Genomic DNA, 115343 nt, shown 5'->3' on the forward strand with positions numbered 1-115343 from the left:
TCAAACAATTGCTCGGGATAGGCGATGTGCGTCTTGAACAAGTCTCGATCATTTTGTCCGGAGCGGGTCGCGCCACTTTATTGCTGCTCGCCTTCATTTCATTGTTAGTGGGTGGCGTAGGAACGACACTCGGGCAACTGGTCTCCCAGGTTCTCGCCATCCTCGGCGGCGAAGGCTTGCGCAAACTCAATATCATCCCCGGCCACTTATTGAGTGCAATGCTGGCCCTGTTAATTGGTATCTACCTGATTCGCTCATTACGCCGGTGGCTGGATAACGAATTACTGCCCAAGACCGATATGGACCCCGGCATGTGCGCCTCCCTCAGCACACTGTTCTCCAATATTGGCTATGTCCTGGTTGTTCTGCTGGCGCTGTCATCACTGGGCGTGAGGTGGACTAACCTGGCCTGGATCGTCAGCGCCCTGTCCGTGGGTATTGGTTTCGGTTTGCAGGAAATCGTCAAAAATTTCGTTTCCGGCCTGATTCTCCTGACTGAACGCCCGGTCAAAGTCGGCGACTTGATCAGTATCAGCGGGGTCGAAGGTGACATCCGGCGAATCAATGTCAGGGCCACCGAGATTCAACTCAGCGACCGTTCGATTGTTATCGTTCCGAACTCACAATTGATCTCGCAAAACTTGCGCAACGTGACGCTGGGCGGCAGTGCGCAAGGTGTCGCGACGCTCGAACTGGTGTTCCCGTTGGACATTGACCCCGAACAAGTACAAAACCTGCTGTACGACACGTATCGCGAGAACGAAACCATCCTCGATAGACCGGCTACTTTTGTTCGGTTCAGCAAACTCACGCCCGAAGGCATCACGTTGACGGTTACCGGATACGTCAGCAGCCCGAGAATTGTGGGCACTACGAAAAGTGATTTGTTGTTTGAGATTCTTAAGCGGTTGGGGGCGGCGGGTATTGAGTTGGCTAAGCCGGTTACGCCTGCGTAATGCCTTGTGGCGAGGGTTTCAGTGTGCTTGGGGGCTTGGTACATATCCGTTTTTTGGTAGCGGCGGCTGGCGGTTTCGCTTTTACAGCGACTCCCTTTTCCAAACGCCGAAAAGGAAGCAAAAGGCTTTGCCCCTCCATTCGGTGCCTCGCTAAGGCTCGGCATGCCCTCACTCCGGCATTGCTCCAGGGGCCCGCCGCCATCGGCCATCCATGGCCGGGGGCGGCTACCGCGGCATCCTTGCCGCGGTGCCCCCTGCGCAACGCCTGCGTTCGGCCTCTGGGAAAGGGGCGGCAGATCTGAAGCCGAAGCAACGGCAAGATCAAAAGATCGCAGCCTTCGGCAGCTCCTACAGAGCGTACGCACTCCCCCTGTAGGAGCGAGCTTGCTCGCGATGAATTCGAAGGCAACGCATTTTTCCAGACAGTACGCATTATCGTTCACATCCATCGCGAGCAAGCTCGCTCCCACACACAGCAGATCGGCGTGGAGCTTTTGATTTTCACCACTCAACAGGCCGAGCGTTAGCTCGCCTGCAGCTTTTGATCTTGAGGCACCGCCCCCTCGAGAGGCCGAGAGGAGGTTCTGCGCAGTGGGCAACCCGGCATGGATGCCGGGTTAGCCGCCCCCGGCCATGGATGGCCGATGGCGGCGGGCCCACGGAGCAGGACCGGAGCGAGGGCATGCCGAGCCTAGGCGAGGCACCGAACGAAAGGGGCAGAAGCGTTTGGTTACTTTGCGCTTTTCAAAGTGACCCGCCGTAAGGGCGGAACCAATAGCCGCCGCTACCAAAAAAACGGATATACCCCCCATCAAAAAGCCCACCCAACCACCTGCTACCGCTTCAGCGTTTCACTGGGAAGTTCATTAAACAACGCCCGATAACTGCTGGAAAACCGCCCCAAATGCCAAAACGACCAGCGCATCGCGACCTCGGCCACCGTCGTATCCATCGGCGTACGGCTAAGCAACTCGCGACGCGCACTGTTGAGGCGGCGCAAACGCAGCCAATGCGTCGGAGTCATCCCGGTGTAGGCCTTGAACGCGTGCTGCAACTGACGCAGCGACACCCCGGCGATCTGGGAAAGCTCCAGCAGATTCAAGGTGTCTTCCGGAGCATCGGCCGCCCACTCACCGATGCGCTTCATCACCGCGCGTTCTTCGGTCCGGCGCTGTAAACCGCCGCTATCAAGACAGACGCAAGCGTTGTCGAGGATGTACAGGCAGTCCTCCAGCAACTGCTGAGTCAGCGCCTCCTTGCTCGGCGGGTCCAGCGTTTGCGCCAGTCGGGTCAAGGTCCCGCTCAGCCAGCGGCTGAACAGTGCGTTTTGCCCCGAATTCAGCGGTGCCATGAACAACCCTTCGAGCCTGGCGACATTCAATCCGTGACGCTGAACGAACTCCGGACCGAACACCACGGCGATTTCCTGGTAGTTCTCCGGGGTGATCCAGATGTTGCGGCTTTCGCCATTCAGCAAGTACAGCGCGTTGTCACTGCGATCGAAACAGAACGACAGCGAGCCCTCGGGCGCGCTGAAATTTTGCTCGACCCGGGTGTTCATGTGCTCCTCGTAGACTTCCACGCCTTGCAGGTCCAGATAGCGCACCGTCCCGGCGAAATGCCCCGGTGACATCTGCTGGTAATGCTGCACCCAGCCCGGTGTGGCGCGGATTTGCTCGGCGACATCGGCGGTGTTGAAGGCTTGGACGTGTAAGGCGTTGCACGTTGTCATTGGGAGACCTTACGCACTCGTTTGGTGCGTTTTGGTGCTGCTGAAAGTGGATAGATGGATCTGCAAGGCTCGCCCAAGATAGTCGTCAACGCGCCACAGGGGAAGTGTCCGGCGGATGAAACCGTCTTCCCTGGCGTTAAATAAAACCAATAACGAGGTCTTTATGAATGTCCCTTTCGATCAGCTGCTCACGTGGCTGAAAGATCACAAGATTACCGAAGTCGAGTGCGTCGTCAGCGACCTGACCGGCATTGCACGCGGCAAAATCGCACCCACCAACAAATTCCTGCATGAGCGAGGCATGCGCCTGCCGGAAAGTGTGCTGTTGCAAACGGTAACCGGGGACTTTGTCGACGACGACATCTACTACGACCTGCTCGACCCGGCTGACATCGACATGGTCTGCAAGCCCGTCTCTGATGCGGTTTACGTGATTCCATGGGCCATCGAGCCGACAGCGATTGTGATCCACGACACGTTCGACAAGTTCGGCAATCCCATCGAGCTGTCGCCACGCAACGTGCTCAAGAAAGTCTTGCAGCTGTACACCGACAAAGGCTGGCGGCCGATTGTCGCGCCAGAAATGGAGTTTTACCTGACCCAGCGCTGTGAAGACCCGGACTTGCCGCTCAAGGCACCGCTGGGACGTTCGGGCCGCGCGGAAAGTGGTCGTCAGTCGTTTTCCATCGATGCGGCCAACGAATTCGACCCGCTGTTCGAAGACGTCTACGACTGGTGTGAACTCCAGGGCCTGGACCTCGACACGCTGATCCACGAAGACGGACCGGCGCAGATGGAAATCAACTTCCGTCACGGCGACGCGCTGGACCTGGCGGACCAGATCACCGTGTTCAAGCGCACCCTGCGTGAAGCCGCGCTCAAACATAACGTGACCGCCACCTTCATGGCCAAGCCGATTGGTGATGAGCCTGGCAGCGCGATGCATATCCACCAGAGCGTGGTCGACATCGCTACCGGTCAGCCGATCTTCGCCGATGCCGACGGGCGCATGAGCGAGTTGTTCCTGCATCACATTGGCGGCCTGCAAAAATACATCCCCAAAGTGCTGCCGATGTTTGCGCCCAACGTCAACTCGTTCCGCCGTTTCTTGCCGGACACCTCGGCTCCGGTGAACGTCGAATGGGGCGAAGAAAACCGCACCGTCGGCCTGCGCGTACCGACCTCCAGTCCGGACGCGATGCGCGTCGAAAACCGCTTGCCGGGTGCCGATGCCAATCCGTACCTGGCCATCGCCGCGAGCCTGTTGTGCGGCTACCTCGGCATGGTCGAGCGCATCGAGCCGAGCGCTGCGGTGCAGGGCCGGGCTTATGAACGGCGCAACCTGCGATTGCCAATCACCATCGAGGACGCGCTGACGCAGATGGAAGAATGCGAAACCATCGGGCGTTATCTGGGCAGCAAATTCGTCCGCGGTTACGTCGCGGTCAAACGTGCCGAACACGAGAATTTCAAGCGCGTCATCAGTTCCTGGGAGCGTGAGTTCCTGCTGCTAAGCGTCTAGTAACCATGCACCCATACCCTTGTGGGAGCGGGCTTGCCCGCGAAGAGGCCAGTACATTCAACATCACCGTTGACTGACAAACCGCTTTCGCGGGCAAGCCCGCTCCCACAGGGATAGAGAACACCAAAGAAACTCTGGAAGAATCCAATAACTACAAGAGGTGTCGAAATGCGTCTATTGAAATCCATGGTTCCGGTCGCGCTGGCCGTGCTGTTCAGCGCCGTTGCGCAGGCTCAGCCCACGGTCAGTGTCTACAACTGGACCGATTACATCGGCGAGACCACTCTCGTCGATTTCCAGGCAAAAACCGGGATCAAGGTGATCTACGACGTCTTCGACTCCAACGAAACCCTGGAAGGCAAACTGCTCGCTGGCCGCACGGGGTATGACGTGGTGGTGCCGTCCAATCACTTCCTCGCTCGCCAGGTGAAGGCCGGCGCGTTTCTCAAACTGGATCGTTCGCAGCTGCCCAACTTCAAAAACCTCGACCCCAAGCTGCTGGCGTTGTTGGAAAAAAACGACACGGGTAACGAACATTCCGTTCCGTACCTGTGGGGCACCAACGGCATCGGCTACAACGTCGACAAGGTCAAGCAAGTGTTGGGCATCGACCACATCGATTCCTGGGCCGTGCTGTTCGAACCGGAAAACATCAAGAAGCTCAGCCAGTGCGGCGTATCGATGATGGATTCGGCCGATGAAGTGTACCCGGCGATTCTCAATTACATGGGCATGGACCCGCGCAGCGAAAACCCCGAGGACTACAAAAAAGCCGAGACCAAGCTGCTGAGCATCCGGCCTTACATCACCTACTTCCACTCCTCGAAGTACGTGTCCGACCTGGCGAACGGCGACATCTGCGTGGCCTTCGGTTACTCCGGTGACGTGTTCCAGGCCGCCAACCGGGCCAAGGAAGCGAAGAACGGCGTGAACATTGCCTACGCGATTCCCAAGGAAGGCAGTAACTTGTGGTTTGACCTGCTGGCCATTCCCGCTGACGCCGCCAACCCGAAAGAAGCCCACGCCTTCGTCAACTACCTGCTGGACCCGCAGGTGATTGCCAAGGTCAGCGCCTCGGTCGGTTACGCCAACCCGAACCCGGCGGCCAAGCAATACATGGACCCTGAGTTGGTGAGCAATCCCGAGGTTTATCCGTCGCAGGCAGTCCTCGACAAGCTCTACATTTCGACCACCCCGCCCCAGGCGATCATGCGTTTGATGACCCGTTCCTGGAGCAAAGTGAAGTCCAACAAATGAATAACGAACATGCACATTCCTATTACGCGGCAACGGCCAAAAGCCTGGCGCCTTACCCCACGCTGGCCGAGGATCTGTTCGCTGACGTCTGCGTGATCGGCGCAGGGTTTACCGGCGTCAACACGGCGATCGAACTGGCGCAACGCGGGCTTTCGGTGATTCTGCTGGAAGCGCGGCGGATTGGCTGGGGCGCCAGCGGGCGCAACGGCGGGCAGTTGATCCGTGGCATTGGCCATGACGTCTCCGGTTTCGCCCGCCATGTGGGTCAGGACGGCGTGCGATATCTGGAGCGCGCCGGCATCGAATCGGTGCAAGTGGTGGCCAATCGCGTCCGCGAACACGCGATCGATTGCGACCTGCGATGGGGCTTCTGTGAACTGGCCAATACGGCTGCGCAGTTCACGGCGCTCAAGGCTGAGCACGAAAACCTCGGTGAGTCGGGTTATGCCCATGAAACCCGACTCGTCGGGCCCGAGCAAATCCGTCAGCAGGTGGTGGATTCCGGCGTCTATGCCGGCGGCCTGATCGACATGGGCTCCGGTCATTTGCACCCGCTCAACCTGGTCCTTGCTGAAGCGCGGTTGGCGCAATCCCTCGGCGTGCAGATCTTCGAGCAGAGCCCGGTACTGGAACTGCTGCATGGCAGTACCGTGCAGATTCGCTGTGCCGGCGGCACGGTGCGCGCCGGCAGTCTGGTGCTGGCCTGCAACGCGCACCTGGACAAGCTCGAACCAAAATTGAGCGGCAAAGTGCTCCCGGCGGGCAGCTACATCATTGCCACCGAGCCTTTGACGGCGGACGTGGCCAGCCAACTGATCCCGCAAAACCTGGCACTCTGCGACCAGAAAGTCGGCCTGGATTACTACCGTCTCTCGGCAGACCGGCGCTTGCTGTTCGGCGGCGCCTGCCACTATTCAGGGCGCGATCCGGCAGACATCACAGCCTACATGCGCCCGCACATGCTCAAAGTCTTTCCACAATTGGCGGACGTGCGCATCGACTATCAATGGGGCGGCAAGATTGGCATCTCCGCCAATCGTTTCCCACAGGTTGGGCGCTTGAGCCAACATCCTAATGTCTTCTACGCCCAGGGCTACTCCGGGCATGGGCTGAACGTGACCCATTGGTGCGCAAAACTGTTGGGCGAGGCGATTCATACCGGGCACAGCCAAGGTTTCGATGTCTTCAGCGCGGTACCGCACATGACCTTTCCCGGTGGACCGATGTTGCGTTCTCCCCTGCTGGCCCTCGGCATGTTCTGGTATCGCCTGCGCGAACTGCTCGGCTGACGGCCAAACGCCATTCCCCTGCGGCAACTCCTTCTATGTTGCCCCGCAGAATGTAGGAGCGAGCTTGCTCGCGAAGGACTTGAGAGCAACGCGGTTATCCAGGAAGAACGCGTTATCGTTAACGTCCTTCGCGAGCAAGCTCGCTCCTACAAGGGAGATCATTCGCCCTTCCAGTCCTGTTGATCAGCTTTTTAATTTGCTCAATTGCGAGTCACTTCTATATTGAGGGGGTGCTCTGACTTTTATGCCTCTTATTGAGCGCGGCCAATGGCGAAGACTGAACCACTGATCATCTGCGAGCACTGTGACTGTGTATACGAAAAAGTCACGCTCGCCAAACATCAGAAAACCCTGTGTACGCGCTGCGGCGGCGTGCTTCAACGCTATAACGGCCTGACCGTGGAGCAGCGACTGGCGTTGACCTTTACTGCGTTAGTGGTGTGGATTTTCGCCAATTTCTATCCAGTCATGAGCATCAGCCTCAAAGGCCTGAAGAACAGCGCGACCCTTTGGGATTCGGTGCTGGCCCTGAGTCTGGGGCCGATCACTTTTATCGCGATGGTGGCGGCGATCGCGATGATCATCGCGCCGATTTTCCAGCTGTTGCTGCTGATCTGGGTCCTGAGTTTCGCCCTAGTCTCCCGGCGCTCGCCCGGTTTCAAATTCTGCATGCGCTGGCTGGAAACCCTCAGGCCCTGGAGCATGCTGGAAGTCTGTTTGCTGGGGGCGATGGTCGCGGTGATCAAACTCGCGGGGTTGCTGGATGTGCTGCCCGGCATCGGCCTGTTTGCCCTGGCCGTTCTCAGCCTGATGATGATCCGTATCGCCGGGCGCGATATTCGTGAACTGTGGGACATTTTATGACAACGCCTCCGGTCGCCAACGAACTCAACCTGTGCTTGTGCCACAGCTGCGGCCTGGCCTGTGACATGACCTTGGATCCCCACGAATGCGAGCGCTGCGGCGCGCCGCTGCATCGGCGCAAAACCAATTCGTTGACCCGGACCTGGGCCTACCTGTTCACTTCCCTGGTGTTTTACATTCCGGCCAATCTGTTGCCGGTGATGAACACCAAGATGGCCGGCAACGGCGCCGACAGCACGATCATGAGCGGCGTACTGGATTTCTGGAAGCACGGTGCCTGGGACATTGCCCTGATCATCTTCATCGCCAGCATCGCGGTGCCAGGCATCAAGTTCGTCGCCCTGACGCTGCTGCTGGTCACCGTGCACCGCGACAGCCTGTGGGCACGCAAGGAACGGTCGAAGTTGTACCGTTTCGTCGAGGTCATCGGCTATTGGTCAATGCTCGACGTGATTGTGGTGGCCCTGGTGGCCTCACTGGTGAAGTTTCAGGCCCTGGCGGACATCGAGCCACGCCCGGGCATTCTGTTTTTTGGCCTGGTGGTCGTGTTCACCATGCTGTCGGCGATGAGTTTCGATCCCCGCCTGATCTGGGATAAAGGGCGGGATAAAAGGCGGGATGACGGGCCGGATAAAGTGCCGCAAAGACCACTAAACGAGGAGTCCATGGATGAAGTCACAAGCCACTGACGGGGCACAGCCCCCGGGTCAGGCCCCAATCAAGACCCGTCGTTTCAGCATTTCGCTGGTATGGATCGTGCCCATCGTTGCCGTTTTGGTGGGCGTTTCCCTGGTGGTTCACAGCATCCTGCAGGAAGGGCCGACGATCACTATCAATTTCAAAACCGGTGACGGCCTGATCGCCAATAAAACCGAAGTGAAGTATCGCAACGTGGTGATCGGTCATGTCTCGGACGTGGCGTTGAGCGCTGACCAGAAGAGCGTCAATGCCACGATCGAATTGGCCAAGCAGGCGGAAAGTTTTACCCGGGAAGACTCACAGTTCTGGGTCGTGCGTCCACGCATCGGTGCTGGCGGCGTATCGGGCATCGATACCCTGCTCTCCGGTGACTACATTGGCGCCGATATCGGCCAGGCCAACGCCCGTGCGAAAAACTTCAAAGGCTTGGAAAACCCGCCCCCGATCACCTACGGTGAGCCGGGCAAGCGCTTCACCCTGTTCACCCAGGACCTTGGTTCGCTGGACATCGGTTCCCCGGTTTACTACCGCAAGATTCCGGTCGGTCAAGTGGTCGCCTATGCCCTGGACCCGGATGGCAAAGGGGTGAACATCGAAGTGTTTGTCCACGCCCCCAATGACGCCTACGTCACCGAGAACACCCGCTTCTGGAATGCCAGTGGCATCGATGTGAGCGTCGGTGCCAATGGCTTTGCGCTGAAGACTGAATCGTTGTCCTCGATGCTGGTCGGCGGCGTCGCGTTTCGCGCACCGGAATACAGCCCCGACGATAAGCCGGCCGCGGCGGAATATGCCTATGAACTGTTCGACGATCAGCAAAGCGCCCTCGCCCCGCCCAATGGCAAGGGGCAATACATGTCACTGCGTTTCGACCAGGCTCTGCGCGGGCTCAAGGTCGGTGCTCCGGTGGAATTCCTCGGCGTGGAGTTTGGCAAAGTCGTATCGGTCAATCTGGATTTCGACGCGAAAAAACACATTTTTCCGGTCAATGTCGGCATTGTCATTTACCCGCAACGACTCGGCCAAGCCCACACCGAAATGATCAAGGCATTGGGTCATAATCCCGATGACGAAGCCGCCGGCGTGCGGTTGATAGGCGCTTTCGTTGAAAACGGTCTGCGGGCCCAGGCTCGTAGCGGCAATCTGTTGACCGGCCAACTCTATATTGCCCTCGATTTTTTCCCTAAAGCTGAAAAAGTCGTGTTCGATACGAGCGCACGCCCGATCCGTATTCCGACCGTACCTGGCAGCCTGGAACAATTGCAGGAAAAACTCGAAGCGATGGTCAACAAGATCAACCAACTGCCCATCGAGCGGATTGCCGGCAATCTTGATAGCAACCTCGTTGAACTGCGCAAAGGCTTGGCGCAATTCAACGCCAAGACCCTGCCAGGCGTGCAAACCACCCTGGCGGAGGTCAGCAAGACCCTGCAATCGGCTAACTCGACGCTGGCCGAAGACTCGCCGCAACGCGAGCAGTTGTCTCAGACCCTGGACGAGCTCGGACGCACGTCGCGCTCCTTGCGTGACCTCTCGGATTACCTGGGACGGCATCCGGAATCGCTGATTCGCGGCCGTCCGGAAAATGCAGCGCCAATGGATATGAAAGGACCACCGAGCAAATGACCACAGGAGCATCACCCATGGCTTTTCCGCTGAAGATTATGTTGGTCGCTGCGCTGTCGTTGCTCGCCGCTTGCCGTAGCGATCCGATTCAGTTCCATACGTTGACCCCGGCTCTAACGAGCGGCAGCTCAAGGGCCGCGGCGGATATCCAGATTGAAAGCCTCACGGTTCCGCCTCAGGTCGATCGTACGCAGATTGTGGTTCGCCACGGCAATACGGGCATCGCAATCCTTGAAACCCAGTGGTGGAGCGCCAGTCTGGTGGATGAATTGCGCAGCGCACTGTCCGACCAGATGGTCAACAGCCATCCGCAACGCAAAGTGTCGGTGCGGCTGGAGGTGCAGCGCTTTGATTCGATTCCCGGTCAATACGGGTTGATCGACGTCAAATGGCGTCTGCGCAACGCCGGTGAAGGCGACAGTGCGCTGGTGACGTGCCGCAGCACGTTGCAGACACCTTCAGGCCCCTCCATCGATGAGTTGGTGGCGGCTCAACAGAACAATGTCAAACGTCTGGCCGCGTTGATCAGCCAGGCAACGCGCGGAACACAAAGCGGTTGTCCGTCGTCCTGATCAATCCATCCTCTGTTCAACGGTGGATCGCGTCACCGTTGAACTCACCCTTGCCGGTTGTATTGATCTGTTAAAGCCCAGTATAAGAACAGCGTAAAAGATAAAAGTTATCAAAAACCAACTAAATACTCGTCCTGTACTTGCCCAGCAAATTTTTCACATTCGTTTCACCCCTCCGCTACCCCTCGGAACTTAGTTTGCCTGCACGTTCACTATTTCAGATCACATCATGAACTTTCGATTAAAAAAAACGGCGTTTGTCATCGCCTCTCTGGTGATCGTTATTTTGGTGTCAGGTTTTGTCTGGTGGCAAAGATCGCCAGCCAACCTGGGACATTCATCCCCCAGGGATACCGCACAATTGATGCAGCGCTGGCAGGCCGGCGAAATCGTAGTGCTTGTTCGGCATGCCGAGCGCTGCGACCGTTCCAGCAACCCATGCCTGGGGCCCGCTGATGGCATTACCCGCGCCGGAAGCGATGCGGCGGCAGCCTTGGGTCGCAGCTTTGAGCAACTGGGCATGGAACAGACTGACGTTTTGAGCAGCCCGATCACACGCACGGCACAAACCTCTCGCTACATGTTCGGCCACGACGCGATCGCCCAAGAGTGGCTCGCCACGTGTGGCGACAGTCTGCGCAACGAGGTAGTGGCGCACAAACGAGCCCATCACAATTTGCTGCTCGTCACCCACAGTGGCTGCATCAGTGACTTCGAAGCCCAGACCGGCTTTCAACACGTGGCGAAGAGTCAATATGTAAGTTCGTTATTCATCAGTATTGATGCCACTGGAGAACTTCAAGTATTGGGCATTGTTAATGCCGACGCTTGGCCTTCCCTGCTGAACTTTAAATAATCAAGAATAATTTCTCCTGTGCCAAGGCCCAACCATGACGTCACATAAACCCTTGCGATACCCCGCTGCTGATCTATCCCCCCCTGCTGTTCAAACACCGTCACTCATCGACCGCTGGCTCGTGCCGAGTCTGCTGTTGGCCTTTGTCGCTTTCTATCTGCTGCCGCTCATGTTCCATGGCCTGTGGATTCCTGACGAAACCCGCTATGGCCAGATCAGCCAGGAAATGCGCCTGAGCGGCGACTGGATCGCACCGCATTTCATGGGTATTCGCTACTTCGAGAAGCCTATCGCCGGGTATTGGATGATTGCTATCGGTCAGGCCGTGTTTGGCGACAATCTGTTCGGTGTGCGGATTGCATCGGCGGTGAGCACCGGGCTGAGTGTCTGGCTGGCGTACCTGTTGGCCGGTCGTCTCTGGAACGATCCGCGCAAAAGTGCGGCCAGTGCTTTGTTCTACATGAGTTTCGGGTTGATTGCGGGTCAGGCGGGCTATGCCAACCTGGATCCGCAATTCACGCTTTGGGCCAACCTGAGCCTGGTCGCGTTGTGGTTTGCCATTGAGGGTCATTCATCTCGCAGCAAAACAGCCGCATGGGTGCTGTTGGGCTTTTCCTGTGGCATGGGGTTCATGACCAAAGGCTTTCTCGCCGGGTTATTGCCGGTATTGGTTGCCCTGCCCTACATGCTCTGGCAACGCCGCTTTCTCGAGTTGTTGCGTTACGGGATGTTGACGGTGCTGGTTGCGACGCTCGTCTGCTTGCCGTGGGCACTTGCCATTCACCATCAAGAACCGGACTTCTGGAACTTTTTTTTCTGGAACGAACACATTCGCCGTTTCGCCGCCGAAAATGCGCAACATGCGCGGCCGTGGTGGTTTTACCTGCCGCTGCTGGTCGCGTCGAGCTTGCCGTGGGCGGCGTTGTTGCCGGTAACCTTCATCAAGGCCTGGAAGCAAAAACGCCAGCCCGAGATTGCATTTCTGCTGATGGGGGTGCTGCTGCCGTTGGCGTTCTTCAGCATGAGTAGCGGCAAACTGCCGACGTACATCATGCCGTGCCTGTTACCGCTGGCCTTGCTGATGGGGCACGCCGTAATGAATCTGCTGAATCAGCAGCGAGGGCGAGCGATTCGCATCAATGGTGTGGTCAACGCGACCCTGGCCACCACTGCCCTGATCGCCCTGATCTTTTTACAAACCACCAAAGAGATCTACGAGAACACCGACACGTTCGCCTTGTCGCTGGTGTATATCGTTTTAGTCAGCTGGATTATCACCAACGCCCTGCAAGTCTTGCGTCCACTACGGTTCTGGGCCGCGCCGGCTATCGGCATCGGGATGCTGGTAGCGTTGTTGCCGGCAGCCATGCCTGCACAGATCGTCGAGAGCAAGATGCCGGATCAGTTTATTGCCGAGCATTTGGAGGCGTTAAGCAAGACCACCACATTGCTCAGCAACGATCTCGGTGCGGCGTCTGCGCTGTCCTGGCGGCTGAAACGGCCGGAGATTTTCCTTTTCAATACTGTCGGGGAGCTGAAATATGGCCTGGAAGATCCGGCCATGGCTTCGCGGATCGTCACCAAGGAAAACGTCGAGCAATGGATGACCGAGGCCCGTAAAAAAGGCGCGGTGGGTGTGGTCATGCGGGTCAACAGTGTCCAGGAAGTTCAGGAGGTCGAAATGTTGCCGGTGGATGGTGAGCGCTTCGAACGCGGGAAGTTGGAGATTTTGATTTTCCCCCAAAGCCAGCCCTGATCCCTGATAGTGATGTTTTTTTGGATGGGATGGGGGGCATATCCGGTTTTTTGGTAGCGGCTGCTGGCGGTTTCGCTTTTACAGCGAGTCACTTTTGACAAACGCCCGGAATGCCGGCCCAGTCAAAAGTAACCAAAAAGTCTTGCCCCTCCATTCGGTGCCTCGCCTAGGCTCGGCATGCCCTCACTCCGGCATTGCTCCGGGGGCCCGCCGCCATCGGCCATCCATGGCCGGGGGCGGCTACCGCGGCATCCTTGCCGCGGTGCCCCCTGCGCAACGCCTGCGTTCGGCCTCTGGGAAAGGGGCAGGCAGATCAAAATCTAAAGCGACATCAAGATCAAAAGATCGCAGCCTTCGGCAGCTCCTACAGAACGTGCGCATTCCCCCTGTAGGAGCGAGCTTGCTCCGGGCGGCGTTCCGACGATGAATTCGAAGGCAATGCATTTTCCAGACAGTACGCATTATCGTTCACGTCCATCGCGAGCAGGCTCGCTCCTACAGAAAGCAGATCGGTGTATAGCTTTGGCCTTTCACCACTCAACAGGCCGAGCGTTAGCTCGCCTGCAGCTTTTGATCTTGAGGCACCGCCCCCTCGAGAGGCCGAGTGGAGGTTCTGCGCAGTGGGCAACCCGGCATGGATGCCGGGTTAGCCGCCCCCGGCCATGGATGGCCGATGGCGGCGGGCCCACGGAGCAGGACCGGAGCGAGGGCATGCCGAGCCACAGCGAGGCACCGAACGAAAGGGGCAAAAGCGTTGGGTTACTTTGCGCTTTTCAAAGTGACTCGCTGTAAAAGCGAAACCAATAGCGGCCGCTACCAAAAAAACCGGATATACACCCAAAACAAAAGCGCAAAACCGAAAGCGGCGGAAGGCAGCCGGAGTCGAACCTGCCCGGGAACGGATGCCGTCCCCAACCGGGTTTGAAGCCCGGCCGCGCCACCGGGCGCGATTGCCTTCCTTGAAATCAGTGCCCGTTTGCCTGGGCCAAGGCATTGTCGAAACGGATATGACGCTGATCGCCAAAGCGTCGAGTCAGACCGATCCGGTCGAAGTACTCGAGAATCTGAATACTACGCTTGCGCCCCAACCCCACCGCATCACGAAACGCCGACACCTGAATCACCGGGTTTTCGGCAGCCAGTTGCAACAGCATAGCCGCCAATCGCCGAATCACCGTTTCGGTATAGAACAGGTCCCGCACGACTTGATGCACCTGCCCTAACCTCGCCATTTTGCGCAGCAACAAGCGCACCGTCGCCTCATCATGACCCAGGTCGCGCACCCACGGCGGGTCGAAACCGGCCGTTTCGAACAGCGGCTGCAATTGTTGCCACAGCGCTTCGTCCTCAGCACTCAAGCGCACCTGATGACCGGGCAAATGCAGCCAGGGTCCGCTGGCCGCGATGTCGCCACCGGCCAACAATTCGTCGAGCAAGGTGATGAAGGTCGGGCGGGCCAGTGCGGTGCCGGTGAATCGACGCAGGCGATCCCGGTCCGGGCCCATTTGATCCGGTTCGAGCTGATGAAAGCGTGCGAGATGTTCCAGCAACGGTGCCTTCAGGGCTTCCCAACGGGATGCGCTGAACAGTCGCGGACCTTGGCGGGTGTCGATCAGGCGCACGTCAGGCGGTAGCACCCACGTCGTGCGCGGACGGTTGAAGTGGCGCTCCAGCTGTTGCGGATCGAGCCCCGTGTCGCTGCTGGCCAACAGCGCGGGCAATGCGGCTTCCAGCGTATCCGTTGATATCAAAGCCTGGAGCTGAGCCAAACGCTCGAGACTTCGGCGTTGTCGGGTCGGGGCGAACGGGTCAAGCACCCGTCCACCGCCAAGGGTGCGTTGGGCGCTCTGATCGCGCAGGATCAATCGATCGCCCTTCACAGCCTGCACCGGCGCATTGAGCAGCAGTTGCGCGAACATCCGCTCGCCCGGCGCGAGACGGGTACCCTCCAGCAGCGCCACCCGCCCCGTGACATCCTGAGTCCCCAGGTGAACATGCACGGGTTGAAAGTGCTCGAAAGCGCGGGGTTCACTGGCCAGCAATTGCATCTCGATATCCAGACGCTGGGTAGGTGCGAACAGCCAGTCGGCCAGCAACCAGTGCCCCCGGTGAATCTGTTCAAGCGCCAGGCGCTCGGCACTCAGGTTCAACGCAACGCGCTGGCCGGCTACCGCACCTTCTGCGGGTTGGTTTTGCGCATGCAGACCGCGCACGCGCACGGGTTTGCCTTGCGGACCGAGCAGCAGCGTATCGCCCACGCCCACTTGTCCTGACAACGCAGTGCCGGTCACCACGACACCAGCGCCAGCTACGCTGAAGGCGCGGTCAATCGCCAGACGAAAGCCTCCACTCGAGCTGCGTTGAAGGACCTCTTTTTGTGCATCCAGCAAAGCCTTCCGCAATATTTCGATACCCTCGCCAGTCACACTCGACAGCGCAATTTGCGGTGCGCCGGCAAACGGTCCCGGCGCCAGCAAGGCCTCTATTTGCTGGCGCACGGCGTGCACTCGGGCGAGATCAACCCGGTCGCATTTGGTGATCGCGACCAGCGCCCCTGGAATGCCCAGCAGTTCGACAATGGCCAGGTGCTCGCGGGTTTGCGGCATGACGCCGTCATCCGCCGCCACCACCAGCAACACAAGATCAATGCCCTGAGCCCCCGCCAGCATGTTGTGGGTGAAACGTTCATGACCGGGCACGTCGATAAAACCGGTCAGGGCCGCACCCGGCTCCAGCGCCGTATAGAGGTAACCAAGGTCGATGGTCATGCCGCGTTCACGCTCTTCCCGGCGCCGATCCCCCGCCTGCCCGGTCAATGCCTGGAGCAACGCGGTTTTGCCGTGGTCGATGTGCCCCGCCGTGCCGACGATCACGCTTCGCGGTCCTGCGTCTGCAATTGATCGAGTTGCGCCAGCCATGTGGCTTCGTCATCCAGTTGCCGAAGGTCCAGCCACAAGGCGTCGTCATCGATGCGCCCGAGCACCGGAATCGGCAAGGCCCGAAATCCTGCTTCCAACCCCTGTAATCGTCGCCCGCGCAGACGTTTGGAGGTGTGCGGTCGTAGGCACAGCGCGGCACTGGGCAAGCGTGCCACCGGTTGGCTGCCGCTGCCGATCATGCCCAGAGCCGGGACGGCGGCGACGTCCCAGCCTTCGCCCAACACCTTCGCCAATGACGGTTGCAGGCGTTTGGCTTGAGCGAGAATGTCGGCTTGCGCGCGCGTGAGCAGTCGCAGGCTCGGCAGCCTTTCGGCCAGTCGATCCGGATTGCGATACAAGCCCAACACCGCTTCAAGCGCGGCCAGGGTCAGCTTGTCGACCCGCAGCGCGCGCTTGAGCGGGTTCTTCTTGATCCGGGCGATCAAGTCCTTGCGGCCTACAATCAACCCGGCCTGCGGACCACCGAGCAACTTGTCGCCGCTGAAGGTGACGATGTCCGCGCCATCGAGCAACGCCTGACGTACCGTCGGCTCGGCAGGCAAGCCCCAGCGCGTGAGGTCCAGCAGGCTGCCGCTGCCGAGGTCTTCGAGCAACGGCAAACCGTGCTGATGCGCCAGCGCTGCCAATTCAGCGGTGGGCACACGGGTGGTGAACCCCTGAATCTCGTAGTTACTCGCGTGTACACGCATGACCAGGCCACTGCGCGGGCCGATGGCCGCTTCGTAGTCCTTGGCGTGTGTGCGGTTAGTGGTGCCGACTTCGTGAAGTTTCACCCCGGCGCGGGCCATGATGTCGGGAATGCGGAAGGCGCCGCCGATCTCGATCAGTTCCCCTCGGGAAATAATGCCTTCCTTGCGCGCGCCCAGGCTGTTGAGCGTCAGCAACACGGCGGCGGCGTTGTTGTTGACCACGGTCACGGCTTCGGCGCCAGTAAGTTCGCGGATCAGGCCTTCGATCAAATCATCACGGTCGCCACGCTTGCCGCTGTGCAGGTCGAATTCCAGATTGAGTGGATAACGGGCCGCCATTTGCACCGCATCGATGGCTTCCTCGGGCAATAACGCGCGCCCCAGATTAGTGTGCAGCACGGTACCGGTCAGGTTGAACACACGGCGCACATGACTGCGATGCTGGACAGCCAGACGCTCGCCCGCCCTGCCGGCCAATACTTGCGGGATGATTTCTACAGCGCTGAGTTGGCCGCTCAGCACCGGCTCGCGCAGGTCGTCGAGCAATTGCCGCAAGCTGGCCAACAGCGCGTCACGCCCATAGCGCTCGGCCAGCGGCTGGCACGCCGGATGACGCAACAAACTGTCGATGGAAGGCAGGCGCAAGGCATGGCTGGCGGGTCTGGAGGACATCAGGGGCTCCCGAAAACGGCTGACCGCCTGAGTGTAGCCGCTGTGCTCAGTCTGCCCCGGGGGCGAACAACAGATTCGGCGCCAATCGCTGGTAGCCTTCCTGCTCAAGGCGCATGTCCAGCATGAGACTGGTCAGGTCCGTCGACAGCGCTTCGGCGTCGGCGTCGTTTTCCAGGTAAAGCAGTTTCAGGTAGCTGTTGCAGCCAGGGCACACCTCAGCCCGCAACGGAGCCTGATTGGCCGCGTGGCGGTCGTCATCGAGGCTGACGTATTCGAGGCCTTTGCTCTGTTCGCAATACACGCACTTGACCCGCACCACATGCCATTCGCAGGCGCACAGCGAACACACCAGATAGCGCAAACCGTTGTATTTGCCACGATGGCGAATCACCCCCGCCATGGCCGGCGAACCGCAGGCCGGGCATTGACTGAGGCTGTCACCGGGTTTCAGCACAAGGTCTGGCGTGCACAACAACCAATGACTCCAGGCGGCCTGCAATGCCGCGCCGAGAAACGGCACCACAGCGGCTGGCAGCAGTGAATATTGACCGCTGAGCAAGGCAATCGCCCAGGCTTTGCGTTGACCGTTATTGGCGTGGCGTAACGTGGCGAGAGCTTTTTCAATCGCTGAATCCGGGCGTGGCAGGAAACGCTGCAACAATCCATTGAGGTACGGCAGCCAATGGTCCTCACGCACCAACGAGTCGGCGGCAAACGGTGGCAAGCCGTGTTGCTGACAAAGGCGCAAACGTTCGGGATCGAGGGGTGCGGCAATCGATGGATCATCCATCAGGCTCTGCTGGACCTGACAGAGTTCCGCCACCAGCCGCAGGTAATCGGCCAATGGATGCCCGTCAGCCAATTTCTCCAGGCGTAACGCACGCAAGGTGAACAGGTTATTGGGCGGCAAGTGCAGAAACGGCGGTGAACTCGCCGCCGCTTCGATCTCTCCAGGCTCAAGAATCGTCGCCAAGTGCTTATCCTTTTTTGCTGATCGGCCGGTCGGGGGTTTCGTCGCGGGTCACTTCGCGGTACCACAGCTCGTGGTGCTTTTTCGCCCAGGCACGGCTGACCCAGCCATGCAACATAGCGTTGACCGACCCCTTGATCCAGATGCCGGCATAGATATGGACGATGATGCTCAGCACCAACACAAAACCCGCCAGCGCATGCAACAACATCGCCCAGCGAATCGTGGTGATGCCGAAGTACAGACTGAAATACGCGCGCCAGATCACCAATCCGCTGAACAGCAGCACCAGCATGCAGGCCAGTAACGTCCAGAACAGCAGCTTCTGCCCAGGGTTGTACTTGCCAACGGGCGGTACGCCCTCCTCTTCATTTTTAATCACCCGCCCTATTCGCCTGAGCCACAGCCCATCGTTGCGGATAAAGAAATTCGCGCGCCAGAAACGGATCACCAGTCCAAGAAACAGCACAAACATCACCACACCCATGAACGGATGCAGGATGCGCGTCCACGGACCGCCACCGAACAGGTTGCTCAGCCAGAACAGTGCTGGATGGAACAACGCCAGCCCGGACAGCGCCGCCATGAAAAACAGGATCGCCACCAGCCAGTGATTGGTGCGCTGGTTTGAGGTGTAACGAAGGATCTGTTTGCGAATCATGGTCTGTCCTCCCCGCGCGGATCATAGGTGTGCACCGACGGATCGACTTCATGCACCGCTGGATCGTTAACCGTTGGATGCTCGTCTTCCTCAACCCGCTGCGGCCCGATTCGCACGTAGTGGAAGAACCCCGCCAGCACCGCCGCGCCCATGGCCAGCAAGGCCAAGGGTTTGCTCACACCTTTCCACAAACCTACCAACGGACTGATCGCCGGATCTTTCGGCAGCCCGGCGTACACCTGTGGTGTGTCGGCATGGTGCAACACGTACATCACATGAGTACCGCCCACCCCGGCCGGGTCGTACAAACCGGCGTTTTCAAAGCCCCGGCTTTTCAGGTCGACGATGCGCTCGGCGGCGTGTTCTTTCATGTCCTCCTTGGTGCCGAACACAATGGCGCCGGTCGGGCAGGTTTTCACGCAAGCCGGCTCCAGCCCCACCGCCACACGGTCCGAACACAATGTGCATTTGTAAGCTTTGTGGTCCTTTTGCGAAATTCGCGGAATGTTGAACGGGCAGCCCGTGATGCAATACCCGCAGCCGATGCAATGGTCCTGATCGAAATCGACGATGCCGTTGGCATGCTTGATGATCGCCCCCGGGCTCGGGCAGGCCGCGAGACAACCCGGTTCGTCGCAATGCATGCAGCCGTCCTTGCGGATCAACCATTCCAGATTCCCGGCGTCGGTTACATGCTCGGTGAAGCGCATCAAGGTCCAGGTTTCTGCGCTCAGGTCCTGTGGATTCTCGTAGGTGCCAAGGTTGTGGCCGACCTCGTCGCGCAACTCGTTCCATTCCGAACAGGCGACCTGGCAGGCCTTGCAGCCGATGCATTTGGTGGTGTCGATCAGCTTGGCCACTTCCTCCTGATTGCGCACTGAAGGCGGGACTGTCGTGGTGGCAGAGCGGGCGATGATGTCTTGGCTGGCCATCTAGATTTTCTCCACGTTGACCAGGAACGACTTGGATTCCGGGGTCTGGGAATTACCATCGCCGAGGAACGGCACCAGGGTGTTGGTCAGATAGCCGTGACGCGTGACCCCGGTAAAACCCCAGTGCAACGGGATACCGATGTGGTGCACCACCTGGCCGTTGACTTGCAGCGGACGAATCCGCTTGGTCACCACCGCCACCGCTTCGATGAACCCGCGCTTGCTGCTGACCCGTACTTTGTCACCCGCGGCAATGCCCTTTTCCTTGGCCAACACTTCGCCGATCTCGACGAATTGTTCCGGCTGGGCAATCGCGTTGAGCTTGCAATGCTTGCTCCAGAAGTGGAAATGCTCGGTCAACCGGTAACTGGTCGCGGCATAGGGGTAATCCTTGGCCACACCGAGGGTATTCCACACCGAGTCGAAGATCCGCGCCGCCGGGTTGCTGGTGGCTTTCTTGTTGGTCGGGTGCAGCGGGTTGATGCCGATGGGCGTTTCAAACGGCTCGTAGTGTTCAGGGAATGGTCCTTCGTTCATCTTGTCGACGGCGAAGAACCGCGCCACGCCTTCGGGGTTCATGATGAACGGGTTCATCCCGGCTTCCGGCGGCGAGTCCACCTTAAAGTCCGGCACATCGGTGCCGGCCCAGGCCTTGCCGTTCCACCACACCAACCGTTTATTGTCCGCCCACGGTTTGCCTTGCGGGTCGCTTGAGGCACGGTTGTAGAGAATCCGCCGGTTCGCTGGCCAGGCCCAGGCCCAGCCCAAGTGTTGCTTCATGCCGTACGGATCACTGTTGTCGCGCCGGGCCATCTGGTTGCCCATTTCGGTCCAGCTGCCGCAGAAAATCCAGCAGCCAGACGCGGTGCTGCCGTCATCCTTGAGCTGGGCGAAACCGGCCAGTTGCGTATTGCCCTTGACCGCTGCCCCTGTGGCGTCGGTGAAATCAGTGGTCGCGTAGCCGTTGATTTCCTTGGCCAGTTCTTCGGGCGATGGATCGTCGGGCATTTTGTACGGCCACGACAATTTCAGGATCGGGTCTGCAAACGCACCGCCATCGGCCTGATAGCGTTTGCGCAGACGCAGGAACAACTCGCTCATGATCTTGATGTCGGTCTGGGCTTCTCCCGGGCCGTCGGCACCTTTCCAGTGCCATTGCAGCCAACGGCTGCTGTTGACCAGGGAGCCGTCTTCTTCGGCGAAACAGGTCGTGGGCAGGCGAATGACTTCGGTCTGGATGTTGGCGCTGGTCACGTCGTTGTACGGCCCGACGTTTTTCCAGAACTCCGAGGTTTCGGTGGACAACGGGTCCATGACCACCAGCCATTTAAGCTTGGCCAGCGCCGCCATCACCCGGTTTTTGTCCGGCAACGCGGCAATCGGGTTGAAGCCTTGGCACATGTAGCCGTTGACCTTGCCCTGCCCCATCAGGTCGAACATTTTAAGAATGTCGTAGCTGGGGATGTCGAGTTTTGGCAGGTAGTCATAGGCCCAGTGGTTCTCGGCGCTGGCATTGTTGCCATACCAGGACTTCATCAGGCTGACGTGGAACTTGCCGTAGTTCTGCCAATACGACAGCTGCCCCGGCCGCAACGGTTTGAGCGTTCGTTTGGTGATGTAGGCGTCGTAGTCCTGCTCGCCATCGGTGGCCAGGGTCAGGTAGCCGGGCAGCGAGTTGGAGAGCAAGCCCAGGTCGGTCAGGCCCTGGATGTTGGAGTGCCCGCGCAAGGCATTGACGCCCCCGCCCGGCATGCCGACGTTGCCCAGCAGCAGTTGCACCATGGCCGCGCTGCGAATGATCTGCGAGCCAATGGAATGTTGGGTCCAGCCCAGCGCGTAGAGAATCGTCATGGTCTTGCCCGGTTGCGAGCAGGTGGCGATTTCTTCCCAGATCTTCTTGATCGCGTCCACGGGCATGCCGCAAATCTGGCTGGCCAGGTCGATGTTGTAGCGGCTGTAGTGGGTTTTCATCAGCTGATAAACGCAGCGCGGGTCCTGCAAGGTCGGGTCGACTTTGGCAAAGCCGTCCTCGCCGACTTCATAACCCCAGCCGGATTTGTCGGTATACAGGCGTTTGGCGACGTCGTAGCCGCTGAAGATCCCGTCCTCGAAACTGAACCCGGCTTTGACGATGAACGACACATCCGTATAAGCCCGCACGTACTCGTGCTGGATCTTGTCTTCGGTCAGCAGGTAATTGATCAGCCCGCCCATGAAGGCGATGTCGGTGCCGGTGCGAATCGGCGCGTAATAGTCGGCCACCGAGGCGGTCCGGGTAAAACGCGGGTCGACCACGATCAGCCGCGCCTTGTTATGCGCCTTGGCTTCGGTCACCCATTTGAAACCGCACGGGTGCGCTTCTGCTGCGTTGCCGCCCATCACCAGGATCAGATTCGCGTTGCCGATATCGGTCCAGGTATTGGTCATGGCACCACGGCCATACGTCGGGGCAAGACTTGCCACCGTCGGACCGTGTCAGACACGCGCCTGGTTATCGAACCCCAGCATGCCGAGACTGCGAATGACCTTGTGGGTGATGTAGCCCGCTTCGTTGGACGCCGCCGACGCCGCGAGGAAGCCGGTGGTCAGCCAACGGTTCACCGTTTGGCCCTGCGCGTTCTTCTCAATGAAATTGGCATCGCGGTCGGCCTTCATCAGGTCGGCGACGCGATCCAGCGCTTCATCCCAGGAAATGCGCGTCCACTCGGTGCTGCCGGGCTTGCGCACCTGCGGGTACTGAAGACGGCTGGGACTGTGAATGAAGTCCAGCAGGCCCGCACCTTTCGGGCAGAGCGTGCCGCGATTCACCGGGTGATCGGCGTCGCCTTCGATGTGGATGATGCTTTGGGTGACGTTTTTCGCCTGGTCGCCCTGGCTGTACATGATCACGCCACAACCGACCGAGCAGTACGGGCAGGTGTTGCGGGTTTCATGGGTGTGGGCGAGCTTGAAATGACGCACTTGCTCGGCGAAGGCTGGCGCGGGGAGCAAGCCCAGCGCGCCGAGGCTCGAGCCCGCAAGGCCGATACCGGCGACCTTGAAGAACTGACGACGGTTGAGGTCCATCGTGCACTCCTGATCAGGTGGATACCCGGTATTTTTGCCGGGTTTCTCTGGGCAAACACGGTCACGGCAGCGTGACTGCCGACACTTCAAACTTTAGTCAATGGGAGAACTGACTGCCTGAAAACCGACCGTCGGGCACTATCAGATCAACTGTAGGAGCGAGCTTGCTCGCGATGGACTCAAGGGCGGCGCGTTTATTCAGAAAACACGCGGTATCGTTAACGTCCATCGCGAGCAAGCTCGCTCCTACAGGGGATTGGCGATTATCATGGCCGCCATAACCAACCTGCTGTTACGAGACTGAGCATGACTTTCGATTTTGATCAGGTGGTCGACCGCCACAACACCGGCAGTACCAAATGGAGCCGCTACCCGGCGGACGTGTTGCCGATGTGGGTGGCAGACATGGACTTCGCGGCGCCGCCGGTGATCCTCCAGGCCCTGCAAAAACGCCTCGAACACCCGATGCTCGGCTACAGCGTGCCCCAGGATAATTTGCGCGACGCCATCGTTGCCGACCTCTGGAACAAATACGCCTGGCGCGTGTTGCCTGAGGAACTGACCTTCCTGCCGGGCGTAGAGTCAGGTTTCAACATGGCCCTGAACGCGCTGGTCCGGCCACAGCAGAACGTTGTGGTTCAGGTGCCGAATTACCCACCGCTACGCCACGCGCCGGGGCATTGGGGGCTGAACAAGGTCGAGCTGAATTTCGATGCGCTGGCCGATGGCACGTATGCCACGCCGCTCGAGACCTTGAGCGAGTCCCTGACCGGCGGCGGCGCGTTGCTATTGAGCAACCCGCACAACCCGCTGGGTAAAGTCTTCCCGCGCGAAGAACTCCAGGCGATCGCCGATATTTGCCTGGAACAGGACGCATGGATCATCTCTGACGAGATCCACGCCGAACTCTGTTTCGACGGGCGGGTGCACATTCCCACCGCCACCCTGAGCCCGGAAATCGCCCGGCGCACCATTACGCTGATGTCGGCGAGCAAGGCTTTCAACATCGCCGGCCTGAAGACCTCGTTTATGATTATTCAAGACACGGCAGTGCGTGCGCGGGTCAACCACGCCCGCTGCGGCATGGTCGACAGTGTCAACCCGCTGGGCATGGAAGCGACTCGCGTGGCCTACACCGAAGGCGGCCCTTGGCTGGCCGGTTTGAAGGCGTACCTGCAAGGCAACCGGGATTATCTGGTGCAGGCAGTGCGCACGCGTCTGCCGGGTGTAACGATCAATGTGCCACAAGGGACGTATCTGGCGTGGCTCGATTGCTCGGCGCTGGGGCTGGATAACCCGCAGCAGTTCTTTCTAGACAAGGCCAAAGTCGGTTTGAGCGCGGGGCTGGATTTCGGCGACGACAGCCACCAGTTCGTGCGCCTGAACTTCGGCTGCCCGCGCGCCTTGCTTGAAGAAGGTATTGCGCGAATGGAGCGCAGTTTGCTCAACCGAAAAATCTGAACCCAGATCAAAAGATCGCAGCCTGCGGCAGCTCCTACAATGTTTTGTGTACACCTGTAGGAGCTGCCGCAGGCTGCGATCTTTTGATTTTCCACCCTATGAAATCCAACCGAACTCAAGGCAAAAGACCGGGGTCCACCCTCTGACGCTTTCGCCTTGAGAACGGAGATTTCGCGATGACTGACTATCCAAAACCACCCTTCAAGAAACAAAGCCAGCCGGTCCCGGGCTCGCAAAAAAAAATGGAGCCTTACCCGGACTGCGGTGAGCAAAGCTATAAAGGCTCGGGCCGACTGGACGGCAAGATCGCACTGATCACTGGAGCTGACAGCGGCATCGGCCGCGCGGTGGCCATCGCCTTCGCCCGTGAAGGCGCGGATGTCGCCATCGCCTACCTCAATGAGCATGAAGACGCCCAGGAAACTGCACGCTGGGTCGAACAAGCTGGCCGCCAATGCATTCTGCTGCCCGGCGATCTGGCGCAGAAAGCCCACTGCCAGGCCTTGGTCGTCAAGACGGTCAAGCGCTTCGGCCGCATCGATGTCCTGGTCAACAACGCCGCGTTCCAAATGACCCACGAACACTTCGAGGACATCCCGGACGATGAATGGGTGATGACCTTCGACGTCAACATCACCGCCATCTTCAGAATCTGTCAGGCCGCGCTCAAGCACATGAAACCGGGCAGTTCGATCATCAACACCAGCTCCGTCAACTCAGACATGCCCAAGCCCACCCTCCTTCCTTACGCCACGACCAAAGGCGCGATTGCCAACTTCACCGCTGGCTTGGGGCAGATGCTGGGGCCGAAAAACATCCGCGTGAATTGCGTGGCACCGGGACCGATCTGGACGCCGCTTATCGTTTCGACAATGCCGGATGATGAAGTGCAAAACTTCGGCGCCCAAACACCACTGGGACGGCCCGGGCAACCGGTAGAAGTGGCGCCGATTTACGTCCTGTTGGCGTCGGATGAGGCCAGTTACATCACGGGACAGCGGTATGGCGTCACCGGTGGCAAGCCCATCTTGTGATCACAACCTGTAGGAGCTGCCGCAGGCTGCGATCTTTTGATTTGTTCTCAGCAATCTGGAGAAAATCAAGATCAAAAGATCGCAGCCTGCGGCAGCTCCTACAAAGCCGAACGCAGGCTTCGCCAGCTGCTACAGCTAACGCGTGTCGGTAAATCCGGCATAAAAAATGAACCCCGCACGAAGCTTCCCCCTCAATACTTTGAGCACCCATTCATGGGCTGCTGAAGAGTGCGTCATGTCCACTATGCTGGTGGGAATGATTTTGATCTGGTTCAACGTGCCGACACCTGAATACCTGCGCGCGACCGTCGGTTGAGTGTCGGCCCCCTTCTATCTCGGCATTCACCCGGCGAGTACGCAGCATGAGTTTTATTGTATGGGTCGCCGTGTTGGGTGCCGTGCTGCTGACGCTGGCGCTGACATCCTCGTATGTGCGCTGGATGCCGGTCACCACGTCAGCGGTTTGCCTGGTGCTGGGGGCGGCCATCGGGCCAGCGGGACTCGGCCTGTTGAAACTGGACATGGATGAAGCGTCCAACTGGATGGAACACCTGACGGAAGTCGCGGTGCTGTTTTCGCTGTTCGTCTGCGGGTTGAAGTTGCGTTTGCCGCTCAAGGACAAAAACTGGCGGATCGCATTCGGGCTGGCGGGACCGGTCATGGTGCTAACCATCGCTGCCGTTTGCCTGCTATTGCATTACGGGTTTCAAATCTCTTGGGGCGCATCGGTGCTGATCGGTTCGATTCTGGCGCCCACCGACCCGGTACTGGCCGCCCTGGTGCAGGTCAACGACGCCCGGGATGAAGACAGCGTGCGCTTTGGGCTCTCGGGCGAAGCCGGACTCAATGACGGGATTGCCTTTCCTTTCGTGATCCTCGGCCTTTTGTTGCTGCAACACGACGGCAATCCGGGCTGGTTGAGCGACTGGCTGCTGAAAAGTCTGCTGTGGGCAGTTCCCGCCGGCGTGTTGATGGGCTACTGGATGGGACGCGGTATTGGCCGCCTGACGCTTTCGCTGCGCATCAGGAATGACGACAGCACGCTTTCGCCCAACGATTATCTGGCCCTTGCGCTCATCGCCCTGGCGTATGTCGGCGCTGAATCTATCCATGCCTACGGTTTTTTGTCGGTGTTCGCCGCCGGCCTCGGCCTGCGTCAGGAAGAGGTTAACTCCGCGGGGATTGCCCAGGAACCCGCCGAGCACCTTGTACAGCCCGTGGTTGGCCACCAGAACGTCGAACCGCAATACGCTGTTCACGGGGATACCGAAAACCTTGAAGACAGCCAGGTCGCGGCGGGCATCATGATGGGCGACATGCTCGCCTTTGGCAGCCTGGTGGAACGGGCCATGGAAGTGTTTTTGGTCACACTGCTCGGCGTCGTTCTGATCGCGCACTGGGACTGGCGCGCCTTGCCGATCGGTGCCGTATTGTTTTGCCTGATTCGGCCGCTCAGTGTTTTCGCCATGCCGTGGGGTGTTCTGCTGGATGGACGACAACGGTTGTTGATTGGCTGGTTCGGGATTCGTGGCATCGGCAGTTTGTACTATTTGTTCTATGCCTTGAACCACGGGCTTGGCCAGTCGGTGGCGACATTGTGTACCGACCTGACGCTGTCCATCGTCGCGCTGAGCATCCTGGTTCACGGGATCAGTACGCAACCGGCGCTTGCCCGCTATGAGCGACGCAAGACACGCAACCGCTAATTTATTACGTTCCCTGCGAAGTGCCAACTGTAGGAGCGAGCTTGCTCGCGATGGTCGTTAACGATAACGCATGTTTTCTGGCTAAACGCAGCGCTCTTGAGTCCATCGCGAGCAAGCTCGCTCCTACTTCATGGCCGACGCAATGACTTCCACCAGATTGAGTTGGGTAAAGGGTTTGGACAGGCGCGGCAGTTCCGCCGCGAAGCCTTCCAGGCGCTCGGCGTAACCGGTCGCGAGAATGATCGGGAGGCTCGGCTTCATGATCCGGATCGTCTGTGCCAGTTGCGCGCCATTCATTTTGGGCATGGCCATGTCCGTAATGACCAGGTCGATGTCTTGCCTGGCGTCGAACAGTGCAAGCGCTTGTGCGCCGGACGCTGCACTGATGACGCGGTGACCGAGGTCTTCTAGCAACAGGCCGGTACTGGTGAGCACCAGGCTGTCATCGTCCACGACCAACACGCACAGCCCGGACACGGGTGTCGCTTCGGCCGCGTGGGTAACGGGTTTGACGACCGATGCGGTGGTAGCGACGGGAATCCAGAGTTCAGCCGTTGTGCCTTTGTTCTTTTCGCTCTTGAGAACGAACTGCCCGCCCAGTTGTTCGATGAAACCGTGAACCATCGACAATCCCAGGCCCGTGCCCTTCCCGACCCCTTTGGTGGTAAAGAACGGATCCATTGCGCAACCCAGCGTGGCGGCATCCATCCCGTCACCCGTGTCGGTGACGCTCAGGCAGATATACTGGCCAGCGATCACCGATAACGTTGTTTGATCATGGACGTCTTCCGCACTGGCACTGATGACGATTTTACCGCCGTCGGGCATGGCGTCGCGTGCATTGGTCACAAGGTTCAGCACCGTCAGTTCGAGCTGATTGACGTCGGCCATGACCGGGACGAGTTCAGGCGAAAAGTGTATTTCGAGTACCACTGAAGGCCCAAGAGAACTGCGCAACAGGCCGCTGATCCCTTGCACCAGCGTCGGTATTTCCACCGATTCGAACTTGAGCTCCTGACGCCGTGCGAACGCCAGCATGCGCTGGGTCAGGGATACGCCGCGCAAGGCCCCCTGGGTGGCGTTGTCGACCAGCCGGGTGATTTTCGGATCATCCCCCACGCGTTTGCGGACGATTTCCAGATTACCGAGGATGACCGTCAGCAAATTATTGAAGTCGTGGGCAATACCTCCGCTGAGTTGACCAATGGCCTGCATCTTTTGCGCCTGGAACAACGCCTCACGGGTCTTTTCAAGGGCTTGCTGTGTTTGTGTCGCCTCGGTGATGTCGCGGGTGATTTTGGCAAAACCGAGCAATGTGCCGGTTTCCCCCCAAATCGGGTCGACCACCACATGCGCCATAAACCGCGTACCGTCCTTGCGCACGCGCCAGGCCTTGTTTTCGAATCGACCCTCGCGCGTAGCCGTTTCCAGGGCCCGCTGCGGCTCGCCGGCTGCACGGTCTTCGGCGGTGTAGAACATCGAAAAATGTTTGCCGATGACTTCCTCGGCCCGGTAACCCTTGATTCGCTGAGCGCCAGGGTTCCAGTTGGTCAGTCGGCCATCCGGTGCGAGCATGTAAATGGCGTAGTCAGTGACGCTTTGAACCAACAAACGAAACTGCTGCTCGCTTTGCTTGAGAGTTTCTTCAGCCATCTTTCGGTCAGTGAGATCGCGGGTGATCTTGGCAAAACCCAACAATTTGCCCGACGGATCAATAATCGGATCAATCACGACGTGGGACCAGAAATGCGAGCCGTCCTTGCGCACCCGCCAGCCTTCGCCCTCGAAACGTCCCTCGCGAATCGCCGTATCCAGCGCACGTTGGGGCAATCCGGCACGGCGATCCTCGTCGGTGTAAAAACGCGAGAAGTGCTGACCGAGAATCTCCGCCTCCTCATACCCCTTGAATCGCTTGGCCCCGGAGTTCCAGCTCGTGATGATGCCATCGGGGTCAATCATATAGATCGCGTAATCAATCACGGCATCGATCAACAGCCGAAAGCGCCCATCTTCGATAGAACTGGGTTTGGACCGTACATCAGTCATCGATTACCCCTGTCATTGTTATCTGCGTGAAGTATGCGTCAAACCGCTGGTTTGGAAAGCCACAATACTGTTGAGCAGTAGAGCTTGGGTTCCGTTCCACCTATGCTCGACGCCAACAGCCATTGCTGCTCGAAAAAAGGCGTTCCGATGATCCTGATTCTGTTGCCGACCTCTGACTACGATCCAACCGAAAGCAGCGTGCCCTGGCAGGCCATGCGTCATGCCGGCCTCGACGTGCGCTTCGCAACGCCAGCGGGGTTACCGGCCTATGCCGACGCTCGGCTGGTGGACATCGGCTTTGGCCCACTGAACCCGTTGCTGATGACGCGCGACGCCGACCTCGCGAGTTACGCCCGGATGACCGAAGACGATTCGTTTCGCCGGCCACTGGCCTATGCCGATGTCGACCCTGAGCAATTCGCCGGGCTGCTGATTCCGGGTGGGCATGCCAAGGGTATGCGCAGCCTGCTTGAATCCGAGCAGGCCCAGGCGATTGCCCTGCACTTTTTCAAAGCAGACAAACCGGCGTGCTGCTGTTGGCTCGCACGCGAGATCCCGACAGCGGGCGTTCGGTGCTGCATGGGCGCAAGGTCACCGCGTTGCTGGCGGCGACCATGGAATTACCTGCCTGGATCATGACGGCCCCCTGGCTGGGTCGCTATTACCGCACGTATCCGCAAACCGTTGAGGAGGAAGTCACGGCCGCGCTGTCCAGCCCAACGGATTTTCAGCGAGGACCTTTACTGGCAGTACGTGATTCGGCGGACCGGCCGCAACCGGGTTTCACAGTCCGTGATGGCCAGTTGCTGACCGCTCGCTGGCCGGGGGACTGTCATCGCTTCGCCGCCGATTGGGTTCACCTGCTTATCGGTACACGTGCTTGACGATATAGGCGTACAGGTCGTTGTAGACGAAGTCCGGAACGTATCGGGCGTGAGTCCGGGATTTGTGCAGCGCGATGTGGCACTCCTTGACCATTTCGTTGCGGTCACTCATGGCGTAGACGTGATTGTTGATGATTTCGCCATAAGCGCTGTAGGAAAAGGGCTTCGTCGATGCCGTGGTAGTCAGCGAGCCGTCGGTGGCTTTGGTGTAGGTGCTCTGGGCGCGCAGGGTCCGCTCTTTCAAATCGCCGAAGCCTCGCTCGTACAAAGTGGTTTGTGAGCCGCTCACCGCTTTGGCTGCGGTCTCGAACGCCAGCATGATTGCTTGCGCGTTGTTCATGCTGGCGTCCATCGCCGCGAAGGAGACAAACCGTTCCAGTTCCTGGTTTTCGAGGCTCTTGAGCGCTCTCTTGATGCTCGATACATGGGCGAACGCTTGAGTGCAGCCAACGATGTGCGTTTCGAACTGATAACCCGCAGTTGTCGCTGACGGTGGGAAGGACGCGAAGTCGATGCTATCGAAAGCGCACTCCATGATGATGTTGTATTTGCAACCGAATGCATGTGCATGGATCTTCCCGCTGACCTCACGGACGAACGCCTCTGTATGCTCATACGCATGCAAGACACCCAGTTTGATCATCTCTGCGTATTGGGGGTGTTTTTTCCGGTAATCGGGCAAGTACAGACGAACATAATTGCCATAGCGGTTAGAAGGCAGCAGGGACTTTTCCAGCAAATACGTTTTTCCCGAGCCCTGTAACCCGGCAACGATCAGTATTTTGGGGATGGTCTCGGCAGTAATGCCGCTGAACAGTGTGGTTTTTATTTCGTCGAATGCCGCTGTCACTTGCTCAGGGGTGTACGTATATATCGGTGCTGTTGACATAACTTGATTTCCTTATCAAAGAAGCGCTTGAAAGTGATAACCGGCTCCTTTAATAAAGATCCCTTTCACGGAATGATCAAATCGGTGTGTCTTTCAAGATATATCACTGTTTTTTAAAGTAAAAAATCCTACTGAGCGGTGTAACAAATCGCCGGGCTGACCGTCCACCAACGCGGCAATAGCTGCTTCACCTTACTGTCACCAAACCGGTCATCAATCAACATCACGACGCCCTGATCCTGCTGGGTGCGGATCACCCTTCCCGCCGCCTGGACGACTTTCTGTACACCGGGAAACAGATAGGTGTAGTCATAACCGGCACCGAAAATCGCCGCCATGCGATGTTTCAGCTGCTCGTTGATCGGGTTGAGTTGGGCCAGCCCGAGGGTGGCGATAAACGCACCGATCAGTCGCGCACCGGGCAAGTCGATGCCTTCGCCAAACGCCCCACCCAGCACCGCAAAACCGACGCCCTGGCTGTCGGCGGTGAATTGGTCGAGAAACGCCTGACGCTGCGCTTCCCCCATACCTCTGGATTGCGACCACACCGTGATCTGCGGATGTGTCTGCGCCAGTAGCTGCGCCACTTGCTGCAAATAGTCGAAGCTGCTGAAAAACGCCAGGTAGTTGCCGGGGCGTTGCGTGAATTGCCGGGCAATCAGATCGACAATGGGCGCAAGGGATGACTGACGATGGACGAACCGCGTGGAGATCTGGCTGACGATATGGACTTGCAACTGGTCGGCGTGGAACGGTGATTCGACATCGATCCACACTGTATTGGCCGGTGTCCCCAGCAGGTCGGCGTAATAGTGACGCGGGCTCAGCGTTGCGGAAAACAGCACGGTACTTCGTGCAGCCGTCAGGCGCGGGCGGATGAACCCGGCGGGTACCACGTTGCGCAAGCACAGCTGCGAGAGATTGCGCTTGCGGTCGAGGTCGCGTTTGCTGATATCGAACAGAAACTGCTCATCGAAGAGCTCCGCCACCCGGCTAAATTGCAGCATGTCGAAATAGAAGTTCTGTAATTCGTGGTCCAGCCCCTGAGGATGATCGTTGAGGTAGTCGCCGATGCTGGCCGTGCAAGACGACAGCGCCTGCAACAGCTTTTCCGGCGCCTTGTCATAAGCCTGATAGGCGCCCAATTGCGGGTTATGCAGGGCGTTCCACTCTCGGTTGACTCGCTGTAACGACTTCTTTAACGCTTCCGGGGCCGATTTGCGTACACCATTGAGTGTCGCTTGGTCGAGGCTGGCGCTATACATCTGCCGGCCGCGTTCGACCAGGTTGTGCGCCTCATCCACCAACACCGCAACGTTCCAGTTGTTGGCCTGGGCCAAGCCGAACAGCAACGCGCTGAAATCGAAATAGTAGTTGTAATCGGCGACCACCACATCTGCCCAGCGGGCCATTTCCTGGCTCAGGTAATAGGGGCAGACGTCGTGTTTCAGGGCCACCTCGCGCAGTGCGCTCTGATTCAACAGCGTCAGCTCACTGGCGGCTTGGCGAGCAGCTGGCAAGCGATCATAGAAACCCTGGGCCAGCGGACAGGAGTCACCGTGGCAGGCGTTGTCTGGATGCTCGCAGGCTTTGTCCCGGGCAATCATTTCAAGTACCCGCAACGGCGGCGCGTCGGCGCTTTCAATAATGACCTGCGCGGCATCCAGTGCCAGTTTGCGCCCCGGAGTTTTCGCGGTGAGGAAGAACACCTTGTCCAGTTGCTGCGGTGCCAGGGCCTTGAGCATCGGAAACAGCGTACCCACGGTTTTGCCGATCCCCGTGGGCGCCTGGGCCATCAGGCAGCGACCGGTGCTGGCCGCCTTGTACACCGATTCAGCCAGATGTCGCTGCCCCGGTCGAAAGTCCGCATGTGGAAACGTCAACTGCTGCGCCGCGCTGTTACGTGAATCGCGATGGGCCATTTCCCGCTCGGCCCAGTGCAGGAACAGCGCGCAATGCTGCACGAAGAACTGTCCCAGCGCTTCGGCGCTGAAAGCCTCGACCAAACAGGTTTCCTTTTCGCTGACGATGTCGAAGTACACCATCGCGAGATTGATCTGCGCCAGATCCAGTTTCTGGCACATCAACCAGCCGTAGATCTTCGCCTGCGCCCAGTGCAGCTGGCGGTGGTTGGCCGGTTGCTTGCTCAGGTCGCCGCGATAGGTTTTGACTTCTTCCAGGCAGTTTTGCGCCGGATCGTAGCCATCCGCCCTGCCCTTGACCTTCAACGTTTGGTACGTGCCCTCAAGCGCCACTTCACTCTGGTAGCCCTCGCTGCGGCGTGATGCCACCGTGCGGTGCCCGACGATACCTTCCAGGGCGGTGGGTGACGGGGTAAAGCGCAGGTCGAGATCACCGACCTTGGCGGTGAACTCGCACAACGCCCTCACGGCAATGCTGTAACTCACTCGTCCTGCTCCGACCATTGCACGTAGCAAACGGCAATCGGCATCTGGTGTTCATGGCAGAACTCCAGCCAGCGCAATTGGTTGTCCTGCAGACGATCGCCGGGGCCTTTGACCTCGATCATGCGATAGGTCTTGTCCTGCGGCCAGAACTGGATCAGGTCCGGCATGCCGGCGCGATTGCCCTTGATGTCGAGAAGCAGGCGATTGAACCAATGCTTGAGATGGTCGGCCGGCAGGCAGTCGAGCGCCAGATCGAGCAGTTCTTCGCTCAACACGCCCCAGAACACGAACGGCGACTGCACGCCCCACTTCGCGGCAAAACGTTCGCGGATCGTCTGGACGTAACGACCGTCATCGAGCTCGGCGAGGCAGGCTTGAAACAGGTCCGCCCGGCGAGCATGGAAGTCCTCATTCAGAAGGTCTACCGGCCCGCGCTGGAACGGGTGGAAAAACGCTCCCGGCAAAGGCGCGAAGATGGCCGGCCAGCACAGCAGGCCGAACAATGAATTGATCAGGCTGTTCTCGACGTAGTGCACCGGTGCCGAGTCTTCAGCCAGGTGCGCCTGAACGTAATGTTCCACCGACAGCGTGGGGTCGACTCTGGGCAGTTGCAGGTCCAGGCGCACCATTTCCCGAGGGGACGACCGCTTGATCGCCGGACCGCCGAGCTTGCGTCGCAGTCGGGGCAGTACCCGCAGCAACTGCTGCTGTTCGGCGGCGCTTTCCGGCGTTTGCTCGGCCAGCAGGGCCAGCTCCAGCGCCAGTTGATACTCGGCGCAGCGCTCCAACACGCGAATCAGCCGCAGTCGCGCGCCAGGATAGGTGCAATCACGGTAGATCGACAGGGCCGAGGAAAACGCGGCAATGCGCTCGCAGTGCTGACCGATCTGAAACAACAGCTTGCCGCGACGCCTTTGCAGCCAGGGGTTGGACAGCGCGAGCTCGTTGATTCGCTCGACAACCTCGGCCACCGCCTCACCGGCCTCGAAATCCTGCTGACAGCCATGAAGGAACAGGCAGGCGTCCACGTCCTCACGGCTGCGCAACCCCCGGGAGTCGGCACAGAACTCGACTTTCTCATAGGTAAAGATGCCCAGGTCGGCCAGCACGAACTCGGACCAGTCCTGGTAAAGATTGCCAAAGAACATCAAGCGCAGACGATCGCACAGGCCCATGATCGTCAGGCTGAACAAACGGTCTTCCAGTGCCGGGCACCACTGAGTGAAGGCCTGAGCTTCGGGGAACTGTTCGCTCAACGTCGGCAGCCAATCCGGCTTTTTGCCCTTGGGTTGATCGATGACGTCGCCAAAACACTGAAGTATTTCAGCCTTGAGCAGCACATCGAACAACGCCTCGATCGGCAGCGGCCATTGCTCATCGATCCAGCCCAGCGCCAGCAAGGGGCCAGCGGCGAGCGCGATGTCACCAATCTCGACGTAATACAGCTTGCTCGCACGAAAGTGAATCCCCTTGCGCATCACCATCCGCACCAATAGCGCTTTGGACTCACGGGGCAGCCGATGGAACTCGCGGATAAAGGATTGCTCCTCGACACTCAATACATCGGCATAACGATGCTCAAGCCAATCAATCACTTGCATGAAGTTGTTCAAGTAGTAGAACGGATCGTCGAGGGGATTTTCAGTCACGGGGAAAATGGGCCATGGCAAGCGAATACTGGTTATGCGTACAGATACCAGTACGCCCTGCCACGTGCAAACGGAAAAGGATAAGTGGCGGCGCTATTCGGTTATTTTTCGCAGAAAGTCGAACTTTCTGACGATCCATCGCACCAAACGCGTTAGAGCTACAGTGATGATGAAGCTGGTTCGAAGCCGTCGCACTGTGTTTTTTTTGAAATATGAGAGGTGGGTATGAACATCAAGACTCTGGGTTTGCCCCTGGCAGTAGTGGCCTTTCTGGCCCTGGCCGGGTGCTCGACGCCAACAGTGGTCACTCTTCAAAACGGCACCCAGTATTTGACCAAGGACATGCCCAAAACCAAGACCAAGGACGGCTTCTTCGAGTTCGAGGATATTTCCGGGGCCAAGGTCAAGGTCAACGCCAATGACGTAGCCACAATCCGCAAGGAAGATTAACTAACCACGACCGCTACGCGCCCGAACGCCGGCTGCGTCCGGCTGCACAGCGGTCGAATCCCCGGGCATCACGAGCAAAACCCCGGAACCGGGTTGAATGGTTTCGCGAGCGCTACGCGCCCGAACGCAGGCTGCGCCAGCTGCTACAAATGTTCGGCGCACGCGCTCCCTGTAGCAGCTGCCGAAGGCTGCGTCCGGCTGCACAGCAGTCGTAAGCCGTTATAACCAACACGCATCCCACAGCGGGTAATCATGAACGCGTGTCACTAGTCCTGCGCGAACGGGGTTGGCGACCACGTATCGCGCAAGACCTTTCACATCCTCCTCCCGCCGAACGGCGCGATCATGGTAGCCCTTCTGCCACAGGCGACCTCGCCGCCCTAACGCACGATTGACCTCAAGGCTACTTCGGGATTTTATTCGGCACATCAGCTCGGCCAAGGTTTTGTCGCGCAGTTGCACAAGGCAGTGCATATGATCCGGCATCACCACCCACGTTAAAAAATCGGCCCAACCCTCTTCTTGTGCCTGTCGCAGCTGCAAAGCAACCAATCTTCCCATCCGCCAATTAGCAAAAAACGGCTGCCGTTGGTGAACGACAGCCGTTAGCAAATAGATTCGTCCAGACTCAGAAAAACGACCAATCCGCAAATTACCCGCGTCCAGGCAGACAGGCATTCCATCGCCTCCTCATCAATAGATAGCAGGTCTGGAATCTACAGCGTTGCCTGCTCACCCGACTGACAGGAATGGCTACAGAATATGAATCATCAACTCCCCGTCCGAATCTTGTTCCACACCCGCGTACGAATCCGGTCGATGTTCAGCGGCATCGCTTCCAGCGCAAACAATTTGCCCATCATTTCCGCACTTGGATAAACCTTGGTGTCGTTTTTGATGGAGGGATCGATCAGGCTGTCGGCCTGTTCGTTGCCGTTGGCGTTTATGTGGAATAGAAAATCAACTCTATCTGAGGCCTTTGCGTTTGGCCACGCGCTCGGGTGCAGCGGGGGCTGCTTGACGACCAAGATTCATGCTGTGCGATGCCAATGGTGTACCCCTGCGCTTTCTGTTATCCGGTGGACAAGCAGCTATGTCGCCTATGCCCAGTGGTGGACGACGCTCACATCCCAAGTCTGCGTAGCCGTCCAGGTCTCCTGGCGGTGATGGTGGCGGATTCTACTGGAATCAATGTTTCAAGGGACTTCATACAGAGCCTAGAACTTGAAAAACACGAACTACCATCTATTATTTCCATCCACTTTATACAAATGGGAACATCCATGGAAGAAGTCAACTTCGGCAAAAAGCGAACACCCTCATATTTTCTGCAAAAGAGCGAGGATCTGATCGCTGTACGCAGCCAGGCAGGAAAAGATCTCGCATCAACACTATCCTGCGAACTGGCCAATGAAGCTTTAATCGACAGTCAGTTAGTGATGCATGTGGCCGACGCGGACGTACAGGTTTTCAAAATCCCACCAACTTCGAATCTGCGAAAACGTAAGACACTATTACGCTCATTACCCGGAGTGCGTTTCGCAGGAAGCGTACTGGTGGACCCTTTAACACAGGAAGCAGTCCTCTATACAGAGAACCTCTTTCTGAAATTTATCGATCAACTTACGTCAACACAATGTAAGGCAATCCTCAAAGAACTCGGCCTGACAATTAAACAACAGGCTCCCTATGCAACCAATGCATTCTTCGTTAACCACAAAGACTATCGAGGCACTGATGTGTGCTCACTTTCGCTTAGGCTGCTGGAGCGCGAGGACGTAGACTATTGCCACCCGGAAATGCTGCGGCAGGGACAACGCAGAACCATCCATGCGAACCAATGGCATCTAAAGAAAACTACCGTCACCTATCAGGTGCACATCGACGCCAGCGCTAATGTTGAAGCGGCTCATGAACTGAGTCAGGGCGAAGGAGTGGTTGTTGCGGTCATTGACGATGCATTCGATATCGATCATCCCGAGTTCACCGGTCCGGGAAAAATCGTGGGCGCGCGGAATTTTGATCGCCGCAATGCCGCACTGGGTCCGAGACCTAAAAACGCCTTTGAACGCCATGGAACAGCCGCCGCCGGAGTTGCCTGCGCCAATGGTCAAGTGGGGGCCAGTGGGGTGGCCCCGCGCGCCAGCCTTATGCCTCTCAAACTTACCAAACCCTTGGGTGCGCGTGCTGAAGCCGACGCATTTTTCTGGGCCGCCGACAATGGCGCCGATATCATTTCCTGCAGTTGGGGGCCAGCAGAAGGACACTGGGCCGACCCTACGGATCCCCGACATACACAAAAATTTCCACTCGCGGCCAGTACCCGACTGGCTATTGAGTACGCAGCAACCAAAGGCCGTAATGGAAAAGGTTGCGTCATTTTTTTCGGAGCTGGCAATGGCAATGAGAGTGTGGACAACGATGGCTATTCCAGTCATCCGATGGTGGTTGCAGTCGGTGCCTGCAACGACCAAAACCGCCGCAGCGCCTACAGCGATTTTGGCAAAGCGCTCTGGTGCTGTTTCCCTAGTGGTGACCAGCCGCACCCCGACCCAAAGTTTAAGCCTGCCACGTCAATACCGCAGACCCGGGGCATTCGCACTACAGACTTGAGCGGTAAGTTTGCCAATGTGAACAGTGGCGCTTATACCGAGTTTTTCAGCGGTACCTCAAGCGCCTGCCCGGGTGCCGCCGGCGTGGCAGCTCTTGTGCTTGGCGTCAACTCTGCTCTGGACCGCCAGGCCGTACGGCAAATCCTTGCCGATTGTTGCGACAAGATCGGGAGTGCCGACGATGGCCCGCTCGGCCAGTACGATCTCAACGGCCATAGCTACTACTACGGCCATGGGAGACTCAACGCCCTACGCGCCGTACGACTGGCACTCGAACGCTTGGAAACTCACGGATAATCAACGTCAATTGGAATGGAGGCGGATTTACATCCGCCGTCCTGTCACACACATCAACGTCGTAGTTTGCCGATCGTTCATTGGTGGCGATACAAAGCGGGTTGAATTTTCAGCGGCCACATAGCCGGACCTTATACAAGGTTCTTCCGGTGAGGATTGATTTTACATGACCCGATTAGAGTCTAAGACTTAAATTGATAGGTCGATCAAAACACCACTCATCATTTGCAAATAATCTGAGCCCAAAAACGGGATTAGTGCGAGCCCGCGTACTTTAAGGCTCGAGCCACTACAACTAGGATTCCTGTGTGTTTTTTTGTTGGCAGGCAATCAGAAGATCAAAAATCAAAAATCAAAAAATCAAAAAATCAAAAAATCAAAACGTAGGTCTTGCGCACGGTTTCCTGGATATCCCAGATGCCGAGGCTATTGGCTGGCAACATCAGTGCGTCGCCAGCTTCTATGTGCAAGGTTTCACCGTCGTCCGGGGTGAAGGTGCAGCGACCCTGGATGAAGTGACAAAATTCCTGGGCAACGATCTGCCGCCGCCAGCGGCCAGGTGTGCATTCCCAGACGCCGGTTTCGACACCGTCGTCGCGCTCGACGCTGGTAGTTGAAGCCACGGCCACGGGTGTTCCCAGTGGTACGGCGACGGGGTTCGACTCTTCCAACGCCAGTGTTGCGGTGTTCTTGAATTGCGTGATGCTCATGGGAGTACCTGTCGATAAAACCTATAGATGAAGAGCGCGCCGTTTAGTGCATGAAACCTTCCATGAACCCCGCCACGCCGCTGGCCAGCTTGCGTCGCCATGGCGCGGTGGCCGGATTGGCCAGGGTCTGGTCCTCGTGGACGAAGCTGCGGATGATCGCGTTGTAGCCGAGCCAGCGGCAGGGTTCCGGCTCCCACGCCTTGAGCGCGTCTAGCCCCCCCTGCGGGATGACCCACGGCTGGCGCACCAACTCGGTGTCGCGCTTCAGGATCAAGTCCGCCAGCGTCCGCCCGCCGAGGTTGCTGGCGCCCACACCCTCCCCGCCATAACCGCCGGAAATCGCGATGCCGCTGGCCTGATCGCAGAGCATGTGGGGCTTGAAACGCCGTGACATGCCCAGATTGCCGCCCCAGGCATGTGTGATCCGCACGTTCTTGAGCTGCGGGAAAAGTTCGCCAAACAGATAGCGCCGCAGTTCCACTTCGCTGGTGGTCAGGTTGAAATCATGGCGGAGCTTGCCGGCGAACTGATAACCGCCGCGTGCGCCAAACACCAGACGGTTGTCTGCCGTGCGCTGGCCGTAAGTGACCTGACGACTGCTTTCGCCGAAGGCCTGGCCGCGACTCAGGCCGATTTCGTCCCACGTCGCGGCGGACAGCGGCTCGGTTGCGACGATCAGGCTTTGTACAGGCAACTGATAACGCCCCAACGGCGGCAAGTCGACCGCATACCCTTCAACCGCCGGGACGATCCAGCGGCTACGGACCTGGGCCCTGGCCGTGCGCAAGCTGCCCGATTGCCATTGAGTGACCGGGCTGTTTTCGTAAATCTTGACGCCCATGCGCTCCACTGTGTGTGCCAGACCTCGCACCAACTTTGCCGGGTGGATGGTTGCAACGTGCGGTGCGTAGATACCGCCATAGGGCTTGGCGATTCTGATCTGTTGCGCCAACTGTTCGGGGCTGAGCCAGCTGTAATCGTTTTCGGTCAGGCCCTGACGGTAGAGACTGTCCAGATAATCCCGCAGGCCGGCTTCTTGCTCCGGATAACGGGCGGCGCAATACAGCACCCCGCCTTTTCGGTAATCGCAGTCAATGCCTTCGCGTTCCAGGACAATCCCGACTTCATCAGGAATGCTGTGCAACAGATCAAAAGACGCCCGGCGCTGCTCGGGCGACAAATCGGCGAGCAGGCGGTCTTCGCCCAACAGGTTCCCCATCAACCAGCCGCCATTACGCCCCGAGGCGCCAAACCCGGCGATTTGAGCTTCGACGATGGCGATGTTCAGGTCCGGGGCCTGGCGCTTGAGGTAATACGCGGTCCAAAGGCCGGTGTATCCCGCGCCGATGATGGCAACGTCGACGTCCAGATCCTGCTCCAGCGCCGGACGTGCCAGCAATGGCTCGTCGAGTTGGTCCATCCACAAACTGATAGTGCGCCACGCCGACATGCAAGACTCCGCCACTCAAACTTCGATGGCGTCGATCCTAGTGCGTGGGCTTAAAGGCTGTCTTGCGCGCGTGCACGCAAAGAAATTTGTTTGACGTAGGCCTTGGGCGAGAGCCCGGTGTGCTGACGGAAACAGCTGTAGAACGCCGACAATGAATTGAACCCGGCGGCAAAGGCCAGATCGTCGATACGCAGCCGCGGTGTGGCGCCATCCAGCGCCGCAAGCAGATGCTGCAACCGCGCCTGGTTGACGTAACGATAGAAGCTTTGGCCGAGCACTTGATTCAGCAGATAGGAGATTTGATTGCGGCTGTACCCGCACTCCTTCGCCACCCGCTGCAGGTCAAGCTCAGGGTCGAGATAAGGTTGCTGATGCTGGAAGTACTGTTGCAGGTCTTCTGCCATGAAACTCAACTGGCGTGGCGACAACCCGAGCCGACTGACAGCCGGGCGCGAGTTTGCGGCTGCGCTGCTTGAGGGCTGTTCACGCACCAGCGAGGCGTATTCGTTAACACGCCAGATCAACCCGTCGCGTACCGTAATGGCCTCACTGGAGCGGAAAGACACCAGCCCTTCGCCGCCGCGCAAGGTCATTTGGTACTGGATGAACGCGGTATTACCGTCGAGGCGAATGCGGTCCGAATGTTCCAGCGCTTCGTCGGGGTTGCGAGGCATGCTGCTGCGTACATACTCGCGTAACTCGTCCAGCCCCATTACTCGGTTCTGGAAAAAGTCATTGTATTGAATGTCCGGGTGATACAGCGCCATGACGCCGTCCAGGTCCCGGTGTTTCCAGCACAGGTGATAACGCATGACCGTCTCGCCGGTAGTGTGCGTTTGCTGCGGACCATCAAAATCGGCGTGCATAAAAGACTCGGCGAGAAAAAGGCCGAGCTTGCCGAAGAACGGCTGTGGCTTCAATGGCTAATCAATACTCACTTTTCCCTGAAAGCCCGGCTTTCATTGACCCGCATCAAAAAAGCGCCAGCAATCGCTAAACGGACTGAAAATTCCACATTGTTTTCACATCTGGATGCTACTTTTAATGGCAGACATCGGTTGAGCCATTGAAGGCTCTTCCCTCCTACATGAGCTAATGGAAGCGCTCGATGAAGAAGGCGGGCAATATATGAATAAAGGGTTTAGCAAGGTCACTTTTCCAAACGCCTGCCAGCTGATGCGCTGGCATTTTCATCCCATGGGTTTCGAGGCGAGCATGGATGCGCCGGGCAGTATGATCGCCCGTCTTTTTGACCGTGCCACGGGCGAGACCATGATCGCCATTGCCGGTATTCCCTGCGCACCTGTCATGAATGCCGCAGATGTGGAACTAATAATTGAAGCGGTGGAGGATGAGCTTGAAGCGTTCATTCCGCCATTTGCCCTTAGGAGTTATGCCTGACGCTTCAGGCAAAACTATAAAAGCCCACATAGCGTGGGCTTTTTGTTGTTCTCAAAATCAAAAGATCGCAGCCTGCGGCAGCTCCTACATGGGAATTGCGTACCCCTTGTAGGAGCGAGCTTGCTCGCGAAGGACTTGAGAGCAACGCGTTTATTCTGGAAGAACGCGTTATCGTTAACATCCTTCGCGAGCAAGCTCGCTCCTACAGAGGCTGCGATTTACGCCAGCGTCTTGCCTTCTCGATGATCAGCAAAGAACGCCTTGCCCTTGCCAATCCGGTCAGAAGCTTTCGGCATATTCACCGCCTGGGTGTCCTGAGCATCGACATACCAGTAGCAATGACTCACTGCCCGAGTGATGCCAACGTAAGCCAGTCGCAGGATCTCGTCTTTCTGAGCATTGTCGTAAGCCTCGCTATCGCCGACCTTGCCCAAACCCGCCATACGGTAAACCTGATTTTTGTAAGGCGAACTGGTGAGATGCTGGCAATCTCCCAGCAGGAACACTGCGTCAGCCTGAAGGCCCTTGGCGCTGTGATAGGTCAGTTGTTTGAGCCTTCGCGTTTCGTAGGGCAAGCTAGAATCCACATTAACTACAGCCTTAATATGCTCTTCTATCAATATCTTATCGCTGCTTTTTCGATAAAGCATCAAGATCGAATCGCCCTTTCTATAGTGTTCGATCAAACGCTGGGCCATGCCCTGGTCATCCCGATCATGCACGTTCACCGGCAGTAAAGCCTTGGGCTCGCCGCCCGCCTTGGCCTTCTTGCCGGCGATCGCGGGTGCCGCGCGAACGATGTGTTCGGCGGCATCGATAATGTGCTGGTGGCTTCGATAGTTGTCGCTGAGCATGACTTTGGTGGTGCTGGGTGATGGGAATTCCTTGTTGAACTCCATGAAGTACGTCGGTGAGCTACCGCGCCATCCGTAGATCGACTGCCAGTCATCGCCCACGCAGAGCAATGACGAACGTTGGGCACCGCGCCCCACGTGCATCGCCGGTCCCCGACTGCGGATCTCGCCCAGACTGGCTCGAATCCAGGAAACGATTTGTGGCGATACGTCCTGAAATTCATCGATCATCAGGTGCGACATCGGCCTGAGCAGCTCATCGCTCAGCAACTTCAGATTTTCCGGCGAATGCTCGCTGAACAAGGCAAACATCCGGTTGTAAGTCATGACCGGGGGCTTCTGATCCAGCAGATGATCTTCCAGCGCCCGCCAGAACAGGCTCAAGGCCTCGAAGAAAAATCGATCAGGATCGTCCTTGGCAAAAATCATTTGACTCACGGCGTTCGGTACATCGAGCCCCAGGTTCTCGATAAAACCGGCTGCGGCGACAAAACAGTCGAGCAATGGCGCAGAACCGAGTTCGCCCTTGACCTTGTAATCAAAGCCCGGCCCGGCGCTGGCATCGCCAGCAATCGAGGCCAGCACCCGTCTTGATGATTCGTAACTATCAAGCCATATCAATGGCTTACGACAGAAAGCTTGAAACAAGGTGCGCTTTACAGCCCATTCTGCCCGCAGGGTCAGCTTTGCGTTCGGACGACTGAGCTGTGGATTTTCCCGAGGATCGAACCCCAACACGACCCAGGCGTCCAGACTCGGGATGTAGCCATGGCACTGAAACTTCGAGCCGTTAATGTCGAACGACTGGCGATTCGGCTCAATGCCCTTGATCGGCCAGGCATTGGCACGAAACCACAGGTCTTCAATGGCGTCGCAAAGCTCTTCGTCGCGCTTGGCGGCCAGTTCGGTGACGGCCATGCGCTTTTGCACATCCGGATGATCGCGCTCCAACTCCTTGAGCTGCAAGGCATGCCGCGACAAAGGCTTGATCACCTCGCGGAAACGCTCATCGCGGGTGTGCAGGTTGTGGTAGCAGGCGTTGAGCTGTTGGCGCTGGGCGTCGTTGATTCGCAGGTCAAAGGGATTACTGTCGACTTCCTCATCACCTTGTTGTGGGCGCAGACTCAGGTTTTCGAAGGCTTGCAGCCGCTCAAAGCCTGGCAGGCTGCGAACCATCGGCAAAATTCGCGAATGAAAGGTGCGAACCAGTTCCCGCGCCTCTTTGACACTGAGCGTCCGCCCCCAGAGGGCAAACAACTCGACCAGCTTATTAATGAAGTCCTTGCGCGACTCGCGGGTAAACGTCACTACCGTCATCGAACTCAGTTCGTAGCCCAAATATTGAGTGAGCAGCAGAATGCGCAGGACCAACGTGGTTGACTTGCCCGCACCGGCACCGGCGATCACGGACGTTGAAGGGGTATCGCTGAAGATCATTTTCCACTGAGCGGCGCTGGGCTGGGCGTGTGGCGCAAGCAGTCGGGCAACATCGGCCTTCATGCGTTTTTTCAGCTCTGCGCTCAAGGGCAGGCGCCAGTCATCGAACAGGTTTTCATCGACCTGGGGCGGCCGGTGCTCGGTGGAACGCGAGTCGCGTATCAGCAAGACCTGCCGGCCTTCCTCCAAACCCTCGAGTTTGCCTTCTTTATAGCCGTAATCCACGCCGGCGCTGTGACCACTGCGGAAGCCGTCGGCCTGGCCGTGCAGCCAGGACGCACGGTGCTGTGCGCGCAGGCGGGTCAGGCCGTGGCCAAAGAACCGGGCGGCCAGACGCTTGAGCAGTGGCATCTCAGCCAGGGGGCGAAGTTCAGGAGGAAGATCGGGGGTGTGTTGCGGCACGCGGACTGTCTCCAGGGTGTGAGGCTGTTGGGGGCTATGGTGTCTGCATTTGCCGCCGAGTTCTAGTGAAATGCTTACAGCTCATTGGCTTATGCGATGAAGTGAAGGTCGGATGACAACATTTCGAGGTAAACCAATATCAAATTTATCGATTGTATTGAGGCATTTTTTACGCTTTTTATCGATTAGTTCTTGATGGATGATACTCGCCATCAACCCCTCTTTTCAGGAGACGATCATGCTCGAACTCAGACCTTTCAACTCCCTGGGCGGCGCCAACCATGGCTGGTTGGATGCTCATCACCACTTTTCGTTCGCTGAGTACCATGACCCAAAACGGATGAATTGGGGCAACCTGCGGGTGTGGAACGACGACGTGATTGCCTCCGGCACCGGCTTCCCGAAACACCCGCACCGGGACATGGAGATCATTACCTACGTCCGTGAAGGCGCGATCACCCATGAAGATAACCTGGGCAACAAGGGCCGTACTGAAGCGGGCGACGTTCAGGTCATGAGTGCCGGTACCGGGATCGCCCACAGCGAGTACAACCTGGAAGCCACCGAAACCAGGATTTTTCAGATCTGGATCATTCCGAACGAAACGGGTCTGGCACCCTCCTGGGGCGCGAAGCCTTTCCCGAAAGGCCAGCGCGAGGGTTTCGTGACGCTGGCCAGCGGCAAGGCGGGTGACGACCAAAGCCTGCGGATTCGTGCCGATGCGCGACTGGTAGCGGCGAACCTCAAGGCCGGCGAAACCGCCGAGTATCATCTGGACGGTGGGCGTCGTGCCTACCTGGTGCCGGCTACCGGTGTCATTGAAGTCAATGGCTTGCGTGCACAAGCTCGAGATGGTGTTGCGGTTGCCGATGAGCGGGTGTTGCGGGTGACCGCCATCGAGGACAGTGAAATTGTCCTGGTGGACCTGGCTTGATTGGATAAACGCGGGACAAAAAAAGGGGCGACCGTGATGGTCGCCCCTTTTTTTGACTGTTCCGACGCCTTCGCGAGCAGGCTCGCTCCCACAGAGTTTTGCGCAAACCATTGTGGGAGCGAGCCTGCTCGCGATGGGGCCCTCAATCACTTCGCAGAAATAGCGCCATCCACCAACGTCTGGGCTTCCGCCACCAACTGCTTAAGGTGCTCGTCACTCACAAAGCTCTCGGCGTAGATCTTGTAGATGTCCTCAGTGCCCGACGGACGCGCTGCGAACCAGCCATTTTCAGTCATGACTTTCAAACCGCCGATGGCCTGGTCGTTACCCGGTGCGTTGCTGAGGATGCTTTGGATCGCTTCGCCAGCCAGCTGGGTCGAGGTGACCTGATCCGGCGACAACTTGCTCAACAGTGCTTTCTGCTGAGGATTGGCCTTGGCATCGACCCGTACCGAAAACGGTTCGCCCAGCTCATCCGTCAGCGCGCGATAGGCCTGGCTTGGATCACGACCTGTGCGGGCAGTCATTTCTGCTGCCAGCAGTGCCGGAATCAAGCCATCCTTGTCGGTGCACCAGACGCTGCCATCCTTGCGCAGGAACGAGGCACCGGCGCTTTCTTCGCCGCCAAAGCCCAGCGAGCCGTCGAACAGGCCATCCGCAAACCATTTGAAGCCGACCGGTACTTCGTACAGGCGACGACCCAAACGTTTTGCAACGCGATCAATCAAGCCGCTGCTGACAACGGTTTTGCCCACGGCCGCATCGGCGCGCCATAGCGGGCGGTTCTGGAACAGGTAGTCGATCGACACCGCGAGGTAGTTGTTCGGCGCCAGCAAGCCACCGGACGGCGTCACGATGCCATGGCGATCGTGGTCGGGGTCGCAGGCGAACGCCACATCGAAGCGCTCTTTGAGTCCGATCAGGCCTTGCATGGCGTAAGTGGACGAAGGGTCCATGCGGATCTGACCATCCCAGTCGACGGTCATGAAGCGGAAGGTTGGATCGACCTGTGTGTTCACCACGTCCAGATCCAGTTTGTAATGCTCGGCGATCGCCGACCAGTAGCGCACCCCTGCTCCGCCCAGCGGATCGACACCCAGTCGCAGCTTCGCATCGCGAATGGCATCGAAATCGATCACGTTGACCAGGTCGGCGACATAGGTGTTGAGGTAGTCGTGACGATGGGTCGTACTGGCCTTCAAGGCTTGCTCATAGCTGATGCGCTTGACGCCGACGAGCTTGTTGGCGAGCAGTTCATTGGCTTTTGCCTCGATCCACTTGGTGATGTGGGTATCGGCTGGCCCGCCATTGGTGGGGTTGTATTTGTAGCCACCGCTTTGCGGCGGGTTGTGGGACGGCGTGATGACGATGCCGTCTGCCAGGCCCGACGTACGACCGCGGTTATAGCAAAGAATCGCGTGGGAAATAGCGGGCGTCGGCGTGTATTCGTCGCCTTCGGCGATCATCACCGTCACGCCATTGGCCGCCAGCACTTCCAGGGCGCTGGCACCTGCCGGGGTGGACAGTGCGTGGGTGTCAATGCCGACGAACAACGGGCCGTCGACACCTTGGGCTTCGCGATACAGACAGATCGCCTGGCTGATGGCCAGAACGTGCCATTCGTTGAAACTCAAGTCGAACGAGCTACCCCGGTGCCCGGACGTACCAAAGGCTACGCGCTGGGTGGAGACGGCGGCATCGGGCTGGCCGGTGTAATAGGCCGTTACCAGTCGCGGGATGTCGACCAACAATTCTGCCGGTGCCGGTTTGCCCGCAAAAGGACTGAGTGTCATGCAAAACCTCTGAGAGAGTGGTTCAGGAATAGGAACGCAGTTTACTGGCAGTTTGACCGTAACGCGATGGGATCGATCCACCTGTGTCGCAGATGTTTTTGGGTGGACTCAATCGATCGATTCCAGACGCAAGGCAGTCCCCAAAAGGCCCAGTGCGGCACCCAGGTCATGATCGCCGGCGAAGGTATGACTCAGGCGCAAATGTTGTGTGTGCAGCCCTTGAAGACTGAACAGTTCTCCCGGCGCGATCACCACCTGATGCTTGAGCAGGCGCTGGAACACTCGACGCACATCAACCTGGCGCAGTGAACGCACCCAGATCGTTGCGCCGCCCTGAGGCTCGACGACATGCAGGGCATCGCCCAAACGCTCCTGCAGCAACTGAGTCATCTGCACCTTGCGATCCTTGAGCAACCGTCGCAACACCTGAAGGTGCTGGTCGATACGTCCGCTGCTATAGAGACGAGCAATGGCTTTCTGGCGAATGGGTGACAGGCGGAATGACCGCAGCAGGAAGTGTCGCTGCAATTCCGCGCGCAGATGCCGCGAGAGCAAATACCCGTAAGGTGCCTCGGGCCCGATGACTTTTTCGAAGGTGGAAAACACCAACAGCCGATCGGGGTTCAGCAGGTCACGAAAGCGCAGATTGTCGGGTTCGAATCCGAGCTCCCCGTAACAGTCGTTCTCCAACACCCAACTGCCATGTCGCTCCAGCAACTGCGCGACGGATTGCCGGTTGTCATCGGGCGCCAGGCTACCGCGCGGCATGTTCACCCCGGAGGACAGCATCACCAGTCGCACCGGCTCTGACTCCAGCAGTTCCTTAAGCCGTCCAAGGTCCAGGCCGTCGTTGGCTTCTACCGGCAGCTCGAGCACCCTGACGCCCGCGGCCTGGAGTAAACGCAGAATCGCCCAGTCGCACGGCGATTCCACCACCATTGTCGCGTCTTTGAGGCACAACACCGCGATCAGTATTTCCAGCACGCCGCGAAGGTCTGCGCCGATGTAGACATCGTCGGCATGCCAGCAGCGCACTGGCGACGTGGTGTAGCGTACCGCCAGTGCGGCACGCAGTTCCAGTTCGCCACAGGGTTGCGACGTCGGTTGCGGTTGGCGCGGATACTGGCGCAACAGTTCCCTCTCAAGCAGCAACAACGGACTGTCGAGGGGTTGCAACAACGCCGGCTCATCGGCGCTCAACACCAGCATGCCAGGACGCCGGGCGTTGACGTAGACGGTTTCGAGCAGGTCATTACCGCTGCTGAGTGTATTGAGAGAGGACACCGGAAAGGCGTAGTAGCCGGACTTGGCAACCGAATACACGCGCCCTTCTTTTTCCAGCAGCGAATAGGCGTATTGAATGGTCGAAATCGACACGCCCAGGCGTTCCGCCAACTGCCGCAGCGATGGCAAGCGGACCCGGTCTTCGCTGGCGGGCTCACCGATCAACTGCGTCAGGTATCGATACACCGCCTGATACGCAAAGTCGGTTTCTCGAGGCCCTTTCATGGGCAGTGGCCGAATGCAGCGTTCATCGAATCCGGCACCGTCAATGTCCCGCTGACCATTCACCCGCTATGGCGGCGTCATCGTGATCATCGGGTGCCTGTGCGTCAGCCTCTTGCGTATCCGCCACGCAACCCTCATCCGCGGCCACCGGGCCCATGCGATAAAGCGTGCCGATCAAACTGACAGGCAATCCGCTGACATCGACCATCCATTGCAGAATCTGCTCCGGCACCGGATTACCCTGCATTGCCCGATGCAATTCAGGCATCGCCACGAGCATGCCGGGGTGGCAGTGGCGCAGAAAACGCTCCAGCGTTGCGCCCTTCTCGACAAAAGGTGAAAAGAGCAGACACACCAGTTGAACCTCACTCAAACCTAAATACTTCTGCACCTCAGCCGTTGCCAGTGCACGCTGATCGGCCTGCGTCGCCGGGTTGCCAAACACTTTCACCGCTTGCTCGCACAAACGCTCCGGAAGTCGTTTGCGACGCATCATCACCAATGCCCGCTGCAGGTATTCGGCGACTCCGGCTTCATAGCTCCGCCCTTGCGCGAAGCACGCCTGCAAACCTCGAAGGTGTGCGCAAATGGAGAGGCTGACAAACTCGTTGTCGCGAAGCTGAGCCGTCAGTTCATCCGGTTGAAAACCGAGAAACTCGGTGAGCAGCGGCCAGCGCTCTTCCACGTTGCTGACCAACATGTCGTGAAGGTCGATGAACGTGGTGCGGCGGCAGGCTTCAAACTGGTCGGCCGGACGCCATGCCGCCTGCTCATGCCCGGTGTAAAACGCGCGGTAGCTGTCGCAGCCCAACTCATCAAGCAGTGCGAACAGCACCTCGTACCCCGTTTCGTTGTGGTTCGGGGTCATTAATCCGGCCTTGGCCGCAGCGCGTTTCAAACCATCAATAAACTGCTTCTGCTGGCGCGGCGTATCGCCACTGATCAACGCGTCGACACCGCCGTCCCAGCGGGCGATTTGCCCGTAGAACTCGCCGGTGGCCAGATACCCGTCGTCCCACAGATCAAGCGGCCCGTCCCAGACTCGACGGTGCCCCACCATCAGCAGGTTTAACCGGTTGGACTCGCGACCGGCACTCGAGATCGGCGCCAGATGATTGAACGGCAGCACCTCCCGATTATCGACCATCAACACGTCGACCCGCGGATCGTCGTAGAGGAACAGAGCGCTATAGCTGCGATGGATGTTCTCCCGGGCCTTAGGGCTTGTGCCGTTCAGGCACAAGGACGCTACACGCAACTGGAACGTGGCGGGCGCCCGCCCGGCGATGCTCAGCTGTGCAGCACGCAGCAGCGCAAGCGTGTAGCAACTGTCACGTGACCCGGATTGAATGGCCAGCACTTTGTATTCGCCAATGCGCTCCATGCCCCCGGCGGCCACCACCAGCCGCTGAATCATCAACTGCAACGCGGTGCGTTCTGCCCTGGAGAAAAAACTCAGCAATCGTTGCAGTACTTGCTGATAGACATAGTTCATCGCTTGATCATGAATATTGGTCATTTTTATTTACCTGATGCTCGTAAGTTCGATATCGCGCAAACAACGACAGCCACCCCGCTCGGGCAGCCTGACGCGCTTAAAGCACTGGACTTTATTTGCCAAATGCTAACACTTAAGTTTTTAGTAATTATTTGAAATGTTCGGACGCCACCCGCATCCCCACCAGAGATGGAGCGACGCAAAGGCGCGCAACGCCGGCGTCTCGCGCCCGTGCGGGATGTCCTAGGAAATGTCCGACAGCGTCCCACAGACATTTAGCACAAGAAATAAAGAAATAAGTCGCCCATTGTTTTTTGGGAACTGGACAACAACAAACTATTTGCCGGACATATATCAACGGTATGCATTGAAAAGTATCGGCCTGATACCCAGCCATGACTCATTCCTTGAGATGAAAGTAATCATTCAATTATCAAGGCTTACAAACTGATTAGAAGATACAGATCGAGAGCAAAAACCAGTTCAGTTGCTGAACGGCCCCATCGACGGGTCAATGGGCAGTCTCATGTCGGGAAGCGGCTGCAAAAAAGTCCGTGGGGGGCACGGACTTTTGCTGAGGGGGGGATTACGCAGGTTCGACCTGGAGGGCGACCCGTTCGCGGCATGGGCACTCGTCCATGTAGCGGTGTGCTTCGACGAACTCGGCAAACGGGAACACCTTGGTTTTGAGCGGCAGCAGCACGCCATCGGCGGTCAGCTGGTTGATATCACGCAAGGCACGTTGCAGTGCAACCTGGTCCTGGATGATGCCCAGTTCCGGCTTACCGGTGAAGTTACCGATACAGTGCACGAAGAACTGGATGTTCTTCTGGAACGCTGCGCAGGCCGGGAATGGCGTCTGGTTGCCACCTTGCAGGCCGTACAACACCAGGCTGCCGCGAGGCGCAAGCACGTCGCCGAGCAGTGACATCTGCGGGCCACCCAGGCCATCGAACACCACATCGACACCGCGGTTGTCGGTGATTTTGTTGATCCGCATGAGCAGATCTTCTTCTTCGGTGACGATCACTTTCTCGGCACCCAGGGACAGCAGGTATTCGCGTTCTTCGGCCGTCTTGGTCGCAGCGATCACTCGCACACCCAAGGCCTTGCCCAGTTGTACGAACGAAGGTCCGGCGCAGTGACTGGCGTCGGTCACCAAGGCAAATTGCCCGGGTTTGACCCGCGCCAGATCGACGTAGGCGAAATAGGCGACCAACAGTGGCGTGTAATGCACGCTGGCTTGAATCGGGCTGAGCACGTCCGGGTAACGGGTCAGTGACAGGCGAGGCATAACGATCTGCTCGCCATAGACCGGATAGTCGTTCGCGCTTTGGGCCGGGAAGCTGGCGACCTTGTCACCGACTGCCAGATCATCGACGCCCTCACCGACCGCGGTGACGATGCCGGACATTTCCTGGCCGAGGCCTGCCGGTAGACGAGCATGGGACGAGGCCAGGTTCTGACGCCAAAGAGTGTCGTACCAGCTGATGCCAATCGCCTCGACGCGCACCTGCACTTCGCCCGGCGCAGGCAGAGCGGCTGGATGCTCTTCGCATTTGAGCACCTCGGCTGGACCAAACTTGTGAAAACGGATCGTGCGGGACATCGCAAACCTCGTCAAAGTAACCTCTAATGCCATGAACTCTATCTGGGCTTTCTACCCAAGACCATCAGTGGCTATTAATAGTCGACATGCCTGTCATTGATTCCGTAGCACCGGCGACATCGTCAAATGCCCTAAAAGCCGAAGCAGCCTTTTCAGGAAAACTGAATTACTCGGTGCAGAGTACCAGCCTTTCCCCGTAAGATTCATGCCGGCCATTGTTCTTATACGGCCGCTCACGTCAAGCTTGCTGACTCTGCCAGGACTCCAGATGAATCGTAATGACCTGCGTCGTGTCGACCTGAACCTGTTGATCGTATTCGAAACATTGATGCACGAACGCAGCGTGACCCGCGCGGCGGAGAAACTGTTCCTCGGCCAGCCGGCCATCAGTGCGGCGCTCTCACGCCTGCGTGGGTTGTTTGATGATCCGTTGTTCGTGCGCACCGGTCGCAGCATGGAGCCGTCCGCCCGGGCGGTGGAAATCTTCGCCCTGCTCTCCCCTGCACTGGATTCGATTTCCACCGCGGTCAGCCGTGCGGCGGAATTCGATCCCGCCACCAGCACTGCGGTATTCCGCATTGGCCTTTCGGACGACGTCGAATTCGCCCTGCTGCCGATGCTGCTCAAGCGCCTGCGTGCCGAATCGCCGGGGATCGTGCTGGTGGTGCGTCGGGCCAACTACATCCTGATGCCGAACCTGCTGGCCTCGGGCGAGATTTCCATCGGCGTCAGCTACACCGCCGACCTGCCGGCCAACGCCAAGCGCAAGGTGCTACGGCGTAGCTCGCCGAAGCTGTTGCGCGCCGACACCGTCCCCGGTCCATTGAGCCTGGATGACTTCTGCGCACGGCCTCACGCGCTGGTGTCATTCGCGGGCGACCTGAGCGGCTTTATCGATGAAGAGCTGGAAAAACTCGGACGCAAACGTCATGTGGTGCTTGCGGTGCCGCAGTTTAATGGCCTGAGCACGCTGATCAGCGGCACTGATATTGTGGCGACCGTGCCAGACTACACGGCCGAAGCACTGACAGCCGCTGGCGGGGTGCGGGCTGAAGATCCGCCGTTGCCGGTGCGCAGTTTTGAACTGCACATGGCCTGGCGGGGATCGCAAGATAACGACCCGGGTGAGCGTTGGTTGCGATCGCGGATTCAGATGTTCTTTGGGGATCCTGAGAGTCTTTGAATGTGCCGACTCTGGGCGGCAAGGCAAGCCTAGTCTGTACGCTTTCGCCCATCGAGGCGCGTTCACCAAGTCGCTGCGGACTTGGTGAACGCGTACCCACAGGCGTTGGCCCAACCTTGCCCCCGTCCTGCTCGACAGTTGCAGACCCAGCACCCCACCATGGGCTTCCATGGCACTGGCTCCAGGACAAGTGTCCAACGGGGGTATCCCAGCCCTTATCGTTTTCGGCGAGAGTAGCTGAATCGTTATCAAATTTTAGTGAGCGTTAGCGTTTTCGCGTCCATCGAATTATTATTTTCGCGTACTATCCCCTTCTGGTTATCATTTTTTTGCTCTCGTTAGGGGATTCGACAATGCAAGTTGGCTTCAAGGCACTCGCCGATCGCTACGCTATCGCGCTTGCACAACCCCTACGTGTCGAATCGGTGATCGGTACGACACGGATGAGCCGCGAGAGCAACGGACATGTCGAGAACAAGTATCCCGCCAGCTACCAGCCGGTGGACAATTTCGCGGGGCATTTCGAGTTTGGGCTCAAGTACGAAGAAATTCACCTCGAGTTTTTCGCCCGTCTGTTTGCGGCTGCTGGCCCAGAGTCCATCGAAGCCTGGTGCCGGCAAGCGCCCTTTGGCCAATATGCGCGCCGCACCGGATTCCTTTACGAGTGGCTAACGGGACAGCATCTGGATGTGCCAGATGTGACCAATGGCGGCTATGTCGATGCCGTTTCATCGCAGCAGTACCTGACCCGCGTTGAGCCACTGCGAATACGGCGCTGGCGCATCAACGATAATCTGCCCGGCGTGCCGGAGTTCTGCCCCCTGATCCGCCGTACCGATTCCGTACAGCAAGCGCTGCAATTTGACCTGGATGCAGCACTGCGCGAGCTGAACCAAACCTTTGGCGCCGACATTCTGATGCGCACGGCCAGTTGGCTGACGTTCAAGGAGTCGCGTGCGAGCTTTCTGATCGAGAAAGAGGCAGACCAAGCCGACAGGATCCAGCGGTTTGCCCACGTGATCGCCAAGTACTGTGGCCATATCAAGGATCCGTTGAGCAACGATAGCCTGCACACGTTGCAAGCCGGTATTTTGGGTCATGAGTCCTTCGGACTGGGCCTGCGGCACTCGCCGGTCTTCGTAGGACAGGCGACCATGCGCGAGGACATCGTGCACTACATTGCACCGCAATTTGAGGTGCTAACGCAACTGCTCGATGGCCTGAAAGCATTCGAGCTGGCAACACGGGGCGCCGAGCCACTGGCCCGGGCAGCTGCAATCGCCTTCGCCTTTGTGTATATCCACCCCATGCGGGACGGCAATGGTCGGATCCATCGCTTCCTGATCAACGACACTCTGATCCGCGATAAGGCATTGCCTGATGGCGTGATCCTGCCGGTGTCGGCCACCATCACGAGTTCGATCGATTTCCGGGCGCGCTACGATCGTACGCTGGAGGTGTTTTCGCGGCCATTCATGCAACGCTACGCAGCGTCCTATCGGTTTGGCGAACTCGTCGTCTACGAGGACGGCACCTCGAGCAACCTGGTCTTCGATGACTATGACGACGCGCAATTTGCATGGCGCTATCCCGATTTGACCGAACACGTCCTGTACACGGCACAGGTCGTGGCGCATACGGTCCGTACCGAGATGGCCGATGAGGCCCGTGTGCTGGTCATTTTCCAGCGCGCCCAGGAGCGACTCAAAGAGGTGCTGGAAATGCCGGATCAGGACGCGAACCGCATCATTCGCTCTCTCAAGGAAAATGGCTGGCAGGTATCTGGCAAATTGAAGAAAGCGTATCCGCAACTGGACGACGCTCACCGGGCGGAACGTGTTGTGGAAGCCGTGCGCTCCGCATTCGAAGAACGAGAAGTGGGGAGCGGCGAAGAGTGATCTTCAAGCATTGTCGGACTTCCTCTTGGCACGATGACGATTGACACTGTTTTCGTATCGGCGAATGCCATCCGGTGTGTTTATTTTGGCTGGGATTTACGGTGATTGTGCCGGCCTCTTCGCGAGCAGGCTCGCTCCCACAGGGGAAGGCAGTCAATTGTGGGAGCGAGCCTGCTCGCGAAGGCCGCGACTCGATGATACCTGAATCATTAGTTATTCCGTTGCCCAACCGCCTCCCCCTTCAACACCGGCAACACCACCCTCACCTCCAATCCTCCAGTCTTGCGGGTGTTCAGGGTCAACGCCCCCCCTTGCTCCAAAACGATCGCTCTTGCCGCCGACAACCCCAACCCCACACCACCGGTGCTTTTATTGCGCGAGGTTTCCAGCCGGAAGAACGGTGCAAACACCTGCTCATGGTTTTCGACGGGGATCCCCGGCCCGCGATCAAGTACGAGAATGGTCACCTGCTCATCGTCCCCGCGCAGTTCGACGGCCGGGTCGCAGGCGTATTTGGTCGCGTTGTCCAGCAGGTTGGTGATGACGCGCTTGAGGCCCAGCGGGCGACCAAAGAAGACCAGGTGGGGGGGACCGCTGAAGGTGATGTCGATGGACTGGTCGCGGTAGTCGTCGATGAGGGTATGCAGCAGTTCTGCCAGGTCGAACGGCGTGGCCTGTTCCAGTCGGGCATCGTCGCGAAAGAATTCCAGGCTGGTGTTAATCATGGCCTGCATCTCGTCGACGTCGCGAAAAAGCCGTTGCTGTTGCTCGAGGTCTTCGATGAATTCGCCGCGCAGGCGCATGCGGGTCAGGGGGGTGCGCAGGTCGTGGGAGATGGCGGCGAGCATCTGGGTGCGGTCGTTGATGAAGTGTTGCAATTGAGCCTGCATGGCGTTGAACGCGAGGATTGCCTGGCGGATCTCCTGGGGGCCGACCGGTTCGATGGGCGGGGCGCGGAAGTCGACACCAAAACGTCGGGCACCTTGGGCGAATTGTTGCAAAGGCCTGGCCAGGCGGCGGGTGGCAATCAATGTGACGAGGCCGGTGGACAGCAGCACCAGTACGACCAAGATCAGGTCACGCTGCCACTGCCCCAGCCCCCAGCTGCGCGAAGAGAGGCTGAACATCAGCCAGGAACCATCCATCAGCTGCACCAGCAAGGTGTAGTGGCCGTTTTGCTGGGGCCATTCGCTGGGTTGATAGGCTTCAAGTCGGCGCTTAGGGGCGTTGAACAGGCGCTGCACCTGAGGTGTGGTGGTACGACTGATTGCGTCGGGGACCGTCGGCACCTCCAGCTCTTCACGGCTGGCGTGCCAGCTGATGTTCAAGTTGCTGTCACTGGCTGCGGCGGCCAGGTGTTCGCGCTGCTCGACGTGTGAAGCTTCGATCAGCTTGCTCAACAAGGAAACCTTCTCCAGCAACCCGGTCTCGGTCAGCGGCGGATACGCCCAGACGCCCGCTAGTTGGGTAAACAGTGCGTTGAAGCCCAGCGAAGTAAGCATGGCGACGATGGTCGTCAGAGCGATCCAGCGAGCTATCGTATCGCGCGCGCGCAGATGCCGGCCGGCCTTACTCCCCTTCATTGGCGGGTCACACTGGGCGTGAACAGGTAGCCGACGTTGCGCACAGTGCGAATCATCTCCACGCGCTTGCTGTCGAACGCCAACTTGCGTCGCAAGCGGCTGACCTGAACGTCGATGCTACGGTCGAATGCTTCATGGCTGCGACCTCGCGCCAGGTCCAGCAACCGTTCCCGGGTAAGGATGCGCTGCGAGTGTTCGACAAATACCAGCAATAAATCAAACTCCCCGGCCGACAACGGAATCATCACCTGATCCGGCGAGCGGAGCTCCCGTCGGGTAAGGTCCAGCTGCCAGTCGGCGAACTTGATCAGCGGACGCGGCATCTGCCCGGTCAACGGTCGGCTCTCCCCGGCTCGGCGCAACACCGCGCGCACCCGAGCCAACAGTTCACGAGCGTCGAAGGGTTTGCCGAGATAATCGTCGGCCCCCATTTCCAGCCCCACCACCCGATCACTCAGCTCGCTCATGGCGGTCAGCATGATCACCGGCGTGGTGTATTGCTGGCGCAGGCGCTGGCACAGCGTCAACCCGTTTTCCCCCGGCAGCATCAGGTCGAGAATGATCAGGTCCGGTGCCTGACGTTCCATGGCCGACCACAGTGAAGTGCCATCGGTGGCGACCTCCACCGAATAGCCGTGTTGCACAAAAAATTTCTTCAGCAGAGCAAGGACCTCAAGGTCATCGTCCACGATTAAAAGACTGCTCACCGGCGCGTATCACTTAAGTTCTGTAAGACCTCACATCTAAAACCATTCGATGCGATTCGTCATATATTTCAACTCGGTAACAAAGTGTCGGCACGGTAAAAAAACAGACATTCTCAAGCAAGGACCGAATGCCAACATTTGATTCCTTTCCAGCCAAGACTGTTTGCCATGCCTTCGCTCAAGCGCGCCCCTGCCCTCATCCGTCAAGCGACCCTTCCAGTGAAGAGGCCACAACCCATGTCGTCTGAATATCAGTCACTACTACTGGAGCAACAGGTCGCGAAACACGCCAACGCCGCCCTGCACGTTCGCGAAACCAGCCTGAAACTGTCGGACGACCGACGTGAAGTAATCCTCAGCCGCTATGTCGAGCATTACAGCCACGACGACGTGCAATGGGTGGAAAGCAGCCATCGGGTGTCGGTGACCGACATGCTGAACTGGCTGACCGCCCACGGCGAGCCGCAAACCCAGGTACAGGGTAACGATACATCGCGCACCGATTGATAAGGGAACAGCCGCGCACCTGCGGCACACCCTCTCCGCCCCTGAAGACACTTCGAACACGTTAGCCAAGGGGCCCAGTGAACAACCAAACGCAAAAAATGAGAAACAGATGAACAGGGTCAATAAACTTTTACTAAGCGTCGCATTGGGTAGCTTGATGCTGGGCGGTTGCACCTCGAGAATCACCCAGAAAGAGCAGTACTCCCACTTCTTGAGCGACTCCAACAACCTGCAAGAAGTCACCACCACCAGCGGCCAGAAGGCGTTGCGTTGGGTCGCCCCTTCGTGGAACCCGGACGCCTATGACACGGTCGCTTTCAAGCAATTTGAACTCTACCCGGCACCTCGGCCCGACGACAGGGTCGACCTCAAGACCCTTCAAGAGCTGCAGGCATACATGACCCGTAGCGCTAAAAACGTGCTGGGTCAGAAATACTCGATCGTATCGAACGCCCACTCTGCGCCAGCGGGTTCGCGCACGCTGATCATCCGCGCCGCCATCACCGGCGTAACGGCGTCGAACGAAGGCATGCACTGGTATGAAGTCGTCCCGGTCGCTGCCCTCGTCGGCAGCGTGAGTGCTGCCACGGGCCACCGCGACCAGGACACCGAGCTCTATATCGAAGCCGAACTGATCGATGCGAGGAACGGCCAAACGGTGGCTAAAGTGGTGCGTAAACTCTTCGGTGAAACCCTGAAAAATGCCAGCCAACCCATTACCACCAACGACTTCAAAGTGGCGATCAACACAGTAAACAGTGATTTACAGGCGTTTATCCGCTAACGCCAAACACCCCGCCCGGCCCTGGCTGGCGGGCGGAGTCCCAATGCCGCACGCCACCTTGTGCTTAGCGAATGCCGGAACCGGCCATGGAATCCGGCGACCACTGTGCCGTCGATAACGGTTCGATGTACTTGATGCCACCGTGAGGCCCTACCACACCATTGATGTTGTACGAGCCGAGCGCCAGATCGTATGTCATGAAAGGGGTCGCATCCGGCACCTTATGGTCGTAGCTTTGGCTAAGGAAGGCGAAGGAGCCACGGTAAAGCTGACCACTCGCGCCGTACTGATCGGAGGCCAGAGCGGCCCAACTGTCTTCATCCAGGTAGAAGCGGCGTTTCTGATAGATGTGCTGCGCGCCGGGCTTGAGGTTGCCCTCCACGACCCAGACGCGGTGTTTCTCCCAGCGTACGAAATCAGGGGCGAGGTAATTGGGGGTGGTCAACGACTTGGGATCCTGCGCGTAGGTCAACTTGTAGGTGTTGTAGGGCACGATCATTTCTTGCTTGCCGATCAGCGTCCAGTCGTAAAGTTCCAGTGCGCGAGCGGTACCAGGGTTAGGCGTGTCGTAGGCCAGGATCGATATCAGTTTGACGCGACGCTGGCCAGGCATGTACTGCCAGGCACGACCCGGCTGCTGCGCAGGATTGGCGGCGTCTTTAAGCATGATCGACTCGCCGGCCCGGCGCGCAGGGCCGGTGTAGGACAACTTCATCTGATAGTAGATGTCGGTGCTGTTGATGAGCTTGGACATGTTTTCGTAAATCGGGAAAGAGATGAGCGCCTGGCCGGTGACCGTCAGGCTCGGCACGCCAGCCGAGTCGACATTCCAGGAGTCATACTTGGAGGTGATGGTGACTCCCTGGTAGCGCAGCAAGAAATTCCACATCGCCTCGGCACCCGATTGTGGAATCGGGAACGGTACACCGGGCAGTACGTTGTCGATGGCCAACCCGCCCTTGAGGGACTTGGCGCCGGTGGCATTTTTCAGGCTGTTGTCCAGCACCGCCTGTGGCAGGGCTGCGGTGCGGTGGGTCGGATACACGTCGATGCGGTAGCCGGGAAAACGCTTGGCCAACTCCGCAGTAGTGGCCGTGAGCATGCCCTTGTACTGGTCGAGGTTCTTGCCATTGATCACCAACAGCGGTTTTTCGCCGGCATAGGGGTCCGGGCGCATGTTATCGCCCACCTTGAAACCGGCAGGCGCGGTGCTCAGACCACCGTTATAGGCCGGAATGGTGCCATCGGCATTACCGGCCTTTTCGGCACCCACCAGGGTCAGGCTGACACCCAGCTTGGCGGCTTCGTGACTCGGAACGGACGCCTGAGCATCGATGGCCAGCGCCATGATGAGCGAAGCAGCCAGTACATTTTTCACGAATATCATCTTGTTATTCTCCTGCTTAGCGAACTAAGCAACTCGTGAATCAGGTGTTGCAGTCGGGCGTGTCGGTTTCAAGCGCCAGCGACTTTTTATTGTGCTGACATTAAAGAGTCACCCGATCGGCGGGCGCTTCGCATTTAACGACATCGACTTCGCTATTGATGACAGGTTTGAATTTATCCGGGTCTGCAGTGAGATCTGTATTAAAGCGCCTGGCCCTATCGCGAGCAGGCTCGCTCCCACATTTGGAAAGCGTTCTCCTGTGGGAGCGAGCCTGCTCGCGATGGCCGCGACTCGATCCGGGGTCTTATTTTTGCACCCCCGGCAACACAGAATTGTCATCAATCAAGTTGATCGCTTTCCAACCGAAGGCGCATGCTAGAGGGCTCGCCTTGCGGTTATATCATTCCGAATGATAGTTACCTTTGCTTCATTCGATTCGTGAGATACCCCTCCCGCCGAGCATCATCCGTCCATTCTCAATACATTGGCGGATGCATCCATGGAACAGTCACTCAAACATTTGCGCTTCCCGTTGGCCTTATTGGCCGTACTGGTGATGAGCGCTTGCGGCAAGACTCCGGAAACTGCCGCCACCCTCCCCGCAGCCAAGGTCAGCGTGGCCAAGGTATTGGAACAACCGGTTAACGAGTGGGACGAATTCACCGGGCGCCTTGAAGCCCCGGAAACCGTAGAAATCCGGCCACGGGTCTCCGGCCAGATCGATGAAGTTGCCTTCACCGAAGGCGCACTGGTCAAGAAAGGTGACTTGCTGTTCCAGATCGACCCGCGCCCGTTCCAGGCCGAAGTCCGCCGCCTTGAAGCACTGGTCGCTCAGGGCCGCGCCAATGCCACTCGCAGCGAAAACGAAGCCCAGCGTGGTGAGCGTCTGCGTACCAGCAACGCGATCTCCGCCGAGCTGGCCGATTCGCGCACCAGCGCTGCTCAAGAAGCCCGCGCCGCTGTTGGCGCCCTCCAGGCGCAACTGGACCTGGCGAAACTGAACCTGAGCTTCACCCGTGTTACCGCGCCGATCAGTGGGCGCGTCAGCCGTGCGGAAATCACCGCCGGCAACCTGGTGACCGCCGACACCACCGCGCTGACCAGTGTGGTCTCCACTGACAAGGTCTACGCCTACTTCGACGCTGACGAACGTGTGTTCCTCAAGTACACCGAGCTCGCTCGCCAGGGCAAACGCGGTGCTACTACCCCGGTTTACCTCGGCCTGTCCAATGAAGACGGCAACCCGCACCAGGGCGTAATGAACTTTGTCGACAACCAGGTCAACCCGAAAACCGGCACCATCCGTGGTCGCGCCGTGTTCGACAACACCGACGGCACTTACACCCCTGGCCTGTATGCACGCCTGAAACTGGTTGGCAGCGGCACCTACTCCGCGGTGTTGATCAACGACGAAGCGGTCGGGACCGATCTGGGCAAGAAGTTTGTGCTGGTGATGGATGCCGACAACAAAACGGCGTACCGCGCGGTTGAACTGGGTCCGAAGATCGAAGGTTTGCGCATCGTGCGCAGCGGCCTGAACAAGGATGACACCGTCATCGTCAAGGGCCTGCAACGGGTTCGTCCTGGTTCGCCGGTCACCCCTGAAGTGATCCCGATGGCCAGCGAGCAAACCCTCGCGGCACTCGCCCAACAACGACAAGCGCTGGAAGCCAGCAACCTGCCCCAAGTCGCGCCAGCCAAGGTCGCGCCGGGGTCGGTTGTGAAACTGGCTGCTGCGACTCCACGCGGTTAAGGGAGCAACAACTGCGATGAATTTTTCCCAATTCTTTATTTCACGGCCGATCTTTGCAGCGGTGCTGTCGCTGCTGATCCTGATTGCCGGCGCCATCTCGCTGTTCCAGTTGCCGATCAGCGAATACCCGGAAGTCGTGCCGCCGACCGTTGTGGTCCGCGCCAACTTCCCGGGTGCCAACCCTAAAGTCATCGGTGAAACCGTCGCCGCCCCGCTGGAGCAAGCCATCACCGGCGTCGAGAACATGCTGTACATGTCCTCGCAGTCCACCGCTGACGGCAAGATCACTCTGACCATCACTTTCGCGCTGGGCACTGACCTGGATAACGCACAGGTGCAGGTACAGAACCGTGTGACCCGGACCGAGCCGAAACTTCCAGAAGAAGTGACGCGCATCGGTATCACCGTGGACAAGGCGTCGCCCGACTTGACCATGGTGGTGCACTTGACCTCGCCGGACAAACGTTACGACATGCTTTACCTGTCCAACTACGCCTTGCTCAACATCAAGGATGAGCTGGCACGTTTGGGCGGTGTCGGTGATGTGCAGCTGTTCGGTATGGGCGACTACTCGCTGCGGGTCTGGCTTGATCCGAACAAGACCGCTTCGCGCAATTTGACTGCGACCGATGTGGTCACCGCGATCCGTGAGCAGAACCGTCAAGTGGCGGCCGGTGCGTTGGGTGCGCCTCCCGCGCCGAATGCCACCGCGTTCCAACTGTCGGTCAACACCCAAGGTCGTCTGGTTTCCGAGGAAGAGTTCGAGAACATCATCATTCGCTCCGGCGACAACGGTGAAATCACGCGCCTGAAAGACATCGCTCGGGTTGAACTGGGTTCCAGCCAATACGCCCTGCGCTCCTTGCTGAATAACCAGCCGGCGGTGGCCATCCCGATCTTCCAGCGCCCGGGCTCGAACGCTATCGAGATCTCCAACGAAGTGCGCTCGAAAATGGCCGAGCTGAAGAAAAGCTTCCCGGAAGGCATGGACTTCAGCATCGTCTATGACCCGACGATCTTCGTGCGCGGTTCCATCGAAGCGGTGGTTCATACCCTCTTCGAAGCACTGATCCTCGTAGTACTGGTGGTGATTCTGTTCCTGCAAACCTGGCGCGCTTCGATCATTCCGTTAGTGGCGGTGCCGGTTTCGTTGATCGGTACGTTTGCGGTGATGCACCTGTTCGGCTTCTCGCTGAACGCGCTGTCACTGTTCGGATTGGTACTGGCCATCGGTATCGTGGTGGACGACGCCATCGTGGTGGTGGAGAACGTCGAGCGAAACATCGGGCTGGGGCTGAACCCGGTCGACGCGACCAAACGGGCCATGCGTGAAGTGACCGGCCCGATCATCGCGACAGCGCTGGTGCTGTGTGCGGTGTTTATCCCGGCGGCTTTTATCTCGGGATTGACCGGACAATTCTATAAGCAGTTCGCCTTGACCATTGCGATCTCGACAGTGATCTCGGCCTTCAACTCGCTGACGCTGTCGCCTGCATTGGCGGCGGTGTTGCTCAAAAGTCATGACGCGCCGAAAGACCGTTTCTCCAAGGTCCTCGACAAGATCTTTGGCGGCTGGCTGTTTCGTCCATTCAACCGCTTCTTTGACAAAGCCAGCCACGGTTATGTCGGCACTGTAGGCCGGGTTATCCGCAGCAGCGGCATCGCCCTGCTGCTGTACGCAGGCCTGATGGTGCTGACGTTCTTCGGTTTCGCCAACACCCCGACCGGTTTCGTCCCTGGCCAGGACAAGCAATACCTGGTGGCCTTCGCGCAACTGCCGGACGCCTCGAGCCTGGACCGTACTGAAGACGTGATTAAACGCATGTCGGACCTGGCCCTGAAACAGCCCGGCGTGGAAAGTGCGGTGGCCTTCCCGGGCCTGTCGATCAACGGCTTCACCAACAGTCCTAACGCGGGCATCGTGTTCGTGACCCTGAAACCGTTTGATGAGCGCAAAGACCCGAGCATGTCCGCCGGTGCCATTGCCGGTGCGTTGAACGGCAAGTTCGCCGGGATTCAAGAAGCTTACATGGCGATCTTCCCGCCGCCGCCGGTACAAGGCCTGGGCACCATCGGTGGTTTCCGCCTGCAGATCGAAGACCGGGGCAACCTGGGCTACGACGAACTGTACAAAGAAACCATGAACATCATTACCAAGAGCCACAACGTACCGGAACTGGCGGCCCTGTTCACCAGCTACACCGTGAACGTGCCACAGGTCGATGCCGCTATCGACCGTGAAAAAGCCAAGACCCACGGCGTGGCCGTCAGCGACATCTTCGACACCTTGCAGATCTATCTGGGTTCGCTGTATGCCAACGACTTCAACCGCTTCGGTCGTACCTACCAGGTCAACGTTCAGGCCGAGCAGCAGTTCCGTCTCGAGCCGGACCAGATCGGCCAGCTGAAAGTACGTAACAACAAAGGCGAGATGATCCCGCTGGCGACCTTCATCAAGGTCAGCGACACCTCGGGCCCGGACCGCGTGATGCACTACAACGGCTTCATCACCGCTGAAATCAACGGTGCGGCGGCCCCCGGCTACAGCTCCGGCCAGGCCCAGAAAGCCATCGAGAAACTGCTCAAGGACGAACTGCCAAACGGGATGACCTACGAGTGGACCGACCTGACCTACCAGCAGATTCTGTCCGGCAACACTGCGCTGTTCGTGTTCCCGCTCTGTGTCTTGCTGGCTTTCCTGGTACTCGCGGCTCAATACGAAAGCTGGAGCCTGCCACTGGCGGTGATCCTGATCGTACCGATGACTCTGCTGTCAGCCATTACCGGTGTGATTGCGTCGGGTGGTGACAACAACATCTTCACCCAGATCGGTCTGATCGTACTGGTGGGGCTTGCCTGTAAGAACGCGATTCTGATCGTCGAGTTTGCCAAGGATAAACAGCAAGAAGGCATGAACCCGCTGGCGGCGGTGCTTGAAGCGTGCCGCCTGCGTCTGCGGCCGATCCTGATGACCTCCTTCGCGTTCATCATGGGGGTTGTGCCCCTGGTGTTCTCCAGCGGAGCCGGTGCCGAAATGCGTCACGCCATGGGTGTGGCGGTGTTCTCGGGGATGCTCGGGGTGACCTTCTTCGGTCTGTTGCTGACGCCAGTGTTCTACGTATTGATTCGCAACTTTGTGGAGCGCGGTGAAGCGCGCAAAGCGGCCAAGGCCCTGAAACTGGAGTCGCATCAATGAGCTTGAAAGCCTTCCTGCCGAGCCTGCTGGTACTGGCCCTGAGTGCCTGTGCCGTCGGCCCGGACTACAAGACGCCCGCCACTGAGCCGGCCAACATCACGACGGCCACCGATGGCGCCGCCGGTCAGAAGAACTTTGACCGCTCGCGTTTCGAAGGCATTTGGTGGCAGCAGTTCGAAGACCCGACGCTCAACCAGTTGGTGACTCAATCGCTGAAAGGTAACCGTGACCTACGCGTGGCGTTTGCCCGCTGGAAAGCGGCCCGGGCGATTCGCGATGACATCAGCAATGACGCCATGCCGACCATCACCAGCCGTGCCAGCAGCGATCTGGCCAAGGGTCAGATTCCTGGCACCACCACCAAACGGGTCAACAGCGAACGCTATGACCTGGGTCTGGACATGGCGTGGGAAATCGATCTGTTTGGCCGTATCCAGCGCAATCTGGAATCGGCCAACGCCGAACAGCAGGCCATCGAAGCCGATCTGTACCAACTGCAAGTCACCATGATTGCCGAGTTGGTGGACTCCTACGGCCAACTGCGCGGCGCGCAACTGCGGGAAAAAATTGCGCTGGCCAACCTGAAAAACCAGCAGGAATCGCGCAAGATCACCGAAAGCCTGCGTGATGCCGGCGTCGGCGATCAGCTCGATGTGGAACGCGCAGATGCACGCCTGGCGTCCGTCGAAGCCAGCGTGCCGCAACTGCAGGCTGAACAGGTTCGGCAGAAAAACCGCATCGCCACCCTGCTGGGTGAACGTCCGGACAAACTGACCGTCGACCTGAGTCCGAAGGACTTGCCGGCGATTGCCAAGGCGCTGCCCATTGGTGATCCGGGCCAACTGCTGCAACGTCGCCCGGATATCCTCAGCGCCGAGCGCAAACTGGCCTCCTCCACCGCCCGTATTGGTGTGGCCACGGCTGATTTGTTCCCTCGGGTCAGCCTCAGCGGCTTCCTTGGCTTCACCGCCGGACGCGGCTCGCAAATCGGTTCCTCGGCCGCTAACGCCTGGGCACTCGGCCCAAGCATCACCTGGGCCGCGTTCGACCTGGGCAGTGTGCGCGCTCGCATACGCGGTGCCGATGCGGATGCCGAAGGCGCCCTGGCAACCTACGAACAGCAAGTGCTGTTGGCGCTGGAAGAATCAGAAAATGCTTTCAGCGATTACGGCAAACGTCAGCAACGTCTGATTTCGCTGATTCGTCAGAGCGAATCCAGTCGCGCCGCAGCCGACCTGGCCGAAATTCGCTACCGCGAAGGCACCGTGGACTTCCTCGTCTTGCTCGACGCACAACGCGAGCGTCTGGCGGCCGAAGACACCCAGGCCCAGGCTGAAGTCGATCTTTATCGCGGTATTGTCGCGATTTACAAAGCCCTTGGCGGTGGCTGGCAACCAGAGACTGTCGCCAGTAAGTAACCTGTTATAGCGCTCCGTTGGTTGGCCGCAACCGACCATTTTTTTAGCCCTGTGCCTCATTCGGTCGCGGGGCTTTTTTTTGCCTGATGACAACACCTGCCCCCTGTAGGAGCGAGCTTGCTCGCGAAGGACTTGAGAGCAACGCGCTTTTTCAGGAAGAGCGCGTTATCGTTATCGTCCTTCGCGAGCAAGCTCGCTCCTACAGGGGGTCATGGCGTGGATGAGGGCTCTCGTGTTTCCAGGACGGTAACCGTGGCCGTGGTGCCCGCACGCAGTCGGTTTTTGGCGGCGTAATCGGCGTCGATCTGTATTCGCACCGGCACCCGCTGCGCGAGTTTGACCCAGGTGTAGCTGGGGTTGATGGTGGCCAACAAGCGACCACCCGGCAGGTTTTCCCGGTCGGCAATGGCGAAGGCAATGCTTTGCACGGTGCCGCCGAAGGTCTCGCCGCTCATCAATTCGATTTTGACGCGATCGCCCTCCGCGATTCGTGGCAACTTGGTTTCTTCAAAGTAGCCACTGACGTAAAACGAATCGCTGTCCACCAACGCCAACAGCGCGCCACCGGCGGCGGCATAGTCGCCCTGACGGGTCAGCAGGTTGGTGACATAACCACTGACAGGTGCCTGGACCCGGGTGCGTTGCAAGTCGAGTTCAGCCTGGGTCAATGCGGCGATTGCCAGTTGCACGTTGGCCTGAGCCAAGCCCAGGTTGGCCTGATTACGCAGCAACTCAGCCTGCGCCACTGCCACGTCCGTGCTGGATTTTTCCCACTCCTCGCCAGCGATCGCGGCGCGTTCCTTGAGGGTACGACGTCGGCGCTCTTCGCTTTGACGCTGCCGGAGCAACGCTTCACTGGCGACAATCGTCGCTTCGGACTGTCCGAGGGAGGCTTTCGCCACTTCTACCGAACGCTTGGCATGTTCCACCGCCAGGGTGTAGCGCGCGGGGTCGATCTCCAGCAGCAACTGGCCCTTGTCCACATGCTGGTTGTCCTGGACATTCAGGCTGACGATGCGCCCCGAGACATCGGCGGACAGGGTCACCACGTCGGCGCGCACCCGCGCATCCCGGGTCCAGGGATCGCGGGTGTAATGGTCCCAGGCAAACCAGCCGAGGACAAAGGCCAGCAACACCACCGCCACCGTCACGAGGCGGGGAAGGATCTTCTTCAAAGCATCAAGCTCCCATCACCAGAATCAGCGTCGCGCAAACGCAGGCGTACAACGCGCCTTCGAACAAGGCTTCGTGCCAGACGAACCGCAGCACGCCCAAGCGGCGCAGGATCCAGTCCAACAGCAGGAAAATCGGTAAGGCCAGCAGCAACGCCTGGCCGATTGGCGGTACGTAAACGCCCCCCACTTCCAGATCAATGAGCAAGGGTCGGCACTCCTTCCAGGTCTGCGGGTTGAAAGTGATCGCGGTAGCGCTGCAGAAATGACACCACAATCAGCAGCGCCACACGCATCCTGAATACCGACCACAAGTGTTCATGAACATCGAGATGCAAGTCGTCCATTTCATCGCCCAGGACACGCAAGTGTCCGAGCAGTTGCTCAAGGTCAATTCCGGGGCGCCCGGCGACCAATCGTCCTGTCTCACGGACTGCCGCCAGCAAACGGCTTTGTTGCTCGGTACTGAGCAACGTATTGCTTTGCCCCTGTTGCCGGAGTTGGTTCAACGCCACCCCCAGTGCCATGCACCCGAGGCTGACTTCGAACAGCTCGCTGGATGGCTTGTCGTTGGTGGCCGGCAATAATCCCAACATCATGGTCAAGCGATCGACCAGGCGACTTTCAAACGCAAATTGCTGCTCATCGGTGGCCGGTGTCTTCAACAAAGCGTAGACCTGCTCGCAGTTCTCATTGAACAGACGGCGCATCCGCAATACGGGCCGGAACGGAAATATCAAGGCGTAGACACTCAGTGCCAACGCGGCAGCGCAGATATACGCAGCGGCAAACTCGAACCACTGAATGGCAGTGTTTTGGCCGGCGCCTACGTTTTGCGGGCCCAGTAACAGCATCGTCGTCAGTCCAAGTCCAATACCTGTGCCCGTGGTTGGCGGACTGGACAGCCCCACCGCGACGGCATACAGCAAGGGGGCGAACAACAAGGCGAGCCACTCGAACTCACTGATCATGGGTATCAGCATGAACAGGTACAACGCCGACACCACCAAGGCCAGCGCCAGCCCCCTGGCAAAGCTTTGGCTGGCCAGCAACGGTCGCGGAAAAGTCGCCATCAGCGAACAGAGAATCCCCACCACAATCATCCCGCCACGCGCCCCGTCCCAACCGGTCTCGATCCAGATCAGGCCAGCCACCACTAATGCGGTAAATGCCCGGATTGCGTTCATTGCCGCCAAGGTGAAATCCAGATGCAAAGGATTGTCCTGGCCGCGAAACACGGAGCTCGCTGCGCGCTCCTCCTGAATAGCGTCGCTCAACTCGAGAATCTGCCCCAGTTGCTCCAGCATCCGCGCTTGCTCCCAGCGCAGTGCCCAGGCCAGGGAACGCAACGTGGCAGGCATCGTCTCGGTCAGTTGTTCTGCCTTATAGGCCTGGTCATCGAATCGCTGTTGCAGCGCCCCGAAATGTTGGCGAGCTTCGGCTGATAATGAGCGTCCCTGCCGGGCCAATTCATCGAGAAAAGACAGCTCTTCGGCGCGCAACAGCTGTATTTCTTCCGGCAACGCGCCTTTCCAGCGCTCGGCAAGCAGCTCCCGCTGGTGGCGCAAAGCCGTCAGCCGCGAGGTCAGTAGCACCAGCTGATTACCCAACAACTGCACCAGCCCATTGGCGCTGCGCAAACGTGGCGCATCGAAATACAAATGCCGACGCACACCCTCCAGGGCGCTGATCGCGCCTAACAGCTGCATTTGCCGCCGGTGGAAATCAGCCTCGCTTTCTTCGGTTCGAATAACAGCGGCCGCGTGGGTCGCGAGCAGCTTGATCACTTGATCGATCTTGGCGAAGTAATCCCGGGCAACGCTCTCCGGCCGAGCGGTTAGAAGGCTTACAACACACACGCAGGCCACCGCCAGGAGCGTTTCGGTCACACGGGTTACGGCCAGCAAAAACGTGCCGTCCTGATCAGGCACCGCCAGCAGCGCCACGACCACCGCCGTGTAGCCACTCAGCACAAACGCCTGGGAACTGGTGTAACGCAACAACGTACCCCCGGCGGTACACAGCGCCAACCACAAGGCCAGGGTGAGGATAAAAGGCAGCGGCGCCTGGGGGAAAATCGCCATGATCAACACGGCAACCACCGCACCCAACGTGGTGCCGATGACCTGGCCGAAGCTTCGTGCCAGGGCCATGCCACCCAAGGGCTGGCTGACGATGACCACCGCCATGATCGACCACTTGGGCTGGTCGAGGTCGAACAGGAAGGCCAGATACAGCGTCAACAGCCCAGCCGCGATGGTTCTCAAGGCAAACAACAACACACCCGGTCCGGGGTTGAGTATTGCCTTGAAGTATTGAAGCAGCGGTTGCATGGGAACGCTCGTCAGGTCATCTCAAGCAAGCGTAGTCACTCCCTCGGTGCCCTGACAGGTTTCACTGTCGACGCAACAGGTAGGCAAAAGCGCCGATGGGTCAGACGTTTCCGATAGATGCGCTCGATCAATCCTTCAGCCATAGCGATTGGACAGACCCTCGCCCTACCCCTACGCTGGGATTGCTGCGGAAGCGTCACTTGAAAAACCTTTGCCCATGATTGTGCGTGCCAAGCCGAACCTGATCGGCATTCTGTTTTCCCTAAAAGGCTCGATTGCCAAGCGCATTGCCTTGCGCAGTCTATTGGTCACGCTGCTGGCCTCCGTCATTGTGCTGGTGGAGACATGGCATCCCGCGTACTTCTCCAAGGTCAACGCCACACCTTTCACCTTGCTGGGCCTGTCGCTGTCGATCTTCATGAGCTTTCGCAACAACGCCTGTTACGACCGCTGGTGGGAGGGCCGCAAGCAACTCGGGCAGTTGATCATCGAAGTGCGTTCGCTGATTCGCCAAACCCAAGGGCTGATGGACGCCACTGAACGAGCGGTTCTGTTGCGCGAACTCTGTGGTTTCGCCCATGGTTTGATCGCCCGTCTGCGCGTGGAAGACGAGCTGACTGCCATCAAACCCTGGACGCATCACGCCATGGATGCTGGTCACCCAAACATTACCGATGCGCTCCTCCAGCGTATCGGTGGCCAATTCTCGGCACTGGCCCAACGCGACCACATCAGCGAATGGCGTTACACCCAACTGGAATCCAGACTGGTCAGCCTCAGTCAGGTTCAAGCCAGCTGTGAACGAATCAAAAGTACACCACTGCCCTTCCCCTACACATTGTTGCTGCACCGCACGATTTACCTGTTCTGCATCCTGCTGCCGTTTGCGATGGCCGAACCGCTGGGTTGGTTGACCCCCGTGTTCACCGCCATTGTCAGCTACACCTTTTTTGGACTCGACGAAATCGGAGACGACCTTGAAGACCCGTTCGGCTTCGATGAGAACGATCTGCCGTGCAATGCGATTTTGCGCACCCTGGAACGTGAAGTACTGGCGGCATTGGGGCAAACCGATTTACCGGCGGCCCTCGAACCGATTGAGTACGTGCTGAACTGAGTCAGGGTTTGACTCACAGCCTTGCCTGACCGAAGCTGGCACCTTTGCAAAAGCTTGCCAGCTACCGGATTCCTGCATGCCCCAGTTCCGCCGCTACCTGATCATCAGTGCCTGCGCCTTGTTCGCCATTGGCCTGGCCTGGTTTTTCTTGCGCAATACCCCCCCCGTGGTGCCGGAGGCAATCAAGCGTGGCTACGGTGAAGCGCTCACTCAGGCCCGCGCAGGTCAACCGGGAGCAGCGCGAGTTCTGTACCAGCAACTCGGCCGCCCCGACATTTCGCCCAAACGGCGCATCTGGCTGCACGCCGAGCTGCCCAACTACCCCAGCTCCGTGGCCTTGAAACTGGCGGACGCGGACCTGCAACACCCCGCGCCCGAGGTGCGCATCGCAGCGATCAAAAGCGTCAGCGAGCTAGTGCCCAACGGGCAGCGCAGCCTGTTGCTCGGGCCCTTGCTCGAAGACAGTGAACAAAGCGTACGGCTTGCCGCAGTGAACGCGTTGCTAGGACTCTCGCCGGATGACCTGGGTTTGTATTTCGGGCCGTTGGAGCAAGCCATTGATGCCTGGGAACAGGATCTCAAAAACGCGCCGCCCAGCGCCGCCAACTTCTATCAACTGGCGCGACTGCATCTGCACAATGCCGAATTGAAAGCAGCACAGCAGGCACTCGAACAGACATTGCAGCTGGATCCAGGCAACCTGCCCGCGCTGGTGATGCAGATCGATGTGCTGGATAAACTAGGCCAAAGCGACGCTGCCCGGCAGCTGTTGGCCAAGCAACTGCACGCACAACCCGACTCGGCCTACCTGCAACACGCTTTGGGTCTTTGGTTGCTGCATCACGGCCAAAGTGAATTCGCCTTGCTCGGTCTGTCCAAGGCCGTGGAGCTTGAGCCCGATAACAAGGATTACCGCTACGACCTGGCCACCACGCTTCATGGCGAGGAAGAACTTGAAGCGGCGCAAAAGCAACTGCAGGAAATCGTCCAGCGCCACCCGGCCGACCGTAAGGCACGGGTGTTATTGATCAACTACTGGAAGGAAAGCGGACAACTGCAGAACGTGCAGATCCTGTTGGCGCAACTGGAACAGATGAACCCGGACGATCCGGCGTTGCAGCAAGGGCTCTAAACGATCCCCTACTGTAGGAGCGAGCTTGCTCGCGATGAATTTGAAGGCGGCGCATTTTTCCAGACAGTAAGCGTCATCGTTCACGTCCATCGCGAGCAAGCTCGCTCCTACAGGTTTTTAGCGTCAAAACGTGTTGAACGCTCATTACGGCCAAGGGTCCAGTGAACAGGTAGCTCATTCAGGTACTGATGACCTGTTGCCTCGTTCCCCCTAGTCATGAGAGGGCAATTTTTGTCTACATCTAACGAGTTGTTCAGTGCAAAAGCCGCCACCGGCATTGAAGGTCTGGATGACATAGCGGGCGCAGCATGACCATCGGCGAACCGCTGGATGCGTTCCAGGGCGTATTGCTCGGGGACGAAACCCCGTTGCGGTCCAGGAAGCGATGTCCGAGCGCGCGATCATTCTCACGCCGCGGGGACGCGACAGCCAGATGTCGCGCTGCGGCCCGCAACTGGGCAACGTCACGTTTCTTGAACGCCCTTTTCATCCGGTGACGTTGATCAGTCTGGTGACCACTGCATTGCGCGGGCGCCGACGACAGTATGAAGCCCGGGACCGGCTGATCGACCTGAGTCAAAGTGAACTGCGCCTGCAAACCACCCTCGAAACCCTCGAACAGCAAGTCGAGGAACGAACTGCACAGCTACGACACAACGAAGAGGTCCTGCGTCAGTCGCAGAAAATGGAAGCCGTCGGCCAACTCACGGGCGGTATTGCCCAGCGCAGCATCAACGAAAGCATCCAGCTGGACATGCAGTTGAGCGAAGGCTTGTGGGTCGCCGAGGCCGACCCCAACCAACTGGAAAGCGCTCTGCTCAACCTGGTGATCAACGCCCGGGATGCCATGCCCGGTGGCGGCAGACTGGTGGTCAACACCGCAAATCAGCACCTGGCCACTGGCGCCACCGAAACCCAGGGCAATCTGGAACCGGGTGATTACGTGGTCCTGAGCGTCACCGACACCGGATGCGGCATGCCGCAAAGCACCATTGACCGCGCCTTCGACCCCTTCTTTACCACCAAGCCGATTGGCCAGGGCACTGGCCTTGGGCTGTCGATGATCTATGGCTTCACCAAGCAATCGCGCGGACACGTCGCCATCCGCAGTGGTGTCGACAAAGGCACCACCGTGACATTGTTTCTACCGCGTTTCGGTGGTGACGTACCGCAGCACAACCCGCTGAATGTCCAGCACGCACCCTTTGCGCAGAATGGCGAAACCGTGTTGATCGTCGAGGACGATCCAGCGGTGCGGGTGTTGGTGAGCACGGTGCTGAGCGAGTTGGGTTATGCCTTTGTCGAGGCTGGCAATGCCGACACCGCGGTACCGATTCTGAATTCCACGCAGCGCATCGACCTATTGATCAGCGATGTCGGGTTGCCGGGCATGAACGGCCGGCAACTGGCGGAAATTGGCCGGCAATACCGGCCTGGTCTCAAGGTGTTGTTCATCACCGGTTATGCAGAACACGCTGCGGTGCGCGGAGGGTTTCTCGATCCTGGCATGCAGATGATCACCAAGCCGTTCACCTTCGACCTGTTGACCGCGAAGGTGCAAGAGATGATCCGGATCTAAACCTGCTCCTGTGGGAGCGGGCTTGCTCGCGAAGAACGTTAACGATAACGCGTTCTTGCTGAATAAACGCGCTGCTCTCAAGTCCTTCGCGAGCAAGCTCGCTCCTACAAAGAACGTTACGAGAGCATGTCCTGCATCAGCTCTTGCAGCACATCCAGATCGAACGGTTTGCCCAGGATCGGAGCCTTGCGGGTGATCGGGCTATCGGTCTCGCGGATTTCCTGCGGATAACCGCTGATAAAGATCACCTTAAGCTCCGGTCGCAGTTTCACCGCTGGTTCGGCGATCTGAACGCCAGAGATTCCACCCGGCAGGCGGAAGTCGGTGATCATCATGTCCAGGTGCGGTTTGCTTGCCAGAATTTCAAAGGCCTGCTCGCCGTTCTCGGCCTGCAGCACCCGGTAGCCCTCCCCTGACAGATAGGCAGAAAGCACCATCAGGATCGAGGGGTCATCTTCGACGATCAGTACGACGTCTTGTGCATCTTCACTCATGGGAAGCCTTTGTTCGGTCAGTAGCTGCTGATACGACCGTGAGGTCGACCAGAGGTTGCGTGTATCTGGCTGTTTTCCTACAGCGGCAGACAAACGCGAAACAAGGCGCCTTCGCCAATCCGGCTTTCGACGGTAATGGAGCCGCCATGCGCGGCCACAATCTGTTCGGAAATAAACAATCCCAGGCCCAACCCGGCGACGGCATGTTTGGCCGTAACGCGCTCGAATTGCTGGAAGATACGCTTCTGGTTCTCCTCACCAATGCCGATCCCAAGATCGCGCACTTCCACCCGTGCCTGACCGTTCTCACTGTACACCTTAACGGTGATCGGACTCTTGGCGCCGTAACGCAACGCGTTGGTCAGCAGGTTGGAGATCACCTGTTCAATGCGAAATTCGTCCCAGCTACCCACCACCGGCTGCCCGGCGTCCAGGGTGATCGAAGACTCGGCGGCGTCAATCTGCGGCAAAAAATTCTGCAACAGGCCGCGAACCAGTGCCGAGAGATCGAAGCGCTTCGGTCGAATCGACAGCTTGCCGGTACGAATGCGCGACACATCGAGCATGTCTTCAATCAAGCGAATCAGGCTTTTGATCTGCCGTTCATCACGGTCGACCATCGCGTGCATCTTGTCCAGGGTGAACGCCGCGGCGTTATCCCGGGCCAGGTGCATCTTGCGCAGCTGGGTTTCGAGAATCAGGCCATTGAGCGGCGTGCGGACTTCGTGGGCAACGATGGACATGAAGTCATCGCGCATGCGCACTGCTTGCTCCAGCTCCTGCTGGGTGCTCTGCAACTGTTTGAGCAGGGCTTCCTGCTCCCGGCGACTCTGCTCCAGCGCTTCGACCTGCAGCTTCATTTCCTTGCGCTGGCGATACAGATCGACGAATACGTTGACCTTGCTCTTGACCGCGTGGATATCCAACGGCTTATAGAGGAAGTCCACGGCGCCGCTTTCGTAGCCCTTGAACGCGTAGTTCAGTTCACGGCCCGCCGCGCTGACAAAGACGATCGGGATGTTTTTGGTCTTTTCCGTGCCGCGCATCAACTCGGCCAGCTCAAAGCCATTCATACCGGGCATCTGCACGTCGAGAATGGCCATCGCGAATTCGTGTTGCAGCAATAACGACAGGGCTTCGTCGGCGGACAGCGCTTTGTAGACCACACGGTCTTCACGCTTGATCAGCGCTTCGAGCGCCAACAGGTTCTCCGGCAGATCGTCCACGATCAGCAGTTTGGCTTGGATATGACTTAGCATGCGATTTGTTCCAGCTCGACAAGCAGACGGCCGATGCCGCGTATAGGGAGAATGTAGTCTGGCTGGTGTATGGCAAGCGCAGCCTGGGGCATCGTCGCGACCTGGGCCTCGTTCGGGTCCTGCACGATGGTCAGGCCACCGCGAAGTTTGACCTGAGCCAGGCCTCGCGCACCATCGCGATTGGCACCGGTTAACAGCACCGCGGCCAGCGCGGCACCGTAGGCGTCGGCAGCCGATTCGAACAGGTAATCGATGGCGGGTCGCGAATGGTGCACGCGGGGTTCCAGGCTCAAGGAAAAACTGCGGTCTTGCTCCACCGACAGGTGATAGCCCGGTCCCGCGAAATAGAGCGTTCCGGCCTCGACCCGCGTCTTGTCGCGGGCTTCGAGGACGGGCAGCGAAACTCGCCGCGCGAACACTTCAGCCAATTGGCTGCAACGCTCATCCGGCAAGTGCAACACCACAATGATCGGCAGGACAAACCCTGCTCGCAGTGGGCCGAGGATATTCAGCAATGCCTCCACACCGCCGGCAGAAGCGCCGATCACGATAGCCTCTATGGAAGGCAAGCCCGCTGCACTGCTCATAATTTGCGGTAGATCCGTTCGTGTTTGACCAAGGGCTCGAACTGCTTGCCAAAGGCCGAAAAATCCAGGGTTTCCTTGCTGCCCAGCACCAGGAAACCCCGATGACACAGGGACTCGTGGAACAAGCCAAGCGCACGATCTTGAAGATTTTTATTGAAATAAATCAAAACGTTACGACACGAAATTAACTGAGTTTCTGAAAAGACACTGTCGGTTGCCAGGCTGTGATCGGCGAACGTCACGTTCTCACACAACGTCTTGTCGAAAATCGCGTACCCGTACGCTGCCGTGTAGTAGTCAGCGAACGAACACTGGCCACCTGCCTGCTGGTAATTAGAAGTGTAGGCGCGGACATTCTCCATCGAGAAAATTCCTTGCTTGGCCTTTTCCAGCGAACGCGGATTGATGTCGGTGGCGTAGATAATGGTGCGATCCAGCAAGCCCTCTTCGCGCAGCAAGATCGCCATCGAGTAGACCTCTTCACCGGTGCTGCAACCGGCGATCCATACCTTGATCGACGGATAGGTCTTGAGCAGCGGGACCACTTCCTGACGGATCGCCAGAAAGTGCGAAGGGTCGCGGAACATCTCGCTGACGGGGATCGTCAGCAACTGCAGTAACTGCATGAACGCGGTGGGATCGTGCAGGACCTTTTCCTGCAGCGCCGAAATGGTCGAGCACTCGAACTGGCTCAACGCGTGGCCGACCCGGCGCTTGATCGAAGCGCCGGAGTAATCGCGAAAGTCATAGCTGTACTTGAGATAGATCGCCTCGATCAACAAGCGCAATTCGATTTCGGTATTTCGCTCCACTAGATACGTTCCATCTTCGGTAACCACACACGAATCAGCGAGAACAAGCGATCCAGGTCAATGGGCTTGGCCAGGTAATCGTTGGAGCCAGCCTGCAGGCAGCGCTCCTGATCGTCTTTCATGGCCTTGGCGGTCACCGCAATGATTGGCAGTTTGCGCCAGCGCGGGTCCTTACGGATCTCGATGGTGGCTTCGAAACCATCCATCTCAGGCATCATCACGTCCATCAACACCAGATCGATGTCCTCAACTTCATTCAATTTTTCAATCGCTTCACGACCGTTCCGGCCGATGACCACGACTGCGCCTTTTTGCTCCAGCGCACTGGTGAGGGCGAAGATATTGCGTACATCGTCGTCCACCAGCAGCACTTTGCGACCCTCAAAGACCTTGTCGCGGCTGCGCGCAGTCTTGAGCATCCTCTGCCGTTCATGGGACAACCTGGATTCGACTTTGTGCAGAAAGAGTGTCACCTCGTCCAGCAAACGCTCGGGTGAGCGCGCGCCCTTGATGATGATCGAACGGGAATACTTGCGCAGTTCGTTCTCTTCATCCCGGGTCAGGTTACGCCCGGTGTAGACGATCACTGGCGGGAACGAGCAGATATCCTCGGTGGACATGCGCTTGAGCAGGTCGTTGCCGAGCATGTCCGGCAGCTTCAGGTCGATGATCATGCAGTCGAAAATCGTAGTGCGCAGCAGGTCCAGGGCCTCCTGAGCGAAACCTACCGCGGTGATTTCGATGTCATCGTCACCAATCAACCGGGCAATGCTGTCGCGCTGCACAACGTCGTCTTCGACCAGCAGGACGCGTTTGACCTTCTGGGTCAGCTTGGCTTCGAGACGGGCAAATACATCCTTGAGTTCTTCGCGGGTGGTCGGCTTGACCGCGTAACCGATGGCGCCCATGTGCATGGCCGCTTCGACTCGATCTTCGACGGAGATGATGTGCACCGGAATGTGCCGGGTTTCAGCGTGTTCCTTCAGGCGTTGCAACACGGTCAGCCCGGAATGATCCGGCAGACGCATGTCCAGAAGAATGGCATCCGGGAGGAACTCCTTGGCCAGGTCGTAGCCTTCGTCCGCGCCGTGCGCCACCAGGCACTGATAACCCAGTTCATGGGCGAGATCGTAGAGGATGTGCGCAAAGTTCGCCTCATCTTCCACTACCAGGATGCACCGCGTGGTGAACGGTGCCTTCGTACGGTCATCATCAAAACGCGGGATAGCGACCTCGGCGATCAGCGGCACCGGGGCGGCGGGTGCCACTCTCGGCGCCACGGCAACCGGCGAGGCTTTCATCAGCTCGACAGGGTATTCGCCCGGCTCAACGTATTGCTGCGGCAAGACCAGGGTGAACACACTGCCCTGCCCAGGTTCGCTGGTGACGCTGATAGAACCGCCCAGCAATGCGGCCAGGTCACGAGAAATCGACAAACCCAGGCCCGTGCCGCCGTACCGGCGATTGGTGGTGCCATCGGCCTGGCGGAACGCTTCAAAAATACTGTCCTGCTGATCCTCTGCAATACCGATCCCGGAATCGCGGACCATAAAGGCGATGCCTTCATTGGGTTGACTGGCAACCGTCAGGCTGACGGAGCCCTTTTCGGTGAACTTCACCGCGTTCGACAGCAGGTTCTTGATGACCTGCTCCAGACGCTGGCGGTCGGTGAACATCATCAGCGGCGCGCCTGGCTGCAATTCGACGTGGAAGCCCAGTTTCTTGTCCGCCGCCAATGGCTCGAACATTCCACGCAAGCCGTCTACCAGACGGGAGACGCTGGTGTTCTCCGGGCGTATCTCCAGCTTGCCGGCCTCGACCTTGGAGATGTCGAGGATGTCGTTGATCAAGTTGAGCAAGTCATTGCCGGCCGAATAGATCGACTCGGCGAACTTGACCTGCTCAGGGCTGAGGTTTTCCTGGGGGTTTTCTGCCAGCAACTTGGCCAGGATCAACGAACTGTTCAGCGGCGTGCGCAACTCGTGGGACATGTTGGCGAGGAATTCGGACTTGTACTTGCTCGAACGCTGCAACTCTTCGGCGCGGTCTTCGAGCTGGATCCGGGCCTGATTGAGTTCGGTGTTTTTCAGGTCCATGGCGTCGCGCTGATCGGCCAGGATCTGTGCCTGCTCGGCAAGCTGCTCATTGGTCTGCTCCAGCTCGACCTGCTGGGTTTCCAGGTGCGCCTGGGACTCCTTGAGAATCCGCGATTGTTCCTCCAGTTCTTCGTTGGCGGTTTTCAACTCTTCCTGCTGCACTTGCAGCTCTTCGTTGAGCTGTTGAGTTTCGGCCAGCACTTCCTGCAAGCGCTGGCGATAGCGAGCGGCCTCGATGGAAGTCCCGATGTTGCCGGAAATCAGCTCGAGCAATTCGATGTCGCGATCATTCAGCGGACGCAGGAACCCCAGCTCAATCACGCCGTTGACGCGCTCGTCATCGCTGGTCGGCACCACCAGCACGCTGCGCGGCAGGCCTTGGCCAAGTCCGGAGCTGACCTTAAAGTAATTCTCCGGCACCGAGTCGAGGCGAATCAGACGAGCCGTTTGCGCCACCTGCCCTGCAATGCCTTCTTCATTGTAAATATGCTGTTCGCGCTCTTCTTCTTCGCGGGAGAAACCGTAAGAGGCAATGCGCTTGAGGCCGCCATGCTCTTCACGTACATAAATAGCTGCCACGGCGGTGCCGAGGTATTGCGCACAAAACTGCAGGATATTGCGGCCCAGCACGTTCAGGCTCAGTTGCCCCAACACTTGTTCGGCCAGCTCCGTCTGGCCGTTGCGCAGCCAGGCCTGCTGTTCCAGGCGATGAGCGCTGGCCTGTTGTGCGGCGAGGTTGGCACTGTAACTCTGGGAAAGGGTGAGTAAATCCCGACGACCGATGTAGGCCAGCAACCCGCTTATGCCAGCAATGAACAACAGATAAAGGCCGATACTCCAGATCGTGGTGGTGCGCACTTCTTCGTTACGCGTAGTGCGCAACTGCTGCTCCGTGTCGATCAGGTCTTCGTACTGTTTGCGAATATCATCCGTCAGCCGTTTGCCGCGCCCGGCCTTGACCGCGCCGCGATAATCACCGGCGCTGCGCTGCAAATCGATCATTGACTGCGCGTAATCCCCCCACTCCTTTTGCATGGCCTCCAGCCTATGCAGACGGTCGGTCTGAACCGGATTGTCGGCCGTCAACTCCAACAGGGTGTTGAGGGCGACAGCAATCTTCGGCTTGGCCGTTTCGTAGGGGTCAAGAAAATGCTCGTCACTGCTGAGCAGAAAGCCGCGCATCCCGGTTTCCAGATCAACCGTCAGTTTCACCGCTTCATTGGCGTTATTGATCACCCGGTCCGTGTGCTCGACCCACTGGATCACCGACAGCAAATAAGTGATCAGCGAAACAAAGAACACCGCACTGAGCACACCGATGCCCAATGGCAGGCTGATGTTGCGGCTCAGCAGCTTGCGGAATCGTTGCTCATCAACGGAAGACGGAGGGGTCATGGGGAGGCCTTGTCGAACTGTTGAAAACCAAGGAGTTTGCCCCAAAAAAGGCACCATGTTCCAATTTTCTGAAGCGTTTTCGCGCAAAACCCTACATTCCGCCGCGGCGATGCAAAGGAGCGGTTATCCTTGCCGAGTCTTGTATGGCTATTCTTTTTGTAGCGCAGTGGGAACTTGTCGGGTTCCGCCACTTACTCATGCAAGAGCCCGGCTATTTCGATCGACCGGTCACCGCGAATCCAACCCTTGAGAACGCCTATTATGTCCGCCGAAAAATCCATCATCCTGGTCGTCGAAGACGACGACATCGTGCGGATGCTGATCATCGATGTTCTGGAGGAACTGGAGTACGAGTTGCTCGAGGCCGAGAGCAGCGAAAAGGCGCTGGAGTTTCTCAATGATGAAGACCAGTACATCGACCTGATGATGACCGACGTCGGCTTGCCGGTGATGGATGGCCGTGAACTGGCCAAGCAAGCGCGTATGCTGCGACCCGAGTTGCCTATCCTGTTCGCCAGTGGTTATGCCGAAAACGTCGAGGTGCCGGCGGACATGTTCATCATCGGCAAGCCGTTCTCCATTGACCAGTTGCGGGACAAGGTCAACAGCATCCTCGCAAGCGCCTAGTTTCGGGCAGTGTGAGCAGAAGGTTCGCCATCGGTTGTGGTTTAATTGCGCGCCGTTTTTATCCCGCACCCTCTGCCCGCTTCAAGGAACCACCCTGCATGAGTCAGCCCCGCCCTACCAAAGTCCTGGTCATCGGTTACGTCTGGCCCGAGCCCCGCTCTTCTGCAGCGGGTGGGCACATGATGCAAATCCTCGAGTCGTTCTTGCAGCAAGGCTGGGACATTACCTTCAGCAGCCCGGCCGGCACCGGCGAACACCGGGCGGATCTTGCGGCGTTGGGTATTCGCGAAGTGGCTATCGAGTTGAACAACAGCAGTTTCGACACCTTCATCAGCGAACTGGCCCCGGATATGGTGCTGTTCGACCGCTTCATGATGGAAGAACAGTTCGGCTGGCGCGTTGAAAAGCACTGTCCTGACGCGGTGCGCGTGCTTGAGAGTTCTGATTTGCAAAGCCTGCGAGATGCGCGTCAACAACGTCTCAAGGAACGTTTGAAGGCCAGTGACGACGCCAACGACTTCAGCGACTTGTTCGCGCCGACGTTGCGCGAAGAGTTTGAGTTCATGGCCGATACGGATATGGCCAAACGGGAAATCGCTGCCATTTATCGTTGCGACTTGAACCTGATGATCTCCGAAGTGGAAATCGAGCTGCTGGTCGAACAGTTTAACGTCCCACGCAACCTGCTGTTTTGGTGCCCGCTGATGGTTGATCTGCCGGTCACGCCTGCGCCGACCTTCGAGGATCGGGCGCACTTTCTTCATATTGGCAACTTCCGTCATGCGCCCAACTGGGACGCGGTGCTTTGGCTGAAGACCGTTATTTGGCCACTGATCCGTCAGCAATTACCCGGCGCTCAGTTGCACATCTACGGCGCTTACACCCCGCCAAAAGCCACCGCGCTGCACAACGCAGCCCAGGGGTTTCATGTGATGAACTGGGCCGAAGATGCGCTGCAGGTCATGTCGGCGACACGCGTGTGTCTGGCGCCATTGCGATTCGGCGCAGGCATTAAAGGCAAAATCCTCGATGCGATGATCTGTGGGACACCTAACGTCACCACGCCGATGGGCGCCGAAGGCATGCACGGCGAAGAACAATGGCCGGGAGCGGTGACCCGAACGGCCCAGGCGTTCGCCGATTGCGCCGTGCAGCTCTATCAGGACAAGACACAGTGGCTCGAGGCCCAGGCCCTCGGGTTGGACCTTCTGACGAGTCGTTATCAGCAACACATCCATGGCCCGGCATTGATCGCACGGCTCGATCTTTGCCGCCAACATCTGTCGACGATCAGAAGAGATAACTTCACCGGCAGTATGCTGCGCCATCATCAACATAAGAGCACTCAATACATGGCGCAATGGATTGAAGCGAAAAACAAGTATCGTGAAGACGCCTAATCATTAAACTCCCCCACGTGAGAACCCTCTCCGTTTAAATCTGATTAACTGTGCAAGGATGCACTATGAATATTGCTATCAATACAACCACGGCCAACTTCTCTTCTGTAGCCCAAGGCTTCGCACTTAATAGCTGGATGAGCGATATTCCTATTATCGATTCATTATCGCTTGCTCAACTGGTTCTACCAGGCGCTCATAATGCCGGCGTGGACAAGAAAGCCTCTTACTTCGCACCCGGCGCGAGCAACTGGATCGCCTGCCAAAACAACTCTTTTTATTATCAACTGAACTCAGGAGCGCGCGCCCTTGATTTGAGACTAGGGTATGAAATCGCGGGTAATGGTGTCGGTACATTCTGGTTTGAGCATAATGGCTTTCGTTCCTCCCGCTCCCTGGAGAACCTGATCACCAGCGTGATCCGGTTTCTTCAGGAAAATCCCGACGAGTTTATCGTGCTGGATTTTCACCAATTGAATGCTGGCAACAGGCCTTTCGATTACAAAGAATTCAACAGGCTGTTATTGACTCACTTGGGTGACAGGATCATTCCCTATACCAATACTTTCCTCCCACTGGAGGAGCTCAAGCGATTGAGCCCTGCCCGGCGCTTACTAGTGGCTGCCGAGTATCATCCGCAGCTCGACTTGACCTATTTCCATCGAAAAATCGAGCACAAATGGAGCGGAATTTCGACGACCAGTATCAGTGAGCTGAACGCGTATATAACGCACGTCATGAAGCACCCTCCGAGCAGGGCCTTACCATGGTCACTTTCCGCGACCAGCTACCAAGTTGCGACAGGTCCGGTAAACATCGGGGCGTATATTGATCAGTGGTTTGATCCCGAGCTTAATGACTGGGCGACAAACAGCAGCATTATCAATACAGATTTTTTTGAAACATCGAATGTGGTACGCCACTGTCTGATTGCCAATCTGATCCAGGCGTATGCCAAATGACGGTGTAGGCGTTGCCTTGCATCGGCGAGCAGGCACGTAGGGGTTCGCAGACTGGCATTTGACGTCCGGAAAGAGGCATGATCAGGCTGCGATAACAAAAAAAGCACGCCTGACATGACCCGAACTGCCAGAGTCACCGATCCTTCCTACGAACTGATGGACGACCACAACGGGTTGTCCATCATCTATCGCCAGCACGGGTTCCCCTGCCCCTTGGTGCGCTGGCATTTCCACAAGGAATACGAACTGCACTTGATCGTCGCCAGCTCCGGCAAAGTGTTCATTGGCGATTACATCGGCAACTTCTACCCCGAATCCCTGTTCCTCACCGGCCCCAACCTGCCCCACAACTGGATCAGTCAGGTGGCCGAGAACGAAGTGGTGCCCAAGCGCGACATGCTGGTCAACTTCACCGACGAGTTGTTCGACAGCGGCCATTTGGTGTTCGCCGAGCTCAAGACGCTCGCGCCCTTGCTGGAGCGTGCGCAGTACGGCATCGAATTTCGCTGCAAACGCACGATCCAGCAGGCGATGGGCCTGATGCAACGCATTGCCGATACCAAAGGCGTGACCCGGCTCGGGCACTTTTTCATTCTGCTGGAGTTGCTGGCAGCCGCTGACGATTATCAGTTGCTCTCCGGCGCGACGACCCCGCAATTGGCCGACGAACACAATATCGATCGCACTAACCGGGCCGTGGATTACATCTTCGCGCATTACGCCCGGGAACTGCCGCTGGAAGAAGTCGCCGAACACCTGGGCATGAAGCCGACGTATTTCAGTCGCGTCTTCAAACAAGCCACGGGGCGCTGTTTTATCGAATTCGTCAATCGCCTGCGCATCAGCAAATCCTGCGAGCTGCTGGCCGATGGCGACAAACCGGTGACCGATGTGTGCTTCGAGTCGGGGTTCAACAATATTTCCAACTTCAATCGCCGCTTTCAGCAACTGAAAGGCATGACGCCCTCTCACTACCGGCGGTTGGCGGTGCAGCGGTTGACCGAACAAAACATCGGGTAAAGACAAGATCAAAAGATCGCAGCCTGCGGCAGCTCCTACAGGGGTATCGCGAACGCAAACACATCCCTGTAGGAGCTGCCGCAGGCTGCGATCTTTTGATCTTCGCCCTTAAAACCTATACGCATTCAATGCCCGTGAAGCACTGAAATGCCGTCCCCTGCACTTCCAGCACCAAACCCTAGTGCAAAATAGTATCGATTGAAGTGTGACGGATGATTTGTCACATCTTCAATTGAAGGCTGTAATCAGTGCACATTCTTCCCTCCGCAGGAAGACACAAAAACAATAACTGTCCTTCTGTAACCCCGCCGGGTGCAGAAAAGGAGTGCACGATGCAACCTTCTGTAAAAGCTCTGCTTGCCCTCTCCTGCATGACCCTTAGCAGCGTCAGCCTCGGCGCGCAGACGCTGACCATCGCCACTGTCAACAACAGCGACATGATCCGCATGCAAAGGCTTTCGAAAACCTTCGAAGCCGAGCACCCGGACATCAAGCTGAATTGGGTGGTGCTGGAAGAAAACGTCTTGCGCCAACGCCTGACCACTGACATCGCAACGCAAGGCGGGCAGTTCGATGTGCTGACCATCGGCATGTACGAAGCCGCACTCTGGGGGGCCAAGGGTTGGCTGGAGCCGATGAAGGACTTGCCGGCCTCGTATGCCCTGGACGACGTGTTCCCTTCGGTGCGCGAAGGCCTCTCGGTCAAGGGGTCGCTGTATGCCCTGCCGTTCTACGCCGAAAGCTCCATCACCTATTACCGCACTGATCTGTTCAAAGACGCCGGGCTGACCATGCCCGAGCACCCGACCTGGGAGCAGATCGGCGAATTCGCCAGCAAACTCACCAACAAAGATAAAGAACAGTACGGCATTTGCCTGCGCGGCAAGGCCGGCTGGGGCGAGAACATGGCGTTGATTACCACCGTTGCCAATGCCTATGGCGCACGCTGGTTCGATGAGAAGTGGCAGCCGGAATTCACCGGCCCCGAGTGGAAAAACGCGCTGAACTTCTACGTCGACACCATGAAAAAATCCGGCCCGCCGGGTGCCTCAAGTAACGGTTTCAACGAAAACCTGGCGCTGTTCAACAGTGGCAAGTGCGCGATCTGGGTCGATGCCAGCGTCGCCGGCTCCTTCGTCACCGACAAGACCCAAAGCAAGGTCAGCGACCACGTCGGCTTTACCTACGCCCCGCACCAAGTCACCGACAAAGGTTCGGCCTGGCTCTATTCCTGGGCGCTGGCGATCCCGACCAGTTCCAAGGCCAAGGACGCGGCGAAAGCCTTCAGTGCCTGGGCGACATCGAAAGAATACGGCGCATTGGTTGCCGAAAAAGACGGCATCGCCAACGTACCCCCAGGCACGCGAGCCTCGACCTACAGCGAGGCTTACATGAACGCGGCGCCGTTCGCCAAGGTCACGCTGGAATCGCTGAAAGCGGCGGACCCGAGCAAGCCGACCCTCAAGCCCGTGCCGTATATCGGCATTCAACTGGTGACCATTCCTGAGTTTCAGGCCGTGGGCACCCAGGTCGGCAAGCTGTTCTCGGCAGCGTTGATCGGCCAGACCACGGTCGACCAGGCCCTGACCGCCGCCCAGCAAACCACCGAACGTGAGATGAAGCGCGCCGGTTACCCCAAGTAACCCGCTGAAACTTGCTCCTGCCTCCTGTGGGAGCGAGCTTGCTCGCGATGAGGCCGTCAAATCCAACATCGATATTGACTGACAGGCCGCTATCGCGAGCAAGCTCGCTCCCACAGAGATCTCCACAGGGTTCGCGCTATTCGTATCTGCACCCAAACGGTTCTAAACGCCATGAATATTTCAACTGCCAAAGCTCAAATGGACATCCCCCAACCCGTGCGCAAAAGCCGGCTGGCCAATCCCGGCTGGTTTCTGGTCAGTCCCTCGGTGGCGTTGTTGCTACTGTGGATGATCGTACCGCTGGGCATGACCCTTTACTTTTCGATGATTCGCTACAACCTGCTCTACCCCGGTGAAAACGAATTCGTCGGATTGGAGAATTTCACCTACTTCCTCAGCGACTCGGGCTTTCTGCCCGGTGCTACCAACACCTTGTTGCTGGTGGGCAGCGTGTTGCTGATCAGCGTGGTGTTCGGCGTATTGATCAGTGCGTTGCTGGAGGCCAGTGAGTTTTTCGGTCGCGGTATCGTCCGGGTCATGTTGATCTCGCCATTTTTCGTCATGCCCACCGTCGGTGCGCTGATCTGGAAGAACCTGATCTTCCACCCGGTTTCCGGGATGCTCGCCTATGTCTGGAAGCTGTTCGGCGCGCAACCGGTGGACTGGCTGGCCCACTACCCGCTGCTGTCGATCATCATCATTGTGTCCTGGCAATGGCTGCCCTTCGCGATCCTGATACTGATGACCGCCATGCAGTCCCTCGACCAGGAACAGAAAGAAGCCGCGCGTCTCGACGGCGCCGGCCCCATCGCGATTTTCTGGCACCTGACCCTGCCGCACCTGGCGCGACCGATTGCAGTGGTGGTGATGATTGAAACCATCTTCCTGCTGTCGGTATTTGCCGAGATCTTCACCACCACCAACGGCGGTCCCGGCTACGCCTCGACCAACCTCGCCTACCTGATCTACAACCAGGCGCTGGTGCAGTTCGACGTCGGCATGGCGTCCGCCGGTGGTTTGATCGCCGTGGTCATTGCCAACATCGCCGCCATCGTGCTGGTGCGGATGATTGGCAAAAACCTGACAGACAAAGCCTGAGGCCCACGCCATGACCCTTCAACAATCCCGTCGTCTGCAAAGCCTGCTGCTGGGCACCCTGGCCTGGGCCATCGCGATCCTGATCTTCTTCCCGATCTTCTGGATGGTACTGACCAGTTTCAAAACCGAAATCGACGCGTTCGCCACGCCGCCGCAGTTCATCTTCATGCCGACACTAGAGAACTACCTGCACATCAACGAGCGCAGCGATTACTTCAGCTTCGCCTGGAACTCGGTGGTGATTTCCTTCAGCGCCACGGCTCTGTGCCTGCTGATCGCGGTGCCGGCGGCTTACTCCATGGCGTTCTACGAAACCCAACGCACCAAGGGCACGCTGTTATGGATGCTCTCCACCAAGATGCTGCCGCCGGTGGGCGTACTGATGCCGATTTACCTGCTGGCCAAGAGCTTCGGCCTGCTCGATACGCGCACCGCGCTGATCGTGATTTACACGCTGATCAACCTGCCGATCGTGGTGTGGATGATTTACACCTACTTCAAGGACATCCCCAAAGACATCCTCGAAGCCGCGCGCCTCGACGGCGCAACGTTGTGGCAGGAAATGGTCCGGGTGCTGCTGCCGATCGCCAAGGGTGGCCTGGCCTCCACGGTGTTGCTGTCGCTGATCCTGTGCTGGAACGAGGCGTTCTGGTCACTGAACCTGACCTCGTCGAAAGCCGCGCCACTGACCGCACTGATCGCTTCGTATTCCAGCCCTGAAGGGCTGTTCTGGGCCAAGTTGTCGGCCGTGTCGACACTGGCCTGCGCCCCGATCCTGATCTTCGGCTGGATCAGCCAGAAACAATTGGTCCGCGGCCTGTCGTTTGGCGCCGTGAAATGACCGCAGTCCCTGTAGGAGCGAGCTCGCTCGCGATGGACGTGAACGATTACGCGCGCTGCCTGGAAGAACTCATTGTCCGGACGTTTTTCGCGAGCAAGCTCGCTCCTACAGAAAACAGTCCGGTTTAACGAATAAAACAAACGGAGGCCCATCACCATGGCCAACCTGAAAATCAAGAATCTGCAAAAACACTTCGAAGGCTTTTCCATCATCAAAGGCATCGACCTGGAAGTGAACGACAAGGAATTCGTGGTCTTTGTCGGCCCGTCGGGCTGCGGTAAATCCACCTTGCTGCGTCTCATCGCCGGCCTTGAAGAAGTCAGCGGCGGCACGATTGAGCTCGATGGCCGTGACATCACTGAGGTCAGCCCCGCCAAGCGAGACCTGGCGATGGTGTTCCAGACCTACGCCTTATATCCGCACATGAGCGTGCGCAAAAACATGTCGTTTGCCCTCGACCTGGCGGGCGTAGCGAAAGCTGAAGTCGAGAAGAAAGTCGGCGAAGCGGCACGCATCCTTGAACTGGGGCCGATGCTGGAACGCAAACCCAAACAACTTTCCGGCGGCCAGCGTCAACGCGTGGCCATCGGCCGGGCGATTGTGCGTAACCCGAAAATCTTCCTGTTCGACGAACCCTTGTCCAACCTCGACGCCGCCCTGCGGGTGCAGATGCGTCTGGAGCTGCTGCGCCTGCACAAAGAACTGCAAGCCACGATGATCTACGTGACCCACGACCAGGTTGAAGCCATGACCATGGCCGACAAAGTCGTGGTGCTCAATGGCGGCAAAATCGAACAGGTCGGTTCGCCCCTGGACCTGTATCACCAACCGGCCAACCTGTTTGTCGCAGGCTTTCTCGGCACGCCGAAAATGGGCTTCCTCAAGGGCAAAGTCACCCGCGTAGAACATCAAAGCTGCGAGGTGCAACTCGATGCCGGCACCCGCATCACGTTGCCGTTGAGTGGCGCCAACCTGAGTGTCGGCGGTGCGGTGACGCTGGGCATTCGTCCCGAACATCTGGAGCTGGCACAACCCGGCGACTGCACCTTGCAAGTCACGGCCGATGTCAGCGAACGTCTGGGCAGCGATACCTTCTGCCATGTGCTGACCTCGTCCGGCGAAGCGCTGACCATGCGCGTGCGCGGTGATCTGGCCAGCCGATATGGCGAAACCTTGAGCCTGCACCTGGACGCCGAACACTGCCATTTATTTGATGCCGATGGCGTGGCGCTGACCCGTCCACTGCGCGCCGCGGCCTGATGTCGAGAGCATGTGATGAAACTCAATAAACAGAACCTCAACCGCCTCTCTGCGCAAGTCATCCTGCCCGCCTACGCCCTGAGCGACACCCGCCAAGGCATCGCGCACATCGGCGTCGGCGGCTTCCACCGCGCCCATCAGGCGTATTACACCGACGCGTTGATGAACTTAGGCGAAGGCCTGGACTGGGCCATTTGCGGGGTTGGCCTGCGTGCGGAGGACCGCCGTGCCCGGGACGATCTGAAAGAACAGGATTACCTCTACACCCTGTTCGAACTCGGCGATACCGACGACACCGAAGTCCGGGTCATCGGCGCCATTCGGGACATGCTGCTGGCCGAAGACAGCGCGACAGCGCTGATCGACAAGCTCGCCAGCCCCGAGATCCGCATCGTTTCGTTGACCATCACCGAAGGCGGTTACTGCATCGACGACAGCAACGGCGAGTTCATGGCGCACCTGCCGCAGATTCAGCATGACCTGGCCAACCCGAACACGCCGAAAACCGTGTTCGGGTTTCTCTGCGCGGCATTGGCCAAACGCCGTGCGGCCGGCACACCCGCCTTCACCTTGATGTCCTGCGATAACCTGCCGCACAACGGCGCCGTCACCCGCAAAGCCTTGCTGGCGTTTGCTGCGTTGCGCGATGCCGAACTGCGCGACTGGATCGCCAACCATGTCAGCTTTCCCAACGCCATGGTCGACCGCATCACGCCGATGACCAGCACTGAACATCGCCTGCAACTGGCCGACAAACATGCGGTCGACGATGCCTGGCCGGTGGTCTGCGAGCCATTTGTGCAGTGGGTGCTGGAAGACAAGTTCGTCAACGGTCGCCCGGCCTGGGAAAAGGTTGGCGTGCAGTTCACTGACGACGTCACGCCTTATGAAGAGATGAAGATCAAACTGCTCAACGGCAGTCATCTGGCCCTGACGTACCTGGGGTTTTTGAAGGGTTACCGCTTCGTTCACGAGACCCTGAACGACCCGCTGTTTGTGCGTTACATGCGCGCCTACATGGACCTGGACGTGACGCCACAGCTGTCGGCCGTTCCGGGAATCAACCTGACCGATTACAAGAACACGCTGGTGGAGCGTTTCTCCAATCAGGCGATTGCCGATCAACTGGAGCGGGTGTGTTCGGACGGTTCATCGAAGTTTCCGAAGTTCACGGTGCCGACCATCAACCGCTTGATTGCCGACGGCAGGGAAACCCGGCGCGCGGCGTTGGTGGTGGCGGCGTGGGCCTTGTATTTGAAGGGCGTGGATGAGAATGGCGGTACCTACAGCATCCCGGACCCGCGGGCTGCGTTTTGTCAGGCGCTGGTGGCGGATGATGCGTTGATCACACAGCGGTTGCTGGGGGTCGAGGAGATTTTTGGGATGGCGATTCCGCGTTCGCCCGAATTTGTGGCGGCGTTTGAGTGGTGTTGCAACAGCTTGCGCGAGGTGGGTGTGACGCGGACGCTGGAGAGGGTGCTGGCTTAAGCACGGCGGTGAGCGTGATGCCGTCTTCGCGAGCAAGCCCGCTCCCACATTAGATCGCGGTCAAATGTGGGAGCGAGCTTGCTCGCGATTGGGCTCACTGATATCGACCTGACACACCAAGGATCTTCCATGGCAAACCAACAACTTTTCCTCGGCATCGACTGCGGCACCCAAGGCACCAAAGCCATCATCCTCGACGCGCACAGCGGTCAGGTCCTCGGCCTGGGCGCCGTCGCGCACACGCTTATCAGCGGCGCCAATGGCTGCCGCGAGCAAGACCCTCACCAGTGGCTGGAAGCATTCGCTCTGGCCACCCGCCGCGCCCTGCTCGCCGCCAACGTCGACGGCCAGCAGATCCTTGGCATCGGCGTCTCCGGCCAGCAACACGGCCTGGTGCTGCTTGACGACCAAGGCCAGGTCCTGCGCCCTGCCAAGCTCTGGTGCGACACCGAATCCACCCCGGAAAACGACCGGCTGCTCGCCCATCTGGGCGGTGAAAAAGGCTCACTTGAACGTCTCGGCGTGGTCATCGCACCGGGCTACACGGTGTCCAAACTACTCTGGACCAAAGAACAGCATCCCGAGGTGTTTTCCCGGATCGCCCGCATCCTGTTGCCCCATGATTACCTCAACTATTGGCTCACCGGCCGCAGTTGCAGCGAATATGGCGATGCCTCCGGCACGGGTTATTTCAACGTACGTACTCGCCAGTGGGATTTGCAATTGCTGCGCGACATCGATCCCACCGGCCGCCTGCAAGCCGCGTTACCGGAGCTGGTCGATGCCCATCAAGCCGTCGGCGCGATGCTTCCAAGTATCGCGGAGCATCTTGGCATCAACCCAAACGCGCTGGTCTCCAGCGGCGGGGGCGACAACATGATGGGCGCTATCGGCACCGGCAACATAACGCCCGGCGCGATCACCATGAGTCTCGGCTCCTCGGGCACGGTTTACGCCTATGCCGATCAACCGAAGGTCAGCCCGGACGCCGCGGTCGCCACGTTCTGTTCCTCCAGCGGTGGCTGGTTGCCGTTGATCTGCACCATGAACCTGACCAATGCCACCGGGGTGATTCGCGAGTTGTTCAAGCTGGATATCGAGCCCTTCAACGACCTTGTCGCGCAAGCGCCGATCGGTGCCGAAGGCGTGTGCATGCTGCCGTTTTTTAACGGTGAACGCGTCCCCGCCCTGCCCCACGCCACTGGCAGCCTGCTGGGGTTGACGATGACCAACCTGACTCGGGCCAACCTGTGCCGCGCCGTGGTGGAAGGCACGACCTTCGGTTTGCGGTATGGTCTGGACCTGCTGCGCCGCAATGGCCTACAAAGCGTGCGCATCTGCCTGATCGGCGGCGGCTCGAAAAGTCCGGCGTGGCGGCAGATCGTCGCGGACATCATGAACACCCCCGTGATCTGCACTGAACAAAGCGAAGCCGCGGCCCTCGGCGCAGCGATTCAGGCGGCATGGTGCAAGTCTTGGGCAAACGGGCACGAGGACAGTCTGGCGGAGCTTTGCGAGCGCTGCGTAAAGCTCGATCTGGCCAGCGAAACCCTGCCTATCGCAGAAAATGTGGCCGCCTGTCAGCAGGCCTATGAACGCTATCAACAACGGGTCGCAACCCTTTAAAGAGCGAGCAATTATGTATCTGGTGTGTGGCGAAGCGCTGTTCGATTTTTTCAGTGAAAACGATGCCAGCGGCCTGGCTTCAAAAGTCAATTTCAAGGCCATTGCCGGCGGTTCGCCGTTCAACGTGGCGGTGGGCTTGCGGCGATTGGGCGTGGATTCGGCATTGTTTGCCGGGTTGTCCACCGACTACCTGGGCCGGCGTTTGCTGCAAGTGCTGCAGGACGAAGGTGTGCGTGCTGACCACCTGGTGGATTTCGCCGCGCCCACCACCCTGGCGATGGTCGCGGTCGGCGCCAATGGTTCACCGCATTACAGCTTCCGGGGTGAAGGTTGCGCAGATCGGCAGCTGCAAACCGAGCATCTGCCGGCGCTGGGGCCCGAGGTGCGCGGCTTGCATATCGGCTCGTTTTCGCTGGTGGTGCAACCGATTGCCGACACCTTGCTGGCGTTGGTGCGCCGGGAAAGCGGCAAGCGTTTGATCAGCCTTGACCCGAACGTGCGCCTCAATCCTGAACCGAATATCGAACTGTGGCGTTCGCGGATTGCGACGTTGATTGAGCTGGCCCATCTGATCAAAGTCAGCGATGAGGATTTGAGCCTGTTGTATCCCGGACAGGCGCCGCAGCAGGTCATCGAAGGCTGGCTGCAGCATCGCTGTCAGCTGGTGTTTTTGACCCGTGGTGGCGAGGGGGCGACGGTGTTCAGCAAAGGCCACGGTTCGTGGTCGGTGCCGGCCAGCCCGGTGAAGATTGCCGACACGGTGGGCGCTGGCGATACCTTCCAGGCGGCGTTGATCACCTGGCTGACCGAGCAACAGCTCGATTCGGTGGAGGGTGTGCAATCGCTCGGCCGCGAGCAGATCGACGGGATGCTGAAGTTCGCGGTGCAAGCGGCAGCGTTGACGTGCAGCAAGACGGGGCCGGATTTGCCGTATCGCCACCAGTTGGATGCCAAAAACTAACCAGTGACATCAATGGCCGATACGGCTGGCCAGGCGACAGGTGGCGTTCAGCCGGGTTAACCATCACTTAACGTTGCGGTCCAAAACTTTACTGGACCGCACGCCCTCAGACTCCTCTGACGCCCAGTGCGGCAGGTTCGACGTCCACGACGTCGGGCTGACTTTCCGTCCGCACCGGAGATCGATTATGAACACCCGCACATTAGTGGTTACTGCCGCCTTCGCCTGCATTGGTTTTACCGGTCTTGCCCAAGCCGCCGACACCACCTCCTCTCAAGCCGTGCCCTATCACTACGGTATGCCGCTGCATGTGGCCAAGGTTGTCTCACTGACCGAGCCCACGACCCTGGACTGCAAAGTGGTGAAGGCTGACATGAAGTACATCGATACCTCGGGCAAGCCTTCAGAAATCACCTACAAAAAACTCTCCGATGCCTGCAGTCTTCAAAACTGACTGAAACACACCTGGCGGTATTCCTCAGAGGGATCTGGCGCTATGCTCTAGCGCCTTCCCTCACTGCCGCAAGGATTAGCCATGCAGTTATCGTTTCGTACGTTGTCGACGTTTACCGCCGCGCTTTGTTTGCTGCTGGCCCTGGTCTGGGGTTTGATGCCCGACTGGTTGTTGGCGATCGGCAGCATTGAGTATTCGACAGCGACCGGTCTGGTCGCCCGGCGCAGTGCCGTACTGTTCGCAGCGTTGGCCTTGATGTTATATGGGGTTCGAAACGAGGCGCCTTCTGTCATCCGCAACGCGCTGAGTAATGGTTTCATTGTTGGTAGCTGGGGACTGGCAGTACTGGGCTTCGGCGAATGGCTCAATGGCCATGCCGGGCCGGGCATACTATTGTCGGTGGTGGTCGAACTGGCGCTGGGTCTGGCTTTTCTCCAGACCAAGCGCGTGTCGGTAGATCTCGAAACCGTGAACTAGCGCGCAGCAGCCCTGTCCAGGTGCAAAAGCTGAAAGCTCGCTCGATGTTGCATGTCGGAACGCAGCCCGGCGATCAGTTCGTGAATTTCCCGACAACTGTTAAGCCGCTGGGCATTGATGCCGGTCACCATCAGGTCAAGGTGATCGGTTTCACCGTTTGCATACACTTTTACAGTCATCGACAGGTCTGGAGACAGCGTGCATAAACAGCGTTTTGGCAGAAAACTGCTTTCGATGATATTGCGAAGTTCCAAGGCAGATAAAAACATTGCGACCCTCTCCTTATTTTGAGATTGCCAATCAACGATCAACACTGACTCTGAAAACGTCGGTCAGCTTAAAGACCAGCTACAGCATAAAACATGCCTCGAATTTCGCCGTGCAGCTCATCGGTAAATCAACGATTTAGCGAAACTTCCAGCGAACGGCCTCATGCAATTTGCAAGAAAGATCGAGGAATACGCTGCAATTTGCATTAGCGGCGGACGGCAGCAAGAATGCGGCGATACTTTTCAGTATCCGCTGACACTACACACAAGCAAGGAGGCGTCATGGGTTCTTTGACCTATATCACTACCGTTGGGCTGATTGTTGCCGGGCTGTCGACCTTCGCTCATGCAGCGAAACTCGAAACAATAGCGCCATACCCCAAACCGGAAAGCGGTTTTACCCGCCAGGTGATTCACCTCACCCCGCAAACACAGGAAGACAGCTACCAGGTCGAAATCCTCGCAGGCAAGACACTGAACGTTGACTGCAACCATCAACGCCTCGGCGGGATTCTTGAGGAGAAGAACCTTGAGGGTTGGGGCTACCCCTTCTATCGACTGGAAAAGGTTATCGGTCCGATGAGCACGCTGATGGCCTGCCCCGATGACAAGAGCAAAAAGGACTTTGTGCCGGTCGTCGGTGACGGCTTCATGCTGCGTTACAACAGCAAACTGCCGATCGTGCTCTACGTGCCCAAGGACGTGGAAGTGCGCTACCGGATCTGGTCGGCGTCGAGCAAGGTCGAGAGCGCCGTCCAGGAATAACCGATCCATCTCCTCACACCGTGGCGCCGCTCAACGCGGCGCGCTCGGCCACATGCCGCAAACTGTCGAAGTTGATATTGGCACCCGAGTCGATGGCCACCAGGGTCTGACCGCTGGCTCCGGTTTGCGCCACGTACTTCTTGATTCCGGCCACGGCCAGCGCGCCGGAGGGTTCGGTGATCGAACGGGTGTCGTCGTAGATGTTCTTGATCGCGGCGCAGAGCTCGTCGTTGCTGACCATCAGCACTTCATCAACACAAAACCGACAGACCTCGAAACCGTAGGCGCCGATTTGCGCAACGGCCACGCCATCGGCGAAGGTTCCTACGTCGGGCAAGACAACTCGCTCACCCGCCTGTAAGGCGGCGGCCAAACACGCAGAGTGCTCCGACTCGACGCCGATGATCCGGACTTCGGGGCGCAGGTACTTAACGTACGCGGCAATACCGGCAATCAAACCACCACCGCCCACCGGAACGAAGATCGCGTCCAGCGGCCCTTGGTGCTGACGGAGGATCTCCATGGCCACCGTGCCCTGCCCCGCGATCACGTCCGGGTCGTCGAATGGCGAGACGAAGGTGCGTCCGGTTTGCCGTGCCAGGTTCAAGGCATGCTCCAGCGCAAACGGAAAACTCTCGCCGTGCAACACGGCATTGGCACCGTGACTGCGAACGCCCAGCACCTTCAGCTCCGGTGTCGTGCAAGGCATGACGATGGTTGCGGCAATCCCCAGTTCCCGTGCCGACAGGGCAACGCCTTGAGCGTGATTCCCGGCGGAAGCGGTAATCACGCCACGTGCCTTTTGCTCATCGCTCAGCTGCACCAGCTTGTTGTAGGCGCCGCGAATCTTGAAGGAAAAGGTCGGTTGCAAATCCTCGCGCTTGAGCAGGATCTGGTTACCCAAAGCCTCAGACAACGCCGGTGCAGCCTGCAATGGCGTACGCACCGCCAGTTTGTACACGGGCGCGGCCAAGATTTTTTTAACGTAATGCTCTAGCAAGGCTTGCTGATCGGGCGTGCAATTCATCGTCATCTCCTGAAAGTCCGGTTTCACACGGTCGGTGTAGGAGCTGCCGCAGGCTGCGATCTTTTGATTTTGAAAAACAAAAGATCGCAGCCTGCGGCAGCTCCTACGCAGAAAACCCAAGAGACAGAAAGTAAAAACCCGCCTCTAGGGCGGGTTGGGTGCTGCAGTCGTGAGCTAGCCCGCCAAATAAGGAATGGCGGTAATAATGCTTGGCTGGCAGCGCAATACGGTGGAAGTCATGGCTGAAAACTAGCCGGGCGTGGATGGCAAGTCAATGGCTCCGTGACTTGCTGCGTTAATGAGATAGCTATCGCGAGCAGGCTCGCTCCCACATTGGATCTCCAATTGGACACAACATTGATGAACGGCACAGACCATTGTGGGAGCGAGCCTGCTCCGGGCGGCGTTCCGACGATGGCGATTTCACAGCCGCCGACATCACTTCGCCAACCGCCTGAGCCCCTGCACCATGACCCCGGCGCCCAGCATCATCGCGGCCAGGAGTAACGGGTACGACACCCACCACGGTGTGCCGGCGGTCATCATGCTGAACTCCGACATCCCGCCGATACTCGCGATCAGGTTCAGCGGCAGAAACACCACGTTGATCAACGTCAGTTTGCGCAGCAAGTTGTTCATGCTGTTGTTCATCAGGTTGCCCCGGGCATCGATCAGCCCGGAGAAGACCGTGGAATAGATTTCCGCCTGTTTGTAGCACTGGTTGTTTTCGATGATCAGGTCGTCGATCAGACCGATGGCCTCGGCGCTGAAGTGCTGCTTTTCCGCGTGGTTGCGCAATCGGGTCAGGACCGCGCCGTTGCTATGAATCGCGTTGATGTAATAGATCAGGCTTTCGCTGAGGTTGAACATCTGGATCAGGTGCTGGTTCTGCATCGATGCGTTGAATTTTTGCTGCAACTCCCGGGCAACCAACTTGATCACCTTGAGGTGCCCGAGATAGTGATGGATGTTGTTGAACAGCAGGTCCAGCAACACATCCAACGGTGTGTTCAGCCGCTGTCGGGTGCCGAGCCCATGGAGCGGTGAGTCGTCAGTGGCGATCACCAATAAACGGCCGGGCGAGAACAGCAAGCCGCAGGACGACACCTCAAAGGCCAGGCTGCCGGCACCGGAATAGTTTTTCGGGCGCTTCCAGATCAGGAACAGGTTGTCGGGATGAAACTCGATGCGCGACACCTCGTCGGGATCCAGGGCCGAGGCCAGGGCGTGTTCATCAAGCTTGAAATGGCTGTGTAACAGGTCCCGCTCGGCGGCGTCCGGGTTGCTGAACAGCATCACTTCGGCGTCCAGCCGTTCAACGTTATGCAGGGCGCCGTGGGTCAACTGAAAGCTCTTGATCATCGGCCGCTCACCAGGCCTGGCCGCGGCGCTTGAGTTCCAGGCGACGGACAAATTCTTCCAACACCAGCGAATACAAATCGTCCTGCAAATAAGCGTCTTCGATGCCAGCGTCCATGTTCGGGTTGTCGTTGACCTCGATCACCACCACTTTGTCGCCGGACTGCTTAAGGTCGACGCCGTAGAGGCCGTCGCCGATCAGGTTCGCGGTCTTCACCGCCAGTTCCACCACCGCCCGTGGTGCTTCGTGTACCGCCAGAGTGCGGCATTCGCCGTTGATGTCCTGACCCTTGGCCTTGTGGTTGTAGATCTGCCAATGGCCCTTGGACATGAAGTACTGGCAGGCAAAAATCGGTTTGCGGTTGAGCACACCGATACGCCAGTCGTATTCCGTGTAGAAAAACTCCTGAGCCAGCAACAGCACCGAGTGTTCGAACAGTTCGGCCGTCGCTTCGAGCAAGGCTTGCTGGCTTTCGACCTTGATCACGCCCCGGGAAAAACAGCCGTCGGGGATCTTCAAGACCAACGGGAACCCCAAGCGCTCGCCGACCCGTTCGAAATCTTCCGGTCGTTCCTTGTAGAGGATTTCGGTGGCGGGCATACCGAGTTGATGGCTCTTGAGCAGGTCGGTCAGGTAGACCTTGTTGGTACAACGCAGGATTGACGCCGGGTCGTCCATCACCACCAACCCTTCGCTCTCGGCTTTCTTGGCAAAACGGTAGGTGTGGTTGTCGACGCTTGTCGTCTCGCGGATCAGCAGCCCGTCGTATTCGGCGATGCGTGCGTAGTCCTTGCGCTCGATCAGCTCCACATCGATGCCCAGCGTCTTGCCAACGCGTACGAAGTTGTCCAGCGCCTTGGCATTGGATGGCGGCAACGCTTCCTGCGGATCGTGCAAAATGGCGAGGTCATAGCGGGCCAAACGCCGGGAGCGTGGCTGGCGCCAGATTTTTCGGCTGAAACTGTCGAGTGAGTGGGCGAACTGATCTTCCTGATCTTCACGCAACTTGTGCAGAGCGCCAGACTTAATACCTTCGATGTGCCAGCCATTAGTCCGACGAAACTCAACTAACAATATCGGACACGGAAACACTTCAAATAACTGACGCGCCAGATCCTGCAAGGGCTCGATATTGGTTTTGCCGAAGTACAGCGTCAGGGTAAAGCCTTCGGTATCACTGTAAAGATGATGACTAAGTGCTTTTTCCAGGGTTTTATCCAGATCATCCAGGGCCAGGCCATACAGGGATTTACGGGTCAGCTCGCTGATGGTGCGCACCGAAGGAATGACCTTGTGCCCCCGAGCCTCGGCCAGCAGCGAACAATAATAACCGTGCCCAAGGTACTTGTAGCTGCGGCACAGGTTGATCACCTGGACCCGTTTTCCCTGCTCGTTGTCGCGGGTCTGTTCGAGGTATTCCTGGGCGCTGACGATGTCTTCACTGGGAAAGTAAGAGGCCCAGTCTTCTTTGCGCTCGACGATGATAATTAACTGACTGGAAGTTCTAACTGCCCCGCTTAAATAAGTTGCGACCGGCAAAGTTTGCTCGGATACTTCGCGCCAATGACCTTGTACCGCTGACATAGTGATTGATCCGTTGGAGAACAAGACCTTTCCTATTAAGCACGAACTTTTTAGAAAGTCCCGTTTCGTTACGCAACTTTTACGGTAGCCATATGAATCTTGTTTTTCGCCTGGCGGTTGTTGAAGACTTACCGGCCCTACTGGAACTTGAACAACAATGTTTCACCACGGATCGGCTCAACAGTCGCAGTTTTTTATGGATGATTAATCGGGCTCACGGGCAACTGTTGGTGGCCCAGCGCGGCGAACACCTCGTGGGTTATGCGGTGGTGCTGTTTCATCGGGGCACCTCGCTGGCGCGCCTTTACTCGATTGCGATTGCTGCCGAGGCGCGTGGTAACGGACTGGGCAAGCAATTGCTCGAACGCGTTGAGGCCTGCGCCCTTGAACATGAGTGCGCCTACCTGCGACTGGAAGTGCGCACCGACAACCCGGCGGCGATTGCTCTGTATGAGCGCAATGGTTACCGGCGTTTTGCGTTGATTCACGACTATTACCAAGACCATGCCGACGCCTTGCGCCTGGAGAAACGCATCCTCGAGCACCGCGATTCCCGCAACATCAAGGTGCCCTATTACCCGCAAACCACCGATTTCACTTGCGGCCCGGCCTGCCTGTTGATGGCGATGGGCGCGCTGCAAGGGGATCGCGTGCTGGAACGCCGCGAGGAACTGCAGATCTGGCGCGAGGCGACCACCGTGTTCATGACCGCGGGTCACGGTGGCTGCAGTCCACAAGGCCTTGCCCTGGCGGCGTCACGACGAGGGTTTGGTGTACGGCTGCAATTGAGCATGGCCGGGCCATTGTTTCTCGATGGAGTACGCGATGAGCATAAAAAAGACGTAATGCGTCTGGTGCACGAAGAATTCACAGCGCAGCTGCACGCCACAGACGTCGATTGCGTGATCGGCGGGCCGTTGAATCTGCCACGGCTATTGGACGGTGGTGGCCAGCCGCTGGTGCTCATCAGCAGCTATCGACTGACCCGCTCCAAATCGCCGCACTGGGTGATCGTCACCGATTGCGATGAAGAATTTGTGTACCTGCACGACCCGGATGTCGACCATAGCCAGCATCGTCAGCCCATCGACTGCCAGCATTTGCCGGTCAGCCATGGGGAATTCGACAAGATGTGCAGTTTTGGCCGGGGCAAGTTGCGGGCGGCGGTGATTTTGTATGCCCGAACGTGAAGTGAACAACCCGTGTAGCAGCTGGCAAAGCCTGCGTTCGGCTGTAGGAGCGAGCTTGCTCGCGAAAAACCTGAGAGCACCGGGGTGTCCGCCAGTGCAACGTCATCGTTGACGACCTTCGCGAGCGAGCTCGCTCCTACATTAGGGATTGGGTTACTTCAGGCCAATCTTGTACAACGCGCCGTCGTCCTCATCGGTCAGCACATACAAATAGCCATCCGGTCCCTGCCGCACATCGCGAATCCGTGCCTTGAGTTCACCCAGCAGGCGCTCTTCGTGAACCACGCTGTCGCCGTCCAATTGCAAGCGGATCAGTTCCCGGCTCACCAACGCACCGATAAACACGTTGTGCTGCCAGGCCTTGAAGCGGTCAGCGTCGTAGAACGCCATGCCGCTGAGGGCGGGGGATATTTCCCAGACATGGTGCGGGGCGACGGTGCCTTCGGCGGTCTTGCCCTTGGCTTCCGGAATCGGCTGGCCGGAATAGTCGATGCCGTGAGTTGCCAGCGGCCAGCCGTAGTTCTTGCCACATTCGATAATATTGATCTCGTCGCCGCCCCGAGGACCGTGCTCGTTTTCCCAGAGGGTGCCGGTCCAGGGGTTGAGTGCCGCACCTTGCGGATTGCGATGGCCGTAGGACCAGATTTCCGGACGCACGCCGGACTGACCGACAAAGGGATTGTCGTCGGGCACCTTGCCGTCTGGATAGATCCGCACGATTTTTCCTTGCAGCTTGTCGAGGTCCTGGGCGGTCGGGCGGTCGTTGTTCTCGCCAAGGGTGATGAACAGATAGCCATCGCGGTCGAACACCAGGCGCGATCCGAAGTGGTTTCCGACAGAAAGCTTGGGTTCCTGGCGGAAGATCACGTTGAAATCCTTGATCGCGGTCAGGTCTACGGACAGACGTCCACGACCCACCACTGTTCCGGCCTTGTCGCCCTTTGCGCCACCTTCGGCATAGGACAGATAGACCATTCGGTCCTGCTTGAAGTCAGGCGACAAGACCACGTCGAGCAAACCACCCTGCCCTTTGGCCCAGACGTTGGGCACGCCATCGAGCGGCGCCGAGCGTTTGCCGTCAGGGCTGACCACCCGCAGGTTGCCAGGCCGTTCGGTCACCAGCATGCCTCGCCGATCGGGAAGAAACGCCAGGGCCCAGGGATGTACCAGCCCTTTGGTGATCGTCGTGACTTCAAGGACGCCTTGTTCGCTTTTCAACTCCTGGACGGGTGCCGCAGAAGCCGGCGCCGTGGCGGTTAACAATACGCTGGCACACCACATGGCCAGGAGGGTTTTACGCAACATGCACGATTCCTTTTGTCGTCTGAATGACTGGCAGACCTGCGTTTTGCCGCTCAACGGTTGCTGTCGTCTGCGTCTCGAGGGGGCGGATTGGGGATGAACTTCGGTGGGCTGGCGGGAGCCGACCGATTCTCGGGATAGCGGTTGCCAATGCCGCCGTTGTCCAGGGTGGGTGGGCGAGGCACCGGCACCGTGTTTGGCCCTCGGATAACCGGCGCGCTGGGTTGCGTCCCTTGCATGCTGTTGGGATTGGCCCGGTGAATCGGGCTGTTGTAAGGATTGTTGTTGGTGCTGCCCGGCAGGTTCTGGGCCATCCGCAATGGCGAACTGGCGGGTGCGGCGTCAGCCTGAGGCAGATTGCTCAGCGCGCCAGTCAATGCCAACGCCGTGATGCCAAGCACAAAGCGATTCATGGGGAAGCCTCTCGACGTATGCATGGATAGGATCTATCGGTATCACGCTACGCCCGGGGTTCGGTTTTGTTAACCAAAACCTCCCCCGCAAGATGTAACACGACGTTGATCTGCCCGCAGGACTGGGCCAAACGCCGCTGAAACTTTTGCGCCAGGTCACAGGTCACCTGATCATCACACGGGAGAAGACGACGATGGCCAGGGCAATCTGGAAAGGCGCAATCAGTTTCGGACTGGTGCACATCCCTGTGGCGCTGGTCTCGGCTACGTCCTCTCATGGGGTGGATTTCGACTGGCTCGACAGCCGCAGCATGGACCCGGTGGGCTACAAGCGCGTCAACAAGGTCACTGGCAAGGAAGTCACCAAGGAGCACATCGTCAAAGGGGTCCAATACGAAAAGGGCCGATACGTCGTGCTCAGCGAAGAGGAAATCAAGTCGGCGCACCCGCTGTCTACGCAGACCATCGACATTTTCGCCTTCGTCGACAGCGAGCAAATCCCCTTGCAAAACATCGATACGCCCTACTACCTCGCGCCGGATAAACGCGGCGGCAAGGTGTATGCGTTGTTGCGCGAAACGTTAAGCAAAACCAAAAAAGTCGCGCTCGCCCACGTCGTGCTGCATACCCGTCAGCACTTGGCCGCGCTGATGCCGCTGGAATCGGCCATGGTGCTGGTGATGCTGCGCTGGCCTGCGGAGGTGCGCAGCCTCGATACGCTTGAGTTGGGCAACGAGGTGACGAAACCGGAGTTGGCCAAGGGCGAACTGGACATGGCCAAACGCCTGGTGGAAGACATGAGCGCCGACTGGAAGCCTGAGGATTACCGCGACAGCTTCGAAGACAAGATCATGGCGCTGGTCGAGAAGAAGGCTAATGAAGGCAAGATTGAGGATGTCGAATCGGCGACGGGTGAGGAAGAACGCAAGACGGCCGATGTTATTGATCTGACCGAACTGCTTAAACGTAGCCTTGGGGGCAAAAGCCCCGGTAAAACCAAGCCGGCAGCACACAAAACTTCTCGTGGCTGATTCGAGGGTTGCGGTGAATGATACGGCCCCTTCGCGAGCAAGCCCGCTCCCACATTTGATCTGTGTCGTTCACAAGACAAGTGTGGGAGCGGGCTTGCTCGCGAAGGCGTCATCAGCCACCAAACAGAAATCAGAGCAGTACAACAACCGCCAGCAACCCACCAAAAATCGCCCACTTCTCCAGGTAATAGAGCTTACGATTTCGCTTCTTGAGCGCCTTGCCACGCAGGCGAATCTTGTAGATTTTGGCGAACAGGCGGTTGATGCCGCCTGTCTTGTCGCCCGCATCGTTGGGCGCGCCCGCTGCCGACATCACATGACGGCTGAACCAGCCATTGAATGCTGCCGCCCAGCGATACTTCATCGGCCGCTCGATGTCGCAAAACAAAATGATGCGGTTCTGCTCGGTGGTATTTTCGGCGTAATGAATGAACGTCTCATCGAACATCACCGCTTCGCCGTCGCGCCAGTGATAGCGCTTGCCATCGACGTTGATGTAGCAACCGGCATCGTTGGGCGTTTCGAGGCCCAGGTGATAACGGTAGGAGCCGGCATAGGGATCACGGTGACGCACCAGTTTGGAACCGGGTGGCAACTCGGCAAACATCGCAGCCTTGATCGAACCGATGCTTTGCACCAGTTCCGTGGTGCGCGGGCAGAGTTTCATCGCCGACGGATGGCTGTCGCCGTACCACTTCAGATAGAAGCGCTTCCATCCCGTCTTGAAGAATGAGTTAAACCCGACATCATCGTATTGATTAGAGCGCTTGATCTCTCCGGCCTTGATCAGGTTCTGGCCTTCGGCACGGATTTCTTCCCAATGATCCTGTAACGGACGCAGGTCCGGAAAATCAACAGGATCGAGATAAGGCTTGTTGGGGATTTTCGAGCACATATAAAGGAAGCAATTGACCGGCGCCAGAAACGTGGAGTGATCACTCAGTTGGCGGCCCAGCTTATGGCGCACCCGACCCCGCAGATGGACGTACGCAATGGATACAACGTAAATAACGGCGATGATGAGTTTCACAAAAGTCGTCACACGTCAGAAGTGAACAAACTGCGTTCCCTGCCGGCCATGGGGCCCAGGGTTTTTATGCAGCGTCTGAATACGGAACAGCGGTCCCGCAAGCGCGTCGTTGAGCCTGTGCCGACGATTGGCCTGCGGCTGATAAATCGCATTTTAGCCACAGTTTGTAACCAATAGTTAACCTTCAGATGCGAAAATCTGTCCGCTGATACCGCCAAAGCGTCCGTGCGGCCTTATTGCCCTATCGTTTAAAGAGCCAGACCAGTACAATCGCCGCCAAACATTACGCGCCCCCCTTGGTTGATGACGGGAATGAACCCCGTCTCAGCGCACTTCGACTCGGGCCAAGCGCTCCACATGCTGCTGTCCACTTATTGCCAGATGGACCTTCCGCTTCTGACCGGGATGCATTTCCTGTGGTTCGAATACCGGAAACGGGTACTGAATCGGTACTGCCGCACCCCTAGCTACTCTGAATGCTTCGCAGGAAAAACCTTTGATCTCTACAGCTAACATCACGATGCAGTTCGGCGCCAAGCCGCTATTCGAAAACGTTTCGGTCAAATTCGGCGCGGGCAACCGCTACGGCCTGATCGGCGCCAACGGTTGCGGCAAGTCGACCTTCATGAAAATCCTCGGTGGCGACCTCGAGCCGTCCGGCGGCCAGGTCATGCTGGAACCGAACGTGCGTCTGGGTAAATTGCGCCAGGACCAGTTCGCCTACGAAGAATTCAGCGTGATCGATACCGTGATCATGGGCCACGAAGAGCTGTGGAAGGTCAAGGCTGAGCGCGATCGCATCTACTCGCTGCCGGAAATGACCGAAGAAGACGGCATGGCCGTGGCGGAACTGGAAACCGAGTTCGCTGAAATGGACGGCTACACCGCCGAATCCCGTGCCGGCGAGCTGTTGCTGGGCCTGGGTATCGGCATCGAGCAGCACTTCGGCCCGATGAGCGAAGTGTCCCCGGGCTGGAAACTCCGCGTGTTGCTGGCTCAGGCGCTGTTCTCCGACCCTGAAGTATTGCTGCTCGACGAACCGACCAACCACCTGGACATCAACACCATCCGCTGGCTGGAAAACATTCTGACCCAGCGCTCCAGCCTGATGATCATCATCTCTCACGACCGTCACTTCCTGAACAGCGTGTGCACCCACATGGCTGACCTGGATTACGGCGAACTGCGTCTGTTCCCGGGCAACTACGACGAGTACATGACCGTGGCGACCCAGTCCCGCGAGCAGCTGCTGTCGGACAACGCCAAGAAGAAAGCGCAGATCTCCGAGCTGCAATCGTTCGTTAGCCGCTTCTCGGCCAACGCCTCGAAAGCCAAGCAGGCCACCTCCCGCGCCAAGGCGATCGACAAGATCCAACTGGCCGAGGTCAAGCCTTCGAGCCGTGTGAGCCCGTTCATCCGTTTCGAACAAACCAAGAAGCTGCACCGTCAAGCGGTCATCGTCGAGCGCATGGCCAAAGGCTTTGACGGCAAGCCGCTGTTCAAGGATTTCAGCTTCGTTGTTGAAGCTGGCGAGCGCGTTGCGATCATCGGCCCGAACGGTATCGGTAAAACCACCCTGCTGCGCACCCTGGTCAACGAACTGACCCCGGATGCCGGCACCGTGAAGTGGACCGACGCCGCGGAACTGGGTTACTACGCCCAGGACCACGCGCACGACTTCGAAGACGACTGCAACCTGTTCGACTGGATGGGTCAATGGACCCAGGGCGGCGAGCAACTGGTTCGCGGCACCCTTGGCCGGATGCTGTTCTCCAACGACGAGATCCTCAAGTCGGTCAAGGTCATCTCCGGTGGTGAACAAGGTCGCATGCTGTTCGGCAAGCTGATCCTGCAAAAGCCGAACGTGCTGATCATGGACGAACCGACCAACCACTTGGACATGGAATCCATCGAGGCGCTGAACCTGGCGCTGGAAAACTACCCGGGCACGTTGATCTTCGTCAGCCACGACCGTGAGTTCGTATCGTCGTTGGCCACCCGCATCATCGAACTCAGCCCTAGCGGCGTGATCGACTTCAGCGGCACTTATGATGATTACCTGCGCAGCCAAGGCGTGGTGTTCTAAGCGTCTGCTGAAACTGAAAAGCCCTGTCCTGGTGACGGGGCTTTTTATTGCGTGAAGATCAAAAGATCGCAGGCTGCGCCAGCTCCTACAGGGGCACGCATTCCAAGGTAGGAGCTGGCGCAGCCTGCGATCTTTTGATCGTTAGCCTGCTTCCTTTTATTTCCCACCCAAGCCATGATGCAGCTCTCCCACCGCCGCCCGCGAACGAGCCCTCATGTCTGTGCAGCAACTGCCCCCGCAAAGCTCCATGGCGATCACCCTGCAGATCGTCTCCATCGTTTTCTATACCTTTATTGCCTTCCTCTGCATCGGTCTGCCGATTGCGGTGTTGCCGGGGTATGTCCATGAACAGCTGGGCTTCAGTGCCATTGTTGCGGGGTTGACTATCGGCTCCCAATACCTGGCCACGCTGCTGAGCCGTCCGATGGCCGGGCGCATGTCGGACACCATCGGCACCAAGCGGGCGATTGTTTACGGGTTAACGGGGATTGTGTTGAGTGGCGTGCTGACGTTGATTTCTACGCTGCTGCAAAGTTTTCCGCTGCCGAGTTTGTTGATCCTGATTGCCGGTCGCTTGTTGCTCGGGATTGCCCAGGGCTTGATCGGTGTCGGCACCATCAGCTGGTGCATGGGCCAGGTTGGTGCGGAACACACCGCGCGCTCGATTTCGTGGAATGGCATTGCGTCTTATGGTGCCATTGCGATCGGTGCGCCGCTGGGCGTGGTGATGGTCGCAGAATATGGCTTTGCCAGCCTCGGGATCGTGCTGTCGCTGCTGGCCTTGGCAGCGCTGTTGCTCATCCGCAACAAACCCTCGGTGCCGGTGATTCGCGGCGAGCGTCTGCCGTTCTGGGCGGTGTTCGGGCGGATCGCGCCGTTTGGTGCGAGCCTGAGCCTCGCCTCGATCGGTTACGGCACACTGACGACGTTCATCACCTTGTACTACGTCAGTCGAGGCTGGACTGGCGCAGCCTATTGCCTGACGGTATTCGGGATCTGCTTCATTTTGTCGCGACTGCTGTTCATCTCGGCGATAAGCCGCTTTGGCGGCTTCACCTCGGCCATTGCCTGCATGACCATTGAAACAGCAGGCCTGGTGCTGCTGTGGCTGGCGCCTTCGACCGGTTATGCCCTGATCGGTGCCGGGCTGACCGGGTTTGGGCTGTCACTGGTGTATCCGGCACTGGGGGTTGAAGCGATCAAACAAGTACCCAACTCCAGTCGCGGCGCGGGCTTAAGTGCATATGCGGTGTTTTTCGATCTGGCGCTGGCGATCGCCGGGCCGTTGATGGGGGCAGTAGCTTTGAACCTGGGGTACTCGTGGATTTTCTTCAGCGCCGCGTTGCTGTCCATTACCGGGCTCGGTTTGACCCTATTGCTTAAACGCCGCGCAATGGCCTGACTTCCACAATCCTGTAGGAGCGAGCTTGCTCGCGAAGAACTTGTGAGCGACGCATTCATTCAGGAAGAACGCGTTATCGTTAACGTCTTTCGCGAGCAAGCTCGCTCCTACACAGGGACTACCTTATTGATCGGCGGTTTGATCAGCTGTTTGCATCCCGGCGCGGGTGGCTTTGCCCAGCGTACGGGAAAAGAAACGCCCGGCTTCGGAAATCAGGTTGCGGTGAATGTCTTCGCGGTCGACGCCATCGGCATCGGTGCACAGCGCTGGCATGGCGATAATCTGTTCTTCGTTGCACGGCGCCATGAACACGAAGTGCCCTGCCCCGGCCAGTAACTTGAAGTCCGGTGCGATGGGCAGTTTACGCGCCAGGGCTGCGGCGTTTTTGTCGAACGCCACCAGTTTGTCGCCATCACCGCTGTAAAGCAGCACCGGCACATGCACGTCGGCCAACGTGGAACGGCCGAACTTCAAGCTGAGTGGCGCCATCAGCAGCAACGCGTGGACGCGCGGGTCGGCGACCGGTTGCAAGTCATCGCGGTCGACGATCAACTCACCTTGCGTGTTGCAGGCATCGCGGTCATCGGGGCGTTCCTGGCAATAGCGGCGCAGGCGGTCCAGGTCTGGCGTGGCACCGGACAGGATCAACGCAGTCTCTCCGCCCGCCGAATAACCGATCACGCCCACCTGATCGGCATTGACGAAAGGTGCGAGCATTCGATCGCCCAAGGTCGCGGTAATCGCTTCGGAAATCTGGATCGGTCGGCCGTAAAGGTTACTCAAAGTACCGAGACGGCTGTGATCTTTGTAGTTGTCACCGGGATGGAACACCGCCACCACCACAAACCCTTTGCGCGCCAGTGAAGTCATCAGGTCGTGCAAGGCCAGCGGGGTTCCCGTGTTGCCGTGGGACAGCATCAGCATCGGGAAGCGACCCATGGCGATTCGTGTGTCTTCGCCGGCTTCGACCGAGTAACCCTCGAGTTTGCTGGTGTGTTCGCGGTCGCTGGAGGGATAGAAGGCAATGGCCCGCATCGGCTGAAGATCCAACGGGTCGAGAAAGGTCATCTCATGGAAGCCGACGCTCCAGTGAGGACGTAGCCCAGGCGCGGCGTGCACTGAATTCAGGCTGCTGAGCAGGCAAATCAGTAATGTTGCACAAAGACGCACCATGGGATGCCCCACCTTGTTACTTGACCGGAGACGGTAACCCTCTACTGCATAACTCGGGCCATGAAATGTAATAGCCAGAAACAAAAAACTCCGTATCTGACACTTGCGTGATCAGAATACAGAGTTTTTTGGTGTATTGCCTGAGCTGATTCAGCTCTTTACGCAAGCCTTACGCGGCGGCGAACAGCTGCTCGCTGATTTGCGCGTGGGCGTCGCTCATGGCTTTGGTGCGTACTTCGTCACCGTAAGCCAGGCCTTCGGCGCGGACGATCTCGATGTCAGTGACGCCGAGGAAGCCGAACACCAGTTTCAGGTAATCTTCGTGAGCAACGCCTGACGCCTGGCCGGCATGCAGGCCACCGGAGGTCGAAACGATCACGATTTTCTTGCCGCCGCACAGGCCTTCAGGGCCGGCTTCGGTGTAGCGGAAAGTTTGACCGGCAACGGCGATGCGGTCGATCCAGGCCTTGAGTTGGGTCGGGATGGTGAAGTTGTACATCGGTGCGGCGATGACCACGGCATCGGCGGCAATGAATTCAGCCAGGGTAGACGCGCTCAGCTCGGCTTCGTGCTGTTGGGCGGCGTTACGCAGTTCGGCGGTGGTGCCGGCGGCAACCAGGGTCGTGGCGGAGAAGTGGCTGATGGCGTCGGCAGCCAGGTCGCGGTAGGTCACGACCGCAGACGGCTCGGCGGCTTGCCAGGCTTTAACGACTTCACTGCTCAGCTGACGGGAAGCCGAGTTGTCACCAAGAATGCTCGAATCGATATGCAACAGTTTCATGTGGGATCTCCAGGTGAGGACCGCCACGAGGCGATCTGATGGAAACAATCCTACAGGCGAAACCAATAGCTGATTAGTCGGCAACAATGCGATAGTTTGTCCTACTGATAGAACAATCGAGCCCACACCATCATGCAAGACCTTAATGACCTCTACTATTTTGCCAAAGTGGTTGAAGCCGGTGGCTTTGCGGCGGCCGGGCGATTGCTGGGGATTCCAAAGTCGCGGCTCTCGCGACGCATCGCTGAACTCGAAGAACGCCTTGGGGCGCGCCTGCTGCAACGCACCACACGACAACTCAAGTTGACAGCGGTGGGCGAGCGTTACCTGCGCCACTGTCAGGCGATGTTGCTGGAAGCCGAAATGGCCGATGAAGCGGTGGCCAGCATGTCCAGCGAACCTCGGGGGCGCTTGCGGGTGTCCTGCCCCGTCGGGCTGGCCCATGAAATGTTGCCGATGGTCATCAGCAAATTTCTTGAAAAGCACCCGCAGGTTCAACTGGAAGTCATGCTGCTCAACCGTCGGGTCGATCTGGTGACCGAGGGCGTCGACGTCGCTTTGCGGGTTCGCGAGTTGGGTGATGAAGATCCACTGCTGGTGACCCGGCGCCTGCGCCAGGCGCAGATGCTTCTGGTGGCCAGTCCGGCCTTTCTCCTTGGCCGCGGGATCAGTCATCCCGAGGACCTCAAGGGGGTGCCAATACTCGGCGCACTGGAAGCCGACCGCATGGTGCATATACGCATGCTCGATCAACAGGGCAAAAGCTTCGACGTGGCACTGGAAGCGCGACTGGGCATCGACGACTTCATCGTGCGCCGGGCCTGCACCCTCGCCGGCCTGGGCTTTACGATGCTGCCGATGATGTATTGCGAGCAGGAACTGGAAAACGGCTCGCTGGTGCAATTGCTGCCTGAATGGTCGCTACCGGGCGGCTGGCTGCAAGCGGTCTACCCTCATCGTCGCGGAGTGATGCCGGCGGTGCGCGCCTGGATCGACCATTTGATCGAATCATTCAATACCTGTGGGGACCGACTGATATGAAGGCTGGACGCATGAGCGAAGAGGATGTCGCAGCATTCTGCCTCGCGCTGCCGGGTGCGCGGGAAGACTACAAATGGGGGGGCGTGCGGGTGTTTTCGATTGCCGGGAACAAGATGTTTGCCTTGCAGAACTTGCGCGGCGCGTCCCTGGCGTTCAAGGTCGACAAGGACTTGTTTCTCGGGCATTGCGACCGCCCGGGCATTCATCCCGCGCCATATCTGGCGCGAGCCCAGTGGATCATCATGGAAACGCCCTACCCGTTGGCCGCCGAAGAGCTGCAAGGGTTGCTGCAACGCTCCCATCAACTGGTGGTGAGCAAGCTGCCCAAGCGCACTCAGGTCGGCCTGCTGCTGTAGAACTCTCTTTTAGAACAATGCGAACAGGTGTGCGCCGAGGAACAGCTGGTCGATCCAGAACACTTGGTGCATCAGCACAATGATCCAGAACACCAGCTGAAACGAGACTTTGCGCGTCTTGTGCCGAAACACCTGTTGCGCCACCAAGGCCCCTGGCCAACCGCCCGCCAACTCCACCGCATGCAACACGTTCTCCGGTGTACGCCAACGGTCGGAGCGCGCCTTGCGCTTGTCGCTCCAATACAGAAAAAACGCCAGCACGCTGACAATCCCGTACGCCGCCACAGGGATCACCGAAACCCGCTGCAGCCAGAGCGAGATCGAGCCAAACAGTGGCAGTGCGCACAAGACCGCGAACACCAACAGTTTTAGCCGAAGATGCTGGGTCTCTCCTCCGGATGGGCGCCCGGGATTGCGACGCGCGCTGGAGTCATTCATGGCTTCGCGGCAGCCCAATCGACCCAACCGAACTGCCAGGTCGCCAGGATCACAATGCCGAACGCAATGCGGTACCAGGCAAATGCCGCATAGCTGTGGGTGGCGATGAACTTGAGCAAGCCCTTGACCGCGATCATCGCGAAGATGAATGCGGTGACGAAACCGATAGCGAACACCGGGAAGTCTGCCGGCACGAACATGTGGCGATACTTGAACCCCGAATACACCGCCGCAGCCACCATGGTCGGCATCGCTAGAAAGAACGAGAACTCGGTCGCGGTTTTGCGCGACAGCCCGAACAGCAGGCCACCAATGATCGTCGAACCGGAACGCGATGTTCCCGGGATCATCGCCAGGCACTGGGCGAAGCCGACTTTCAGAGCGTCTTGCCAAGTGATTTCATCGACCGTTTCGGCATGCACTTCATGCTGACGCTTCTCGGCCCACAACATGATTATCCCGCCCACGACCAACGCCGTGGCAACCGTAATCGGGTTGAACAGGTATTGGTGAATCAAATCGGAAAAAATCACACCGAGGACAACGGCCGGCATAAACGCAATCAGCAGGTTCGCGGTAAAGCGACGCGCACTTGGCTGGGTCGGCAAACCGGTCACCACGTCGAGGATTTTGCGGCGAAACTCCCAGACCACGGCCAGAATCGCCCCCAACTGGATAATGATGTTGAACGCGATAGCCCGCTCACCCCCAAAGTTGAGCAAGTCGGCCACGATGATCTGGTGTCCGGTACTGGAAATGGGCAAAAACTCCGTCAGCCCTTCTACAACTCCAAGAATCAATGCCTGCAAGGCGGTCCAAAGTTCCATCAATCCCCCAAGAAGCAATGCCCCCAGGCATGCCCCGTTAAAATTTTGTAGAGCGTTCACTGCAATCAGCGTAGCTGAAGTCCGGCGCGCACAAGATCCACACAGCACCGTCAAAATCCTGTGAAAAATCAACCTGGATTCAGGCTTTACTGTGCGGGGCCGAAATCCTATCAGACAAGTCTTGTTACTGCTGCCGTGTTATTGGACTTGGGTCGAATAGGCCCGGTCTACAAAGTGTGGTTGGATGCTGGCGATCATTTATTACAAAAACAAAAACCCGGAGTGACAGCGTTATGAACAGCTTGCGCAGTATGTCGATCAGCCGACGCTTGTGGCTCATCCTGATCGTGGCCGTGATGATGCTATTGACCCTGGGCGTTTTGATGCTCAAGCAGATTCACGACGACCTTTATCATGCCAAGGCGCAGAAAACACAGCACGTGGTGCAGACCGCCAGCGGCATTCTGACCTACTACCACGACCTCGAAACCGCCGGCACGCTCACTCGTGACGCGGCGCAGAAGCAGGCGTTGACTGCCGTTCGCGGTCTTCGTTATGACCAGAACGACTATTTCTGGATCAACGACCTGACGCCGGTGATGATCATGCACCCGGCCAACCCTAAACTCGATGGCCAGAACCTCTCGGCTATCCGCGACCCGGATGGTTTTGCGGTATTCAACGAAATGGTCGCCGTCGCCAAGTCCAGGGGGGCCGGCAGCATCGACTATCGCTGGCCAAAACCGGGTGCCAGCGCGCCGGTGGAAAAAACGTCCTACGTCAAGCTGTTCGAACCCTGGGGCTGGGTGATCGGCTCGGGCGTGTACATTGATGACATGCAGGCCGAGTTCTACGGCCAGGTCTGGAAAGCCTCTTTCGTCGGGCTGGTGATTGCCCTGATCATGGCGCTGCTGGTGATCCTGATTGCCCGCAGCATTGTGCGGCCACTGCAAGAAACCGTGGATGCCATGGCCAACATCGCCAGCGGCGAAAGCGACCTGACCCGCAGCCTCGTCACTCAGGGCCAGGATGAAGTCTCGCAATTGGCAGGCCACTTCAATGCCTTCACCGCCAAGCTGCGACAGGTGATCAGCGAATTGCAGGTGTCCGCCAGCGCCCTGGGTCAGTCGTCCAGTGAACTGGGCAACGACGCCGCCCAGGCACAACAACGCAGCCAGCAGCAGTCGCAGCAGATGGAATTGGTGGCGACGGCAATCAACGAAGTGACCTATGGCGTGCAGGACGTTGCGAAGAACGCCGAGCACGCCGCCAGCGAAATGCGCGATGCCGAGTCTCAGGCGCAGCAAGGGCAGGTCAACATCGACGGCAGCCTGCAACAAATCGACAAGTTATCTTCGACCATCGATCAGGCGGTGGAAGTGATTCGGACCCTGGCCGCCGAAAGCACCCAGATCGGCAGCGTGCTGGAAGTGATCCGCTCCATCGCCGAGCAAACCAACCTGCTGGCCCTCAACGCGGCCATCGAAGCCGCCCGGGCCGGCGAGCAAGGTCGCGGTTTTGCCGTGGTGGCCGATGAAGTAAGGTTGCTGGCACAGCGCACCCAGAAGTCCACGGCCGAGATCCAATCGATGATCGAACGCCTGCAGAGTCACTCCGAAGCGGCCGTCAAGGTGATCGGCGACAGCAGCCGCGCATCGCAATTGACCATCGAGCAGGCTGGGCTGGCCGGTGCCAGCCTGAATGCCATTGGCCAGGCGCTGCGCAACCTCAACGGGTTGAACGCTTCGATCGCCAGCGCGACGTTGCAGCAGGCGCATGTGGTCGAGGACATCAATCAAAACGTCACCCAGGCGGCCGGGTTGTCCCACAGCACGGCACTGGCGGCCGAACAATCGAGCCTGGCCAGTGTTCGGCTCAAGGAACTGAGTGAACAGGTGAACGGATTGCTCAAGCAATTCCGCGTGTAACCCGAAAAGATCGCAGCCTGCGGCAGCTAAATTCGACGCGCTGCCTCATTGGCAGTCCTCTCCCGGACCGCGCGTCTTTAGAAAGGGACTGGCTAGCTTAATGCCGATCAGTTAAGCCGTAATGCGATCTAATGAAATGGCTACCCCCGCCGCCCCCTGTGATCGCCCACTAAGCTTTCACCGGGGGCTCATCGGAGACTGATGCCATGACCAAAGTAGCTATTGCCGCCATCGACTTGGGAAAACACTCTTTTCATCTGCATGCACAAGATGATCGCGGTCATGAGCTTTGCCGCAAAAAATTCAATCGGGTGACGCTCATTCGGTACCTGGCCAACTTGGAATCCTGCACCGTCGTGATGGAGGCCTGCGGCGGCGCCCACTTCATGGCGCAGGAGGTCGCCAAGCTGGGGCATACGCCCAAGCTCATTGCACCTCATCTCGTGCGTCCGTATGTGAAAAGCAACAAAAACGACTTCGCTGATGCCGAGGCGATCTGCGAGGCGGCGACCCGGCCCACGATGCGTTTTGTGCCGCCAAAAACCCAAGCCCAACAGGCGCTGGCCATGTCCAACTCGCTCCGTGAGTCGTTCATTAAAGACCGCACTGCGACCGTCAATCGGATTCACGCAGCCCTTCTGGAGGTTGGTGTCAGCCTCGCAGCCGGCTTCAAAGCCATCAAAGAGCTTCCAGCGTTGCTTGAGGTGAGTTCATTTTCTGAACGCATCAAGAAAAATCTGATGGTGCTGCATGGGCACTTCAACTATCTGGATGGGCAGGTCAAGGCGCAGGACAAAGACATGGAATGCCAGGCCGCTGAAGATGATCTGGCAACGCGCTTGATGACCATGCCGTGCATCGGCCCGATCACCTCCACCGTCCTGGCTGCCGAGTTGGGCGATGGCAAACAGTTCAAATGTGGCCGAGGCTATGCGGCCTCGATCGGGTTGGTGCCCAAACAGCACTCCACGGGCGGCAAGACCGTTCTGCTGGGCATCAG

At 58.4% G+C, this 115343-nt stretch carries 91 protein-coding genes, 1 tRNA gene and 4 pseudogenes (2 of these 96 running past the window's edge); 52 read left to right on the top strand and 44 right to left on the bottom strand.

Annotated features, from left to right (window positions below; translation table 11 throughout):
- Positions 1–956, top strand: the end of a protein-coding gene (locus JFU37_RS29805) for a DUF3772 domain-containing protein (protein ID WP_201120696.1). 1432 nt of this gene lie to the left of the window's left edge; the window shows 956 of its 2388 coding nt (coding positions 1433–2388); its start codon lies beyond the left edge, outside the window; its stop codon occupies positions 954–956.
- An 835-nt stretch (positions 957–1791) separates the two neighbouring features.
- Here JFU37_RS29805 and JFU37_RS29810 read toward each other — a convergent pair.
- Positions 1792–2688, bottom strand: a complete 897-nt coding sequence (locus tag JFU37_RS29810; RefSeq protein ID WP_201120697.1) for a helix-turn-helix domain-containing protein — start codon at positions 2686–2688, stop codon at positions 1792–1794.
- Positions 2689–2851: 163 nt separating this feature from the next.
- Here JFU37_RS29810 and JFU37_RS29815 point away from each other — a divergent pair, with 163 nt between their 5' ends.
- The 9 genes from JFU37_RS29815 (at position 2852) to arnT (ending at position 13129) form a co-directional block, all read left to right on the top strand.
- A complete protein-coding gene (locus JFU37_RS29815; RefSeq protein WP_201120698.1) occupies positions 2852–4210 on the top strand; it encodes a glutamine synthetase family protein in 1359 nt (452 codons plus the stop codon).
- Positions 4211–4378: 168 nt separating this feature from the next.
- Positions 4379–5467 (top strand): polyamine ABC transporter substrate-binding protein, encoded by a 1089-nt coding sequence (locus JFU37_RS29820; protein WP_201120699.1) that lies wholly within the window; start codon positions 4379–4381, stop codon positions 5465–5467.
- Complete coding sequence (locus JFU37_RS29825; RefSeq protein WP_201120701.1) at positions 5464–6756, top strand: NAD(P)/FAD-dependent oxidoreductase; 1293 nt, start codon at positions 5464–5466, stop codon at positions 6754–6756. The genes JFU37_RS29820 and JFU37_RS29825 overlap by 4 nt, the downstream gene beginning before the upstream one ends.
- Before the next feature lie 267 nt (positions 6757–7023).
- Positions 7024–7620: a paraquat-inducible protein A gene (locus tag JFU37_RS29830; protein WP_201120703.1), complete on the top strand. Its 597-nt coding sequence runs from the start codon at positions 7024–7026 to the stop codon at positions 7618–7620.
- Entirely contained in the window at positions 7617–8309 is a 693-nt protein-coding gene (locus tag JFU37_RS29835) for a paraquat-inducible protein A (protein ID WP_201120705.1), read from the top strand. The genes JFU37_RS29830 and JFU37_RS29835 overlap by 4 nt, the downstream gene beginning before the upstream one ends.
- Positions 8290–9945, top strand: coding sequence for a PqiB family protein (locus JFU37_RS29840; protein ID WP_201120710.1), 1656 nt, complete (start codon positions 8290–8292; stop codon positions 9943–9945). Before JFU37_RS29835 ends, JFU37_RS29840 begins: the two co-directional genes overlap by 20 nt.
- 17 nt (positions 9946–9962) lie before the next feature.
- Positions 9963–10517, top strand: coding sequence for a PqiC family protein (locus tag JFU37_RS29845; RefSeq protein WP_201120712.1), 555 nt, complete (start codon positions 9963–9965; stop codon positions 10515–10517).
- A gap of 229 nt (positions 10518–10746) precedes the next feature.
- A complete protein-coding gene (pmrG, locus tag JFU37_RS29850; RefSeq protein WP_201120713.1) occupies positions 10747–11373 on the top strand; it encodes a lipopolysaccharide core heptose(II)-phosphate phosphatase PmrG in 627 nt (208 codons plus the stop codon).
- Between the two features lie 34 nt (positions 11374–11407).
- Entirely contained in the window at positions 11408–13129 is a 1722-nt protein-coding gene (gene arnT, locus JFU37_RS29855; RefSeq protein WP_201120714.1) for a lipid IV(A) 4-amino-4-deoxy-L-arabinosyltransferase, read from the top strand.
- An 866-nt stretch (positions 13130–13995) separates the two neighbouring features.
- On the opposite strand, the gene JFU37_RS29860 is transcribed toward arnT, so the two are convergent.
- The 7 genes from JFU37_RS29860 to fdnG all read right to left on the bottom strand — a co-directional run bounded on the left by JFU37_RS29860 (position 13996) and on the right by fdnG (position 23058).
- Positions 13996–14088: transfer RNA gene (locus JFU37_RS29860), tRNA-Sec, on the bottom strand.
- A gap of 6 nt (positions 14089–14094) precedes the next feature.
- Positions 14095–16002: a selenocysteine-specific translation elongation factor gene (selB, locus tag JFU37_RS29865; protein ID WP_201120715.1), complete on the bottom strand. Its 1908-nt coding sequence runs from the start codon at positions 16000–16002 to the stop codon at positions 14095–14097.
- Entirely contained in the window at positions 15999–17429 is a 1431-nt protein-coding gene (selA, locus tag JFU37_RS29870) for an L-seryl-tRNA(Sec) selenium transferase (protein WP_201120718.1), read from the bottom strand. Before selA ends, selB begins: the two co-directional genes overlap by 4 nt.
- Positions 17430–17475: 46 nt before the next feature.
- Positions 17476–18402, bottom strand: a complete 927-nt coding sequence (gene fdhE, locus JFU37_RS29875; RefSeq protein WP_201120721.1) for a formate dehydrogenase accessory protein FdhE — start codon at positions 18400–18402, stop codon at positions 17476–17478.
- Positions 18403–18406: 4 nt separating this feature from the next.
- Positions 18407–19060, bottom strand: coding sequence for a formate dehydrogenase subunit gamma (locus tag JFU37_RS29880; protein ID WP_201120722.1), 654 nt, complete (start codon positions 19058–19060; stop codon positions 18407–18409).
- Positions 19057–19992, bottom strand: a complete 936-nt coding sequence (gene fdxH / locus JFU37_RS29885) for a formate dehydrogenase subunit beta (protein ID WP_201120724.1) — start codon at positions 19990–19992, stop codon at positions 19057–19059. The genes JFU37_RS29880 and fdxH overlap by 4 nt, the downstream gene beginning before the upstream one ends.
- Positions 19993–23058, bottom strand: a complete 3066-nt coding sequence (gene fdnG / locus JFU37_RS29890) for a formate dehydrogenase-N subunit alpha (protein ID WP_201120725.1) — start codon at positions 23056–23058, stop codon at positions 19993–19995.
- Positions 23059–23364: 306 nt separating this feature from the next.
- Here fdnG and JFU37_RS29895 point away from each other — a divergent pair, with 306 nt between their 5' ends.
- The 4 genes from JFU37_RS29895 (at position 23365) to JFU37_RS29910 (ending at position 27259) form a co-directional block, all read left to right on the top strand.
- Entirely contained in the window at positions 23365–24519 is a 1155-nt protein-coding gene (locus tag JFU37_RS29895) for a MalY/PatB family protein (protein WP_201120728.1), read from the top strand.
- A gap of 176 nt (positions 24520–24695) precedes the next feature.
- On the top strand, positions 24696–25553 hold the full coding sequence (locus tag JFU37_RS29900; protein WP_201120730.1) for an SDR family oxidoreductase: 858 nt from the start codon (positions 24696–24698) through the stop codon (positions 25551–25553).
- Between the two features lie 166 nt (positions 25554–25719).
- Positions 25720–25869 carry a hypothetical protein gene (locus JFU37_RS29905; protein ID WP_201120943.1) on the top strand — a complete coding sequence of 50 codons (150 nt, stop codon included), beginning with the start codon at positions 25720–25722 and terminating at the stop codon, positions 25867–25869.
- A gap of 46 nt (positions 25870–25915) precedes the next feature.
- Positions 25916–27259, top strand: a complete 1344-nt coding sequence (locus tag JFU37_RS29910; protein ID WP_201120738.1) for a cation:proton antiporter — start codon at positions 25916–25918, stop codon at positions 27257–27259.
- A 123-nt stretch (positions 27260–27382) separates the two neighbouring features.
- Here JFU37_RS29910 and JFU37_RS29915 read toward each other — a convergent pair whose 3' ends face one another.
- Positions 27383–29305 carry a hybrid sensor histidine kinase/response regulator gene (locus JFU37_RS29915; RefSeq protein WP_201120740.1) on the bottom strand — a complete coding sequence of 641 codons (1923 nt, stop codon included), beginning with the start codon at positions 29303–29305 and terminating at the stop codon, positions 27383–27385.
- A 147-nt stretch (positions 29306–29452) separates the two neighbouring features.
- On the opposite strand from JFU37_RS29915, the pseudogene JFU37_RS29920 reads away from it, so the two are divergent.
- Positions 29453–30189, top strand: a pseudogene (locus tag JFU37_RS29920) (type 1 glutamine amidotransferase domain-containing protein).
- Here the strand turns inward: JFU37_RS29920 and JFU37_RS29925 are convergent.
- The 3 genes from JFU37_RS29925 to JFU37_RS29935 all read right to left on the bottom strand — a co-directional run bounded on the left by JFU37_RS29925 (position 30170) and on the right by JFU37_RS29935 (position 35087).
- The gene (locus tag JFU37_RS29925; RefSeq protein WP_201120742.1) at positions 30170–31078 is read right to left on the bottom strand and encodes a zeta toxin family protein; all 909 of its coding nucleotides are present in this window, start codon (positions 31076–31078) and stop codon (positions 30170–30172) included. The pseudogene JFU37_RS29920 and the gene JFU37_RS29925 sit on opposite strands and share 20 nt — an antisense overlap.
- 128 nt (positions 31079–31206) lie before the next feature.
- On the bottom strand, positions 31207–33486 hold the full coding sequence (locus tag JFU37_RS29930; RefSeq protein ID WP_201120744.1) for a helicase C-terminal domain-containing protein: 2280 nt from the start codon (positions 33484–33486) through the stop codon (positions 31207–31209).
- Positions 33483–35087: a VRR-NUC domain-containing protein gene (locus JFU37_RS29935; RefSeq protein ID WP_201120936.1), complete on the bottom strand. Its 1605-nt coding sequence runs from the start codon at positions 35085–35087 to the stop codon at positions 33483–33485. Before JFU37_RS29935 ends, JFU37_RS29930 begins: the two co-directional genes overlap by 4 nt.
- Before the next feature lie 273 nt (positions 35088–35360).
- Here JFU37_RS29935 and JFU37_RS29940 point away from each other — a divergent pair, with 273 nt between their 5' ends.
- Entirely contained in the window at positions 35361–35585 is a 225-nt protein-coding gene (locus JFU37_RS29940) for a YgdI/YgdR family lipoprotein (protein ID WP_201120745.1), read from the top strand.
- Positions 35586–35804: 219 nt separating this feature from the next.
- Here the strand turns inward: JFU37_RS29940 and JFU37_RS29945 are convergent, their stop codons facing one another.
- Positions 35805–36263 carry an REP-associated tyrosine transposase gene (locus tag JFU37_RS29945; RefSeq protein ID WP_201120751.1) on the bottom strand — a complete coding sequence of 153 codons (459 nt, stop codon included), beginning with the start codon at positions 36261–36263 and terminating at the stop codon, positions 35805–35807.
- A gap of 92 nt (positions 36264–36355) precedes the next feature.
- A pseudogene (locus tag JFU37_RS29950) lies at positions 36356–36526 on the bottom strand (spermidine/putrescine ABC transporter substrate-binding protein PotF); the annotation flags it as partial.
- A gap of 49 nt (positions 36527–36575) precedes the next feature.
- On the opposite strand from JFU37_RS29950, the pseudogene JFU37_RS29955 reads away from it, so the two are divergent.
- Together JFU37_RS29955 and JFU37_RS29960 are read left to right on the top strand one after the other, a co-directional pair.
- A pseudogene (locus JFU37_RS29955) lies at positions 36576–36678 on the top strand (IS5/IS1182 family transposase); the annotation flags it as partial.
- Positions 36679–36868: 190 nt separating this feature from the next.
- A complete protein-coding gene (locus JFU37_RS29960) occupies positions 36869–38494 on the top strand; it encodes a S8 family peptidase (protein WP_201120752.1) in 1626 nt (541 codons plus the stop codon).
- Positions 38495–38862: 368 nt separating this feature from the next.
- Here the strand turns inward: JFU37_RS29960 and JFU37_RS29965 are convergent, their stop codons facing one another.
- The 3 genes from JFU37_RS29965 to JFU37_RS29975 are packed head-to-tail and all read right to left on the bottom strand — an operon-like array spanning position 38863 to position 41520.
- Positions 38863–39204 (bottom strand): cupin domain-containing protein, encoded by a 342-nt coding sequence (locus JFU37_RS29965; protein WP_201120753.1) that lies wholly within the window; start codon positions 39202–39204, stop codon positions 38863–38865.
- 43 nt (positions 39205–39247) lie between these two features.
- Complete coding sequence (locus JFU37_RS29970; protein WP_201120754.1) at positions 39248–40654, bottom strand: NAD(P)/FAD-dependent oxidoreductase; 1407 nt, start codon at positions 40652–40654, stop codon at positions 39248–39250.
- A gap of 50 nt (positions 40655–40704) precedes the next feature.
- Positions 40705–41520 (bottom strand): helix-turn-helix domain-containing protein, encoded by an 816-nt coding sequence (locus JFU37_RS29975; protein ID WP_201120756.1) that lies wholly within the window; start codon positions 41518–41520, stop codon positions 40705–40707.
- A 262-nt stretch (positions 41521–41782) separates the two neighbouring features.
- Here JFU37_RS29975 and JFU37_RS29980 point away from each other — a divergent pair, with 262 nt between their 5' ends.
- Complete coding sequence (locus JFU37_RS29980) at positions 41783–42055, top strand: DUF1652 domain-containing protein (RefSeq protein ID WP_201120937.1); 273 nt, start codon at positions 41783–41785, stop codon at positions 42053–42055.
- A 218-nt stretch (positions 42056–42273) separates the two neighbouring features.
- On the opposite strand, the gene JFU37_RS29985 is transcribed toward JFU37_RS29980, so the two are convergent.
- The gene (locus JFU37_RS29985) at positions 42274–44748 is read right to left on the bottom strand and encodes a UvrD-helicase domain-containing protein (protein ID WP_201120758.1); all 2475 of its coding nucleotides are present in this window, start codon (positions 44746–44748) and stop codon (positions 42274–42276) included.
- Between the two features lie 238 nt (positions 44749–44986).
- Here JFU37_RS29985 and JFU37_RS29990 point away from each other — a divergent pair, with 238 nt between their 5' ends.
- The gene (locus JFU37_RS29990; RefSeq protein WP_201120765.1) at positions 44987–45682 is read left to right on the top strand and encodes a pirin family protein; all 696 of its coding nucleotides are present in this window, start codon (positions 44987–44989) and stop codon (positions 45680–45682) included.
- A gap of 146 nt (positions 45683–45828) precedes the next feature.
- On the opposite strand, the gene pgm is transcribed toward JFU37_RS29990, so the two are convergent.
- The 4 genes from pgm to JFU37_RS30010 form a co-directional block, all read right to left on the bottom strand.
- Entirely contained in the window at positions 45829–47475 is a 1647-nt protein-coding gene (gene pgm, locus JFU37_RS29995; RefSeq protein ID WP_201120767.1) for a phosphoglucomutase (alpha-D-glucose-1,6-bisphosphate-dependent), read from the bottom strand.
- Positions 47476–47583: 108 nt separating this feature from the next.
- Positions 47584–48984, bottom strand: a complete 1401-nt coding sequence (locus JFU37_RS30000; RefSeq protein ID WP_201120769.1) for an aminotransferase-like domain-containing protein — start codon at positions 48982–48984, stop codon at positions 47584–47586.
- Between the two features lie 40 nt (positions 48985–49024).
- Positions 49025–50503 (bottom strand): hypothetical protein, encoded by a 1479-nt coding sequence (locus tag JFU37_RS30005; RefSeq protein ID WP_201120771.1) that lies wholly within the window; start codon positions 50501–50503, stop codon positions 49025–49027.
- Positions 50504–51068: 565 nt separating this feature from the next.
- A complete protein-coding gene (locus JFU37_RS30010; protein ID WP_201120776.1) occupies positions 51069–52091 on the bottom strand; it encodes a zinc-dependent alcohol dehydrogenase family protein in 1023 nt (340 codons plus the stop codon).
- 268 nt (positions 52092–52359) lie between these two features.
- Between JFU37_RS30010 and JFU37_RS30015 the strand changes: the two genes are divergently transcribed.
- Both JFU37_RS30015 and JFU37_RS30020 read left to right on the top strand, forming a co-directional pair.
- A complete protein-coding gene (locus JFU37_RS30015; protein WP_242485868.1) occupies positions 52360–53274 on the top strand; it encodes a LysR family transcriptional regulator in 915 nt (304 codons plus the stop codon).
- A 353-nt stretch (positions 53275–53627) separates the two neighbouring features.
- The gene (locus tag JFU37_RS30020) at positions 53628–55172 is read left to right on the top strand and encodes a Fic family protein (protein ID WP_201120783.1); all 1545 of its coding nucleotides are present in this window, start codon (positions 53628–53630) and stop codon (positions 55170–55172) included.
- A gap of 209 nt (positions 55173–55381) precedes the next feature.
- On the opposite strand, the gene JFU37_RS30025 is transcribed toward JFU37_RS30020, so the two are convergent.
- On the bottom strand, positions 55382–56755 hold the full coding sequence (locus JFU37_RS30025) for an ATP-binding protein (protein ID WP_201120786.1): 1374 nt from the start codon (positions 56753–56755) through the stop codon (positions 55382–55384).
- Entirely contained in the window at positions 56752–57462 is a 711-nt protein-coding gene (locus tag JFU37_RS30030; RefSeq protein WP_201120789.1) for a response regulator, read from the bottom strand. The genes JFU37_RS30025 and JFU37_RS30030 overlap by 4 nt, the downstream gene beginning before the upstream one ends.
- Before the next feature lie 237 nt (positions 57463–57699).
- Between JFU37_RS30030 and JFU37_RS30035 the strand changes: the two genes are divergently transcribed.
- Entirely contained in the window at positions 57700–57969 is a 270-nt protein-coding gene (locus JFU37_RS30035; protein WP_201120791.1) for a hypothetical protein, read from the top strand.
- Positions 57970–58078: 109 nt separating this feature from the next.
- A complete protein-coding gene (locus JFU37_RS30040; RefSeq protein WP_201120792.1) occupies positions 58079–58753 on the top strand; it encodes a DUF3313 domain-containing protein in 675 nt (224 codons plus the stop codon).
- 64 nt (positions 58754–58817) lie between these two features.
- Here the strand turns inward: JFU37_RS30040 and JFU37_RS30045 are convergent, their stop codons facing one another.
- On the bottom strand, positions 58818–60140 hold the full coding sequence (locus JFU37_RS30045; RefSeq protein WP_201120793.1) for a DUF1329 domain-containing protein: 1323 nt from the start codon (positions 60138–60140) through the stop codon (positions 58818–58820).
- A 499-nt stretch (positions 60141–60639) separates the two neighbouring features.
- On the opposite strand from JFU37_RS30045, the gene mexE reads away from it, so the two are divergent.
- The 3 genes from mexE to JFU37_RS30060 are packed head-to-tail and all read left to right on the top strand — an operon-like array spanning position 60640 to position 66507.
- On the top strand, positions 60640–61893 hold the full coding sequence (gene mexE, locus JFU37_RS30050) for a multidrug efflux RND transporter periplasmic adaptor subunit MexE (RefSeq protein ID WP_201120794.1): 1254 nt from the start codon (positions 60640–60642) through the stop codon (positions 61891–61893).
- Between the two features lie 16 nt (positions 61894–61909).
- On the top strand, positions 61910–65089 hold the full coding sequence (locus JFU37_RS30055; RefSeq protein ID WP_201120795.1) for an efflux RND transporter permease subunit: 3180 nt from the start codon (positions 61910–61912) through the stop codon (positions 65087–65089).
- On the top strand, positions 65086–66507 hold the full coding sequence (locus JFU37_RS30060; RefSeq protein ID WP_201120796.1) for an efflux transporter outer membrane subunit: 1422 nt from the start codon (positions 65086–65088) through the stop codon (positions 66505–66507). The genes JFU37_RS30055 and JFU37_RS30060 overlap by 4 nt, the downstream gene beginning before the upstream one ends.
- Before the next feature lie 209 nt (positions 66508–66716).
- Here JFU37_RS30060 and JFU37_RS30065 read toward each other — a convergent pair whose 3' ends face one another.
- The 3 genes from JFU37_RS30065 to JFU37_RS30075 are packed head-to-tail and all read right to left on the bottom strand — an operon-like array spanning position 66717 to position 70012.
- Entirely contained in the window at positions 66717–67682 is a 966-nt protein-coding gene (locus JFU37_RS30065) for an HlyD family efflux transporter periplasmic adaptor subunit (protein WP_201120797.1), read from the bottom strand.
- Positions 67683–67686: 4 nt separating this feature from the next.
- A complete protein-coding gene (locus tag JFU37_RS30070; RefSeq protein ID WP_201120798.1) occupies positions 67687–67887 on the bottom strand; it encodes a DUF1656 domain-containing protein in 201 nt (66 codons plus the stop codon).
- Positions 67877–70012 carry an FUSC family protein gene (locus JFU37_RS30075; RefSeq protein ID WP_201120800.1) on the bottom strand — a complete coding sequence of 712 codons (2136 nt, stop codon included), beginning with the start codon at positions 70010–70012 and terminating at the stop codon, positions 67877–67879. Before JFU37_RS30075 ends, JFU37_RS30070 begins: the two co-directional genes overlap by 11 nt.
- Positions 70013–70229: 217 nt before the next feature.
- Here JFU37_RS30075 and JFU37_RS30080 point away from each other — a divergent pair, with 217 nt between their 5' ends.
- The 3 genes from JFU37_RS30080 to JFU37_RS30090 all read left to right on the top strand — a co-directional run bounded on the left by JFU37_RS30080 (position 70230) and on the right by JFU37_RS30090 (position 73840).
- Positions 70230–71129 (top strand): bestrophin family protein, encoded by a 900-nt coding sequence (locus JFU37_RS30080; protein ID WP_201120802.1) that lies wholly within the window; start codon positions 70230–70232, stop codon positions 71127–71129.
- 76 nt (positions 71130–71205) lie between these two features.
- Entirely contained in the window at positions 71206–72261 is a 1056-nt protein-coding gene (locus JFU37_RS30085; protein WP_201120804.1) for a tetratricopeptide repeat protein, read from the top strand.
- Positions 72262–72646: 385 nt separating this feature from the next.
- Positions 72647–73840, top strand: a complete 1194-nt coding sequence (locus JFU37_RS30090) for an ATP-binding protein (protein ID WP_201120812.1) — start codon at positions 72647–72649, stop codon at positions 73838–73840.
- 116 nt (positions 73841–73956) lie between these two features.
- Here the strand turns inward: JFU37_RS30090 and JFU37_RS30095 are convergent, their stop codons facing one another.
- From JFU37_RS30095 to JFU37_RS30115, 5 genes are all read right to left on the bottom strand, one after another.
- Positions 73957–74334 carry a response regulator gene (locus JFU37_RS30095; protein WP_010460444.1) on the bottom strand — a complete coding sequence of 126 codons (378 nt, stop codon included), beginning with the start codon at positions 74332–74334 and terminating at the stop codon, positions 73957–73959.
- A 77-nt stretch (positions 74335–74411) separates the two neighbouring features.
- Positions 74412–75593 (bottom strand): hybrid sensor histidine kinase/response regulator, encoded by a 1182-nt coding sequence (locus JFU37_RS30100; RefSeq protein ID WP_201120814.1) that lies wholly within the window; start codon positions 75591–75593, stop codon positions 74412–74414.
- Positions 75587–76180 (bottom strand): chemotaxis protein CheB, encoded by a 594-nt coding sequence (locus tag JFU37_RS30105; RefSeq protein WP_201120816.1) that lies wholly within the window; start codon positions 76178–76180, stop codon positions 75587–75589. The genes JFU37_RS30100 and JFU37_RS30105 overlap by 7 nt, the downstream gene beginning before the upstream one ends.
- Positions 76177–76992 (bottom strand): CheR family methyltransferase, encoded by an 816-nt coding sequence (locus JFU37_RS30110; RefSeq protein ID WP_201120818.1) that lies wholly within the window; start codon positions 76990–76992, stop codon positions 76177–76179. Before JFU37_RS30110 ends, JFU37_RS30105 begins: the two co-directional genes overlap by 4 nt.
- Positions 76992–80483, bottom strand: coding sequence for a response regulator (locus tag JFU37_RS30115; RefSeq protein ID WP_201120821.1), 3492 nt, complete (start codon positions 80481–80483; stop codon positions 76992–76994). The genes JFU37_RS30110 and JFU37_RS30115 overlap by 1 nt, the downstream gene beginning before the upstream one ends.
- 261 nt (positions 80484–80744) lie before the next feature.
- Here JFU37_RS30115 and JFU37_RS30120 point away from each other — a divergent pair, with 261 nt between their 5' ends.
- From JFU37_RS30120 to JFU37_RS30180, 13 genes are all read left to right on the top strand, one after another.
- Positions 80745–81110: a response regulator gene (locus JFU37_RS30120; RefSeq protein ID WP_201120825.1), complete on the top strand. Its 366-nt coding sequence runs from the start codon at positions 80745–80747 to the stop codon at positions 81108–81110.
- A gap of 98 nt (positions 81111–81208) precedes the next feature.
- Positions 81209–82510, top strand: coding sequence for a glycosyltransferase (locus tag JFU37_RS30125; RefSeq protein ID WP_201120826.1), 1302 nt, complete (start codon positions 81209–81211; stop codon positions 82508–82510).
- 65 nt (positions 82511–82575) lie between these two features.
- Positions 82576–83472 carry a phospholipase gene (locus JFU37_RS30130; protein WP_201120828.1) on the top strand — a complete coding sequence of 299 codons (897 nt, stop codon included), beginning with the start codon at positions 82576–82578 and terminating at the stop codon, positions 83470–83472.
- A gap of 114 nt (positions 83473–83586) precedes the next feature.
- Positions 83587–84492, top strand: a complete 906-nt coding sequence (locus JFU37_RS30135; protein WP_201120830.1) for an AraC family transcriptional regulator — start codon at positions 83587–83589, stop codon at positions 84490–84492.
- 332 nt (positions 84493–84824) lie between these two features.
- Positions 84825–86135 (top strand): ABC transporter substrate-binding protein, encoded by a 1311-nt coding sequence (locus JFU37_RS30140; protein ID WP_201120832.1) that lies wholly within the window; start codon positions 84825–84827, stop codon positions 86133–86135.
- Positions 86136–86333: 198 nt separating this feature from the next.
- Positions 86334–87233, top strand: coding sequence for a carbohydrate ABC transporter permease (locus JFU37_RS30145; protein WP_242485876.1), 900 nt, complete (start codon positions 86334–86336; stop codon positions 87231–87233).
- Between the two features lie 10 nt (positions 87234–87243).
- On the top strand, positions 87244–88074 hold the full coding sequence (locus tag JFU37_RS30150) for a carbohydrate ABC transporter permease (RefSeq protein WP_201120835.1): 831 nt from the start codon (positions 87244–87246) through the stop codon (positions 88072–88074).
- Positions 88075–88230: 156 nt separating this feature from the next.
- The gene (locus JFU37_RS30155; RefSeq protein WP_201120837.1) at positions 88231–89334 is read left to right on the top strand and encodes an ABC transporter ATP-binding protein; all 1104 of its coding nucleotides are present in this window, start codon (positions 88231–88233) and stop codon (positions 89332–89334) included.
- A 15-nt stretch (positions 89335–89349) separates the two neighbouring features.
- Positions 89350–90822 carry a mannitol dehydrogenase family protein gene (locus JFU37_RS30160; protein WP_201120839.1) on the top strand — a complete coding sequence of 491 codons (1473 nt, stop codon included), beginning with the start codon at positions 89350–89352 and terminating at the stop codon, positions 90820–90822.
- 129 nt (positions 90823–90951) lie between these two features.
- Positions 90952–92448: a xylulokinase gene (gene xylB, locus JFU37_RS30165; RefSeq protein WP_201120841.1), complete on the top strand. Its 1497-nt coding sequence runs from the start codon at positions 90952–90954 to the stop codon at positions 92446–92448.
- Positions 92449–92461: 13 nt separating this feature from the next.
- Positions 92462–93409 carry a carbohydrate kinase family protein gene (locus JFU37_RS30170; protein WP_201120844.1) on the top strand — a complete coding sequence of 316 codons (948 nt, stop codon included), beginning with the start codon at positions 92462–92464 and terminating at the stop codon, positions 93407–93409.
- 187 nt (positions 93410–93596) lie between these two features.
- Positions 93597–93863 carry a DUF2790 domain-containing protein gene (locus tag JFU37_RS30175; protein ID WP_201120845.1) on the top strand — a complete coding sequence of 89 codons (267 nt, stop codon included), beginning with the start codon at positions 93597–93599 and terminating at the stop codon, positions 93861–93863.
- A gap of 81 nt (positions 93864–93944) precedes the next feature.
- Positions 93945–94340, top strand: coding sequence for a hypothetical protein (locus JFU37_RS30180; protein ID WP_201120846.1), 396 nt, complete (start codon positions 93945–93947; stop codon positions 94338–94340).
- Here the strand turns inward: JFU37_RS30180 and JFU37_RS30185 are convergent.
- Positions 94337–94609: a DUF1652 domain-containing protein gene (locus JFU37_RS30185; RefSeq protein ID WP_201120848.1), complete on the bottom strand. Its 273-nt coding sequence runs from the start codon at positions 94607–94609 to the stop codon at positions 94337–94339. The genes JFU37_RS30180 and JFU37_RS30185 overlap by 4 nt on opposite strands.
- Before the next feature lie 282 nt (positions 94610–94891).
- Between JFU37_RS30185 and eco the strand changes: the two genes are divergently transcribed.
- Complete coding sequence (gene eco / locus JFU37_RS30190) at positions 94892–95374, top strand: serine protease inhibitor ecotin (RefSeq protein ID WP_201120855.1); 483 nt, start codon at positions 94892–94894, stop codon at positions 95372–95374.
- A 31-nt stretch (positions 95375–95405) separates the two neighbouring features.
- Here eco and ilvA read toward each other — a convergent pair.
- The 3 genes and pseudogenes from ilvA to JFU37_RS30205 all read right to left on the bottom strand — a co-directional run.
- Positions 95406–96407: pseudogene (gene ilvA, locus JFU37_RS30195) on the bottom strand (threonine ammonia-lyase, biosynthetic); the annotation flags it as partial.
- A 432-nt stretch (positions 96408–96839) separates the two neighbouring features.
- Positions 96840–97763, bottom strand: coding sequence for a magnesium transporter CorA family protein (locus JFU37_RS30200; protein ID WP_201120859.1), 924 nt, complete (start codon positions 97761–97763; stop codon positions 96840–96842).
- A gap of 7 nt (positions 97764–97770) precedes the next feature.
- Entirely contained in the window at positions 97771–99345 is a 1575-nt protein-coding gene (locus tag JFU37_RS30205) for a RimK family protein (protein ID WP_242485869.1), read from the bottom strand.
- 92 nt (positions 99346–99437) lie between these two features.
- Here JFU37_RS30205 and rimI point away from each other — a divergent pair, with 92 nt between their 5' ends.
- On the top strand, positions 99438–100535 hold the full coding sequence (gene rimI / locus JFU37_RS30210) for a ribosomal protein S18-alanine N-acetyltransferase (RefSeq protein WP_201120864.1): 1098 nt from the start codon (positions 99438–99440) through the stop codon (positions 100533–100535).
- A 153-nt stretch (positions 100536–100688) separates the two neighbouring features.
- Here rimI and JFU37_RS30215 read toward each other — a convergent pair whose 3' ends face one another.
- Together JFU37_RS30215 and JFU37_RS30220 are read right to left on the bottom strand one after the other, a co-directional pair.
- A complete protein-coding gene (locus tag JFU37_RS30215) occupies positions 100689–101840 on the bottom strand; it encodes a PQQ-dependent sugar dehydrogenase (RefSeq protein WP_201120865.1) in 1152 nt (383 codons plus the stop codon).
- Between the two features lie 50 nt (positions 101841–101890).
- Entirely contained in the window at positions 101891–102250 is a 360-nt protein-coding gene (locus tag JFU37_RS30220) for a hypothetical protein (RefSeq protein ID WP_201120866.1), read from the bottom strand.
- Between the two features lie 194 nt (positions 102251–102444).
- On the opposite strand from JFU37_RS30220, the gene ku reads away from it, so the two are divergent.
- Positions 102445–103281: a non-homologous end joining protein Ku gene (gene ku / locus JFU37_RS30225; protein ID WP_201120869.1), complete on the top strand. Its 837-nt coding sequence runs from the start codon at positions 102445–102447 to the stop codon at positions 103279–103281.
- A gap of 130 nt (positions 103282–103411) precedes the next feature.
- Here the strand turns inward: ku and lpxO are convergent, their stop codons facing one another.
- A complete protein-coding gene (lpxO, locus tag JFU37_RS30230) occupies positions 103412–104311 on the bottom strand; it encodes a lipid A hydroxylase LpxO (protein ID WP_201120870.1) in 900 nt (299 codons plus the stop codon).
- A 496-nt stretch (positions 104312–104807) separates the two neighbouring features.
- Here lpxO and JFU37_RS30235 point away from each other — a divergent pair, with 496 nt between their 5' ends.
- Both JFU37_RS30235 and JFU37_RS30240 read left to right on the top strand, forming a co-directional pair.
- Positions 104808–106397 carry an ABC-F family ATPase gene (locus tag JFU37_RS30235; RefSeq protein WP_201120871.1) on the top strand — a complete coding sequence of 530 codons (1590 nt, stop codon included), beginning with the start codon at positions 104808–104810 and terminating at the stop codon, positions 106395–106397.
- 214 nt (positions 106398–106611) lie between these two features.
- A complete protein-coding gene (locus JFU37_RS30240) occupies positions 106612–107799 on the top strand; it encodes an MFS transporter (RefSeq protein ID WP_201120872.1) in 1188 nt (395 codons plus the stop codon).
- Positions 107800–107922: 123 nt separating this feature from the next.
- Here the strand turns inward: JFU37_RS30240 and JFU37_RS30245 are convergent, their stop codons facing one another.
- Both JFU37_RS30245 and JFU37_RS30250 read right to left on the bottom strand, forming a co-directional pair.
- Positions 107923–108972, bottom strand: a complete 1050-nt coding sequence (locus tag JFU37_RS30245) for an alpha/beta hydrolase family protein (RefSeq protein ID WP_201120873.1) — start codon at positions 108970–108972, stop codon at positions 107923–107925.
- Positions 108973–109141: 169 nt separating this feature from the next.
- The gene (locus JFU37_RS30250) at positions 109142–109753 is read right to left on the bottom strand and encodes an FMN-dependent NADH-azoreductase (RefSeq protein WP_201120874.1); all 612 of its coding nucleotides are present in this window, start codon (positions 109751–109753) and stop codon (positions 109142–109144) included.
- Between the two features lie 132 nt (positions 109754–109885).
- Here JFU37_RS30250 and JFU37_RS30255 point away from each other — a divergent pair, with 132 nt between their 5' ends.
- Together JFU37_RS30255 and JFU37_RS30260 are read left to right on the top strand one after the other, a co-directional pair.
- The gene (locus JFU37_RS30255) at positions 109886–110794 is read left to right on the top strand and encodes a LysR substrate-binding domain-containing protein (protein WP_201120875.1); all 909 of its coding nucleotides are present in this window, start codon (positions 109886–109888) and stop codon (positions 110792–110794) included.
- On the top strand, positions 110791–111150 hold the full coding sequence (locus JFU37_RS30260) for an MmcQ/YjbR family DNA-binding protein (protein WP_201120876.1): 360 nt from the start codon (positions 110791–110793) through the stop codon (positions 111148–111150). Before JFU37_RS30255 ends, JFU37_RS30260 begins: the two co-directional genes overlap by 4 nt.
- 9 nt (positions 111151–111159) lie before the next feature.
- On the opposite strand, the gene JFU37_RS30265 is transcribed toward JFU37_RS30260, so the two are convergent.
- Positions 111160–111588 carry a DUF1294 domain-containing protein gene (locus JFU37_RS30265; protein WP_201120878.1) on the bottom strand — a complete coding sequence of 143 codons (429 nt, stop codon included), beginning with the start codon at positions 111586–111588 and terminating at the stop codon, positions 111160–111162.
- Positions 111585–112415: an undecaprenyl-diphosphate phosphatase gene (locus JFU37_RS30270; protein WP_201120880.1), complete on the bottom strand. Its 831-nt coding sequence runs from the start codon at positions 112413–112415 to the stop codon at positions 111585–111587. The genes JFU37_RS30265 and JFU37_RS30270 overlap by 4 nt, the downstream gene beginning before the upstream one ends.
- A 293-nt stretch (positions 112416–112708) precedes the next feature.
- Between JFU37_RS30270 and JFU37_RS30275 the strand changes: the two genes are divergently transcribed.
- Positions 112709–114343, top strand: coding sequence for a methyl-accepting chemotaxis protein (locus JFU37_RS30275; protein ID WP_201120882.1), 1635 nt, complete (start codon positions 112709–112711; stop codon positions 114341–114343).
- Between the two features lie 206 nt (positions 114344–114549).
- Positions 114550–115343 carry the 5' portion of an IS110 family transposase gene (locus tag JFU37_RS30280; RefSeq protein ID WP_201112718.1) on the top strand. It continues 235 nt past the right edge of the window, so the window shows 794 of its 1029 coding nt (coding positions 1–794); its start codon is at positions 114550–114552; its stop codon lies off the right edge, out of view.

It is taken from the genome of Pseudomonas sp. TH41, from assembly GCF_016650695.1.
Lineage (GTDB): Bacteria > Pseudomonadota > Gammaproteobacteria > Pseudomonadales > Pseudomonadaceae > Aquipseudomonas.

Bases quoted from the DNA above. Each gene is read 5' to 3' on its own strand.
- JFU37_RS29810 (WP_201120697.1), bottom strand. From the start codon at position 2,688: ATGACAACGTGCAACGCCTTACACGTCCAAGCCTTCAACACCGCCGAT.
- JFU37_RS29815 (WP_201120698.1), top strand. From the start codon at position 2,852: ATGAATGTCCCTTTCGATCAGCTGCTCACGTGGCTGAAAGATCACAAG.
- JFU37_RS29820 (WP_201120699.1), top strand. From the start codon at position 4,379: ATGCGTCTATTGAAATCCATGGTTCCGGTCGCGCTGGCCGTGCTGTTC.
- JFU37_RS29825 (WP_201120701.1), top strand. From the start codon at position 5,464: ATGAATAACGAACATGCACATTCCTATTACGCGGCAACGGCCAAAAGC.
- JFU37_RS29830 (WP_201120703.1), top strand. From the start codon at position 7,024: ATGGCGAAGACTGAACCACTGATCATCTGCGAGCACTGTGACTGTGTA.
- JFU37_RS29835 (WP_201120705.1), top strand. From the start codon at position 7,617: ATGACAACGCCTCCGGTCGCCAACGAACTCAACCTGTGCTTGTGCCAC.
- JFU37_RS29840 (WP_201120710.1), top strand. From the start codon at position 8,290: ATGAAGTCACAAGCCACTGACGGGGCACAGCCCCCGGGTCAGGCCCCA.
- JFU37_RS29845 (WP_201120712.1), top strand. From the start codon at position 9,963: ATGGCTTTTCCGCTGAAGATTATGTTGGTCGCTGCGCTGTCGTTGCTC.
- pmrG (WP_201120713.1), top strand. From the start codon at position 10,747: ATGAACTTTCGATTAAAAAAAACGGCGTTTGTCATCGCCTCTCTGGTG.
- arnT (WP_201120714.1), top strand. From the start codon at position 11,408: ATGACGTCACATAAACCCTTGCGATACCCCGCTGCTGATCTATCCCCC.
- selA (WP_201120718.1), bottom strand. From the start codon at position 17,429: ATGTCCTCCAGACCCGCCAGCCATGCCTTGCGCCTGCCTTCCATCGAC.
- JFU37_RS29880 (WP_201120722.1), bottom strand. From the start codon at position 19,060: ATGATTCGCAAACAGATCCTTCGTTACACCTCAAACCAGCGCACCAAT.
- fdxH (WP_201120724.1), bottom strand. From the start codon at position 19,992: ATGGCCAGCCAAGACATCATCGCCCGCTCTGCCACCACGACAGTCCCG.
- JFU37_RS29895 (WP_201120728.1), top strand. From the start codon at position 23,365: ATGACTTTCGATTTTGATCAGGTGGTCGACCGCCACAACACCGGCAGT.
- JFU37_RS29900 (WP_201120730.1), top strand. From the start codon at position 24,696: ATGACTGACTATCCAAAACCACCCTTCAAGAAACAAAGCCAGCCGGTC.
- JFU37_RS29905 (WP_201120943.1), top strand. From the start codon at position 25,720: ATGAACCCCGCACGAAGCTTCCCCCTCAATACTTTGAGCACCCATTCA.
- JFU37_RS29910 (WP_201120738.1), top strand. From the start codon at position 25,916: ATGAGTTTTATTGTATGGGTCGCCGTGTTGGGTGCCGTGCTGCTGACG.
- JFU37_RS29915 (WP_201120740.1), bottom strand. From the start codon at position 29,305: ATGACTGATGTACGGTCCAAACCCAGTTCTATCGAAGATGGGCGCTTT.
- JFU37_RS29925 (WP_201120742.1), bottom strand. From the start codon at position 31,078: ATGTCAACAGCACCGATATATACGTACACCCCTGAGCAAGTGACAGCG.
- JFU37_RS29935 (WP_201120936.1), bottom strand. From the start codon at position 35,087: ATGCAAGTGATTGATTGGCTTGAGCATCGTTATGCCGATGTATTGAGT.
- JFU37_RS29940 (WP_201120745.1), top strand. From the start codon at position 35,361: ATGAACATCAAGACTCTGGGTTTGCCCCTGGCAGTAGTGGCCTTTCTG.
- JFU37_RS29945 (WP_201120751.1), bottom strand. From the start codon at position 36,263: ATGCCTGTCTGCCTGGACGCGGGTAATTTGCGGATTGGTCGTTTTTCT.
- JFU37_RS29960 (WP_201120752.1), top strand. From the start codon at position 36,869: ATGGAAGAAGTCAACTTCGGCAAAAAGCGAACACCCTCATATTTTCTG.
- JFU37_RS29965 (WP_201120753.1), bottom strand. From the start codon at position 39,204: ATGAGCATCACGCAATTCAAGAACACCGCAACACTGGCGTTGGAAGAG.
- JFU37_RS29970 (WP_201120754.1), bottom strand. From the start codon at position 40,654: ATGTCGGCGTGGCGCACTATCAGTTTGTGGATGGACCAACTCGACGAG.
- JFU37_RS29975 (WP_201120756.1), bottom strand. From the start codon at position 41,520: ATGCACGCCGATTTTGATGGTCCGCAGCAAACGCACACTACCGGCGAG.
- JFU37_RS29980 (WP_201120937.1), top strand. From the start codon at position 41,783: ATGAATAAAGGGTTTAGCAAGGTCACTTTTCCAAACGCCTGCCAGCTG.
- JFU37_RS29990 (WP_201120765.1), top strand. From the start codon at position 44,987: ATGCTCGAACTCAGACCTTTCAACTCCCTGGGCGGCGCCAACCATGGC.
- pgm (WP_201120767.1), bottom strand. From the start codon at position 47,475: ATGACACTCAGTCCTTTTGCGGGCAAACCGGCACCGGCAGAATTGTTG.
- JFU37_RS30000 (WP_201120769.1), bottom strand. From the start codon at position 48,984: ATGAAAGGGCCTCGAGAAACCGACTTTGCGTATCAGGCGGTGTATCGA.
- JFU37_RS30005 (WP_201120771.1), bottom strand. From the start codon at position 50,503: ATGACCAATATTCATGATCAAGCGATGAACTATGTCTATCAGCAAGTA.
- JFU37_RS30010 (WP_201120776.1), bottom strand. From the start codon at position 52,091: ATGTCCCGCACGATCCGTTTTCACAAGTTTGGTCCAGCCGAGGTGCTC.
- JFU37_RS30015 (WP_242485868.1), top strand. From the start codon at position 52,360: ATGAATCGTAATGACCTGCGTCGTGTCGACCTGAACCTGTTGATCGTA.
- JFU37_RS30020 (WP_201120783.1), top strand. From the start codon at position 53,628: ATGCAAGTTGGCTTCAAGGCACTCGCCGATCGCTACGCTATCGCGCTT.
- JFU37_RS30025 (WP_201120786.1), bottom strand. From the start codon at position 56,755: ATGAAGGGGAGTAAGGCCGGCCGGCATCTGCGCGCGCGCGATACGATA.
- JFU37_RS30035 (WP_201120791.1), top strand. From the start codon at position 57,700: ATGTCGTCTGAATATCAGTCACTACTACTGGAGCAACAGGTCGCGAAA.
- JFU37_RS30040 (WP_201120792.1), top strand. From the start codon at position 58,079: ATGAACAGGGTCAATAAACTTTTACTAAGCGTCGCATTGGGTAGCTTG.
- JFU37_RS30045 (WP_201120793.1), bottom strand. From the start codon at position 60,140: ATGATATTCGTGAAAAATGTACTGGCTGCTTCGCTCATCATGGCGCTG.
- mexE (WP_201120794.1), top strand. From the start codon at position 60,640: ATGGAACAGTCACTCAAACATTTGCGCTTCCCGTTGGCCTTATTGGCC.
- JFU37_RS30055 (WP_201120795.1), top strand. From the start codon at position 61,910: ATGAATTTTTCCCAATTCTTTATTTCACGGCCGATCTTTGCAGCGGTG.
- JFU37_RS30060 (WP_201120796.1), top strand. From the start codon at position 65,086: ATGAGCTTGAAAGCCTTCCTGCCGAGCCTGCTGGTACTGGCCCTGAGT.
- JFU37_RS30075 (WP_201120800.1), bottom strand. From the start codon at position 70,012: ATGCAACCGCTGCTTCAATACTTCAAGGCAATACTCAACCCCGGACCG.
- JFU37_RS30080 (WP_201120802.1), top strand. From the start codon at position 70,230: ATGATTGTGCGTGCCAAGCCGAACCTGATCGGCATTCTGTTTTCCCTA.
- JFU37_RS30085 (WP_201120804.1), top strand. From the start codon at position 71,206: ATGCCCCAGTTCCGCCGCTACCTGATCATCAGTGCCTGCGCCTTGTTC.
- JFU37_RS30090 (WP_201120812.1), top strand. From the start codon at position 72,647: ATGTCCGAGCGCGCGATCATTCTCACGCCGCGGGGACGCGACAGCCAG.
- JFU37_RS30095 (WP_010460444.1), bottom strand. From the start codon at position 74,334: ATGAGTGAAGATGCACAAGACGTCGTACTGATCGTCGAAGATGACCCC.
- JFU37_RS30100 (WP_201120814.1), bottom strand. From the start codon at position 75,593: ATGCTAAGTCATATCCAAGCCAAACTGCTGATCGTGGACGATCTGCCG.
- JFU37_RS30105 (WP_201120816.1), bottom strand. From the start codon at position 76,180: ATGAGCAGTGCAGCGGGCTTGCCTTCCATAGAGGCTATCGTGATCGGC.
- JFU37_RS30115 (WP_201120821.1), bottom strand. From the start codon at position 80,483: ATGACCCCTCCGTCTTCCGTTGATGAGCAACGATTCCGCAAGCTGCTG.
- JFU37_RS30120 (WP_201120825.1), top strand. From the start codon at position 80,745: ATGTCCGCCGAAAAATCCATCATCCTGGTCGTCGAAGACGACGACATC.
- JFU37_RS30125 (WP_201120826.1), top strand. From the start codon at position 81,209: ATGAGTCAGCCCCGCCCTACCAAAGTCCTGGTCATCGGTTACGTCTGG.
- JFU37_RS30130 (WP_201120828.1), top strand. From the start codon at position 82,576: ATGAATATTGCTATCAATACAACCACGGCCAACTTCTCTTCTGTAGCC.
- JFU37_RS30135 (WP_201120830.1), top strand. From the start codon at position 83,587: ATGACCCGAACTGCCAGAGTCACCGATCCTTCCTACGAACTGATGGAC.
- JFU37_RS30140 (WP_201120832.1), top strand. From the start codon at position 84,825: ATGCAACCTTCTGTAAAAGCTCTGCTTGCCCTCTCCTGCATGACCCTT.
- JFU37_RS30145 (WP_242485876.1), top strand. From the start codon at position 86,334: ATGGACATCCCCCAACCCGTGCGCAAAAGCCGGCTGGCCAATCCCGGC.
- JFU37_RS30150 (WP_201120835.1), top strand. From the start codon at position 87,244: ATGACCCTTCAACAATCCCGTCGTCTGCAAAGCCTGCTGCTGGGCACC.
- JFU37_RS30155 (WP_201120837.1), top strand. From the start codon at position 88,231: ATGGCCAACCTGAAAATCAAGAATCTGCAAAAACACTTCGAAGGCTTT.
- JFU37_RS30160 (WP_201120839.1), top strand. From the start codon at position 89,350: ATGAAACTCAATAAACAGAACCTCAACCGCCTCTCTGCGCAAGTCATC.
- xylB (WP_201120841.1), top strand. From the start codon at position 90,952: ATGGCAAACCAACAACTTTTCCTCGGCATCGACTGCGGCACCCAAGGC.
- JFU37_RS30170 (WP_201120844.1), top strand. From the start codon at position 92,462: ATGTATCTGGTGTGTGGCGAAGCGCTGTTCGATTTTTTCAGTGAAAAC.
- JFU37_RS30175 (WP_201120845.1), top strand. From the start codon at position 93,597: ATGAACACCCGCACATTAGTGGTTACTGCCGCCTTCGCCTGCATTGGT.
- JFU37_RS30180 (WP_201120846.1), top strand. From the start codon at position 93,945: ATGCAGTTATCGTTTCGTACGTTGTCGACGTTTACCGCCGCGCTTTGT.
- JFU37_RS30185 (WP_201120848.1), bottom strand. From the start codon at position 94,609: ATGTTTTTATCTGCCTTGGAACTTCGCAATATCATCGAAAGCAGTTTT.
- eco (WP_201120855.1), top strand. From the start codon at position 94,892: ATGGGTTCTTTGACCTATATCACTACCGTTGGGCTGATTGTTGCCGGG.
- JFU37_RS30200 (WP_201120859.1), bottom strand. From the start codon at position 97,763: ATGATCAAGAGCTTTCAGTTGACCCACGGCGCCCTGCATAACGTTGAA.
- JFU37_RS30205 (WP_242485869.1), bottom strand. From the start codon at position 99,345: ATGTCAGCGGTACAAGGTCATTGGCGCGAAGTATCCGAGCAAACTTTG.
- rimI (WP_201120864.1), top strand. From the start codon at position 99,438: ATGAATCTTGTTTTTCGCCTGGCGGTTGTTGAAGACTTACCGGCCCTA.
- JFU37_RS30215 (WP_201120865.1), bottom strand. From the start codon at position 101,840: ATGTTGCGTAAAACCCTCCTGGCCATGTGGTGTGCCAGCGTATTGTTA.
- JFU37_RS30220 (WP_201120866.1), bottom strand. From the start codon at position 102,250: ATGAATCGCTTTGTGCTTGGCATCACGGCGTTGGCATTGACTGGCGCG.
- ku (WP_201120869.1), top strand. From the start codon at position 102,445: ATGGCCAGGGCAATCTGGAAAGGCGCAATCAGTTTCGGACTGGTGCAC.
- JFU37_RS30240 (WP_201120872.1), top strand. From the start codon at position 106,612: ATGTCTGTGCAGCAACTGCCCCCGCAAAGCTCCATGGCGATCACCCTG.
- JFU37_RS30245 (WP_201120873.1), bottom strand. From the start codon at position 108,972: ATGGTGCGTCTTTGTGCAACATTACTGATTTGCCTGCTCAGCAGCCTG.
- JFU37_RS30250 (WP_201120874.1), bottom strand. From the start codon at position 109,753: ATGAAACTGTTGCATATCGATTCGAGCATTCTTGGTGACAACTCGGCT.
- JFU37_RS30255 (WP_201120875.1), top strand. From the start codon at position 109,886: ATGCAAGACCTTAATGACCTCTACTATTTTGCCAAAGTGGTTGAAGCC.
- JFU37_RS30260 (WP_201120876.1), top strand. From the start codon at position 110,791: ATGAAGGCTGGACGCATGAGCGAAGAGGATGTCGCAGCATTCTGCCTC.
- JFU37_RS30265 (WP_201120878.1), bottom strand. From the start codon at position 111,588: ATGAATGACTCCAGCGCGCGTCGCAATCCCGGGCGCCCATCCGGAGGA.
- JFU37_RS30270 (WP_201120880.1), bottom strand. From the start codon at position 112,415: ATGGAACTTTGGACCGCCTTGCAGGCATTGATTCTTGGAGTTGTAGAA.
- JFU37_RS30275 (WP_201120882.1), top strand. From the start codon at position 112,709: ATGAACAGCTTGCGCAGTATGTCGATCAGCCGACGCTTGTGGCTCATC.